Origin of the sequence: Streptomyces violaceoruber (assembly GCF_033406955.1) — a bacterium.
GTDB lineage: Bacteria > Actinomycetota > Actinomycetes > Streptomycetales > Streptomycetaceae > Streptomyces > Streptomyces violaceoruber.
Genome location: NZ_CP137734.1, coordinates 3,533,332 through 3,645,238, shown reverse-complemented (window position 1 = coordinate 3,645,238; position 111,907 = coordinate 3,533,332). Strand labels below are relative to the sequence as shown.

The 111,907-nt window shown below is 71.0% G+C and carries 112 protein-coding genes (2 of these 112 running past the window's edge); 72 read left to right on the top strand and 40 right to left on the bottom strand.

Going from position 1 to position 111,907, the window contains the following annotated elements:
• Positions 1–451 carry the 5' portion of an isochorismatase family cysteine hydrolase gene (locus tag R2E43_RS16115; RefSeq protein ID WP_234328654.1) on the bottom strand. It extends 236 nt beyond the left edge of the window, so 451 of the gene's 687 nt are visible here — the first part of the coding sequence; the start codon lies at positions 449–451; its stop codon lies off the left edge, out of view.
• Positions 452–495: 44 nt separating this feature from the next.
• Between R2E43_RS16115 and R2E43_RS16110 the strand changes: the two genes are divergently transcribed.
• On the top strand, positions 496–1,008 hold the full coding sequence (locus tag R2E43_RS16110) for a PadR family transcriptional regulator (RefSeq protein ID WP_016326930.1): 513 nt from the start codon (positions 496–498) through the stop codon (positions 1,006–1,008).
• Between the two features lie 65 nt (positions 1,009–1,073).
• Here R2E43_RS16110 and R2E43_RS16105 read toward each other — a convergent pair whose 3' ends face one another.
• Positions 1,074–1,562 carry a hypothetical protein gene (locus R2E43_RS16105; RefSeq protein ID WP_332056303.1) on the bottom strand — a complete coding sequence of 163 codons (489 nt, stop codon included), beginning with the start codon at positions 1,560–1,562 and terminating at the stop codon, positions 1,074–1,076.
• Between the two features lie 50 nt (positions 1,563–1,612).
• A complete protein-coding gene (locus R2E43_RS16100) occupies positions 1,613–2,050 on the bottom strand; it encodes a hypothetical protein (RefSeq protein WP_003974483.1) in 438 nt (145 codons plus the stop codon).
• A gap of 485 nt (positions 2,051–2,535) precedes the next feature.
• Here R2E43_RS16100 and hemL point away from each other — a divergent pair, with 485 nt between their 5' ends.
• From hemL to ccsB, 7 genes are all read left to right on the top strand, one after another.
• Positions 2,536–3,852, top strand: a complete 1,317-nt coding sequence (hemL, locus tag R2E43_RS16095) for a glutamate-1-semialdehyde 2,1-aminomutase (RefSeq protein ID WP_003974481.1) — start codon at positions 2,536–2,538, stop codon at positions 3,850–3,852.
• Positions 3,849–4,550, top strand: coding sequence for a histidine phosphatase family protein (locus R2E43_RS16090; RefSeq protein WP_003974480.1), 702 nt, complete (start codon positions 3,849–3,851; stop codon positions 4,548–4,550). Before hemL ends, R2E43_RS16090 begins: the two co-directional genes overlap by 4 nt.
• Positions 4,551–4,699: 149 nt before the next feature.
• A complete protein-coding gene (locus tag R2E43_RS16085; protein ID WP_011029676.1) occupies positions 4,700–5,998 on the top strand; it encodes a polysaccharide deacetylase family protein in 1,299 nt (432 codons plus the stop codon).
• Positions 5,999–6,087: 89 nt separating this feature from the next.
• Positions 6,088–6,768: a TlpA family protein disulfide reductase gene (locus R2E43_RS16080; protein ID WP_003974478.1), complete on the top strand. Its 681-nt coding sequence runs from the start codon at positions 6,088–6,090 to the stop codon at positions 6,766–6,768.
• 1 nt (position 6,769) lies between these two features.
• Positions 6,770–7,540 (top strand): cytochrome c biogenesis CcdA family protein, encoded by a 771-nt coding sequence (locus R2E43_RS16075; RefSeq protein ID WP_003974477.1) that lies wholly within the window; start codon positions 6,770–6,772, stop codon positions 7,538–7,540.
• Positions 7,541–7,543: 3 nt separating this feature from the next.
• Positions 7,544–9,268 (top strand): cytochrome c biogenesis protein ResB, encoded by a 1,725-nt coding sequence (resB, locus tag R2E43_RS16070; protein WP_011029679.1) that lies wholly within the window; start codon positions 7,544–7,546, stop codon positions 9,266–9,268.
• Positions 9,269–9,456: 188 nt separating this feature from the next.
• The gene (ccsB, locus tag R2E43_RS16065; protein ID WP_332056302.1) at positions 9,457–10,599 is read left to right on the top strand and encodes a c-type cytochrome biogenesis protein CcsB; all 1,143 of its coding nucleotides are present in this window, start codon (positions 9,457–9,459) and stop codon (positions 10,597–10,599) included.
• Positions 10,600–10,745: 146 nt separating this feature from the next.
• On the opposite strand, the gene R2E43_RS16060 is transcribed toward ccsB, so the two are convergent.
• Complete coding sequence (locus R2E43_RS16060; protein ID WP_016326959.1) at positions 10,746–12,167, bottom strand: condensation domain-containing protein; 1,422 nt, start codon at positions 12,165–12,167, stop codon at positions 10,746–10,748.
• Between the two features lie 175 nt (positions 12,168–12,342).
• The gene (locus R2E43_RS16055; protein WP_319709483.1) at positions 12,343–13,059 is read right to left on the bottom strand and encodes a MerR family transcriptional regulator; all 717 of its coding nucleotides are present in this window, start codon (positions 13,057–13,059) and stop codon (positions 12,343–12,345) included.
• A gap of 41 nt (positions 13,060–13,100) precedes the next feature.
• Here R2E43_RS16055 and R2E43_RS16050 point away from each other — a divergent pair, with 41 nt between their 5' ends.
• On the top strand, positions 13,101–13,703 hold the full coding sequence (locus tag R2E43_RS16050; RefSeq protein ID WP_332056301.1) for an O-methyltransferase: 603 nt from the start codon (positions 13,101–13,103) through the stop codon (positions 13,701–13,703).
• Positions 13,704–13,771: 68 nt separating this feature from the next.
• On the opposite strand, the gene R2E43_RS16045 is transcribed toward R2E43_RS16050, so the two are convergent.
• Together R2E43_RS16045 and R2E43_RS16040 are read right to left on the bottom strand one after the other, a co-directional pair.
• Positions 13,772–14,665, bottom strand: coding sequence for an alpha/beta fold hydrolase (locus R2E43_RS16045; RefSeq protein WP_332056300.1), 894 nt, complete (start codon positions 14,663–14,665; stop codon positions 13,772–13,774).
• Between the two features lie 184 nt (positions 14,666–14,849).
• Positions 14,850–15,449 (bottom strand): TetR/AcrR family transcriptional regulator, encoded by a 600-nt coding sequence (locus R2E43_RS16040; RefSeq protein ID WP_016326961.1) that lies wholly within the window; start codon positions 15,447–15,449, stop codon positions 14,850–14,852.
• A gap of 176 nt (positions 15,450–15,625) precedes the next feature.
• On the opposite strand from R2E43_RS16040, the gene R2E43_RS16035 reads away from it, so the two are divergent.
• On the top strand, positions 15,626–17,494 hold the full coding sequence (locus R2E43_RS16035) for a serine/threonine-protein kinase (protein ID WP_332056299.1): 1,869 nt from the start codon (positions 15,626–15,628) through the stop codon (positions 17,492–17,494).
• Here the strand turns inward: R2E43_RS16035 and R2E43_RS16030 are convergent.
• Complete coding sequence (locus tag R2E43_RS16030; protein WP_016326962.1) at positions 17,491–18,369, bottom strand: LysR family transcriptional regulator; 879 nt, start codon at positions 18,367–18,369, stop codon at positions 17,491–17,493. The genes R2E43_RS16035 and R2E43_RS16030 overlap by 4 nt on opposite strands.
• 80 nt (positions 18,370–18,449) lie before the next feature.
• Between R2E43_RS16030 and R2E43_RS16025 the strand changes: the two genes are divergently transcribed.
• Together R2E43_RS16025 and R2E43_RS16020 are read left to right on the top strand one after the other, a co-directional pair.
• Positions 18,450–19,001: a cupin domain-containing protein gene (locus R2E43_RS16025; protein ID WP_173668755.1), complete on the top strand. Its 552-nt coding sequence runs from the start codon at positions 18,450–18,452 to the stop codon at positions 18,999–19,001.
• Positions 18,998–19,360: a DoxX family protein gene (locus R2E43_RS16020; RefSeq protein ID WP_003974466.1), complete on the top strand. Its 363-nt coding sequence runs from the start codon at positions 18,998–19,000 to the stop codon at positions 19,358–19,360. The genes R2E43_RS16025 and R2E43_RS16020 overlap by 4 nt, the downstream gene beginning before the upstream one ends.
• Before the next feature lie 14 nt (positions 19,361–19,374).
• Here the strand turns inward: R2E43_RS16020 and R2E43_RS16015 are convergent, their stop codons facing one another.
• On the bottom strand, positions 19,375–20,400 hold the full coding sequence (locus R2E43_RS16015) for a helix-turn-helix transcriptional regulator (protein WP_332056298.1): 1,026 nt from the start codon (positions 20,398–20,400) through the stop codon (positions 19,375–19,377).
• A 94-nt stretch (positions 20,401–20,494) separates the two neighbouring features.
• On the opposite strand from R2E43_RS16015, the gene R2E43_RS16010 reads away from it, so the two are divergent.
• The 3 genes from R2E43_RS16010 to R2E43_RS16000 all read left to right on the top strand — a co-directional run bounded on the left by R2E43_RS16010 (position 20,495) and on the right by R2E43_RS16000 (position 24,739).
• Positions 20,495–20,902, top strand: coding sequence for a VOC family protein (locus R2E43_RS16010; RefSeq protein ID WP_003974464.1), 408 nt, complete (start codon positions 20,495–20,497; stop codon positions 20,900–20,902).
• A 59-nt stretch (positions 20,903–20,961) separates the two neighbouring features.
• Positions 20,962–22,740, top strand: a complete 1,779-nt coding sequence (locus tag R2E43_RS16005) for a protein kinase domain-containing protein (protein WP_189284521.1) — start codon at positions 20,962–20,964, stop codon at positions 22,738–22,740.
• Positions 22,741–22,858: 118 nt separating this feature from the next.
• Entirely contained in the window at positions 22,859–24,739 is a 1,881-nt protein-coding gene (locus tag R2E43_RS16000) for a serine/threonine protein kinase (protein WP_326650469.1), read from the top strand.
• 3 nt (positions 24,740–24,742) lie between these two features.
• Here R2E43_RS16000 and R2E43_RS15995 read toward each other — a convergent pair whose 3' ends face one another.
• Entirely contained in the window at positions 24,743–25,045 is a 303-nt protein-coding gene (locus R2E43_RS15995) for a PLD nuclease N-terminal domain-containing protein (RefSeq protein WP_093456730.1), read from the bottom strand.
• Positions 25,046–25,132: 87 nt separating this feature from the next.
• Between R2E43_RS15995 and R2E43_RS15990 the strand changes: the two genes are divergently transcribed.
• The 11 genes from R2E43_RS15990 to R2E43_RS15945 all read left to right on the top strand — a co-directional run bounded on the left by R2E43_RS15990 (position 25,133) and on the right by R2E43_RS15945 (position 34,176).
• Positions 25,133–26,590, top strand: coding sequence for a menaquinone biosynthesis decarboxylase (locus R2E43_RS15990; protein ID WP_003974459.1), 1,458 nt, complete (start codon positions 25,133–25,135; stop codon positions 26,588–26,590).
• A complete protein-coding gene (mqnP, locus tag R2E43_RS15985; RefSeq protein ID WP_332056297.1) occupies positions 26,587–27,492 on the top strand; it encodes a menaquinone biosynthesis prenyltransferase MqnP in 906 nt (301 codons plus the stop codon). The genes R2E43_RS15990 and mqnP overlap by 4 nt, the downstream gene beginning before the upstream one ends.
• 55 nt (positions 27,493–27,547) lie before the next feature.
• Positions 27,548–28,198 carry a UbiX family flavin prenyltransferase gene (locus R2E43_RS15980; RefSeq protein ID WP_319231785.1) on the top strand — a complete coding sequence of 217 codons (651 nt, stop codon included), beginning with the start codon at positions 27,548–27,550 and terminating at the stop codon, positions 28,196–28,198.
• Positions 28,199–28,265: 67 nt separating this feature from the next.
• Positions 28,266–28,724 (top strand): Lrp/AsnC family transcriptional regulator, encoded by a 459-nt coding sequence (locus R2E43_RS15975; RefSeq protein ID WP_003974456.1) that lies wholly within the window; start codon positions 28,266–28,268, stop codon positions 28,722–28,724.
• Between the two features lie 44 nt (positions 28,725–28,768).
• Entirely contained in the window at positions 28,769–29,932 is a 1,164-nt protein-coding gene (gene mqnE, locus R2E43_RS15970; protein ID WP_003974455.1) for an aminofutalosine synthase MqnE, read from the top strand.
• A 224-nt stretch (positions 29,933–30,156) separates the two neighbouring features.
• Complete coding sequence (locus tag R2E43_RS15965) at positions 30,157–30,795, top strand: UdgX family uracil-DNA binding protein (protein WP_003974454.1); 639 nt, start codon at positions 30,157–30,159, stop codon at positions 30,793–30,795.
• Positions 30,796–30,811: 16 nt separating this feature from the next.
• Entirely contained in the window at positions 30,812–31,336 is a 525-nt protein-coding gene (locus tag R2E43_RS15960; protein ID WP_003974453.1) for a GNAT family N-acetyltransferase, read from the top strand.
• A 120-nt stretch (positions 31,337–31,456) separates the two neighbouring features.
• On the top strand, positions 31,457–31,756 hold the full coding sequence (locus tag R2E43_RS15955; RefSeq protein ID WP_003974452.1) for a DUF4229 domain-containing protein: 300 nt from the start codon (positions 31,457–31,459) through the stop codon (positions 31,754–31,756).
• A 140-nt stretch (positions 31,757–31,896) separates the two neighbouring features.
• Positions 31,897–31,998 (top strand): putative leader peptide, encoded by a 102-nt coding sequence (locus tag R2E43_RS38995; RefSeq protein ID WP_309546884.1) that lies wholly within the window; start codon positions 31,897–31,899, stop codon positions 31,996–31,998.
• 72 nt (positions 31,999–32,070) lie between these two features.
• Positions 32,071–33,393, top strand: a complete 1,323-nt coding sequence (locus R2E43_RS15950; protein ID WP_003974451.1) for a dicarboxylate/amino acid:cation symporter — start codon at positions 32,071–32,073, stop codon at positions 33,391–33,393.
• Between the two features lie 60 nt (positions 33,394–33,453).
• Positions 33,454–34,176, top strand: coding sequence for a TetR/AcrR family transcriptional regulator (locus R2E43_RS15945; RefSeq protein ID WP_332056296.1), 723 nt, complete (start codon positions 33,454–33,456; stop codon positions 34,174–34,176).
• Here the strand turns inward: R2E43_RS15945 and R2E43_RS15940 are convergent.
• Entirely contained in the window at positions 34,161–35,036 is an 876-nt protein-coding gene (locus tag R2E43_RS15940; RefSeq protein ID WP_332056295.1) for a MaoC/PaaZ C-terminal domain-containing protein, read from the bottom strand. The two genes, R2E43_RS15945 and R2E43_RS15940, sit on opposite strands and share 16 nt — an antisense overlap.
• A complete protein-coding gene (locus R2E43_RS15935; RefSeq protein ID WP_011029697.1) occupies positions 35,036–36,328 on the bottom strand; it encodes a 3-oxoacyl-ACP reductase in 1,293 nt (430 codons plus the stop codon). The genes R2E43_RS15940 and R2E43_RS15935 overlap by 1 nt, the downstream gene beginning before the upstream one ends.
• A gap of 162 nt (positions 36,329–36,490) precedes the next feature.
• Between R2E43_RS15935 and R2E43_RS15930 the strand changes: the two genes are divergently transcribed.
• Positions 36,491–37,777: an acetyl-CoA C-acetyltransferase gene (locus R2E43_RS15930; RefSeq protein ID WP_003974447.1), complete on the top strand. Its 1,287-nt coding sequence runs from the start codon at positions 36,491–36,493 to the stop codon at positions 37,775–37,777.
• Between the two features lie 223 nt (positions 37,778–38,000).
• A complete protein-coding gene (locus R2E43_RS15925) occupies positions 38,001–39,929 on the top strand; it encodes an AMP-dependent synthetase/ligase (RefSeq protein WP_319129440.1) in 1,929 nt (642 codons plus the stop codon).
• Positions 39,930–39,953: 24 nt separating this feature from the next.
• On the opposite strand, the gene R2E43_RS15920 is transcribed toward R2E43_RS15925, so the two are convergent.
• Together R2E43_RS15920 and R2E43_RS15915 are read right to left on the bottom strand one after the other, a co-directional pair.
• Positions 39,954–40,598 carry a class I SAM-dependent DNA methyltransferase gene (locus tag R2E43_RS15920; protein ID WP_003974444.1) on the bottom strand — a complete coding sequence of 215 codons (645 nt, stop codon included), beginning with the start codon at positions 40,596–40,598 and terminating at the stop codon, positions 39,954–39,956.
• A gap of 121 nt (positions 40,599–40,719) precedes the next feature.
• Positions 40,720–40,923 carry a cold-shock protein gene (locus R2E43_RS15915; protein ID WP_003974443.1) on the bottom strand — a complete coding sequence of 68 codons (204 nt, stop codon included), beginning with the start codon at positions 40,921–40,923 and terminating at the stop codon, positions 40,720–40,722.
• A gap of 292 nt (positions 40,924–41,215) precedes the next feature.
• Here R2E43_RS15915 and R2E43_RS15910 point away from each other — a divergent pair, with 292 nt between their 5' ends.
• Together R2E43_RS15910 and R2E43_RS15905 are read left to right on the top strand one after the other, a co-directional pair.
• Positions 41,216–42,064 carry a menaquinone biosynthetic enzyme MqnA/MqnD family protein gene (locus tag R2E43_RS15910; protein ID WP_003974442.1) on the top strand — a complete coding sequence of 283 codons (849 nt, stop codon included), beginning with the start codon at positions 41,216–41,218 and terminating at the stop codon, positions 42,062–42,064.
• Positions 42,065–42,139: 75 nt separating this feature from the next.
• On the top strand, positions 42,140–43,900 hold the full coding sequence (locus tag R2E43_RS15905) for a serine/threonine-protein kinase (RefSeq protein ID WP_106517096.1): 1,761 nt from the start codon (positions 42,140–42,142) through the stop codon (positions 43,898–43,900).
• A gap of 60 nt (positions 43,901–43,960) precedes the next feature.
• On the opposite strand, the gene R2E43_RS15900 is transcribed toward R2E43_RS15905, so the two are convergent.
• Positions 43,961–48,538 (bottom strand): FtsK/SpoIIIE domain-containing protein, encoded by a 4,578-nt coding sequence (locus R2E43_RS15900; RefSeq protein ID WP_106517083.1) that lies wholly within the window; start codon positions 48,536–48,538, stop codon positions 43,961–43,963.
• A gap of 285 nt (positions 48,539–48,823) precedes the next feature.
• Between R2E43_RS15900 and R2E43_RS15895 the strand changes: the two genes are divergently transcribed.
• Positions 48,824–49,126, top strand: a complete 303-nt coding sequence (locus R2E43_RS15895) for a WXG100 family type VII secretion target (protein WP_016326975.1) — start codon at positions 48,824–48,826, stop codon at positions 49,124–49,126.
• Positions 49,127–49,159: 33 nt separating this feature from the next.
• Here the strand turns inward: R2E43_RS15895 and R2E43_RS15890 are convergent, their stop codons facing one another.
• The 8 genes from R2E43_RS15890 to R2E43_RS15855 form a co-directional block, all read right to left on the bottom strand.
• Complete coding sequence (locus R2E43_RS15890; RefSeq protein ID WP_189284513.1) at positions 49,160–49,567, bottom strand: hypothetical protein; 408 nt, start codon at positions 49,565–49,567, stop codon at positions 49,160–49,162.
• A 506-nt stretch (positions 49,568–50,073) separates the two neighbouring features.
• Entirely contained in the window at positions 50,074–50,655 is a 582-nt protein-coding gene (locus R2E43_RS15885; RefSeq protein ID WP_003974430.1) for a hypothetical protein, read from the bottom strand.
• Positions 50,652–51,284, bottom strand: a complete 633-nt coding sequence (locus R2E43_RS15880; RefSeq protein ID WP_234308137.1) for a hypothetical protein — start codon at positions 51,282–51,284, stop codon at positions 50,652–50,654. Before R2E43_RS15880 ends, R2E43_RS15885 begins: the two co-directional genes overlap by 4 nt.
• A 32-nt stretch (positions 51,285–51,316) precedes the next feature.
• The gene (locus R2E43_RS15875; protein ID WP_003974428.1) at positions 51,317–51,895 is read right to left on the bottom strand and encodes a hypothetical protein; all 579 of its coding nucleotides are present in this window, start codon (positions 51,893–51,895) and stop codon (positions 51,317–51,319) included.
• A 32-nt stretch (positions 51,896–51,927) separates the two neighbouring features.
• Entirely contained in the window at positions 51,928–53,133 is a 1,206-nt protein-coding gene (locus R2E43_RS15870; RefSeq protein ID WP_003974427.1) for a putative T7SS-secreted protein, read from the bottom strand.
• The gene (locus R2E43_RS15865; RefSeq protein WP_016326977.1) at positions 53,130–53,441 is read right to left on the bottom strand and encodes a hypothetical protein; all 312 of its coding nucleotides are present in this window, start codon (positions 53,439–53,441) and stop codon (positions 53,130–53,132) included. The genes R2E43_RS15870 and R2E43_RS15865 overlap by 4 nt, the downstream gene beginning before the upstream one ends.
• A gap of 317 nt (positions 53,442–53,758) precedes the next feature.
• Positions 53,759–54,484 (bottom strand): hypothetical protein, encoded by a 726-nt coding sequence (locus R2E43_RS15860; RefSeq protein WP_332056294.1) that lies wholly within the window; start codon positions 54,482–54,484, stop codon positions 53,759–53,761.
• Positions 54,481–55,830: a putative T7SS-secreted protein gene (locus R2E43_RS15855; protein ID WP_003974424.1), complete on the bottom strand. Its 1,350-nt coding sequence runs from the start codon at positions 55,828–55,830 to the stop codon at positions 54,481–54,483. Before R2E43_RS15855 ends, R2E43_RS15860 begins: the two co-directional genes overlap by 4 nt.
• 104 nt (positions 55,831–55,934) lie before the next feature.
• On the opposite strand from R2E43_RS15855, the gene R2E43_RS15850 reads away from it, so the two are divergent.
• Complete coding sequence (locus R2E43_RS15850; RefSeq protein WP_003974423.1) at positions 55,935–56,531, top strand: hypothetical protein; 597 nt, start codon at positions 55,935–55,937, stop codon at positions 56,529–56,531.
• A gap of 4 nt (positions 56,532–56,535) precedes the next feature.
• On the opposite strand, the gene R2E43_RS15845 is transcribed toward R2E43_RS15850, so the two are convergent.
• Genes R2E43_RS15845 through R2E43_RS15835 form a run of 3 tightly spaced genes read right to left on the bottom strand, consistent with a single transcriptional unit; the run spans position 56,536 to position 58,617 of the window.
• A complete protein-coding gene (locus tag R2E43_RS15845; protein WP_003974422.1) occupies positions 56,536–56,841 on the bottom strand; it encodes a hypothetical protein in 306 nt (101 codons plus the stop codon).
• A 22-nt stretch (positions 56,842–56,863) separates the two neighbouring features.
• On the bottom strand, positions 56,864–57,949 hold the full coding sequence (locus R2E43_RS15840; RefSeq protein ID WP_319123426.1) for a hypothetical protein: 1,086 nt from the start codon (positions 57,947–57,949) through the stop codon (positions 56,864–56,866).
• Positions 57,946–58,617, bottom strand: a complete 672-nt coding sequence (locus R2E43_RS15835; protein ID WP_016326979.1) for a hypothetical protein — start codon at positions 58,615–58,617, stop codon at positions 57,946–57,948. Before R2E43_RS15835 ends, R2E43_RS15840 begins: the two co-directional genes overlap by 4 nt.
• A gap of 141 nt (positions 58,618–58,758) precedes the next feature.
• Between R2E43_RS15835 and R2E43_RS15830 the strand changes: the two genes are divergently transcribed.
• Complete coding sequence (locus R2E43_RS15830; RefSeq protein ID WP_332056293.1) at positions 58,759–59,391, top strand: hypothetical protein; 633 nt, start codon at positions 58,759–58,761, stop codon at positions 59,389–59,391.
• Positions 59,378–59,629 carry a hypothetical protein gene (locus tag R2E43_RS15825; protein WP_326650418.1) on the top strand — a complete coding sequence of 84 codons (252 nt, stop codon included), beginning with the start codon at positions 59,378–59,380 and terminating at the stop codon, positions 59,627–59,629. The genes R2E43_RS15830 and R2E43_RS15825 overlap by 14 nt, the downstream gene beginning before the upstream one ends.
• Before the next feature lie 178 nt (positions 59,630–59,807).
• Here the strand turns inward: R2E43_RS15825 and R2E43_RS15820 are convergent, their stop codons facing one another.
• Positions 59,808–62,171, bottom strand: coding sequence for a tetratricopeptide repeat protein (locus tag R2E43_RS15820; protein ID WP_319123424.1), 2,364 nt, complete (start codon positions 62,169–62,171; stop codon positions 59,808–59,810).
• A gap of 1,208 nt (positions 62,172–63,379) precedes the next feature.
• On the opposite strand from R2E43_RS15820, the gene R2E43_RS15815 reads away from it, so the two are divergent.
• The 14 genes from R2E43_RS15815 to R2E43_RS15750 all read left to right on the top strand — a co-directional run bounded on the left by R2E43_RS15815 (position 63,380) and on the right by R2E43_RS15750 (position 74,499).
• Positions 63,380–64,099: a hypothetical protein gene (locus R2E43_RS15815; protein ID WP_030867402.1), complete on the top strand. Its 720-nt coding sequence runs from the start codon at positions 63,380–63,382 to the stop codon at positions 64,097–64,099.
• A gap of 18 nt (positions 64,100–64,117) precedes the next feature.
• Positions 64,118–64,999, top strand: a complete 882-nt coding sequence (locus R2E43_RS15810; protein WP_093456743.1) for a hypothetical protein — start codon at positions 64,118–64,120, stop codon at positions 64,997–64,999.
• The gene (locus R2E43_RS15805; protein ID WP_011029708.1) at positions 64,996–66,303 is read left to right on the top strand and encodes a CpaF family protein; all 1,308 of its coding nucleotides are present in this window, start codon (positions 64,996–64,998) and stop codon (positions 66,301–66,303) included. Before R2E43_RS15810 ends, R2E43_RS15805 begins: the two co-directional genes overlap by 4 nt.
• 7 nt (positions 66,304–66,310) lie before the next feature.
• Positions 66,311–67,354 (top strand): type II secretion system F family protein, encoded by a 1,044-nt coding sequence (locus R2E43_RS15800; RefSeq protein ID WP_016326982.1) that lies wholly within the window; start codon positions 66,311–66,313, stop codon positions 67,352–67,354.
• Positions 67,351–68,271: a type II secretion system F family protein gene (locus R2E43_RS15795; RefSeq protein ID WP_003974413.1), complete on the top strand. Its 921-nt coding sequence runs from the start codon at positions 67,351–67,353 to the stop codon at positions 68,269–68,271. Before R2E43_RS15800 ends, R2E43_RS15795 begins: the two co-directional genes overlap by 4 nt.
• 89 nt (positions 68,272–68,360) lie before the next feature.
• On the top strand, positions 68,361–68,621 hold the full coding sequence (locus R2E43_RS15790; protein ID WP_016326983.1) for a hypothetical protein: 261 nt from the start codon (positions 68,361–68,363) through the stop codon (positions 68,619–68,621).
• A 207-nt stretch (positions 68,622–68,828) separates the two neighbouring features.
• A complete protein-coding gene (locus tag R2E43_RS15785) occupies positions 68,829–69,209 on the top strand; it encodes a TadE family protein (RefSeq protein ID WP_202493508.1) in 381 nt (126 codons plus the stop codon).
• A complete protein-coding gene (locus tag R2E43_RS15780; RefSeq protein ID WP_003974410.1) occupies positions 69,210–69,647 on the top strand; it encodes a TadE/TadG family type IV pilus assembly protein in 438 nt (145 codons plus the stop codon).
• Positions 69,644–70,105 (top strand): TadE/TadG family type IV pilus assembly protein, encoded by a 462-nt coding sequence (locus tag R2E43_RS15775; protein ID WP_003974409.1) that lies wholly within the window; start codon positions 69,644–69,646, stop codon positions 70,103–70,105. Before R2E43_RS15780 ends, R2E43_RS15775 begins: the two co-directional genes overlap by 4 nt.
• 78 nt (positions 70,106–70,183) lie before the next feature.
• Positions 70,184–70,510, top strand: a complete 327-nt coding sequence (locus R2E43_RS15770) for a hypothetical protein (RefSeq protein WP_011029711.1) — start codon at positions 70,184–70,186, stop codon at positions 70,508–70,510.
• Entirely contained in the window at positions 70,507–71,931 is a 1,425-nt protein-coding gene (locus R2E43_RS15765; protein WP_106517086.1) for a putative T7SS-secreted protein, read from the top strand. Before R2E43_RS15770 ends, R2E43_RS15765 begins: the two co-directional genes overlap by 4 nt.
• The gene (locus R2E43_RS15760; protein ID WP_189284508.1) at positions 71,928–73,256 is read left to right on the top strand and encodes a hypothetical protein; all 1,329 of its coding nucleotides are present in this window, start codon (positions 71,928–71,930) and stop codon (positions 73,254–73,256) included. The genes R2E43_RS15765 and R2E43_RS15760 overlap by 4 nt, the downstream gene beginning before the upstream one ends.
• Entirely contained in the window at positions 73,253–73,897 is a 645-nt protein-coding gene (locus tag R2E43_RS15755; RefSeq protein WP_011029714.1) for a hypothetical protein, read from the top strand. Before R2E43_RS15760 ends, R2E43_RS15755 begins: the two co-directional genes overlap by 4 nt.
• Positions 73,898–73,905: 8 nt before the next feature.
• Positions 73,906–74,499, top strand: a complete 594-nt coding sequence (locus tag R2E43_RS15750) for a hypothetical protein (RefSeq protein ID WP_030867415.1) — start codon at positions 73,906–73,908, stop codon at positions 74,497–74,499.
• 55 nt (positions 74,500–74,554) lie between these two features.
• Here R2E43_RS15750 and R2E43_RS15745 read toward each other — a convergent pair whose 3' ends face one another.
• The 6 genes from R2E43_RS15745 to R2E43_RS15720 are packed head-to-tail and all read right to left on the bottom strand — an operon-like array spanning position 74,555 to position 78,608.
• Complete coding sequence (locus R2E43_RS15745; protein ID WP_191849817.1) at positions 74,555–74,890, bottom strand: hypothetical protein; 336 nt, start codon at positions 74,888–74,890, stop codon at positions 74,555–74,557.
• Positions 74,891–74,912: 22 nt separating this feature from the next.
• Positions 74,913–75,518 (bottom strand): hypothetical protein, encoded by a 606-nt coding sequence (locus R2E43_RS15740; RefSeq protein WP_030867418.1) that lies wholly within the window; start codon positions 75,516–75,518, stop codon positions 74,913–74,915.
• 37 nt (positions 75,519–75,555) lie between these two features.
• Positions 75,556–75,951 carry a hypothetical protein gene (locus R2E43_RS15735; protein WP_037897560.1) on the bottom strand — a complete coding sequence of 132 codons (396 nt, stop codon included), beginning with the start codon at positions 75,949–75,951 and terminating at the stop codon, positions 75,556–75,558.
• Between the two features lie 25 nt (positions 75,952–75,976).
• Positions 75,977–77,557 (bottom strand): putative T7SS-secreted protein, encoded by a 1,581-nt coding sequence (locus tag R2E43_RS15730; RefSeq protein WP_265698975.1) that lies wholly within the window; start codon positions 77,555–77,557, stop codon positions 75,977–75,979.
• A gap of 53 nt (positions 77,558–77,610) precedes the next feature.
• Positions 77,611–77,826 (bottom strand): DUF397 domain-containing protein, encoded by a 216-nt coding sequence (locus R2E43_RS15725; protein WP_210984566.1) that lies wholly within the window; start codon positions 77,824–77,826, stop codon positions 77,611–77,613.
• An 8-nt stretch (positions 77,827–77,834) separates the two neighbouring features.
• The gene (locus R2E43_RS15720; protein ID WP_234308144.1) at positions 77,835–78,608 is read right to left on the bottom strand and encodes a DUF5753 domain-containing protein; all 774 of its coding nucleotides are present in this window, start codon (positions 78,606–78,608) and stop codon (positions 77,835–77,837) included.
• A gap of 293 nt (positions 78,609–78,901) precedes the next feature.
• Here R2E43_RS15720 and R2E43_RS15715 point away from each other — a divergent pair, with 293 nt between their 5' ends.
• A complete protein-coding gene (locus tag R2E43_RS15715) occupies positions 78,902–79,327 on the top strand; it encodes an ATP-binding protein (protein ID WP_319215145.1) in 426 nt (141 codons plus the stop codon).
• Between the two features lie 35 nt (positions 79,328–79,362).
• Positions 79,363–79,608: a hypothetical protein gene (locus R2E43_RS15710; protein WP_231908953.1), complete on the top strand. Its 246-nt coding sequence runs from the start codon at positions 79,363–79,365 to the stop codon at positions 79,606–79,608.
• Here the strand turns inward: R2E43_RS15710 and R2E43_RS15705 are convergent.
• Together R2E43_RS15705 and R2E43_RS15700 are read right to left on the bottom strand one after the other, a co-directional pair.
• Positions 79,598–80,707, bottom strand: coding sequence for a hypothetical protein (locus R2E43_RS15705; RefSeq protein ID WP_231908954.1), 1,110 nt, complete (start codon positions 80,705–80,707; stop codon positions 79,598–79,600). The genes R2E43_RS15710 and R2E43_RS15705 overlap by 11 nt on opposite strands.
• Positions 80,704–81,369 (bottom strand): hypothetical protein, encoded by a 666-nt coding sequence (locus R2E43_RS15700; protein ID WP_093456751.1) that lies wholly within the window; start codon positions 81,367–81,369, stop codon positions 80,704–80,706. The genes R2E43_RS15705 and R2E43_RS15700 overlap by 4 nt, the downstream gene beginning before the upstream one ends.
• Positions 81,370–81,652: 283 nt before the next feature.
• Between R2E43_RS15700 and R2E43_RS15695 the strand changes: the two genes are divergently transcribed.
• The 4 genes from R2E43_RS15695 to R2E43_RS15680 all read left to right on the top strand — a co-directional run bounded on the left by R2E43_RS15695 (position 81,653) and on the right by R2E43_RS15680 (position 87,325).
• Positions 81,653–84,670, top strand: a complete 3,018-nt coding sequence (locus R2E43_RS15695) for a bacterial transcriptional activator domain-containing protein (RefSeq protein ID WP_136208003.1) — start codon at positions 81,653–81,655, stop codon at positions 84,668–84,670.
• Positions 84,667–85,440 (top strand): prepilin peptidase, encoded by a 774-nt coding sequence (locus R2E43_RS15690; protein WP_332056292.1) that lies wholly within the window; start codon positions 84,667–84,669, stop codon positions 85,438–85,440. The genes R2E43_RS15695 and R2E43_RS15690 overlap by 4 nt, the downstream gene beginning before the upstream one ends.
• Positions 85,441–85,518: 78 nt before the next feature.
• Positions 85,519–86,718 (top strand): cyclic dehypoxanthinyl futalosine synthase, encoded by a 1,200-nt coding sequence (mqnC, locus tag R2E43_RS15685; RefSeq protein WP_011029726.1) that lies wholly within the window; start codon positions 85,519–85,521, stop codon positions 86,716–86,718.
• A gap of 7 nt (positions 86,719–86,725) precedes the next feature.
• Positions 86,726–87,325, top strand: a complete 600-nt coding sequence (locus R2E43_RS15680) for a hypothetical protein (protein ID WP_332056291.1) — start codon at positions 86,726–86,728, stop codon at positions 87,323–87,325.
• A gap of 35 nt (positions 87,326–87,360) precedes the next feature.
• Here R2E43_RS15680 and R2E43_RS15675 read toward each other — a convergent pair whose 3' ends face one another.
• Positions 87,361–88,365, bottom strand: coding sequence for a chitinase (locus R2E43_RS15675; protein WP_332056290.1), 1,005 nt, complete (start codon positions 88,363–88,365; stop codon positions 87,361–87,363).
• Between the two features lie 193 nt (positions 88,366–88,558).
• Here R2E43_RS15675 and R2E43_RS15670 point away from each other — a divergent pair, with 193 nt between their 5' ends.
• The 4 genes from R2E43_RS15670 to R2E43_RS15655 are packed head-to-tail and all read left to right on the top strand — an operon-like array spanning position 88,559 to position 93,057.
• On the top strand, positions 88,559–88,978 hold the full coding sequence (locus R2E43_RS15670) for a hypothetical protein (RefSeq protein ID WP_003974392.1): 420 nt from the start codon (positions 88,559–88,561) through the stop codon (positions 88,976–88,978).
• Between the two features lie 17 nt (positions 88,979–88,995).
• Positions 88,996–91,227: a bifunctional polysaccharide deacetylase/glycosyltransferase family 2 protein gene (locus tag R2E43_RS15665; protein ID WP_332056289.1), complete on the top strand. Its 2,232-nt coding sequence runs from the start codon at positions 88,996–88,998 to the stop codon at positions 91,225–91,227.
• Complete coding sequence (locus tag R2E43_RS15660; RefSeq protein WP_210984572.1) at positions 91,227–92,318, top strand: acyltransferase family protein; 1,092 nt, start codon at positions 91,227–91,229, stop codon at positions 92,316–92,318. The genes R2E43_RS15665 and R2E43_RS15660 overlap by 1 nt, the downstream gene beginning before the upstream one ends.
• Positions 92,319–92,361: 43 nt before the next feature.
• Entirely contained in the window at positions 92,362–93,057 is a 696-nt protein-coding gene (locus tag R2E43_RS15655) for a demethylmenaquinone methyltransferase (protein WP_003974389.1), read from the top strand.
• Here the strand turns inward: R2E43_RS15655 and R2E43_RS15650 are convergent.
• Both R2E43_RS15650 and R2E43_RS15645 read right to left on the bottom strand, forming a co-directional pair.
• Positions 93,044–93,391, bottom strand: coding sequence for a PASTA domain-containing protein (locus tag R2E43_RS15650; protein WP_003974388.1), 348 nt, complete (start codon positions 93,389–93,391; stop codon positions 93,044–93,046). The two genes, R2E43_RS15655 and R2E43_RS15650, sit on opposite strands and share 14 nt — an antisense overlap.
• 58 nt (positions 93,392–93,449) lie before the next feature.
• Positions 93,450–94,013, bottom strand: coding sequence for a GNAT family N-acetyltransferase (locus R2E43_RS15645; protein ID WP_011029731.1), 564 nt, complete (start codon positions 94,011–94,013; stop codon positions 93,450–93,452).
• Positions 94,014–94,110: 97 nt separating this feature from the next.
• Here R2E43_RS15645 and R2E43_RS15640 point away from each other — a divergent pair, with 97 nt between their 5' ends.
• A complete protein-coding gene (locus R2E43_RS15640) occupies positions 94,111–95,403 on the top strand; it encodes a geranylgeranyl reductase family protein (protein ID WP_003974386.1) in 1,293 nt (430 codons plus the stop codon).
• 82 nt (positions 95,404–95,485) lie between these two features.
• Here the strand turns inward: R2E43_RS15640 and def are convergent, their stop codons facing one another.
• Positions 95,486–96,112 carry a peptide deformylase gene (gene def, locus R2E43_RS15635; protein ID WP_003974385.1) on the bottom strand — a complete coding sequence of 209 codons (627 nt, stop codon included), beginning with the start codon at positions 96,110–96,112 and terminating at the stop codon, positions 95,486–95,488.
• A 133-nt stretch (positions 96,113–96,245) separates the two neighbouring features.
• Positions 96,246–97,079 carry a C40 family peptidase gene (locus tag R2E43_RS15630; protein WP_016326999.1) on the bottom strand — a complete coding sequence of 278 codons (834 nt, stop codon included), beginning with the start codon at positions 97,077–97,079 and terminating at the stop codon, positions 96,246–96,248.
• An 811-nt stretch (positions 97,080–97,890) separates the two neighbouring features.
• Between R2E43_RS15630 and R2E43_RS15625 the strand changes: the two genes are divergently transcribed.
• The 13 genes in view from R2E43_RS15625 to R2E43_RS15565 are tightly spaced (at most 14 nt apart) and all read left to right on the top strand, a layout consistent with a single transcriptional unit that may run on beyond the window.
• The gene (locus R2E43_RS15625; protein WP_003974383.1) at positions 97,891–98,250 is read left to right on the top strand and encodes an NADH-quinone oxidoreductase subunit A; all 360 of its coding nucleotides are present in this window, start codon (positions 97,891–97,893) and stop codon (positions 98,248–98,250) included.
• 12 nt (positions 98,251–98,262) lie between these two features.
• Positions 98,263–98,817, top strand: a complete 555-nt coding sequence (locus tag R2E43_RS15620) for a NuoB/complex I 20 kDa subunit family protein (RefSeq protein WP_006133126.1) — start codon at positions 98,263–98,265, stop codon at positions 98,815–98,817.
• A complete protein-coding gene (locus R2E43_RS15615; protein ID WP_011029733.1) occupies positions 98,814–99,569 on the top strand; it encodes an NADH-quinone oxidoreductase subunit C in 756 nt (251 codons plus the stop codon). The genes R2E43_RS15620 and R2E43_RS15615 overlap by 4 nt, the downstream gene beginning before the upstream one ends.
• Entirely contained in the window at positions 99,566–100,888 is a 1,323-nt protein-coding gene (locus R2E43_RS15610; RefSeq protein WP_003974381.1) for an NADH-quinone oxidoreductase subunit D, read from the top strand. Before R2E43_RS15615 ends, R2E43_RS15610 begins: the two co-directional genes overlap by 4 nt.
• On the top strand, positions 100,885–101,757 hold the full coding sequence (nuoE, locus tag R2E43_RS15605) for an NADH-quinone oxidoreductase subunit NuoE (protein ID WP_003974380.1): 873 nt from the start codon (positions 100,885–100,887) through the stop codon (positions 101,755–101,757). The genes R2E43_RS15610 and nuoE overlap by 4 nt, the downstream gene beginning before the upstream one ends.
• On the top strand, positions 101,754–103,103 hold the full coding sequence (gene nuoF, locus R2E43_RS15600) for an NADH-quinone oxidoreductase subunit NuoF (protein WP_003974379.1): 1,350 nt from the start codon (positions 101,754–101,756) through the stop codon (positions 103,101–103,103). The genes nuoE and nuoF overlap by 4 nt, the downstream gene beginning before the upstream one ends.
• Positions 103,100–105,631 (top strand): NADH-quinone oxidoreductase subunit G, encoded by a 2,532-nt coding sequence (locus R2E43_RS15595; protein WP_319215617.1) that lies wholly within the window; start codon positions 103,100–103,102, stop codon positions 105,629–105,631. Before nuoF ends, R2E43_RS15595 begins: the two co-directional genes overlap by 4 nt.
• Positions 105,628–107,013 carry an NADH-quinone oxidoreductase subunit NuoH gene (gene nuoH / locus R2E43_RS15590; RefSeq protein WP_319230973.1) on the top strand — a complete coding sequence of 462 codons (1,386 nt, stop codon included), beginning with the start codon at positions 105,628–105,630 and terminating at the stop codon, positions 107,011–107,013. The genes R2E43_RS15595 and nuoH overlap by 4 nt, the downstream gene beginning before the upstream one ends.
• The gene (nuoI, locus tag R2E43_RS15585; protein WP_016327003.1) at positions 107,006–107,683 is read left to right on the top strand and encodes an NADH-quinone oxidoreductase subunit NuoI; all 678 of its coding nucleotides are present in this window, start codon (positions 107,006–107,008) and stop codon (positions 107,681–107,683) included. Before nuoH ends, nuoI begins: the two co-directional genes overlap by 8 nt.
• Positions 107,680–108,537, top strand: coding sequence for an NADH-quinone oxidoreductase subunit J (locus R2E43_RS15580; RefSeq protein WP_011029738.1), 858 nt, complete (start codon positions 107,680–107,682; stop codon positions 108,535–108,537). The genes nuoI and R2E43_RS15580 overlap by 4 nt, the downstream gene beginning before the upstream one ends.
• Positions 108,534–108,833 carry an NADH-quinone oxidoreductase subunit NuoK gene (nuoK, locus tag R2E43_RS15575; protein WP_003974374.1) on the top strand — a complete coding sequence of 100 codons (300 nt, stop codon included), beginning with the start codon at positions 108,534–108,536 and terminating at the stop codon, positions 108,831–108,833. Before R2E43_RS15580 ends, nuoK begins: the two co-directional genes overlap by 4 nt.
• Before the next feature lie 14 nt (positions 108,834–108,847).
• Entirely contained in the window at positions 108,848–110,812 is a 1,965-nt protein-coding gene (nuoL, locus tag R2E43_RS15570; RefSeq protein ID WP_003974373.1) for an NADH-quinone oxidoreductase subunit L, read from the top strand.
• 5 nt (positions 110,813–110,817) lie between these two features.
• A protein-coding gene (locus R2E43_RS15565) for an NADH-quinone oxidoreductase subunit M (protein WP_003974372.1) crosses the window boundary here: on the top strand, positions 110,818–111,907 show its 5' portion. The gene runs 482 nt beyond the window's last position; only the first 1,090 of its 1,572 coding nucleotides appear in the window; the start codon lies at positions 110,818–110,820; its stop codon lies beyond the right edge, outside the window.

Sequence of the window (111,907 nt, the reverse complement as noted above, 5' to 3'; positions counted from 1 at the left end):
CGCGGCCGAGGTTGCGGAGCATCGTGTCGAGCGGGGTGTCGTAGAACGCGCCGTAGGAGGGCTTACGGATCAGGGCCTCGTCGCTGCGGCGGCCCAGCTGGTCCCACACCTCGGCTGGGCCCGGCCGACGCCAGTCGGTGTCGGCGTGCGGAAGGTGACTCAGGGCCCTGGGCCGGTCCAGTCCGAGATGCGTGTCGTCGAAGATGGTCCAGATCACCGGGACATCGGCGGATCGGCATCCCTCGACCAGCCGACGCAGCCTTGGCGCCATCCGGGTCGCCGCCGGCACCCAGTAAGGGCTCCAGCCCGGCCGGACGAATTCGTCCTGCATGTCGATGACCAGTAACGCCGTTCGCTCCGGCCGTACATCGAAGGATGCCCGGCCGTGCTCGTAGGCGTCACGCGCCCGTGCGGTCACCCATTCCTCGGAATACGACATCCACGCCTCCATGCCTCGATTCGAGGTACCTCGTTTCGATGTGCGAGAGTAGCAGCATGCTGGAACTCGCGATCCTGGGATTCCTGGCCGACGGGCCGCTGCACGGCTACCAACTGCGCCGTCGGATAGCGCACCTGTCCGGCCATGCCCGACCGGTCAGCGACGGCAGTCTCTATCCGGCGATCAGCCGTCTCGTCCACGCCGGGCTACTTGATCGCCGAGCCGAGCCGGGCGCCTCGGCCGCCCAGCGGCACGTCCTGAGCATGACCGCCGACGGCCGCACCGAGCTCCTGCGCCGGCTGCGGGATGCCGACGGCCTGGACATCAGCGACAGCACCCGGTACTTCACGATCCTGGCCTTCCTCTCCCACCTCCCCGACACCGCCGACCAGCACGCGGTACTGCGTCGGCGCCTGGAGTTCCTGCAACAGCCCGCAAGCTTCTTCCACGACGGCGAACGCCCACTGCGCGCCGAGGACACCGGCGACCCCTACCGTCGCGGCATGCTCACCATCGCCCGCGCCACCAGTCACGCGGAGCGGACCTGGCTACGGGAGGTTCTGGGCTGACGACCCCGACCGGCTCCGCCGGGCGGCGGAGTGGCGGTGCCCTGCGGGGGCTTCGGTGAAGCAGGTCAGGAGTAGAGGAGGGTCCGGCCGCCGCCGAGTCGTCTCAGGCCCATGGGCGCCAGCGATGTGTCCTGCTCCTGCCGTTGGTCGAAGGCGCGCAACTCTTCGACCGCCGAAGTCGGCAGCGAGTCCGACACCTCGGTGATCAGGTTCCGCAGCGATGTGCCGAGCAGGGACGCGGCGTCGTGGAGGGCTGCGAGCGGGTACAGGTTCTCGCGGGCGTCGCGGAGGCGGGCTTGTGCCATGCCGACGGCGACGAGGCCGCGGCGCAGCGTGTCCACGGACCCGGCACGGACCGCGGCCGAGGCCATGCGCTGTCCGTACACGCTGAGCACGGACGCGCCGCGGGTGTCGAGGTCGTCGATCGCCCGTTGCCGGACCGGTCCGGCGGCCTTGACGTACGAGGTGACCACCGCATCGACGATGGTGTCCCGTTCGTGGGGGAGGGGATGGCGCAGATAGCCGTAGAAGCGGCCGTCCTTGAGACGGGACACCGGTACGGGCGGGGCCCCGGGGCCCCGCCCCCCGTCGGAACGGCGTCGGCTCAGGGCCACACCAGGCAGTACGGCTGGTGCCCCGCCTCGTGCAACCGGTGCGAGAAGTCCTGCCACTCGTGCAGCAGCTGGTACACGTTGAACGCGTCCCGCGGGCCGCCGCGGTCCGGGACCGTGGACCATATGAAGGCCGCCGCGCCGACCGCCTCCTCGCCGATGCCGCGCAGGGGGTCGACCACGGTCATCGGGAGTTTGACGACCGCGTAGTCGGGGTGCAGGACGACCAGTTCCAGCGGGGGCACCTTGTGCAGGGGAACGCCCTCGATGCCGGTGAGGACCATGGCGGCCATGGTCTCCGGCTTGATCTTGGTGAACATGCCGTTCATCCCGAGCTCGTCGCCGCCCAGTTCCTCGGGGCGCATGGAGATCGGGACGCGGGCCGCGGTCGCGCCGTCGGGCGCGCCGAAGTACTTGTAGGTCACCCCCACCCGACCACCATTCCCGCTCCCCGCCCCCAGCCGGTCGGCCCGCCGGTCGAGCCGGTCGGGCTCGCCCGGGGTGCCGTGTGTCTGACGTGCTTCGGACGCTTCCTCCGCCTCGCGTCGGTGCCTTCCCCGCCGGGCACGTCGAGGACCCAGGTCATCGGTCCCCTCGCCCAGTCCGCCACCGCGATGCATATCTCCACCCGACTGCTTTTCTAGGACGCGTGGCCCCCGCCGCGCAACCCGATCATCGTGTCAGTGACCTCCCCCACGGTCGCCCGCCGAAACGTGCGGTGGGACATATGCCCGCCGGACGGTCGGCAGCCCCGTCCGCGTCGCCCCGGTGAGCTGCGTGGATGAGTTCCAGTCTGGCAGACGGCACGGCGTTGGGGGCGGTTGTCTACCCTTGACGAAGTCACCCTGGGCAACCAGAGGCCGTGCAGGGTCCGATACGTCGGAGAAGGTCGAGAAGGTCGGAGAAGTCGCAGGTCATGAGCGAACTGGCATATCCATACGAAGCACCGGCCTCGCAGGCTCTGTTCGACCGCGCCGCGGCCGTCACGCCCGGCGGTGTGAACTCCCCGGTGCGCGCCTTCCGCGCCGTCGGCGGCACGCCCCGGTTCATGGTGTCCGGCACCGGGCCGTACCTGACCGACGCCGACGGGCGCGAGTACGTCGACCTCGTCTGCTCCTGGGGGCCGATGATCCTCGGGCACGCGCACCCCGAGGTGATCGCCGCCGTGCAGGAGGCGGTCGCGCGCGGCACGTCCTTCGGCACGCCCGCCGAGGGCGAGGTCGCGCTGGCCGAGGCGATGGTCGAGCGCGTCGCGCCGCTGGAGGAGGTCCGGCTCGTGTCCAGCGGGACCGAGGCGACCATGTCGGCGATCCGGCTCGCCCGCGGGTTCACCCGGCGCACCAAGGTGATCAAGTTCGCCGGGTGCTACCACGGTCACGTCGACTCACTGCTCGCCGCCGCGGGCTCCGGCGTCGCCACCTTCGCGCTGCCCGACACCCCCGGCGTCACCGGCGCCCAGGCGAGCGACACGATCGTGCTGCCGTACAACGACCTCGACGCCGTGCACGCCGCCTTCGCCGCCCACCCCGGCGAGATCGCCTGCGTGATCACGGAGGCCTCGCCCGGCAACATGGGCGTCGTGCCGCCGCTGCCCGGGTTCAACCAGGGACTCAAGGACGCCTGCGCGGCCAACGGCGCGCTGTTCGTGTCCGACGAGGTCATGACCGGGTTCCGGACCAGCCGCGCCGGGTGGTTCGGGGTGGAGGGGGTCGTGCCCGACCTGATGACCTTCGGGAAGGTGATGGGGGGCGGGTTCCCCGCCGCCGCGTTCGGGGGGCGGGCGGACGTCATGGCGCACCTCGCCCCGGCCGGGCCCGTCTACCAGGCCGGCACCCTCTCCGGGAACCCGGTCGCCACCGCCGCCGGGCTCGCCCAGCTGCGGCTCCTCGACGACGCGGCGTACGACACCGTCGACGCCGTGTCCGCGCAGATCCAGGCACTCGTGACCGAGGCGCTCACCAAGGAGGGCGTCGCGCACAGGCTCCAGAACGCCTCCAACATGTTCTCCGTGTTCTTCACCGACCGGCCGGTCGTCAACTACGAGGACGCGAAGGCGCAGGAGTCCTTCCGGTTCACCGCCTTCTTCCACTCCCTCCTCGCGAACGGCGTCTACCTGCCACCGTCCTCCTTCGAGTCCTGGTTCGTGTCCACCGCCCACGACGAGCGGGCCGTCCAGCGCATCGCCGACGCCCTCCCGGCGGCGGCCCGCGCGGCCGCGGAGGCGACGGCATGAGCGACAACGGCATCCAGGACCGCGACGACGAGCTGACCGTCGTCCACGTCATGCGGCACGGCGAGGTCGAGAACCCCACCGGTGTCCTGTACGGGCGGCTGCCCGGCTACCACCTCTCCGAGCTGGGCCGGCGGATGGCCGAGCGGGTCGCCGAGCACCTCGCGCCCCGCGACGTGACGTACGTCGTGGCCTCCCCGCTGGAGCGGGCGCAGGAGACGGCGACCCCGATCGCCAAGACGCACGGGCTCGACCTGGACACCGACGCCCGCCTCATCGAGGCGGAGAACGTCTTCCAGGGCAAGACCTTCGGCATCGGTGACGGCGCACTGCGCCGGCCCGGCAACTGGAAGCACGTGGTCAACCCGTTCAAGCCCTCCTGGGGTGAGCCGTACGTCGACCAGGTCGTCCGGATGAAGGGCGCGATCGACGCCGCACGGGACCGGGCGCGCGGGCACGAGGCCGTGGTCGTCAGCCACCAGCTGCCGATCTGGATCCTGCGGTCGTACGTCGAGCGGCGGCGGCTGTGGCACGACCCGCGCAAGCGGCAGTGCACGCTGGCGTCCCTGACCACGTTCACCTACCGGGGCGACAAGATCGTCTCCGTCGGCTACACCGAGCCCGCCCGCGACCTCGTGCCGGCCCACCTCCTCGCGGGAGCCAAGCCGGTGAAGGGGCAGGGGAAGGCGTACGGGGCCTGACGGTCGCCCGGGCCCCGGGGCCCGGGCCCAGGTCCCTTTCTGTGGGTCCGCTGTCCACCGTTACCCAATCCGCACAAATTTCCGGAACCCGCTCGTTCGTCGCGTCCTCTCACCCAGTGACCACCAAGGACGCGACGAACGAGGTTGCGATGCGCACTTCCAACCGCACTCTCACCCGCAGGGGAATGCTCGGACTCGGCGCGGGGGCCGCGGCGGCGGTCGGGCTCGCGGGCTGCGGCACCGGTTCCCACTCCTCGTCGGACGGCTCGCACCAGGCCCCAGGCGCCGGGAAACCGTCGCCCTCCGGCAGCGGCAAGGCCCCGGCGAAGCCCATCGGCGACGGCTCCACGTCGTACACCGGCAAGCAGCCGCACCAGCCGGACGCCCCCGTGCCCCTGGAACCGGGCCAGACGCCGCCGCAGTTCGTCGTCTTCTCCTGGGACGGCGCGGGCGAGGTCGGCAACGGGCTCTTCCCCCGCTTCCTGGACCTGGCCCAGGAGCACGGCGCGCACATGACGTTCTTCCTCTCGGGCCTGTACCTGCTGCCCGAGTCGAAGAAGCGCCTCTACGACCCGCCGAACAACCCGCGCGGCGCCTCCGACATCGGCTACCTCACCGACGAGCACATCAAGGCGACGCTCACCAACGTCCGCCGGGCGTGGCTGGACGGGCACGAGATCGGCACCCACTTCAACGGCCACTTCTGCGGGGGCGGCGGCAGCGTCGGCAACTGGACGTCCGCGCAGTGGCGCAGCGAGATCGACCAGGCGAAGTCCTTCGTCAAGGAGTGGCGGACCAACAGCGGCTGGACCGACCTGCCGTCCCTGCCCTTCGACTACGACAAGGAACTCGTCGGCGGCCGCACGCCCTGTCTGCTCGGCCAGGACAGGCTGCTGCCCACCGCCCGCGAGCTGGGCTGGCGCTACGACGCCTCCTCGCCCGGCGGCCGCCAGGTGTGGCCGGTGAAGAAGGACGGGATCTGGGACCTGCCGCTCCAGCAGATACCGTTCCCCGGCCACTCCTTCGAGGTCCTCTCGATGGACTACAACATCCTCGCCAACCAGTCGGTCAACTCCACCAAGGCCCCCGCGTACAACTACCCGGGCTGGCGGGAACAGGCCACGAAGGCGTACATATCCGGCTTCAAGCGGGCGTACGAGTCGAACCGGGCACCCTTCTTCATCGGCAACCACTTCGAGGAGTGGAACGGCGGCATCTACATGGACGCCGTGGAGAACGCCCTCAAGCACATCGCGCGGGAGAAGGAGAAGGGCGAGGACATCCGGCTGGTCTCCTTCCGCCAGTTCACCGACTGGCTGGACGTGCAGAAGCCCGAGGTGCTCGCCAAGCTGCGGACCGTCGAGGTGGGGCAGCGGCCGGCCGGGGGCTGGAACGCCTTCCTCAAGGAGACCCCGGCCTCCTCGGGCGCCCCCGCGAACGCCGCCTGAAGCGACCGCGAAACGGTGCCTGAAATGCGGGTTTCCGGCCGCGAGGGGGGTGCGCAAGATCCTCGGAACGGACATGCGAAACTTTTCACATGAGTGCCGCCAGCCGCGCCCCCCTGCGCTCGAACCGCTCGAACCGCACCGCCGAGCGCTTCACCGAGCGCACCGCCGACGCCCGCGCCCGCGTCCGTAGCCGGGCCGCCCGGGCCGCCGTCGGCGCGGCCGCCGCGGCGCTCCTCGTGTCCGCGTGCAGCTCCGGCGGCACCTCGGGCGGCGGCGGGCAGACCGGCTTCATCACCGGCTCCGACGGCATCGCCACCGCGAAGAAGGGCGAGCGCGCCGACGCCCCCGAGCTGTCCGGCGAGACCGTCGACGGGGGACAGGTCGACGTCGCCGACTACAAGGGCAAGGTCGTCGTCCTCAACGTCTGGGGCTCGTGGTGCCCGCCCTGCCGCGCCGAGGCCAAGAACTTCGAGAAGGTCTACCAGGACGTCAAGGACCAGGGCGTCCAGTTCGTCGGCATCAACACCCGCGACACCTCCACCGGTCCGGCCCGCGCCTTCGAGAAGGACTACGGGGTCACCTACCCGAGCCTGTACGACCCGGCGGGCAGACTGATGCTCCGCTTCGAGAAGGGCACCCTCAACCCGCAGGCCGTCCCCTCCACGCTCATCATCGACCGGGAGGGCAAGGTCGCCGCGCGCACCCTCCAGGCGCTCAGCGAGGAGAAGCTGCGCAAGATGCTCGCCCCGTACCTCCAGCCGGAGAAGTGACGTGTCCGCAGTGACCACCCTCGCGGCCGAGGGCTACAACGGCACGGTGCTGAACGGCGCCCTGCTCGTGGCCCTCCCCATCGCGCTGCTCGGCGGCCTGGTCTCCTTCTTCTCGCCCTGCGTCCTGCCGCTCGTCCCCGGCTACCTCTCCTACGTGACCGGCGTCACCGGCACGGACCTCGGCGAGGCCCGGCGCGGCCGGATGGTCGCCGGAGCCTCCCTCTTCGTCCTCGGCTTCACCGCCGTCTTCGTCTCCAGCGGGGCGCTCTTCGGCTACTTCGGCTCCACGCTCCAGGAGGAGCGCGGCACCCTGACCAAGGTGCTCGGCGTGCTCATGATCCTCATGGGCGTCTTCTTCGTCGGCCTCATGCCCTGGTTCACCCAGCGCGAGTTCCGCTTCCACCGGCGCCCCGTGACCGGCCTGGTCGGCGCGCCGCTGCTGGGCGCGCTGTTCGGCATCGGCTGGACACCCTGCATCGGTCCGACCCTCGCGTCCGTCCTCGCACTCTCCGCCGACCAGGGCACCGCCGGCCGCGGCGCCATACTGACCGTCGCGTACTGCGTCGGCCTCGGCGTGCCGTTCGTGCTCGCCGCGGTCGCCTTCCGCAAGGCGCTCGGCGCCTTCGGCTGGATCAAGCGCCACTATGTCTGGGTGATGCGGATCGGCGGCGCCATGATGATCGCGACCGGCGTGCTGCTGCTGACCGGCGCGTGGGACAGCATCGTCCAGGACATGCAGACCTGGTCCAACGGCTTCACTGTAGGGATCTGACCGATGAGCAACACCACCACGGGCAAGACCCCGACGACCGACGAGGAACAGGACCTCGGCGCCGCCGGCTCCCAGTTGTCCACCGCACCCAAGGAGGAGGCCCCGAACCTCCCCTCGCTCGGCGTGATCGGCTGGGCCCGCTGGTTCTGGCGCCAGCTCACCTCCATGCGCGTCGCGCTGCTCCTGCTCCTGCTGCTGTCCCTGGGCGCGATCCCCGGATCGCTGATCCCGCAGGACGGCGTCGACGCGATGAAGGTCCAGGAGTTCCGCGACAACCACGACCTCCTGGCGCCGGTCTACGACAAGCTCGGCCTCTTCCACGTCTACAGCTCGGTGTGGTTCTCCGCGATCTACATCCTGCTGTTCGTCTCCCTCATCGGCTGCATCGTCCCGCGCACCTGGCAGTTCGTCGGCCAGCTCCGCGGGCGTCCGCCCCGCGCGCCCCGGCGCCTGGACCGGCTGCCCGCCTACACCACCTGGCGCACCGGGGCCGAGCCCGAGGAGGTCCGCGAGGCCGCCCTGAAGCTGCTGAAGAAGCGCCGCTTCCGCGCGGACGCGGACGCCGCAGGCGACGCCGTCGCGGCCGAGAAGGGCTACCTGCGCGAGGTCGGCAACCTCGCCTTCCACATCGCGCTGATCGTGATGCTGATCGCCTTCGCCTGGGGCCAGCTGTTCAAGTACGAGGGCAACAAGCTGATCCTGGAGGGCGACGGCTTCTCCAACACGCTCACCCAGTACGACGACTTCAAGTCCGGGAACCTCTTCGACGCGGCCCACGACCTGGCCCCCTTCAGCTTCACCCTGAAGGACTTCCACGGCACCTACGAGGCGACCGGCCCCAACCGCGGCACCCCGCGCATCTACGAGGCCCAGGTCACCTACAGCGAGGGTGCCGAAGGCGCCGAGAAGTCGAAGACCATCGAGGTCAACAAGCCGCTGGAGATCGACGGCTCCAAGGTCTACCTCGTCAGCCACGGCTACGCCCCCATCCTGACCGTCAAGGACGCCGAGGGCGACGTCGTGATGGACAAGCAGGCGGTGGCCCTGCTGCCGCTGGACGCCAACGTCACCTCCTCCGGCGCCGTCAAGGTCATGGACGGCTACCGCAACGCCAAGGGCGAGAAGGAGCAGCTCGGCTTCAACGCGTTCTTCCTGCCGACGTACGGCGGCAAGGGCAGCACGATGCTCTCCAGCTTCCCGGCGCTGATCAACCCGATGCTCGCGCTCTCCGCCTACCACGGCGACCTCGGCGTCGACGCGGGCATCCCGCAGAGCATCTACCAGCTCGACAAGACCAACCTGGAGGAGTTCAAGGGCTCCGACGGCAAGCTGTTCAAGCAGCAGCTCAAGGTCGGCGACACCATGACCCTCCCGAACGGCGCCGGCTCCGTCACCTTCAACGGCGTCCAGGAGTGGGCCGGCTTCCAGGTCACGCAGCAGCCCGGCAGCGGCTGGGCCCTCGGCGGTGCCGTCGTCGCCATCTTCGGCCTGGCCGGCTCGCTGTTCATCCAGCGCCGCCGGGTCTGGGTGCGGGCCGTCCGCGGCGCCGACGGCGTCACCGTCGTGGAGATGGCCGGCCTCGGCCGCAGCGAGTCCGCGAAGGTCCCGGAGGAACTGGGCGACCTCGCCGGGGTCCTCTACGACCGGGCGCCCGACGCGGGGGCGGAGCCGGACAGCTTGTCCGACTCCGGCTCCGATTCCGCGTCTGCCGAAGGGGCTGAGAATTGAATCCTCTCCCCCGCGGAACAAGGGAGATTCCCGGCTCTCGCCGCCCGGCCGGCCAGCGGCCTTCCAGGTCTTCCACGATCAGCGCCGGCCGGGTTGAAACCAGCCCGGTAACACGCACGCCATCCTGCTGCAGACTTCACCGCCCGACCGCTTGGTGCCGGGACATTCACCCGAAGGAGTGCTGAGAAGTGACTCTCGCCGCCGCAACCGAGTTGGCCGCCGCGACCAACGAGAACCTCGCGAACGTCAGCAACACGCTGATCTACTCCTCGATGGCCGTCTACACGCTGGCCTTCTTCGCGTACATCGCCGAGTGGCTCTTCGGCAGCCACAGCAAGGTCGGCCGCACCGCCGCCGCGCTCACCAGCGACACGGCCGGGGCCAAGGCCGGCGCCAGGTCCGGTCCGGCCGTCACCGTGAAGAAGGCCGGCACCACCGCCGTACTGGAGCGCCCCGAGGTCGTCGTACGGACCGCGTCCGGCACCCGTGACGTGCCCGACGGCCCCGGCGCGCACGGCGGCACCGAGAAGGGCGACCTGTACGGGCGGGTCGCCATCTCGCTCACGGTCCTCGCCTTCGCCGTCGAGGCGGGCGGCGTCCTCACCCGCGCCCTGTCGGTGCAGCGGGCGCCGTGGGGCAACATGTACGAGTTCAACATCACGTTCACGACGGTCGCCGTCGGCGTGTACCTCGCGCTGCTCGCCCTGAAGAAGAACGTCCGCTGGCTCGGCCTGCCGCTGACCACCACGGTCCTGCTCGACCTCGGCCTGGCCGTCACGGTCCTCTACACCGCCAGCGACCAGCTCGTCCCGGCCCTGCACTCGTACTGGCTGTACATCCACGTCTCCACGGCGATCTTCTGCGGCGCGGTCTTCTACGTCGGCGCGGTCTCCACGATCCTGTACCTCTTCAAGGACAGCTTCGAGAACAAGCTCGCCTCCGGCGGCACGCCCGGCCGCTTCGCCAGCTCGGTCCTGGACCGGCTGCCCGCCGCCGCCTCCCTCGACAAGTTCGCCTACCGCGTCAACGCCGCCGTCTTCCCGCTGTGGACGTTCACGATCATCGCGGGCGCGATCTGGGCGGGCGACGCCTGGGGACGCTACTGGGGCTGGGACCCCAAGGAGACGTGGTCCTTCATCACCTGGGTCGCCTACGCCGGCTACCTGCACGCCCGCGCCACGGCCGGCTGGAAGGGCCGCAAGGCCGCCTACCTGGCCCTGATCGCCTTCGGCTGCTGGCTGTTCAACTACTACGGCGTCAACATCTTCGTCTCCGGCAAGCACTCCTACGCCGACGTGGGCCTGGGCGCCCTCCAGTCCGTCGGCTTCTGATCAAGGCACGGCCAAAGGCCGGTTCCCGTGACCCAGGTCACCGGGACCGGCCTTTCGCGTGCCGTCCGGCCCCGACGCGGCCTTCGGCGGCGGCCGGTTGTACGCCGACGGCGGCGACGGGCGCCTGCACGCGGGCGGCGGCTCCCTCACCGGGCGGTGGGCGGCGGGCCCGAGTCCCCGCGGGCGACGCCGGTGACGACGTCCCGCAGCCGCTCCACGTACAGCCGCAGGTTCTTGTGGGCGACGTCCGTGTCCGGGTAGCGGCTCGCGAACCACAGGCCCTCGGGGAGCCGGGTGACCCAGGCGCACACCTGGTCGCCGTAGGAGACCCGCAGCAGCGCGTACGCCGTCCGGTCCGGCCAGCTGTCGGCGCCGGGGACGCCGCGGGCGTCGACGTACGACACGATCGAGTACAGGTCGGGCGAGGTCGGCCGGAAGTCCGTGCCGAGCAGGCGCAGCACGCGGTCGATCGGCATGCGGGACAGCCGCCGGTTGGCCTGGAGTTCGGCGCGGACGGTGCCGAGGGCGCTGGGGAAGTCGTGGGCCCGGTCCGCCGGGACCTCGATCGGCGCGCCGCCCACGTACCAGCCGACGGACTCCGCCCACTGGGAGCGCGACCGGGTGTGGAAGGGCACGACCGTGCGATAGACCGGCTCGCCGCCGATCTCGTGGACGATCAGCGCGGTCGCGGCCAGCACACCGACCAGGCTGCCGCCGTAGGGACGGCAGTACGCCTCGAACGCGGCGGCGTCGGCCGCGTCCACCAACGGCTCGCGCAGCAACCGCTGTTCGGGCAGCGGATCGCCGGTCCGCACGCCGAGGTCGACGGGGAAGGACGGCAGCCGCCCGTCGCAGCGGCGGATGAACTCCCGCCAGCGGGCGACGATGTCGTGGTCGCCGTCGATCCGGTCCGCGTCCGCCCGCTCCGCCTCGCAGAAGTCGACGTAGGAGCCCACCCGGGGGTGCGGCACGGTCCGCCCCGCCACACCCGCGGCGTACAGCTCGCCGACCTCGGCGGGGATGCGGTAGATGGAGTAGGCGTCGACGTTGCTGTGGTCGAAGGCCATGTAGACGCTGACGCCGTCGTCGCGGACGACCGCCGTGTAGATGAGGTTGGGCCAGCGCAGCGCGTCCGCGACCCGGTCGAAGCGGTCCTGGAGGTGCCGGGCGAGGTCGGCCGCGTCCGGGAAGTCGCCGACGTCCTCGCGGTGCAGGGCCACGGCGTCCGCGTCGAGCGTGAACCGCCGCATCGTGTCGCCGCTCTCGCCGCTCCACCGGAAACCGCTGCGCAGCGTCTCGTGCCGCAGCGTCCAGGCCCGCAACGCCTCCTGGAGCACGTCGAGATCGACCGGCCCCGGGATGTCGAAGGCGGCACCGAGCCAGGTCGGCACGAACAGGCCGTCCTCGCGCACCGACCGTGCCGTCCGGATGTGCGACTCCTGGATGTACGCGGGCGGGCGCGCGTCCTCGGGCAGCGCCGCCGCGATGTCGAGCGTCCTGGGACTGAGCGTCCACTCGACGAGGCGCCCGGGACGGATCTCGCAGCGCTGGATGTCGGTCATTCGCACGAGGAGGTCTCCGTTCGCAGATGTACAGACCCGACCAAGGGAATGCCGTCTCCGCGACCGCGCACCTGGTGTGTCGACACTGTTCAACGGAACGGATGGCCTCTCGAACGCCGATACGCCCCTACCGGCCGGCCGCCCTTCACCCTTTCCCCGTGCACCCTTCACGCCTCGCACGTCACTCCAGGTACGCGTGCAGGGCGGCCGCCCCCGCCAGCATCGACCGGGTCCGCACGGTGAGGGCCCGCCCGCGCGCCTCGACCGCCGCCCGCAGCGCCGCGCCGCTCCCCGCGCGCCGCAGGTCCTCCAGCACGGGCCGGATCTGCTCGAAGAGATGGTGGCTGCGGCGCAGGGTCCGCACCACCCGCGCGTCCCGCACGTCGGCGGGCCCGTACACGCGGTACCCGGTGCCGTGTTCCCGTCCGGGCACGAGCAGTCCCGCCGCCTCCCACACCCGCAGCGCGGAGGTCCGTACGCCGACCAGCACGGCCACCTCGCCGATGCGCAGCCCGTGCGGTCCGTCACCGGAACGGGGTGGTGGCGCGGCGTCCCGACCGGACAGCGCCTCCAGCGCCTCACCGGCGGCCCGCAGTGCGACCCGCTCCTCGTGCAGCGCGGCGTGCGCGGCGTCCACCAGCGCGAGGGCACCGGCCACGTCCCCGGCGTGCACCGCCCGCATGACCCGCGTCGCCGTCACCGCCCCGTACCCCGGCTGCAACGCCCGGTACGTCAGCAGCGCGTCCCGGTGCCGCTCGCCGAACACCCGGTACCCGGCGTCGGTGCGTCCGGCCGGGGGCAGGACACCGGCGTCCTCGTAGTTGCGGACCTGCTGCGTCGACAGCCCGACGGCACGGGCCAGATCGACGGTACGCAGACGACGCTCGCGGTTGCTCACCGGGCGCAGCCTATGCGGGACGGGCGGACATAATGCCGGGCATGTCGCTACAGGGGACGGACGCCCACCGGAACGCCGACGGCACCCTCCCGGCACTGGTCGCCCGGGCCGTGGCGGCGGCACGTGCGCACGGCTTCCCCTACTCGTGCCGCCCAGAACAGGGCCGCCTGCTCCGCCTGCTGGCCGTCGGAGCGCCGCGGGGCATCGCCGAGACCGGCACGGGCTGCGGCGTGGGCCTGGCCTGGCTGGCCTCCGGCGCCCCGCCGGGAACCCGGCTGGTCAGCGTCGAGCGCGACGCGGAGCGGGTCCGGGTGGCCAGGCAGGTCTTCCGCGACCACCCGGAGGTCGGGATCCTCCACGGAGACTGGCGACGCGTCGAAGAACACGGCCCGTACGACCTGCTGGTGCTGGACGGCGGAGGCCAGGCGAAGGGCGACGGCACCGCCGACCCGGTCCGCCTCCTGACCCCCGGCGGCACGCTGGTGGTCGACGACTTCACCCCGGCCACCACCTGGCCGCCCCTCTTCGGCGGTGTCCCCGACCGCCCGCGACTCCACTGGCTGGAGCACCCCGCACTGCGCACGACCGAACTCCGCCTTGCGCCGGACCTGGCCGTGATCGTCGGGACCCGGCTCCGGGGCTGACGGGAAGAGGCCCTGGGTCGTGGCGGGGGAAGCCACGGCCCAGGGCCGGTCTGTGGGGGCAGCGGCTGCTACCGGGCGTCGGCGACGCGGGAGGTGACGCTCTGGACGGTCTTGAGGGCGAGGTCCGGGCGGTCGGTGTGGATGTAGTGGCCGCTGCCCTTGGCGGTGGTGAGCTGGGCGTCGGTGGAGAGCTGCTGCCACTCCTGCTGGCCCTTGGCCCACATCTTCTCCAGGGCGGGACCGTACTCCGGGACCGCGGCGTACTGGGACTCGTGCTTGAGGATCTCGACGGGGATGTCCCCGGCGGAGTGGACCGGCCCGTCGGCGATGACGAACTGCTCGGGGTTCTGGCCCTCGTTGCCCGCGATCGCGCCGTCCCGGACCTGGGTCGCGCCGCCGGTGGCGTCGGCGGGGATGGTGCGGTTCATGTCGCGGGTGAGGTGCGGGACGGTGGCGTCCAGGAGGACCAGGCCCTTGACGCGGTCGGTGTGGTCGGGGGTGTAGCGGGCGGCGATGTAGCCGCCCAGGGAGTGGCCGGCCAGAACGACGGGCCGGTCGCCCGCGAGGTGGTCGAGGAGCTTGGTGAGCAGGACGCTGGTGTCGTTGACGGTCTGGAGGGTGCCGGGAGCGGGCTTGTCGCTCTTGCCCTCGCCGAGGCGGTCGTAGGAGCAGACCCGGTCCGTCTTGCTCAGCGACTTCTGGAGGGCGGCCATGTTGTCCAGGCCCTCGCCGCCGCCCGCCATCAGCATCACCAGCGGCCGGTCCGCGTCCGACTGGCCGGAGCAGGAGACGTTGACCGTGCGGCCGTCGACGTCGATCTTCTTCGTGCCGGTGAAGGAGGCTCCCGCGTCCTTCGCGTCGGAGTCGTCCTTGCCGTACTCCTCGTTCAGGACGAGTCCCGCGCCGGCCACGGTGCAGACGACGGCGATCGCGGCAATCGCCTTGGCGAAGGTGCGGAACATGGGGGGCCTCCAGCGGGCAAGGGTGAGGTAGGGAAGGGGCGTTGGGGGGAGTCTCTTCAGTCGGCCTGTGGTGCCCGGCGACTGATGAAGACTCTATGGATCCACCGGCCCCGGATCGTCACCCCGCGGTGGACACCCGCCCGTAGCTCCCTCGGGGGACAGCCCCGCCGCCCCCGCGCGGCCGCTACGCCCCGTCCGCGCTGATGGACCGCCAGATCCGCTCCGGCAGGATCCGCGCGGCCTCGTCCAGGTCGACGTCCCCGAGGGTCAGCCAGCGGCGGCTGACGCCGACGACGGGGCCCAGGAGGAGGGACTCCAGCAGGGCGGGGGACAGCGGGGCGATCTCGCCGCGCTCGACGTGCCGCAGCACCCAGGAGGTGAGCGGAGGCATCCGTGCCTCCTGGACGTCGCGGAGTTCCCTGCCCTGCTCCATGCCCACCTGGTCGGCTCGCGAGGAGTGCAGGAGTCGGCTCACGTCCGGATGCGCCTGAACGAAGCCGAGGTAGGCGCGCACCAGTGCGCGAACGCCGGTGCGCGCGTCGTGGGAGTTCCCCACCGCGTCGGCCAGTTCGCCCAGCAGCCGGCCGAGCCAGCGCGTCAGCAACGCGTTGACGAGCCCGTCGATGCTGCCGAAGTGGTGGTAGAGGCTGCCCAGGCTGACGCCGCTCGCCCTGGTCACGGCGCTGACCGTCAGCCCCTGCTCCCCCGCGTCCGCGTACACCCGCAGGGCGGCGTCCAGGAGGAGGTCGGAGGTGACCTCACCGCGGTGTTGTTTGGGGCTCATGGGCAGGCACGCTCTCATTCCCTCTTCTAGAATAATTTTCTAGAACCTTCTTCCAATCCTAGGTCCGCCTGACTCAGACTGTCCCCTGTGGGACGCGCGTGTCCGCCCGGACTTCGGAGGGGAGCGGGTGGGCCGCGGGTCCCCGGTCGTCGGGGCAACGGGGGGACAGGGTCGACGTGTTGGAGCTGGACGGCAGCGGTGCGGAGCCGCTGAGGGACGGGGACCCGCGGTGGATCGGGCCGATCCCGCTGATCGGACGCCTCGGCTCCGGCGGCATGGGCCGCGTGTATCTCGGCGTCCACGAGGGCCGGTACGCGGCCGTCAAGCAGCTCCTGCCCTCGGTCGTCGCCGAGGACGAGGACTTCCTGCGCCGCTTCGGGCACGAGCTGGACAACCTCGCCCGCTTACCCGGGGAGGCGACCGCGCCGCTGCTCGCCGGGGACCGGGAGGCCCGGCCGCCCTGGTTCGCCACCGCCTACGTGCCCGGCCTCACCCTGACCGAGGCGCTGGAGGTCCACGGCGGCCCGCTGCCCGCCGGTGCGCTGTGGCTGCTGCTGCGGGAGGCCGCCAAGGGGCTGGCGGCGGTGCACGCGCTGGACATGGTGCACCGCGATCTGAAGCCGTCCAACGTGATGCTGACGCTGGAGGGTCTGACCCTCATCGACTTCGGGGTCGCCCGGGCCGCGGAGCAGAGCCGGCTGACGAGGACGGGCATGGTGGTGGGCACGCCCGCCTACATGTCGCCGGAGCAGGCCTCCGGGGGACGGGCGTCCAGTGGAGCCGTGGACGTCTTCGCGCTGGGTTCGGTGCTGGCGTACGCGGCCTCGGGGCGGCCGCCCTTCGGTGACGAGTCGGGGCACGCGGTGCTGTACCGCATCGTGCACGAGGAGCCCGACCTCGGGCCGCTGCGGGAGCTGGACCCGGAGTTGGCCGACGTGGTCGCGTCCTGCCTGGACAAGGACCACGAGGGGCGGCCCACCGCCGCCGAACTGCTCGAGACCGCCGAACGGCACGGACCGTACGAGCCGCCGCTGTGGCCGGAGGCCCTCACCGAGCGGCTGACCGAACGGGCGGCCTTCGTCACGAAGCTGCCGGAGCGGGCGGACCTCCCCGAACCCGAACCTGAACCCGAGCGCGGTCCCGGTCCCGGGTCCGCCGTCCTCGGGCGGCGGGATCCGGGTCGGTCCGACCGTCGGCGCCGGCACCGCGTTCTCTTCGCCGTCGTCCCGGTCGTGGTGGCCGCCGGGGCGACCCTCGCCGTGCAACTCCTGCCCTACACCTTCGCCCCCGGTGACCGTGCGGACGCGTCGCCGTCGTCGTCCGCGCCGGTGTCGAGCGCGCCCGCGGCGTCCCCGGCCGGGCCCGGGAAGGCCTCGCGGACGGCGACGCCGGACCAGGACCGGTCCGCGTCACCCTCCCGATCGCCCGGGGAGCAGGGCGACCGACGGGGCGACGCGGACGGCGGGGGCGGGGCCGCGGGCGGTTCGCAAGGGGATGCGGATGCCGGCGGGGCCGGGTCGGGTTCCGGGTCGGGCTCCGGTTCCGCCGGTGACGGAGGCGCCGGCGCTGGCTCCGGCGCGGGCAGCGGCGATGGCTCCGGTTCCGACTCCGGGTCCGGGTCCGGTGCTGACTCCGGCTCTGGCTCTGGTTCCGGCTCCGGAGACGGTGGCGCGTCCGGATCAGGTGTCTTCACGCTCAAGAACGCCAAGAACGGTCGGTGCCTGACCACCGCCCACGCCGACGCCCCGTACGACGGCGACTGCACGGGCGACGCGGCCACCTGGACCTTCCGGAGCAGGCCGGACGGCACCGTGTGGATCATCAACGGGCTCTCGGGCCGGTGCATCTACACCGCGGCGATCGGGCACCCGGTCTTCTCGTTCCCCTGCGGCCGTACCACCGGGCAGGAGTGGCGGGTGGGGTCCGGCGGCACCCTCAAGAACGCCGCGACCGGCGGCTGCGTCACCGTCAGCGCGATGAGCGGAACCGGCGTGCGCAACGAGGCCTGCGACCAATCCGCGGCCCAACGCTGGACGCGGAGCTAGGGGGCGTACACCGCGACCGCGAGCCGGACGAACGAGCGGATGAGCGGGTTTGGGTCGGTCCGGGGCCAGGCCACCACCACGGGGCTCGGCGGCAGGCCCGTCAGCGGGACCACGGTGAGGCCGTCGGCGGGCACGTGGTCGGCGAGGGTCATGCCGACCGTGCCGTTCCACAGCACGACCTGCTGACACTCCCGCACGGTGCGCACCACCGGCCCGGGCCGCGGCTCCCCGCCGTTCCAGTACGCCTGCCACAGCGGGTCCGTGCCCTCCGGGAAGCGGAACCAGCGGCGGTCGGCCAGCTCGGCCGGTGTCAGGCTCGCCCGGCCGGCCAGCGGGTCGTCGGCGCGCAGCAGGGCACCCACCGGGTCGGCGCGCAACGCCCGCGTGGCCAGGCCGGTCGGGTCGAAGGGGCCGCGGGTGAGGGCCACGTCGACCAGACCGGCGTGCAGCCCGCAGGTGGGGTCGGTCAGGTCGGTCTCGCGGACGGTGACCTCGACGTGCGGGTGGTGCCGGCGGTAGGCGTCGGCCAGGCGGACCACGTCCGGGTCGGTGCTGTCGCCGAGGATGCCGACGGTGAGGGTCGCGGCACCGGCCGCGGCCGCCACGCGAGCGGGTACCCGTGCGGCCCGGTCGAGCAGGGCGCGCGCCTCGTCGAGCAGCACCGCACCGGCCCCGGTGAGGGTGACGCCCGCGGAGGTGCGGTGGAACAGCGTGGCGCCGAGGTCCGCCTCCAGTGCCCTGATCGCCCGGCTCAGCGGCGGCTGGCTCATGTGCAGCCGGACGGCCGCCCGGCCGAAGTGGAGTTCCTCCGCGACCGCCGCGAAGTAGCGCAGCGTCCGCAGTTCGAGCCGGTCCATCCGGTTCACCCGGTCCATCCTGCGACGATACCCGCGCGGTATCGAGTGTGCGGAACGGGTCTTGGACGCTCCCGATGCCCCGGCGGTGGAATCGGGGCATGAGCGACGAACCGAGAAACAGCAAGAACGCCGAGCACGGCGAGCACGCCGAGCACGCCGAGGCGGGCGCGGACCCCGCCGTGTCGGTGGTCGGTCCCGGAGACGGCGAGACGATCCTCCTCGGCACCACCCGCATGCGCGTCCTGGAGGACGGCAGCCACACCGGCCACCGCCTCGGCATGGCCGAGTCCGTACTCGCCCCGCACACCCCCGGACCGCCCCAGCACCGTCACGCCCGGCACGACGAGGGCTTCTACGTCATCTCCGGCACGGTGCGGTTCACCGTGGGGGACGAGGACATCGACGCGACGGCGGGCACGCTCGTGATGGTCCCGCCCGGCGCGCCGCACACCTTCGCCAACACCACCGGCGAACCGGCCCGCATGCTCAGCACCTTCACCCCGGACCTGTACGTCCAGTACTTCCGCGACCTGGAGGAGCTGTACGCCGGCGGCCGCACCCCGACTCCGGAGGAGAGCCGCAAGACGATGAGCCGCTACGCGACCGAGCCCGCCACCGGCTCCGCCGGGCCCCGGGGGACCCGGTCGTGAACGTCGCGTACTGGATCGTCGCCGGACTCCTCGCCGCCTTCTACCTCTACGGGGGCGCGGTGAAGGCGGTGCGCAGCCGGGACGCGCTCCGGCCGATGATGGCCTGGGTGGACAGCACGCCGATGCCCGCCGTCCGCGCCATCGGCGTGGTCGAGGTGCTCGGCGCGGCCGGGCTGGTCCTCCCGCCGCTGACCGGCGTCGCGCCCTGGCTGGCCCCGGCCGCGGCGGCCGGGTTCGTGGTCCTGCAGATCGGCGCCACCGGGGTCCACCTGCGTCTCGGGGACCGGCAGGTCGCCCTCAACCTCACCCTCCTGGCCACCGCCGCCGTCACGGTCTGGCTCGCCGCGGCCCGGCCGTGACCCGGCGGCCGCCGTCAGTCGTGCGGCGGCGGTGTGCCCCGGGCCGCGTCCATGAGCCGGCCCGCGAGGTCCGCGACGAGGCCGCGCAGCTCGTCCGGCCGCTCGACGACGAACGGGCGGTCCAGCGACGCGAGGAGGCCCGGCAGCCAGTCGAGCCGCTCGGCCCGGATCTCCACGCGGCACCAGGGCCCGGCGTCCGGCCCCCCGCTCCCGGAGGCGCCGTCCCCGCCCGTCTCCTCGGCCACCACCGCCACGCTGCCCGGCAGCCGGGCGCGGATCTCCTCGGCCGTCCCCCGGACCCGCACCGTGACCTCGTGCCGGTAGGGCGCGGTGGCCAGGGCGGTCAGCACCCGCTCCGCCGGACCGGGCCCGGGCGGCGGTTCGAAGGTGCCGGGCAGGACCCGTGCGCGGTGGACGCGGTCGAGGCGGAAGGTCCGGTCCGCCCCGACCGAGAGGTCCCTGCCCGTCACGTACCACCGGCCGGCGTGCGCGACGAGCCCGTACGGGTACAGGGTGCGTTCACCGCTCCCGCCGGTGTAGCGGATCGCCAGCGGCCGGTGATGGCGCACGGCGTCGGCGACCGGGAGCAGAACGGCCGCCTCCGGAGCCGCGGACGCGGTGGACTCGGCCGCCCCGGCCGGGGCGCTCGTGAACGTGAGCGAGTCGAGCACCGCGTCCAGGCGGTGGCGCAGCCGCTCCGGCAGCACCCGCCGGACCTTCGCCGCCGCCGTCTCGCCCGCCGTGCCCGCCGCCGCCGTGATCCCCGTCCGCCGGCCTGCGACCAGGCTCAGCAGTACGGCCAGCGCCTCGTCGTCGGTCAGCATCAGCGGGGGCATGCGGTGGCCGGGGGCCAGCCGGTAGCCGCCGTAGCGGCCGCGCACCGACTCCACCGGGACGTCGAGGTCGACGAGGTGGTCGACGTACCGGCGCACCGTGCGCTCGGCGACACCGAGCCGCTCGGCCAGTTCGGCCACGGACCGCACACCGCCCGCCTGGAGCAGTTCGAGCAGGGTCAGCACACGGGAGACGGGACGCGACATGCCTTCAAGTCTGCCGCCGATACCGGCCGGATTGTGACCGGTATTGGTCCTAGCGTGGGAGCCGTAGACACTGATCGGCCCCAGGAGGCACCCCATGAACCTCGTCTCGCTCCGCGTCATCACGGACGACGTCGCCCGTCTCGTCGGCTTCTACGAGCGCGCCACCGGCCTGCGCGCGACCTGGGCCACCGAGGACTTCGCGGAACTGCGCACCCCGTCCGGGACGCTCGCGATCGGCAGCACCCGCACCGTGCCGCTCTTCGCCCCCGGCTCCGCCCGCCCGGCCGACAACCGCAGCGTGATCGTCGAGTTCCTCGTCGACGACGTGGACGCCGTGCACCGGAACCTGACCGGCTTCGTGGACGAGTTCGTCAGGGAACCCACCACCATGCCCTGGGGCAACCGGGCGCTCCTCTTCCGCGACCCCGACGGCAACCTGGTCAACTTCTTCACCCCGGTCACCCCGGCCGCCGTCGAGAAGTTCGCCGGCGTCGCCCGCTGACGGCCCCCCTATGCTGGACCCGCCCGCAGGGGCGAGGAACCGCACGCCGGGAGGGATCTGTGTCAGCGCTGGAGCCGGACGACCCGCGCTCCGTCGGGGAGTACCGGCTGCTGGGCCGGCTGGGTGCGGGCGGCATGGGCCGGGTCTTCCTCGGCCGGTCCCCGGGCGGGCGGCTCGTCGCCGTCAAGGTGGTGCACGCCGAGCTGCTGCGCCGACCCGAGTTCCGCGACCGCTTCCGGCGCGAGGTCCAGGCGGCCAGGATGGTCAGCGGCGCCTTCACCGCCCCCGTCGTCGACGCGGACCCGGACGCGCCGCTGCCCTGGCTGGTCACCAGCTACATCGCCGGGCCGTCGCTGGAGCAGGCGGTGGCCGAGCGGGGTCCGTTCGACCCGCAGGCGGTGCTCACGCTGGCCGCGGGGCTCGCCGAGGCGCTCGTGTCGATCCACGCCGCGCACCTCGTCCACCGCGACCTCAAGCCCTCCAACGTGCTGCTCGCCGAGGACGGGCCGCGCGTCATCGACTTCGGCATCGTCCGCAGCGTCGACGCCGACTCCCTCACCGGCAGCGGGCACATGGCGGGCTCCCCGGGCTTCATGTCCCCGGAGCAGGTCAACGGGGACGAGGTCACCTGGGCCAGCGACGTGTTCTGCCTCGGCGCGGTGCTGGCCTTCGCGGCGACCGGCACCAACCCGTTCGGCGCCGGGCCGACACCCGCGCTGCTCTACCGCGTCGTGCACAACGCGCCGGACGTCGCCGCCGTCGCCGACCCGGCCCTGCGCTCCCTGATCGCCGACTGCCTCGCCAAGGACCCGGCCCGCCGCCCGGCCCCGCGCGAGATCCTCGCCCGCATCGGCCCGCTGGGCGGCGAGAGCGCGACCGCCCTGCCGCACGCCCAGCAGTGGACGCCGGCCGCCCGCCCGACCCGCGCGGACGCCGTGCCCACCCGGATCGTCCCGCCGGTCGCGGCACCCCCGGCGCATCAGCACACCCGCGTCGACACCGCACCTGCGCAGGTGTACCCGCCGGCGCCCGCACCGGCGGACGTACGCCCGACGGCGACCGGGGACGGCGGCCGCCGGAGCCGACGGGCCTTCCTGTTCTCCGGCGCCGGCGCGCTCGCCGCCCTCGGCGTGGGGACCGGGTTCTGGCTCAACCGCCCGGCGGACCCAGACCCGGCGGAGGGTTCCGCGCCCGCGCCGTCGCCCTCGTCCGCGCCCTCCCCGCCCCCGGGCCCGGTCGGACTCTGGCCCCTCGACGAGGCCTCCGGCCAGGTCGCGCGGGACACCGCGGGCGGCCACGACGGCACCGTGACCGGCGTCGCCTGGCAGGGCGCCGGGGAAGGCGCCGCCTTCGACGGGACCGGCAGCCAGATCGTGACCGCCGGACCGGTGCTCCAGACCGGCGCGGGCCGCAGTTTCACCGTCGCCGCCTGGGTCCGCCTCTCCGCCGTGCCGGGCGTCTTCGCCACCGCCGTCAGCCAGGACAGCGCCGACGCCAGCGGCTTCTATCTCCAGTACTCCAGCGAGGACCAGGGCTGGGCCTTCGCCCGGCCCGGTCTGCGCGCCGTCGGCCGGACCGCTCCCGCCGCGCACGTCTGGACCCACCTGACCGGCGTCTGCGACGGCCCGGCCCGCAAGCTGCACCTGTACGTCAACGGCGTCCAGGAGGCGGTCGTCGAGGACACCGGCCCCGCGCCCGCCACCGGCGCCTTCATGATCGGCCGGGCCTCCTTCGACGGGCAGCCCCGGGACTTCTTCCCCGGCGCCATCCGCGACGTACGGGCCTTCGACCGGGCACTCGGTCCGGCGCGGGTCGCGCAGCTCGCGCAACTCGGCTGACGGCAACTCATCAGCGTTCCGCAGGACAGCAGTTGGGGCGCTCGTGCTAAAGATGTAGCTTCCAGCAGTGGCCGCGGCACCCGCACGGAGCACGCGGCGCCGGCGAACGGGGAGAGAGTTGAGCGGGGAAGCCGGATCCGGCCTCACGGGCAGTGGTGCCGAGCCGTTGGAGGACGACGACCCGCGCCGGATCGGACCGATCCCGCTGCTGGGCCGGCTCGGGGCCGGCGGCATGGGCCGCGTCTACCTCGGCGTCCACGAGGGCCGGTACGCGGCCGTCAAACAGGTGCTGCCGTCGGTCGCCGGGGAGGACAAGGACTTCCTGCGCCGCTTCGGGCACGAGCTGGACAATCTCGCCCGGCTGCCCGAGGAGGCGACCGCGCCACTGCTCGCCGGGGACCGGGAGGCCCGGCCGCCCTGGTTCGCCACCGCCTACGTGCCCGGCCTCACCCTGCGCGAGGCCGTCGACCTGCACGGGCCCCTGCCCGCCGAGGCGCTGTGGCTCGTCCTGCGGGAGGCCGCCACCGGGCTGGCGGCGGTGCACGCGCTGGACATGGTCCACCGGGACCTGAAGCCGTCCAACGTCATGCTGACCCTCGACGGACTCACCCTCATCGACTTCGGCGTCGCCCGGGCCGCCGACCAGAGCCAGTTGACCAGGACCGGCATGGTGGTGGGCACGCCCGCCTACATGTCGCCCGAGCAGGCCTCCGGGAAGCGGGCGTCCAGCGGCGTCGTCGACGTCTTCGCGCTGGGCTCGGTGATCGCGTACGCGGCGTCCGGCCGCCCGCCCTTCGGCGACGAGTCCGGGCACGCCGTGCTCTACCGCATCGTGCACGAGGAGCCCGACCTCCAGCCGCTGCGGGACCTGGACCCCGAGCTCGCCGACGTGGTCGCGTCCTGCCTGGACAAGGACCACGAGGGCCGGCCCACCGCCGCCGAACTCGTCGAACGCGCCGCGGCGCACGGCCCGTCGGCGGCCGCGCCGTGGCCGCAGGACATCACCGAGCGGCTGTCCGAGCGGGCGGCCTTCGCCGCCCAGGAGCCCGTGCACCCGCCGTCCGGGCCGGACGCCCCGGCACCGCCCCCGCCGTCCGCCTCCGCCCCCGTGGTCACGGGCGGACGGCCGGAGAAGCGCGAACGGCGACGCCGCACGAAGGTGCTGGCGTTCGTGATCCCGGTCACCGTGACCGGGGCGACGCTCGGCTTCACGCTGCTGCCGTACGCGATGAACGACGCGGACCAGGACGGGAACGCGGCCGCGCCGCCCGCGGCCACCGCCACGGCAGCCCCAGGCCCCGCCGCCTCCGCCACCGGCCCGAGCGCCTCCGCCTCCCCCAGCCCGGACGGCGGGAAGAAGGACGGTCAGGACAAGGACAAGGACAAGGACCGGAAGCAGGGCCAGGACGGCGACGGCGGCGCGCCCGGCGGAGGCGGGAGCGGGGACGCGGCCGCCGCCGCGCAGGGTGCGTCCGGCGGCGGCTCGGATTCCGGCGCCTCCGGCTCGGGGGGCTCCTCCGGCGGAGGAGGGTCGTCCGGCGCGGGGGGCACGTCCGACTCGGGCACGTCCGCCGGCTCCGGAAGCGGGTCAGGGGCGGACGGGGACACCGGGGCCGGCTCGGAGGGCGGCGGGTCCGCGTCGGACAGCTTCATGCTGAAGAACGGATCGAGCGGGAAGTGCATGTACGTGGGCACCCCCGTCGACGACGGCGCCTGCTCGGGCGACGTCGCCGTCTTCCGCTTCCAGAGCACCTCGGGCGGGGCCTTCAGGATCCTCAACGTGGGCACGGCCCAGTGCATCCACTCCAGGAGCGCGAACGCCTGGCTCGTCAAGGACACCTGCGGCTCGTTCGGCGGAGAGTGGCAGGAGGGGGCGAGCGGTTCGCTCAGGAACCTCAACACCGGTGGCTGCCTCGACCTCAACCGCCGCGCGTCCATGATCGGCCTGACGACCACGACGTGCACCGGCTCCGACTCCCAGCGCTGGACCAGGACGTAGCCCCTAGTCCTTGTCCCCGTCCTTCTCGTCGTCCTTCTCCAGGGACTTCAGGAAGTCGGGGTTGTCGTCGGGCGCCACCCACTGCCGCCGACCGCCGCCGCCCTGCCAGGGCGAGGAGCCGGCGGGCTGCCGCTTCTTCCCGGCGATGATCCAGGAGATCGAGCCGACCAGCGGGAAGAGCAGCACGAGGACCGCCCACAGCGGCTTGGGCATGTGGCGGATGTCCGCGTCCTTCGTGCTGATGCAGTCGATGAACGCGTAGACGCTCAGGGCCAGTGGGACGAGGAACATCAGCACCCGGAGCATGGGCTTCTCCAGCTCAAGCGAGGGGTGGGGACGCGTCACGGCCCCCAGGTACAGGGCCAGGGTAGCCGCTCGGGGATACTGGACGGCATGGCTTACGACGATCTTCGCTCCCTGCTCAGGACGCTGGAGCGCGAGGGCGACCTCAAGCGCATCAAGGCCGAGGTGGATCCGTACCTGGAGGTCGGGGAGATCGTCGACCGGGTGAACAAGGCGGGCGGCCCCGCGTTGCTCTTCGAGAACGTGAAGGGCTCCGACCTGCCCCTCGCGATGAACGTCTTCGGCACCGACCGCCGCCTGCTCAAGGCCCTCGGCCTCAAGTCGTACTCCGACATCTCGGACAAGATCGGCGGGCTGCTCCGCCCCGAGCTGCCCCAGGGCTTCGTCGGCGTGCGCGAGGCCTTCGGGAAGCTCGGCACGATGACGCACGTACCGCCGAAGAAGGTGAAGCCGGGCAGCGCGCCCGTCCAGGAGACCGTCCTCACCGGCGACGACGTGGACCTGGAGCGCCTCCCGGCCCTGTTCACCTGGCCGGACGACGGCGGCTCCTTCTTCAACCTGGGCCTGACCCACACCAAGGACCCGGAGACGGGCATCCGGAATCTGGGCCTGTACCGGCTCCAGCGCCACGACCGGCGCACCATCGGCATGCACTGGCAGATCCACAAGGACAGCCGCAACCACTACCAGGTCGCCGCCCGCCGCGGTGAGCGGCTGCCGGTCGCCATCGCCTTCGGCTGCCCGCCCGCCGTGACCTACGCCTCCACGGCCCCGCTCCCCGGCGACATCGACGAGTACCTCTTCGCCGGGTTCCTCCAGGGCAAGCGGGTGGAGATGGTCGACTGCAAGACGGTCCCGCTCCAGGTCCCCGCGCACGCGGAGGTGGTCCTGGAGGGCTGGCTGGAACCCGGCGAGATGCTCCCCGAGGGCCCCTTCGGCGACCACACCGGCTTCTACACCCCGCAGGAGCCCTTCCCCGCCCTGAAGATCGACTGCGTGACGATGCGCAAGCGCCCGCTGCTCCAGTCGATCGTGGTCGGCCGCCCCCCGACCGAGGACGGCCCCCTCGGCCGGGCCACGGAGCGCTTCTTCCTGCCGCTGTTGAAGATCATCGTCCCGGACATCGTGGACTACCACCTCCCCGAGGCCGGCGGCTTCCACAACTGCGCGATCGTCTCGATCGACAAGAAGTACCCCAAGCACGCCCAGAAGGTGATGCACGCCATCTGGGGCGCCCACATGATGTCCCTGACCAAGCTGATCGTGGTCGTCGACTCCGACTGCGACGTCCACGACCTGCACGAGGTCGCCTGGCGGGCGCTCGGCAACACCGACTACGGCCGCGACCTCACCGTCGTCGAAGGCCCGGTCGACCACCTCGACCACGCTTCCTACCAGCAGTTCTGGGGCGGCAAGGCGGGCATCGACGCCACGAAGAAGCTGCCCGAGGAGGGGTACACCCGCGACGGGGGCTGGCCGGACATGGTGCTGTCCGACCCGGAGACGGCGGCGAAGGTCGACCGCCGCTGGAAGGAGTACGGACTGTGACGTCGGCTTCCGCCGCCCTGCCGCAGCAGCCGGGGCGCACCAAGGCCTTCCTGCGCCTGGTGATGATCGAGCACTCGGTGTTCGCGCTGCCCTTCGCCTACATCGCCGCGCTGACCGCGATGTTCCTGTGGGACGAGAACATCCACTGGGGCCGGCTGCTCCTGGTCACCGTCGCCATGGTGGGCCTGCGCACCTTCGCGATGGCGGTCAACCGGATCATCGACCGCGAGATCGACGCCCGGAACCCGCGCACCGCCCACCGCGAGCTGGTCACCGGCGCCATGTCGGTCAAGCACGCCTGGACCGGCGCGCTGATCGCCCTGGTCGTCTTCCTCGGCGCGGCGGCCCTGCTCAACCCGCTCTGCCTGGCCCTGGCCCCCGTCGCGGTGATCCCGATGGTGGTCTACCCGTACGGCAAGCGGTTCACGAACTTCCCGCAGGCCATCCTCGGCCTCGCCCAGGCCATGGGGCCCATCGGCGGCTGGCTGGCGATCACCGGCGAGTGGTCCTGGGAGGCGGTGATCCTCGGTCTCGCGGTCGGCGTCTGGATCGGCGGTTTCGACCTGATCTACGCCTGCCAGGACGTCGAGACCGACCGGCAGGTCGGCGTGAAGTCCGTCCCGGCCCGCTTCGGCGTCCCGGCCGCCATCTGGGGCGCCCGCGCCTGCCACACGGTCACCACGGCCCTGTTCGCCTGGTACGTCGTCGCCACCGACGCCAGCGTCTTCTTCTGGCTCGGCCTGTTGATCGTCGCGGGCGCCTTCCTCTACGAGCACACCATCGTCCGCCCCACCGACCTGTCCCGCCTCAACAGGGCGTTCTTCAGCGTCAACGGCTTCATCGGGATCGCTCTGTTCGTGTGTGCGCTGCTGGATCTGCTCGTAAGGGGCCTCACGGTCTGAAAAGCATGAGCCTGCGACTAGGCTCGGCATCATGAAGCCAGGACAGACGCAGCGCGTGCCTTGGATCGTGGGGGTGTCCGGGGCCTCCGGCACCCCGTACGCCGCCGCCGTGCTGCGTGCGCTGCTCGCCGCCGGCGAGAGCGTCGACCTGGTGGTCAGCCGGGCCTCGCGGCTCACCCTGCTCGACGAGACCGGCATCTCCTTCCGCGACGCCCACTGGCGGCACGACCTGTGCGAATGGCTGGCCCGCGGAGCCGACGGAAAGCCGGACACGTTCGACGCGGACGTCTCCGGCGTACGGCACTGGAGCGCGGGCGACCTCGCGGCCGGGCCGTCCTCGGGGTCGTACCCGACGAAGGGCATGCTGATCGTGCCCGCGTCCACGGCCTGCGTGGCCGGTGTCGCGCTCGGGCTGTCCAAGGACCTGCTCCAGCGCGCCGCGAGCGTGACCCTCAAGGAGCGCCGCAGGCTGGTCGTGGCCGTACGGGAGACCCCGCTGGACGGCCGGACGCTGCGGCACCTGGTGACCCTGGACGACGCCGGCGCGAGCGTGGTGCCCGCCTCCCCGGCCTTCTACGCGGGGGCGACGCACATCCAGGACCTGGTGGACTTCGTCGCCGGACGCGTCCTCGACGCGGCGGGCGTCGGGCACGGCCTCTACCGCCGCTGGCGCGGCGACCTCGGCGGGGCCCGCCCCACCGGCTGAGCACCGACTCCCCCCACACGTTTGTTACCCACATCTTCAGAACTCTTCAGTGGAAGGCTTCGATCGCATGGACGCGGTGGACAGGCAGCTCATCCAGGCCCTGAGGGAGAACGGCCGGGCCTCCTACGCGGAGCTGGGGCGCCTGGTCGGACTCTCCGGACCCAGCGTCACCGACCGCATCAACCGGCTGGAGGCGGCCGGAGTCATCACCGGCTACCGGGCCACCGTCGACTCCGCCTCGCTCGGACTCGGCGTCACCGCCCTGATCGGCGTCTCGCTCTCCGACGCCGCCGACCACGAGGACGTGGCGCAGCGCCTCAAGGAGCTGCGGGAGATCGAGGACTGCTGGTTCATCGCCGGCGACGACTCCTACATGCTCAAGGTGCGCGCCGCCGACGTGGACGGCCTGGAGAGCATCATCCGGCGGCTGTCCGGCACCAAGGGCGTGTCCCGGACCCGTACCACCATCGTTCTCTCCACCAAGTGGGAGAACCGGGTGGGCGAGCTGCCCGAAGAGGTCCAGTAACCGGGGCGTACCGTTGACCCGTCTGTCTCAGAAAGAGGTATCGCATGGACGCCGGGCTCAAGCGCGAGCTGGAGCAGAAGGTCCGCTCCGGTGAGCGGCTGACCCGCGAGGACGGCATCGCGCTGTACGAGTCGGACGATCTCGCCTGGCTCGGCGGCCTCGCGCACGAGGTGCGGACGCGGAAGAACGGCGACGTCGTCCACTTCAACGTCAACCGCCACCTCAACATGACCAACGTGTGCACCGCCTCCTGCGCGTACTGCTCCTTCCAGCGCAAGCCGGGGGAGAAGGACGCGTACACGATGCGCATCGAGGAGGCGGTGAAGCTCGCCAAGGCGATGGAGGGCGAGAACCTCACCGAGCTGCACATCGTCAACGGCCTGCACCCCAACCTGCCGTGGCGCTACTACCCGCGCTCGCTCAGGGAGCTGAAGGCCGCGCTGCCGGAGGTCTCGCTCAAGGCGTTCACCGCCACCGAGATCCACCACTTCGAGACCATCTCCGGGATGTCCGCCTCCGACATCCTGGACGAGCTGATCGACGCCGGTCTGGAGTCCCTCACCGGCGGCGGCGCGGAGATCTTCGACTGGGAGGTGCGGCAGCACATCGTCGACCACCGCACCCACTGGGAGGACTGGTCCCGCATCCACCGCCTGGCCCACGAGAAGGGCCTGAAGACCCCGTGCACCATGCTCTACGGCCACATCGAGGAACCCCGCCACCGCGTGGACCACGTGCTGCGCCTGCGTGAACTCCAGGACGAGACGGGCGGCTTCCAGGTCTTCATCCCGCTGCGCTACCAGCACGACTTCGTGGACATGAAGGACGGCAAGGTCAGGAACCGCCTCCAGGCGCGGACGCAGATGGCGACCGGCGCGGAGGCCCTGAAGACCTTCGCGGTCTCGCGGCTGCTCTTCGACAACGTCCCGCACGTCAAGGTGTTCTGGGTCATGCACGGCGTCCAGACCGCCCAGCTCGCCCTCCAGCACGGCGCGGACGACATGGACGGCTCGGTCGTCGAGTACAAGATCACGCACGACGCGGACGACTTCGGCACGCCGAACAAGCTGACGCGGGAGGACCTGCTGGACCTCATCCGCGACGCCGGGTTCCGGCCGGTCGAGCGGAACACGCGCTACGAGATCCTCCGGGAGTACGAGGGTCCCGACCCGGCGCGTCGGGAGTCGCCGCAGCCGATGCGGGTGTGAGTCTCGCGGTAGTTCTCCGGCTGCCGGCCGGTGGGGGCCGGTCGCGCGGTTCCCCGCGCCCCTCAGCGGCATGATCCCAGCGCCTGCTTACAAGGCGCCGGGACTGTACCGACTCAGGGGCGCGGGGCTGTATCGATGTGCGGCTCCGCCGCGTGGGCGCGACCAGCCACGGACCACCCGCACCCGGCACGGGTCCGTACCCCTACGGCGGGTACCCGCGTTCCATGGCCACCGAGGACGACTACACTGCACAACCCTTCGTTCCTGATCGCGGCGGCCTCCCCGCCCTGCGCGCGGCGGCAGCCGAATGCCGGGGCTGCCCCCTGCACCGGGACGCCACCCAGACCGTCTTCGGCGCCGGCAAGGCGTCCGCCCGCGTCATGCTCGTCGGCGAGCAGCCCGGCGACCAGGAGGACCGGCAGGGCAAACCCTTCGTCGGCCCCGCCGGGCACCTCCTGGACCGGGCGCTGGCGGAGGCCGGCCTCGACCCGGCGGACGCGTACGTCACCAACGCCGTCAAGCACTTCAAGTTCACGCGGGCCGAGCCCCGCAAGCGCCGTATCCACAAGGCGCCGACCCTGCGCGAGACGGCGGCCTGCGGTCCCTGGCTGGCCGCAGAGCTGGACCGCGTGGAACCCGAGCTGATCGTGGTGCTGGGCGCCACCGCGGGCAAGGCGCTGCTCGGCTCGTCCTTCCGGGTCACCCGGGTGCGCGGCACGGTGCTGGAGGAGGAGATCCACGGGCGTCCGCAACGACTGGTGCCGACCGTGCACCCGTCGGCGGTGCTGCGGGCCGACGACCGGGAGGCGGCCTACCGGGGACTGCTCTCGGACCTGGAAGTCGCCGCACGAGCACTCGCGTAATAGCTACCATGGCCGGGTGTCCCTTACTTTCACTTTCGATCCGGCCGTCACCCCCGACCTCCGCGACGGCGTCCTCGACCTGTGGACCGACGTCTCCAACGCCGGCGGCTCCGTGGGCTTCGTGCCGCCGGTGACGCGCGAGGACGTCCGCCCCGAGCTGCTCAAGCACCTGACGGGCATGGCCGAAGGGCGTACCCGCCTCCTGGTCGGACACGACGAGGAGGGCCGGGTGGCCGCCACCGCGTTCCTCGCCCTCAACACGCACCGGCTGATGCGGCACTGGCTCTGGCTCTACACGGTCATGGTCCACCCGCGCCACCAGGGCCGGGGCTACGGCCGGGACCTGATGACCGCCGCCGCGGAAGCGGCCCGCACCTGCGAGGGCATCGAGGCGATACGCCTCACCTGTCGCGGCGGGCTCGGCCTGGAGCGGTTCTACGAGTCCTGCGGCTACAAGGAGGTCGGCCGGGTCCCCGGCGCGATCCGGGTCGCCCCCGGCGACGACCGGGACGACGTCTTCATGCTGCTGCCCCTGGCCTGACCCCCGGCCGCCTGACTGGGCCCCCGGCCGCCGCCCGGCCGACCCCCCTGCAAGATCGGCCGTCCGGCATGTTTCACTGGACAGTGCCTCTTTGTGCCAGAAACGGAAGAGTGGATTGAGATGCTCCGCTACACGCTGATGCGCCTCGGGATCTTCGCAGGCTGCCTCGTGGTCGTCTGGGGGCTCGTCTACGCCGGAGTGTTCCCGCGCGGCCTCGGCGACTCCAACGGCATGTGGATCCTCCTGCTCTCCCTGCTGATCTCCGCCCCCATCAGCTACGTCGCGCTGCGCAAGGAGCGGGACCGGGCCTCGGTCCAGGTCGTGGGCCGGGTGGACCGCATGAAGGCCAACCTGGAGGCCAACCGCGGCCAGGAGGACGGCGCCGACGACACGGCGCGGGCCCAGGGCCAGACCTCGTAACGTCCGTCACGCACCCGCACGCCCCGGCTTCCGAATTCACCGGAAACCGGGGCGCTCTGCGTTTTGCGGGCAGTAGGGCACTCCTGCCTCTCAAAGTATGGCTTTGAGTGTCTCAAAGCATGGGTGTTAAAGTCGTGTGCATGAAGCAAGCAGCCGCGCCCACCACACCACAGCGCCTCGCGCTCGTGGCGCGCCTGCACGTGGACCTCTGCCGGTGCGCGTCCGCGAACTGTCGCCCCTGACGTTCCCCCCTCACCAGTCGTCCCCACGTCAGCTCAGCGCGTCCCATCCCGCGTCCCGTCCCCCTACGGAGCATGTCCGTGTCTTCACCCTCTTCTTTCACGAAGTACCTGAAGGTGCCCTTCTGGGCCCAGATACTCGCCGGTCTCGTCCTCGGCGTCCTGCTGGGCTGGCTGGCCCGCAGCCAGGACATATCGTGGCTGGTCACCACCCTGGAGAAGGTCGGTGACACCTTCATCGGCCTGCTGAAGCTGGCCGTCGCACCGCTGGTCTTCTTCGCGATCCTGGTCTCGATCACCAACCTGCGGAAGGTCAACAACGCGGCCCGCCTGGCGTCCCGCACCCTCCTCTGGTTCATGATCACGTCGCTGATCGCGGTGGCCATCGGCCTCGTCATCGGCCTGGTCACCAACCCCGGCGCCGGCACCGGCCTCACCGCGGCCGACGGCGCCAAGCCCGAACACACCGGTTCCTGGATCGACTTCCTGACCGGCATCGTGCCGACCGACGTCATCACGCCGTTCACCGAACTGAACGTGCTGCAGATCGTCTTCATGGCCGCCGTCGCCGGTATCGCCGCCCTCCAGCTCGGCGAGAAGGCCCAGCCGATCCTGAACCTGAGCGAGTCGATCCTCGAACTCCTCCAGAAGGCCCTGTGGTGGGTCATCCGCCTCGCCCCGCTCGGCACCGTCGGCCTCATCGGCAAGGCCATCGCCACCTACGGCTGGGACCTCATCGGCAAGTACGCCACCTTCACCGCCGACATCTACGTCGGCTGCGCCCTCGTGATGTTCGTGGTCTACCCGACGCTGCTCGCCACCGTCGCCAAGGCCAGCCCGCTCCAGTTCTTCAAGGGCGCCTGGCCCGCCATCCAGCTGGCCTTCGTCTCCCGCTCCTCGGTCGGCACCATGCCGCTGACCCAGAAGGTCACCGAGCGCCTCGGCGTCCCGAAGGAGTACGCGTCCTTCGCCGTGCCGTTCGGCGCGACGACCAAGATGGACGGCTGCGCCGCGATCTACCCGGCGATCGCCGCGATCTTCGTCGCGCAGATCTTCGACATCCAGCTCGGGGTCGGCGACTACCTGCTGATCGCGTTCGTCTCGGTGGTCGGCTCCGCCGCCACGGCCGGCCTCACCGGCGCCACGGTCATGCTGACCCTGACCCTCTCCACCCTGGGCCTGCCCATGGAGGGCGTCGGCCTCCTCCTCGCCATCGACCCGATCCTGGACATGATGCGGACGGCGACGAACGTCGCGGGCCAAGCTCTCGTACCGGTGATCGTCTCGGCCCGCGAGGGGCTGCTCGACCGCAAGGCGTACGACGAGGCCCACGCCTCGCCGATCGACGAGCCGGAGCGGGAGAAGCAGGCGTCGGAGCCGGTTCCGGTCGCCGCCTGACCGTCGCGTCCTGGGCGCTGACGTCCTGAACACCGCCGCACGGACCGTACGCTGATTCGCATGGGTGCAGGGAAGACCAAGCGGATGCCGCGTGCGGTCCGTGAGCAGCAGATGCTGGACGCCGCCGTGAGCGTCTTCGGAAGGCGCGGGTACATGGCGGCGTCGATGGACGAGATCGCCGAACTGGCGGGCGTCTCCAAGCCGCTGGTGTACCTGTACCTGAACTCCAAGGACGACCTCTTCAGCGCCTGCGTCGACCGCGAGGCCCGCGCCCTCACCGAGGCGGTGCGGGCCGGCGTGCGTCCGGGACTGTCCGCCGACGGGCAACTCTGGTCGGGGCTGCGCGCGTTCTTCACGCACACCGCGCGGCACCCGGACGCCTGGCGGGTGCTGCACCTGCACGCCCGTACGCACGGTGAGCGGTTCGCCGCCGAGGTGGCGGCGATGCGCGAGGAGATCGTCGCCTTCGTGACGCAGCTGATCGCCGCCGCCGCGCGTGACGCGCACCGGGACCCGCACCTGGCCGAGGGCGAGGTCGCCGGGCTGGCCGAGGCGCTGGTCGGGGCCGCGGAGTCGCTCGCCGACTGGGCGGGCGCCACCGAGGGCGTCACCGCGAAGCAGGCGGCGGCGACCCTGATGAACTTCGCCTGGGCCGGTCTGGGCGACCTGATGGCCGGACGGCCGTGGTCCGCGCCGGAGGAGCCCGGACCGGAGGAACCCGGGCCGGCGGCGGAGCGCGCGCCGCAGGAGGAGCCCGCGTCGGTGGTTCAGGCCGCCGGGTAGGGTTCGACCTCCCCGGACAGGTGCAGCCGCCGTCCTCCGTCGCCGCCGCGCAGTTCGAACCGGCCGTCCCCGGCCCCGTACGCCACCGTCCCCGGCAGCAGCACGGGCGCCCGGAACTCCGTCCGCACCACGGCCGCGTCCGGCGTCCCGTGCTCGGCGAGGCAGCGGGCCACGGTCCACATGCCGTGCGCGATGGCCCGCGGGAAGCCGAACAGGCGGGCGGTGAGCGGGTGCAGGTGGATCGGGTTCCGGTCACCGGAGGCGGCACCGTAGCGGCGTCCGACGTCACCGGCGAGTTGCCACTCGGCGCGCACGGGGAGGGGGTCCCGCTCTCCCGAGGGGGGCTCCCCGGCGGGCGGCGGGGCGGTGGTGCGGTGCCGGGCCAGGTAGGTGCTGCGGGACTCCCAGACCAGGTCCGCCCCGGCGCGGACCTCCGTGACCACCGTCGCCTCGGTGCCGCGCCGGTGCGCCGCCAGCCCTTCGACGTGCACGGCGAGTTCGTACTCGGCGGTCGCGGGCATGGCGGCCCGGCGGGTGATGCCGATGGACGTGTGGACGAGGCCGAGCAGCGGCAGCGGGAAGCCCCGGCCGCTCATCAGGCGCATCGCCATCGGGAAGCCCAGCACATGCGGATAGGTCACGGGAAGCGCGTCCGCGCCGGTCGCGAACCCGCACACCCGCTCGTACGCGGCGAGCCGCGCGAGGTCGACGCGCAGGCCGGGCAGGACCAGCCTGGTGCGGGGGAAGTCCGCGTCCGGACGGGGGCGCTTGAGGGGTGACAGCAGCGCGCCGCGCGCGAGGAGCGGGGCCAGGGCGGGGACGCCGGTCAGGGTGCCGGGGGTCGGGGGCGCGGTGGTCATCAGGCCCCCAGCAGGCTCTGGCCGCAGACCCGTACGACCTGGCCGTTGACCGCGCCGGAGGCCGGGTGCGCGAGCCAGGCGGTCGTCTCGGCGACGTCGACGGGCAGTCCGCCCTGCGCGAGGGAGTTCATGCGGCGGCCGGCCTCGCGGATGAACAGGGGGACCGCCGCCGTCATCCTCGTCTCGATGAACCCCGGCGCCACCGCGTTCACCGTCACCCCGTGTCCGGCCAGGGCGCGGGGCGCCAGCGAGCGGACCAGCCCGACGATCCCCGCCTTGCTCGCGCCGTAGTTGGTCTGCCCCGCGTTGCCCGCGAGGCCCGCGATGGAGGCCGTCGCCACGATCCGGCCGCCCCGGTTGACGGCGCCCGCCGCGAGCAGCGCGTCCGTGGTGCGCAGGACGCTCGCGAGGTTCACGTCGAGCACGGAACTCCAGCGGTCGGCGGGCATGTTGACCAGGCGCCGGTCGCGGGTGATGCCCGCGTTGTGGACGAGGACGTCGAGCCCGCCGGGCAGCGCGGCGGCGATGCGCTCGCCCGCGTCCGCCGCGGTGATGTCCAGCGCGAGGGCGGTGCCCCCGAGGCGTTCGGCGGCCCGGCGTGCCGCCTCCTCGGCCTGCGGCACGTCCAGGACGACGACCTGGGCGCCCTGCCCGGCCAGCGTCTCGGCGACCGCCGCGCCGATGCCCCGCGCGGCGCCGGTGACCAGGGCGGTGCGTCCGGCCAGCGGCAGCGCCCAGTCGTCGGGGGCGGCGCCCCCGCCCGCCGCCCCGACCTCGATCACCTGGCCGCTGACGTAGGCGGAGGCGGGGGAGAGGAGGAAGCGGAGGGTGGACTCGGCGGGCGCCGCGTCGGTGAGCCGTACGAGGTTGACCGTCCTGCCCCGCCCGATCTCCTTGCCGAGCGAGCGCGTGAAGCCCTCCAACGCCTGCTGGACGGCGGCCTGGTGGTGGTCGGCCGGGTCGAGCGGGGCGCCGAGCACCACCACCCGGCCGCTCGCGGCGACGGACCGTACGACGGGGTGCAGCGCGGCGTGCACCTCGGCCAGCGCGTCGACGTCCCGTACGCCGGTGGCGTCGAGGACGACGGCGGCGGGGCGGCCGTCCTCGTCCCGGGGCAGGCCGGTGCGGGCCAGTACGGGCGCGAGGTCGAGGTCGGTCTTTCCGGCCGTGAGGTGCAGCAGACCGCCGTCGAGCGCGTCCCGCCGCAGGGCCGCGGGTTGCGGCAGTCCGAGCCGGCGGGTGAGGAAACGTCCGGGTGCGGTGCCGGTGAAGCTGAGATAGCGGTCGGCCATGTCTGTCTCCCAGGTGGCGGATGGGCGTCCCCCCGCGCGAGCGTGTTCGAGCGTGGGGGAGTGTCCAGAGGCCGGCGGTCGGGCTCGTGCCGCCCACTACTGCTTACTCTGGAGTAAGGTTACCGGAGGTAAGCCTATGTCACGGGTGAGGAGCAGGTCGAGATGAGCCCTCTGGCACCGCAGCCCCCACGCCGCGTGGCGGTCATCGGCGGCACGCGCGTCCCCTTCGCCCGCTCCGACGGGCCGTACGCCACCGCCGCCAACCAGGAGATGCTCACCGCCGCTCTCGACGGCCTGGTCGAGCGGTACGGGCTCCAGGAGCCAGGCGCCGTCGGCGAGTTCGTGGCCGGCGCGGTCCTCAAGCACAGCCGGGACTTCAACCTCGCCCGCGAGACGGTCCTCGGTTCGGCCCTCGACCCGCGCACCCCCGCCTACGACATCCAGCAGGCCTGCGGGACCGGCCTCCAGGCCGTGATCGCCGCCGCCAACAAGATCGCTCTCGGCCAGACCGAGTCGGCCGTCGCGGGCGGCGCCGACACCGCGAGCGACGCCCCGCTCGGCGTCAACGACCGCCTGCGCCGCATCCTGCTTCAGGCCCGCCGGGCGAAGACCACCGGCGGCAGGCTCAAGGCTTTGGCCAAGGTCCGCCCGGGACACCTCGTCCCCGACATCCCGCGCAACGCCGAGCCGCGCACCGGCCTGTCGATGGGCGAGCACGCCGCGGTGACCGCGCGGGCCTGGGGCATCACCCGTGAGGAGCAGGACGCGTTGGCCGCCGCGAGCCACCAGCGGCTGGCGGCGGCGTACGAACGCGGTCTCTTCCAGGACCTGGTGATCCCCTTCCGGGGCCTGGCCCGCGACCAGAACCTGCGCCCGGGCTCGACGGTGGAGAAACTGGCCGCGCTGAAGCCCGTGTTCGGGCTCGACGCCCCCGGCCCCACGATGACGGCGGGCAACTCCACGCCCCTGACGGACGGCGCCGCGACGGTGCTCCTGGCGAGCGAGGAGTGGGCCGAGGCCCGGGGCGTCGAACCCCTCGCGTACCTCACGGCGTACGAGACGGCGGCCGTGGACTTCGCCGGCGGGGACGTGGCCGGTGGTGAGGACGGCCTGCTGATGGCCCCGGCGTACGCGGTCCCGCGGATGCTGGAGCGGGCCGGGCTCGGGATCGCGGACTTCGACCTCGTCGAGATCCACGAGGCGTTCGCGTCCCAGGTGCTGGCCACGCTGGCCGCCTGGGAGAAGCGCGGCCTGGCCCCGGTGGACCGGGCCCGCCTGAACGTGGCAGGCTCCTCCCTCGCCACCGGACACCCCTTCGCGGCGACCGGCGCCCGCATCGTGGCGACCCTGGCCACGCTGCTCGCCGAGCGGGAGGGGCCGGGGCGCGGCCTGATCTCGATCTGCGCGGCGGGCGGCCAGGGCGTCACCGCCATACTGGAACGAACGTGACTTACCCTCAGGTAACCCCCAACACTGCACACGTCCGGCGCGGGAAGATCGTGGAACGCGCACCAAGTCCCCACCTGGGCGCCGTACGATCCCGGGACTGACCGTCGGTAACCCATGTCCGCGGAACCGGCGATGAACGCCTCGGCGCGCGAGGCACGTACGTCATGCAGCAGAGCAGCGACAGCAGAAGCAGTGTCTTTGCTGCACGTCCCAGGAGCCGCCCGTGTCCACCCCGCTTCCGTCCTTCGCCGCATCCGCCGCCTACGCCGACTCGCCCGGCCCCACCCTGGTGGCGCCCGAGAAGCGGATGCTGGACGGGGCCGTACGGGAGGCGTACGTACCGCCGTTCGCGCCGCCGGTGCGCCGCGGGTCCCTCGCCGACCTGCCCTTCGACAACGCGGCGGCCGTCCCGGGCCAGGTCGTCCTCAGCCGCAGGTCGCCGGAGGGCGACTGGTCCGACGTGACGGCCGCCGAGTTCGCCGGGCAGGTGCTGGCCGTGGCCAAGGGCATGATCGCCGAAGGGCTGGTGCCGGGCGACCGCATCGCGATCATGGCCCGGACGACGTACGAGTGGACGCTGCTGGACTTCGCCGCATGGGCGGCGGGACTGGTCACCGTCCCGATCTACCCCACCTCCTCGCTCTTCCAGACCCGCTGGATCCTCCAGGACTCCGGCGCCGTCACCCTGGTCACCGAGACCACCGCGCAGGCCGCGGCGCTCGGCCCCGAGCTGGACCGCATCCCCGACCTGGGGCACCTGTGGGTCATGGAGAAGGGCCACGTGGAGCGGCTCGCGGAGCTGGGCGCGCGGGTGCCGGACGCGGAGGTGGAGGTGCGCCGCGGCATGCTCGGCCCTGGCACACTGGCCACCCTCATCTACACCTCCGGCACCACCGGCCGCCCCAAGGGCTGCGTGCTCACCCACGGCAACTTCTTCGCCGAGGTCGACAACGCCATCGAGCTGCTCTACCCCGTCTTCAAGGCGGAGACCGGCGAGGAGCCCTCGATCCTGCTCTTCCTGCCGATGTCCCACGTCTTCGGCCGCATGGTCGCCGTCGCCTGCGTCCGTGCCCGGGTCCGCCTCGGCCACGCGCCCAGCCTGAAACCCGAGGACCTGCTCCCCGACCTGGCGGCCTTCCGCCCGACCTGCCTGCTGACCATCCCGTACATGCTGGAGAAGGTCTTCAACAGCGCCCGCGCCAAGGCCGAGTCCGGCGGCCGGGCCGCCGTCTTCGACCGGGCCGTCTCGGTGGCGGTGCGCTACGGCGAGGCCAAGGAGGCCCGCCAGACCGGCACCGGTGGCGGCCCCGGCCGCGGCCTGAAGACCGCCCGCTCCTTCTACGACCCGCTCGTCTACCGGAAGATCCGCAACGCCATGGGCGGCCGGGTCAAGTACGCCATCTGCGGCGGCTCCCCGCTCGGCCGCCGCCTGGCCGCCTTCTACGCCGGCGCCGGCATCGAGATCTTCGAGGGCTACGGCCTCACCGAGACCACCGCCGCGGCCACCGTCACGCCCCCGCTCAAGCCGCGCCTCGGCACGGTCGGCTGGCCGCTGCCCGGCACCCGCATCCGCATCGCCGCCGACGGCGAGATCCTCGTCGCCGGGGAGCAGGTCCTGCACGGCTACTGGGACCCGCAGGCCGGGGGCGTCGTCCAGGCCGCACCCGACGGCTGGTTCGCCACCGGTGACATCGGCAGCCTGGACGACGAGGGCTATCTGACGATCACCGGCCGCAAGAAGGAGCTGCTGATCACCGCGGGCGGCAAGAGCGTCGCCCCGGCCCCGCTGGAGAACTGGCTGCGCTCCCACCCCCTGATCTCCCAGTGCATCGTGCTGGGCGACCGCCGGCCCTACGTCTCCGCCCTGTTCACCCTCGACCCGGACGGCGTCACCCACTGGCGCCGGATGAACGGCAAGCACCCGGTGCCGCCGGAGCTGCTGGTGGACGACGAGGAGGTCCGCGCGGTGCTCCAGCGCGCCGTCGACGAGGCCAACAAACTGGTCTCCCGCCCGGAGTCCATCCGCCGCTTCGCCGTCCTGCCCCGGGACTTCACCGAGTGGGAGGGCCACCTGACCCCCTCCATGAAGCTCCGCCGCGAGGTGATCATGCGGGACTTCGCGGGGGCGGTGGAGGGGCTGTACGAGGGGTAGGACGGCTCCGGCGGTCGGCGGTGGTCAGCGGCGGGCGATGAGGAACGCCTGCGGGACCTGCGCGACGGTGGTCTCCTCGGTGATCCGCACCGTCCGGGACAGCACGGTGAACCCGGCCCGCTCCAGCAGCTCCGCCATCGGCTCCGGCCGCCGCCGTTCGAAGTCCAGGGCGACCGGGTGGCCCCACGGGCGGTCGTGGTGGCGGGGCTCGTCGCCGACCTGGAAGCCGAGCAGCAGGTGCCCGCCCGGGGCCAGTACGCGCCGCACCTCGCCGAAGAGGTCCGGCAGCCGCTCCCACGGTGTGTGGATCGACGAGTACCAGGACACCGCCCCCGCGAGGGCGCCGTCCGGCAGGTCGAGGTCCAGCATGGACCCCTGCTCGAACCGCAGCCCCGGGTTCTCGCGGCGCGCGATCGCGAGCATCGAGGAGGACAGGTCGAGGCCGAAGACCCGCAGGCCCAGCGAGGCCAGGTGCGCGGTGACCAGACCGGGCCCGCAGCCGAGGTCGGCCACCTGCCCCTCCGGCCCGACCAGCTCGGCGAAGGCGCCCATCAGCGCCCGGTCGAGCGGGGCGTCGTCGAGCACGGTGCGGAAGCGGGCGTGGTAGTCCTCGGCGACGGCGTCGTAGAAGGTCCGGGTGGTGGCCACGAAGGCGGGGTCGACGGTCATGGGCGGACCCTAGTGGCAGCCACTGACAGCCGGGCCCCGGGGCGGAACGCACCGAGGATTCGCAAAAGGCAGGAGCCCCGTCGCCGAAACCGGCGCGGGGCTCCTTGGGTACTGCTGTCAATCAGACAGGAGTGACATTCTCCGCCTGCGGACCCTTGGGGCCCTGCGTGACGTCGAAGGACACCTGCTGGTTCTCCTCGAGGGAACGGAATCCCTGAGCGTTGATCGCGGAGTAGTGGACGAAGACGTCCGGGCCGCCGCCTTCCTGGGCGATGAAACCAAAGCCCTTTTCGGCGTTGAACCACTTCACGGTTCCGGTAGCCATAAGCCCTCCTTGGGCCCAAAGGGTTGCCCTGCTCCAGAACCAGCAAGTGTGAAGACTTTGAATGTCGCACAACTGCATACGTCTGAGAACGACGAGAGCCCGCGGTCACATGCTCCGCAGGCTCTGTACTGCAAGGGAAACCAAACTGCAACTTGCTGTGAGCCTAGCACGCAGGCCCCCGAGCGCAACAGAGGTCAAGATCACTTCACCCGGACGTTTGAACACCTGCGCCGTTCGGCTGACGCCGGGGGTCGGCGAGGGGCGGTTCCCGGGGGAGGGCTAGCCTCGCGATGTGGACAATTCTCGCACCCGGCCGCGTGTCGGCCACATCCAGTTCCTGAACTGCCTGCCCCTGTACTGGGGGCTCGCGAGAACAGGCACGCTCCTCGACTTCGAGCTGACGAAGGACACCCCGGAGAAGCTCAGCGAGCAGCTGGTGCGCGGTGATCTCGACATCGGTCCCGTCACCCTGGTCGAATTCCTCAAGAACGCCGACGACCTCGTCGCCTTCCCCGACATCGCCGTCGGCTGCGACGGCCCCGTGATGTCGTGCGTGATCGTCTCCCAGGTCCCGCTGGACCGCCTGGACGGCGCCCGGGTGGCCCTCGGGTCGACCTCGCGCACCTCCGTACGCCTCGCCCAGCTCCTGCTGTCGGAGCGCTTCGGCGTCCAGCCGGACTACTACACCTGCCCGCCGGACCTGAGCCTGATGATGCAGGAGGCCGACGCGGCCGTCCTCATCGGGGACGCGGCCCTGCGCGCCAACATGATCGACGGCCCGCGCTACGGCCTCGACGTGCACGACCTGGGCGCCCTGTGGAAGGAGTGGACGGGTCTGCCGTTCGTCTTCGCGGTCTGGGCGGCCCGGCGCGACTACGCGGAGCGCGAGCCGGTCATCACCCGCAAGGTGCACGAGGCCTTCCTCGCCTCCCGCAACCTCTCCCTGGAGGAGGTGGAGAAGGTCGCGGAGCAGGCCGCCCGCTGGGAGGCCTTCGACGAGGACACCCTGGCGAAGTACTTCACCACCCTCGACTTCCGCTTCGGCGCCCCGCAGCTGGAGGCGGTCACGGAGTTCGCCCGCCGCGTCGGCCCCACCACGGGCTTCCCGGCGGACGTGAAGGTCGAGCTGCTCAAGCCCTGACACGGCCGGGGCGTCGCCGCGGGCGGCCCACTACCCTGCTGACAGGTGTCGGCGTACGGGGGAGGGGTGGACGCCATGCGGCCGCTCGAGGACGACGAACCCACCGTCGTGGGGCCCTACCGGCTGCTCGGCCGGCTGGGCTCCGGCGGCATGGGCCGGGTCTACCTGGGCCGCAGCGCCGGCGGCCGCACGGTCGCGGTGAAGATCGTGCACCCGCACTTCGCGCTGGACGACGAGTTCCGGGCCCGGTTCCGGCGCGAGGTGGCCGCCGCGCGCCGGGTCGGCGGCGCCTGGACCGCACCCGTGCTGGACGCCGACCCCGAGGCGCGCGTGCCGTGGGTCGCCACGGCGTACGCGGCCGGTCCGTCCCTGACGGCGGCCGTCGCGGACGGCGGCCCGCTGCCCGCCCACTCGGTGCGGGCGCTCGGCGCGGGCCTCGGCGAGGCGCTGGCCGCGGTGCACGAGCTGGGGCTGGTCCACCGTGACGTGAAGCCGTCCAACGTCCTCCTCACCCTCGACGGCCCCCTCCTGATCGACTTCGGCATCGCCCGCGCCACCGGGGGCACCTCCCCGACGGAGTCTGGGGGAGGGACCGCCTCCCTGACCTCGACCGGGGTGTCCATCGGCTCCCCCGGCTACATGTCCCCCGAGCAGATCCTCGGCAAGGGCGTGACCGGCGCGGCGGACGTCTTCTCGCTGGGCGCCGTGCTGGCGTACGCGACGACGGGGCAGCCGCCCTTCCCGGGCGACTCCTCGGCCGCGCTCCTCTACAAGGTCGTCCACGAGGAGCCGAACCTCGACGGCCTGGACGACGGGGAGCTGCGCGAGCTGGTCGCCTCCTGCCTGGCCAAGGACCCGTCCGCCCGCCCGGCCCCCGCCGAGGTGGCCCGGCGCCTGGCCCCCGAGGGCGCGGCCCGCCTGGTGTCCGGCGGCTGGCTGCCGGGGGCGCTGGTGGAGCGGGTCAGCCGCAGCGCCGTACGGCTGCTGAACCTGGAGGCGGGGGAGTCGGCGACCGGGGCGTCGGGGCCCGTGGGGTTCAGCCGGCCGTCGGTCACGGCGGGGGGCGACGCCGGGGTGGCGACCCCGGCGTCCGGTGTCTTCGGCCCGCCCCCGGTGATGCCGGCGCCCACCTCGCCCTCGTACCCGCCCTCGCCGCCTGCCCCAGCCCCTGCCCCTTCTCCCGCCCTCCTGTCCGTCCCCGGCCCGAGGGATCCCGGGCCGCCGGACGACGACCCGGGCGCCGGGACGGGCACGACGCGCCCTCCGGGCAGGCTCGCCCTCTCCGTCGCGGCGACCTCGACGCAGGGCGCCCAGGGACGCGGCCGGCGGATCAGCTGCACCGTGGCACTGGCGGTGGCGGGCGCGCTGGCGGCGGTGACGGTGGGGTCGGTGTTCGTCCTGGACCTGCTGCCGGGCTCGGGCAACGACGCGAACAACGCGGGGGGCAACGAGGCCTCGCACGATCCCCCGGCCGCCACCCCCGGCGGGCTGCCCGCGCGCTACCTCGGCACCTGGGAGGGCCAGGCCGCCGCCCTGGACGGCAAGCTGCCGCTGGGCACCTTCCGGATCACCATCAAGCAGGCGAAGGCGGGCCAGGAACTGGGCAGGCTCCGCCAGACCGACGCGCTGGGCGGCGTCTGCGTCGACGTGATCACCCTCAAGAAGGTGACGGAGAAGCAGCTCGTCGCCGGGTCGGCCGGCGCCGAGGGCAACCACGACGGCTGCAACCCCGCGCCCACCACGGTCACCTTCACCCCGGTCGGAGACGACCTCGACTACGCGTCGAAGAGCGAGGAGTCGGGGCGGCCGACGGCACGGCTGTCGAAGGTCGGGTAGCGGGGCCGGGGGCCGGCAGGAGGTGCGCAGCGGGCCGGGGCCCCGCCCCCTTCCACCGGCTCAGCCCGGCACCACGACCGTGCGCAGCTCCCCGTCGCCCAGGTGCAGCATGCCCTTGCCCGGCGTGACCTGGCCGCCCACCATCTGGCGCGAGACGCGCAGCCCGATGAGGTCGCCGCTGGAGGACTCCTGCGGGGAGAGCAGGATGCCGCGGCGGGCCTTCTTGGCGTCGACCTGCCAGCCGGAGAAGCCGCTGCACACGTCCTCCTCGTCACCGGCGATGACGAGGGCGAGGCCGCGTTCGGCGCCCCGGGAGACGATCTTCTTCATCTGGCTCTCGGCGTCGCAGTCCTCGAGGATCTCGCCGTCGTCGACGAGCACGGCGATGGGCTCCTCCGGGCTCGCCCCGTCGATCAGCTCCTCGAACTCGTCCTCGTCGATGTCGTCCCCGGTGAAGACCTTCAGCACACCCTCCGCGCCGTCCAGTTGGCGCACCGGAGACTGGCGGGGCGCCGCCACGACCAGCCGGGTGCCCTGGGCGAGGAGCGACTGGGCGACGTTCATCAGCACGGTGGAGCGGCCCGACTTGGCCGGTCCCGCGATGACGAAGGACGGCACGCCGTCGGCGAGGTCGGGGCCGAAGCCGACGATCTCGTCGCCGCCGATGCCGATCAGCGCCCACAGCCTGGACCGGGACGCCTCCGGGTCGCGCATCTCCCAGGCCTCCGGGAAGGAGATCCGGCTGGGCAGGCTGTCGACGCGGAACGGACGCCGGGCGCGCGGGACGCCGGCGTCGCGCGCCGCGGCGGCCTCCCCGATCGCGGTGATCGCCGCGGCCTGGCCCTGACCGGTGGTGTCCTCGGAGAGCAGCGCGAACTGCGTCTCCGTACCGGCCTCGTTGCGGAAGGCGCGGCCCGGCGGGATCTCCTCGGGCACCTTGCGGGACGGGATGCCGAGCGAGGCGAAGTCGCTGCGGTCGGCCAGGCGCAGACCGTACTTGTCCTCGGTGAGGGTCGCGATGCGGCCCACGAGCAGCGTGCGGTCGCCGGTCAGGATCAGGTGGATGCCGACGCTGGCACCCTCGCGCATCATCGTCTGCAACTCGTCGGTCAGCGAGCCGTGGTCGACCTCGCCGAGGGTGGGCACCCACCCCTCCCAGCGGTCCAGCAGGACGACGATGTGCGGCAGCCGCTCGCTCTCCTCCACCGAGGCCCGCTGCTCACCGATGTCCGCGAACCCCGAATCGGCCAGCAGGTCCTGGCGGCGCGACAGTTCGCCCTTGAGCCGGTTGACCAGCCGGACGACCCGCTCGGTCTGGTTGCGGCCCACGACCGCGCCGCAGTGCGGCAGCCGGGTCAGCGCGTTGAGGGCGCCGTTGCCGCAGTCGATGCCGTAGAGGTGGACGTCGGCGGTGGAGTGGGTGCGGGCCAGCGAGCCCGCGATGGTGCGCAGCACCTGGGAACGGCCGCTGCGCGGAGCACCGCCGATCATCAGGTGCCCGAAGCTCGCGAAGTCGACGACGACCGGGCGGCGGGCCTGGTCGGAGGGCAGGTCCTCGATGCCGTACGGGGCCGGCGGCAGCTTGCCCGGTGCGGCGCCGGCGAGGGCCGGGACCTCGATCTCGTCCAGCAGCAGCTTCTCGTCCAGCGCGGGCAGCCACGGGCTGTGCTGGGCCGGGATGCCCATCGACCGGTTGGCGTCGCGCACCGCGTCCACCAGCACCTTGAGGTCGGTGATCTCGTCGTCCTCGCGGGACTCGGTCTTCGGCTTGGTCAGCGCCGCCCGGCCCAGCTCCTCCCAGCCCAGCGGCCCGACCCAGGGCGCGAGCGCGGCGGGATCGGCGGCACCGGGCCGACGGCCACCGACACGCCCCGACTGGAAGGGCACGAGGGAGGAGTGGCCGAGGCGTACGTAGGCGCGGCCCGGGGTGTTCTTGGAGATGTGCCCGGCCTCGGGCGAGTCGATGACATCGCTGGACTCGCCGCCGTCGGTCACGCGCAGGGCGATCCGGAGGTTGGTGTTGGCACGGATCTCGGGGGAGACCACACCACTGGGCCGCTGGGTGGCGAGCAGCAGGTGGATGCCGAGCGAACGTCCTCGCTGGGCGATGTTGACGAGTCCGGTCACGAAGTCGGGCAGGTCCCGCACCATGGAGGCGAACTCGTCGATGACGATGAGCAGCCGGGGCACCGGGGCGTGCGAGGGATCGCGCCTGACGAGATCCTGGTAGTCCTCGATGTCCTTGGCGTCCGCGGCGGCCAGGATGTGCTCGCGCCGCTTCAGCTCGGCCCCCAGCGACTCCAGCGCCCGCTCGACCAGGTGCGCGTCGAGGTCGGTCACCATGCCGACGGTGTGCGGCAGCTTCACGCAGTCCTTGAACGCGGAGCCGCCCTTGTAGTCGACGAGGACGAAGGTCATGTTCTCGGGCGTGTTCGCGACGGCGAGGGCGGCCACGATGGTCTGCAGCAGCTCGGACTTGCCGGAGCCGGTCGTACCGGCGATGAGGCCGTGCGGCCCGTCCTTGCGCATGTCGATGCCGAAGGGGCCGTCGTACGACTCGCCGATGACGGCCATCGTCGACTGCCCGCCCATCCGCCACCGCGCGCCGATCGCGTCGGCCGTCGGCGGCTCCAGTTGCAGCACGTCGAGCAGCCGGCTCGACCCGGGCAGCGCGGAGTCCTCGGTCTCGCCGCTGATGTCCCGCAGCGCGGACAGCGACCGCGCCAGCCGCAGGCACCAGGCGGGCGTGACGAAGTCGGGCCGTACGCCGGTGATCCGCTCGACCCCCGCCTCCTCGACCCGCAGCCGCAGCTTCTCGGCACGGGCCCGCTGCTCGGGCTCGGCCGGGGCGTTGGTGTGCCACGCCTGGAAGGACGGGAAGCCCCCCGCGACCTGCTGCGCGGGCCGGGCCTCCGCGTCCCGCTGCTGCCGCCCGCTCTCCTCGGCCCTGGGCTCGGCGACGACGAACGCCTGGCACTCACCCGGCAGGAACCGCTCCTCGGCGTCGATGCACACGGCGAACATCGACACCGCCGGCCCTTCACGCAGCAGCCGTACGACTCCGGGCAGCGACCGCAGCCGCCGCGAGCCGTCCCACACCACCACGATGTCCGGATCGGTGAAGCTGGAGCCCTGCGCTCCGCCGCCCTTCTGCTCCGCGGCCTTCTTGCGGGCGTCGAGGATCTGCGTCAGCTCGCCGATGCGGGCGCCGACGGTCTCGGCGTCGGTACCGATGAGGACGTTGACGTCCTGCCCCCCGGAGGGCCGGGAATGCGGCAGCCAGCGCACCCAGTCCCATTCGCTCTGGGCGGAGTTCTCGCTCAGCACGTAGAACTGCACGTCCATCGGGCTGTGCAGCGCGGCGGTCTGTGCGACCGCCCACCGCCCCAGCGACCGGGCCGAGTCCCCGGGCCCCGCGATGCCGACGACCCCGAGGGTGCGCAGCGACAGCGCGACGGGCGCGTCCTCGATCTTCCAGGTGACCTGGCGCCGGTGGTCGTCCTGCTCGGGGTCGTCGAGCACGACCTCGGAGGGCAGTTGTCCGGTCCCCACCCGCAGCAGCAGGTGATCACGGTCGGTGCGCCGCCGCTCCCACAGCCGGGTCCGGGGCCCGGTCGCCACGGACAGCACGACCGCCGGATCGGGAATGGCCTGCCGCCGGTCGTCCCGCTCGGCGACCAGCGCGGCCTGCGCGTCCTTCTCGATCCGCGCCTTCTGCTCCTCGTACTCCTTGACCTGCTTGGCGTGGGACTTGCGCCCGTGCTTCTTGTCGTTGAAGTAGTTGGCGAACAGGAGGATCGGGCTGAGACCGGCCATGATCAGGTAGTACCAGCGCCCGAACACCATCACGGCGACCACGGCACCGACGAGCGGCGTCAACGCCATCAGCCAGGGCAGCGGCCGGGCCTCGTAGTCGCGGGGCGGTGAGGGCAGCCGGAAGTTGGTCTGCCGCTCGGCCGGCCGCAGCCGGGGCGGCCGGTTGTAGTCCAGCCCCACCCCGTCCTCGGACCACTTGAGTGCCGCGTTGGGCGGCGCGTACCGGGCCAGTTCGACGAGCGAGTTCCCGACCGCTATCTGCGCCCCGAGCGGCCAGTCGTCGCCGTCCCGTTCCTGGACGGACTCCCCGTCGAGGGTGACGCCCTCCTTGTCCGAGTGCACGGCGACCTTGCAGGTCCCGTCGGTGGCGACGGAGAGGGTCAGGGCACGGGCGTCGACCTCGGGGTCCTCGATCCGGACGTACGCGGCCGGCCCGCTGCCGATGTCGTACTTCCCCACCCCGAGCCGGTGCACGAACCCGGCACCGGGCCCGCCCACGACCCGCAACTCCACGAGCCCGGTGGGCTCACCGGGCAGGCACCCGGACGGGTCCTGCAGACTGACGACCGCGCCCTCGCGAAGCGGCGACCCGACGACGGTGGCGGACGGATCGACGGCGTACCCGTCGACGTAGACGAGCGGCGCACCGCCGGTACCCGCCTGGCCCTGATGCCCGATGGGGATGACCTGCGCGCCCGCGACCCCGACCTGCTTGGCCAGCTCCTCGGCGATGTCCCCGACGGTGGACTCGGGGTCCGCGTCGAGCACGACGTCGGCGGAGCCCCCGCCGTACGGATCCACGACGGTCAGAGTCAGTCGCACGCTTGTCCTCCCCAGGCGAGCCCCTGCGGCCGCTTCCACACCACGGCTCACAGTCCAGGCGACGATATCCGCTGGGTGTCGCGGTCCGGCAACAGGGCGGTGACCGGACGTTCCCGTTGGCAACGCAGGGATGTGACACCACTGGCCTCCCCCGTAAGCTGCTGCCTCAGAGCGGACGATCACACCGGTCGTGTCATACGACCGGCGTGACCGGTGCGCCGGTTCGATCCGCACACGAGGAGCCACGGGGGTTGGCCCTGCGGCGTTGTGAGAGGAAGCGGCTTCATGCCCAAAGACCTTGACATCACATATCAGGACATGCGGGATGCCGCCAAGCATGTCGTGAAGGAGAAGGAAAAGCTCCAGGAGAAGCTCGACGGCCTCCGCAAGTACATCGCGAACCTGGTCGAGTCGGGCTACGTCACGAAGTCGTCCTCCAAGGCCTTCGACGACAACTTCGACGAGTTCACCCGCGGCGCCAAGGACACCCTCGACGGCCTCGACGGCATGGGCGACTACCTCACCATGGCGGCCGACAAGTTCGAGCAGATCGACGACGAGCTGGCGAAGCAGGCGCGGAGCAAGTAGCGCTCCCAGGACGCCCGCCCGGCGCGTGCGACGTCACCGTCGTGCGCCGGGCGGGCGGACGCCGGGTGAACCTCGCCCGTCAGGGAGAGGCCTGCCGCCCGGCTGGCCCGACGACGCCCCGGCCGACGGGGGCGTCGGTCTGAACAGGCTCTTCCACAGCCACAGGTCTTCGACGGACAGGTCCTCCAGGTGATAGCTGTCCATCTCCATTTCCCGGCCTTCGGCATCGACGATCCTCGCCCGGGCGTGCATTCCGTAGAACGCCACGGAAGCACCGGGAGTCAGAACCTCGATGCGGTAGCAACCGCAAGCGTTCCTGACGACCAGCGGAGGCAGGGCATCGGGGCCGCGGTCGGCAGCGAAGGTCTCGACGCCCTCGCGAAGTGCGGGTGACAGAGAATCCGAAGGCACGATGTCGGGCCGGTCGGCAAGATGACGCATCGGGAACTCGCGCCAACGGGACAGGAAGTTCGCGGAACCTGCGCTCGTTGAAGGGGAGGCCCACGACGACGAGGCGGTGGCCTGTGACGATCAAATGCGTCCGAGAGCGTCTCTGGTCGGAGCGAGCCGGGTCCAGCTGCCAGGGCAGGGTGCGAGCGAGGGTGCCGGGCGCGGCCCACAGGACGGGGAGTCCTCGAGTTCGTCGGCGCGGTTCCCGGTGGTACGGGGGGCCGATGCGGTGCCGACTGCGGTGCCGGTGGGCAGGGCGGCCACTATGAGCGCTCCTACGGCCAGCCCTGAGATCCTCAAGGCGGCCCACACCGCCCCGACGCCGGTCGACCGGGCGCGGTGCACCGGTCCTGCGGGCCAACCGTCCAGCTCGCCCTGAATATCGTTGCGCTCCTCGTCCCGAAACCACCGCCTGCCCCTCACTCGCATGGCAGCGCCCGTGGCGAAGGTGACGGGGGCCCGGGCGAGGAGCGTCTCACCCGGGCCCGGCTTCCAGATCACCGCTGTTCCTGTGGTGCGGCGTTGTGGATCCAGCGCAAGGAGCCGGCCATGGCCTCGCACAGCTCGCCCAAGGGGCTTTCCACACCACTCAGCGGAACGGTGAACGAGAGCAGGATGTAGCCCGCCCCACCCGGCATCTCGACGTAGTAATCAAGTGCCGTCGTCGTGGAGACGCGTACACAGGATCCGGCCGGCAGGCTGGAGACGGAGACGGTCGCGCCGCCCTCTTCCCGGCCCCGCAAGGCCTGGGCGAATTCTTCCGGTGAGGCATGCAGCGCATCTCGCATGGGCAGCAGGGAGACCATCAGAGTCGCCGGGGCGCCCGTACCGGCGACGACATCCGTTCGCAGGTAGAGCTCCAGAGCTCCCTGGGACACACCGGTCTCCACCGCGTTACGCAAGGAGGCCCAGAGTTCGCGACCGGCATCGGTGGACATCTGCCTGCGTGTTGCCTGTTGGTCGACGAACTTCTTCAGCTGAGGTCGCCATCGGTCGACCATCAGGTCGATGCGGAACCAGTCGCGAGGAACGAGGAGCCGATAGTCGTCCGGTGGCCGGCTTCGGTGGGTCGTCGTCACGTGCCGAGCCCCACGGGCGTGCCCTTGTCGTCGAAGAAGCAGAGGGACTTGAGGATACCGGCGAACATGGCGGAGAAGACGTCCCACCCTTCCTGCGTCGGAGTCACCATTTCGAGCACGACGACAGTGCCGTTGGGCAGGGGGACGTGAGCTTGGATGAACGACGTCCAGAACGGTTCGTCATGCCCGGAAGGGGCGAGCGCCGCGTCGACGACGGACCGCCGGGCACCGATCAACGACACCGCGGGACCGCAAGGAAGGTCGATCTCCGTGACCTCGCCCTGACCGAGGTCACGCAGCGCCCCGGCCGTGGCAAGGATCGGGCGCAGTCGGGCCTCGTCCGCGAGCTCCGTCATGGAGACATGGACCGTGGCCGCGCAGCGTGTGCCGTCGACTTCTGTGATGACGAATCCGGCGTACTGGATCCCGCCCTCGACGAAGGCGTCGTAGTTGCCCGCGCAGAGAGCGGCCCACTGGTACTGCATGTTCTCGGGCGCGTCCGGCATCACCCGCTGGGCCAGAGAGATCAGCTCATCAGCGAGTTCGTCGATGGATTCCACATCCATGGGCAACTCGAAGAAGCCCTCGGGCATGATCCAGCGAACGTGGACCGCCTCGCCCTCGGACACCGAGGCAAGTCCGTTCTCCGAGGTGGCCGTAGTCATCGCGGGGTCGCTCCGTCGGGAAGTTCCAGTTCCGCCGCGTCGGCGTGGAAGGTGGCGGCGAAGGGGTAGGCGCCGTAGTGCGGGTAGAAGCCGGGCAACTCGGCGCCGTGCTCCGCGGCGACGTGCGCGATCTTCCGGTAGGCGGCCGCTCGGGCACGCATTTTCTGCCGCGGTCGGTTTCCCCAGTGCCGGGTGAGTGAGATGACGTAGAGCAGGACCATGAGGGCAAGGACCGCACCGCACGCCGCGTAGTACATGGCCTGGGACTTCGATGATTCCCAGTACTGGACGTAGCCGCCCCAGTAGACGAACGCGGCTGCGATGATCAGCGCGGAAGGAATACCCAGCTTCATTCCTGCGCTGTGCAGCTTCACGTCGTCCAGGTGGCGAAGGCGCAAAAGCTTGAGGACGGCTGCGTCATCAAGAAAGTCGTAGTGCAGGCGTCTTCCCTCGGAGATTGCCAGGTCCCGCGCTTCCGGCACGCGGAACAGTACTTCGCCGGGCACCATCTTCCTGACGATGTTGCCGCGGGCCTTGTACTCGTCTGGTCCGAGTTCCTGGTCTTCTGCCGGCATCGAAGTCGTTCTCCTTGTGTGGGGGATGGGGGCTATCGGGCCAGGGCAGTGTGGAAGGGTGCGGGCGACGGCGTGGGAGCCGGCTGGGGAGAGGGGCTGGGCGTGACCTTCGGCGGGACTCCGGGGTCTCCCGGGTCGCCGGTCGCCTTGCCGTCGTGACCAGTGAAGATCTTCACCATGGCGCTGGCGAACCCGCCTGTTTTGATGGCGGCGGTGAGCTTCTCACCCGCGATGACCGGCTTCCCGGCCTTCACGAGGATCTTGTTCACCGTGTTGACGGCGATACCGTTGAAGAACTTGAAGCCGACACCTTCCAACGCGGCGCCGCCACTGAATCGTAGGCCGCGCAGCTTGGACAGTCCCTTGAGAGCCTTGAATCCCTTCAGTGCTCCCAGCCCCGGCATAACGCCCAAGGCGTCGAAGAACAGTCGTGAGGCGCTGAACTTGCCCCCGCGCGCCGTCATGTCGTAGATGTGGCCTGCCAATGCCAGGGCGCTTGTGACGACCGACAGGCCCGCAAAGATCGGAGCCAGTATCTGGAGTGGAGGCACAAAGGCGCAGATAACTGCCAGTACGGACAGGATCGCTGAGACGTTGGACAGTCTGTCGGCCCAGTCGGCGAGGAAGTTCATGATCCCGCCGGGATCGCGCACGCCGTCGTGATGCACGATGTTCTTGATGTGCTTGGCAGCTGCCTTCGCCGCGTCGTCACGTATGATCTTGGCTCGGCCGATTTCGCTGTGGCACTCGCGGATGACACCCATAGCGGCGTCACGTTTCTTCTCGAGACGAGTGCGGTCCGTCACGTCGTCGCGTGACGGAACGGTCCCTTCGTACTGCTTGAGGTCGCCGATGGCGGTTTTGTGATCCGTCTCCGCCTCGCGGTACTTCTGCAGAGCCTTGTCCGCGACCTTTTGAGCCCGGTGCAACTCGCTGGCGTACTCTTTTGATTCCTCGCCGTCGACAACCTTCGTGCCCAACGCCTTGGCCGCTTCGTCATAGCGATCGAACGCTCGCTTGAGGCGACCCGACGCGCCGTCCGCTATCTCGTGAAAGGCGCGCCCGGCATCGCTGTCCCATCCGTCGACGGACGACAGGGCTCTGATGTTTCGAGACTGTTTGTCGATCTCGTCCGCCATCTTGCGGAGCTTCTTGCCGAGTCCGGCAACCTCGTAGGGGTCTCCGGGTATGGGGTCGCCGTCGTGGAGGGGTTCCCAATCGCGTGGCCGCGAACTCACTTCTTCCCCTTCGACTTCTTGCGGGCATCCCGGAGGGCCTCGGCAAGCTTGTGATCGACATCGTCGTACGTGTCCGCCGCGGTCTTGGTGAACTTCGCCAGGTTCTCGATGTCCTTCATGAGTTTCTTTCGAGTCTTCTTCCAGGTGTCTGAAAACTCTCCAAAAACGTCACGCAGGTCCTTGCTGCCCAGCTCGTCGCTGTATTCCTCGGCGGGGTTCCCGTGCTCTTTGAACTCGCGATGTATTCGGAACAGTGAGTCGGAGCAATCTCGTATGATGTCGAGATCTGCTCGTGTTCTGTCGCTCATGACGCTTGTCCCCCTGATCGCCGTGGAGTCCTGCGCAGGCCAGTGCATGCCACTGGTCTGGATCCGTGATCCTCGTCGCCACCGGCCGTGAGTGGCGGTCCTGCCGCCTCGAGCAGGATGGCAACGGGTATGGGGTGGCGCTTCACAGTGGACTCCCCGTGGGACAGAAGTGCGATCAAGGCTACTGACGGTATAGGCGAGGGTCGTGGTTCGCCAGAGTCAATTGCGCCGGACGGCGGGGCAATTCGCGGAAGATGCGACTGTGTGGTCGTGGGCGCACCCGACCGTGGCGAAGCGCGGGTCGGCGCCGCGGCGTTTCAGGTCGGCTCGCCGAATCCGAGCGTGCGGGCGATGTGGGCCAGGCGTGCGCTGTAGGAGTCCAGCAGGAAGACCGACGGAGTGGAGATGGTGACGTACACGCAGTACCCGTGCGGCGCCGGGACGATCAGCTGCAGGGCTGCCATCGGAAGGGGCGGTACGGCGATCCCGGCCTCGATCGGGGGCAGCCGCAGCGTGCGCAGGGACGTCGACATGACACCCGGGCCGCACGGGAGCTTCGTGGCCAGCACCATGTCCTGCGGCCCTTGCAGACCCTCTCCCAGCGGGAAGCTGATCTCTTCCAGGCGGTCCTCGGCGACGTGGGAGAAGAACTTCTTGGCGGTCGCCCGGTAGATGCCCTCGGCGGTGAAGAGCCGACGGGCGGGGCTGTGCTCGCTCGGGCGAACGGTGACCGCGAGCAGGCCCATGGACAGGCGCTCGCCGCCGTCCACTTCCTCCGTGCCGACGCACATCGCGGTGAGGAGCACGTTATCCCTGGCGCTCAGCAGTGGCAGCTGGCGGCGCAGGCCCTCGCTGGCGGCGTCCCGTGCCTCCGCGTCCGCCCCCGGCAGCAGTTCCGCCATGGCCTCGCGCCAGCCGTCGGACTCCGCGGGTTCCGGGAGCCGGACGAACTCGTCCGGAACGTCGTGGTGGAAGGCGTAGTGGAACGGAGCGGTCGCGCCGCGCTCGATGTCATCGGTCGGGCCGTGGGACACCGCGCTCATGCGGCCGTACCCATCTGCGAGGGGTCGAGGTGCTTGGTGAAGGTGTTGCCAGACGAGCTGAGGGCGGTCTGCGTGTCGAAGGTGGGGGACGCCGGCCCGGGCGCCATGACCTCGCCGCCGTCGGTGGCACCGAAGTAGTCCATGAACGGCCCCACGACCGGTATGTCACCGATCTTGAATTCGCCGTCCGTCCACCGCCCCTGGTCCCACGTGCCGTTGTGCATGTTGGAGCCGATCGCCAGCGCGGCACCGGTCCACGTCGCCGCCTTGTCGACGGCGGTGCCGGCAGCGACGAACGACCAGCCCTTGCCCGCCATGCCCAGCCCCCGTGCGGAGTTGGCGACACCGCTGGGAAGTCCGCGCAGGCCGTTGAGGAGGTTGCCGAACCGGACATTGCCGAGTGCCTTCATGAAGCCGGAGGACAGCCGCAGCTCCCGGCCGGCGTTGACCAGGGCGCGGCCGGACTGGGCGAGCCGGGCGCCGGCCAGGCTGAGGCCGCCGGCGAACACACCGACGGCGTCCCACGCGATGGTCTCCCAGGTGACGTCGGCCCCGCCGGCCTTGGCGGCCAGGTGGAAGGCGAGCGCCAGCCCCGCGATGATGAACGCGGCCACACCGAGACCGGAGAAGAAGATCGCGAGAACGCCGACGACCATCGCGATGTCCGCCAGCACGTCGCCGATCAGCTTCCAGAAGTTCGGGTCCGTGATGGTGTCCCAGGCGTCCGAGAGCAGGTCTCCCACCGCGTCCAGCGCTTCCTCGAACCAGCCGGGCTCGGGCGGCGCGTCGTCCGCGGCACCTTTGACCAGACGCGTGACGTCTGCCGCTGCCTGTCCGTGCTCGCTCTGGAGCGAGTGCGCCCGGCTGCGGATCGCGGTCAGTTCGCCGGTGGCGGTCTCCAGGGACTTCTTCTTCTCCTTGGCGTCCTTCTCGTGCTTCTTCTCGTCCGCGTCCGACAGCCCCTCGGCGGACGAGGGCAGCGAATTCACCGCTGACTGTGCGGAGTTGACCTTCCTAGTGGCTTCCGCCGCCTCTTCCTCCAGCTTTCGCGCCCTGGTCTGGAATCCGTCCAGTTGCGTTTCCCAGCCGCTGAGCGCCCGGTGCGCGGTGTCCAGCGACCCCAGCGCCTTCTTCAGGTACGGAGGAACGGGTGAGTAGGTGTCCTGGAACGACGTGGCGGCCTTGCCCGCCCAAATTCCGTCCACCGTTCCCATCTTGCTCAGCTCCGTCTGGGCCGTGTCGCTGCCACTGGTGACACGGCCCACCGCCTTCACCAGGTCCCGGACGGCCTCAAGATCGCCGGGAGCTGGATCGAACCCCAGATTCGGGTATTTTTCGGAACTCATCGGACTTCTCCCCGTGCTTTTGTGCTGGCTGAGCCGGTAAGTTACCAGCGGCGCCCGTATGTCACGATGGGGCCGTCCCCGTACGAGCCGAGGAGGAGACGGTCATGGACGAACGGCATCTCCTGAACGAGCTGATGAAGGCTGTCGCGGAGGAGGCCCGCGAGTTCACGGTCAGACCGCATTTCCCTGGCCTGAAGAAATTCGCGGCATTCGCGTACGTCGCCGAGAGCTTCGGATATCGCTATGTCGGGCACGCCCCCGGAAACGCCGCTCTGAACAATCCCTTTTTCCTGTTCGTCCGCATGCCTGACGCTCGGACGCGGGCCACTGCTCTCCAGGCCGCTCACCAGCAGGCTCCCGGCCGGACCCCGCTGCCGGGCATGCGCCCGGCACTCGGCCTCACGCCGGTCCCGGAGGCGCGGCCCCGGGTGGAACTGCTCTACTCGCAGATGGTCGTCGACGCGAGCGGCCGGTACAACCCGCGCGTCCTGAGCAACATCCTCATTCTGCCGGTCGTCATGGCGATCTTCCTCATCTTTCCCGGGTACACGGTGAGGAACGTCCTCGTCGCGGTGGGAATTTGGGTCGTCTTCTTCGCCTTCTACCTCGTCGGTCTCGGCGTGACGCGACGGCGGAGGCGTACACATCTCAACCGCCTGTCCGCGGCGGGCGTGGAGTGGCCGCCGCGCGTCGAGGCGTGAGCGGTCATTTCTTGGGCTTCGTCGCGGACTTCTTCAGCTCGTCGTAGAGCGTCTGATCCATCTTGAGGAACTCCTCGGACGCCTTGTCGGCGAACTTGGAGACGCCCTTCGTCAGTTTGGACAACTGCCCGAATCCGTAGTCCCAGGAATCGGCGAAGTCATCGCAGGCGGACTGGAGTTCGGAATGTCCGACCTGGCTGGAGTCGGCCCGCTTCATTTCCTGCGACGCCTCCTTCATGCGGCCGCCGCTGTTCTCCAGTGCTTTCGCCATCTCCTTGACGTCGTCGGAGAAGAACTTCAGGAACGACATGGCTGCCTGCTCTGTGGGGTTGTCATCGGTTGATCGACTGGATTTCCTGCACCGTGACGGCCTGTCCGTTCTCGAAGGTGCCGTCGGGGAGGTCGCCGCCCGCGCCACCGGTGCCGGTCCAGGCGATCTCCCAGGTGATGGTGGCCTGGAGGTCGAAGGTGCCGTCTCCGGAGGAGCGGAGGTACTTGACGCCGCAGGGCGGGGTCCGGTCTGCGTTGCCCCTGGCATAGGGCTCGCCGATGGAGCCGTCGTCGTTGATCGTGCACTCGCCGGAGGCCGGGTAGGTCACGGCGTCCGGAGTGCCCGGCTCCAGCTTGAGGGACACGGGTTTGGCGGTGGTCGTCGCCGTGAGGGCGAAGCCCGGGGCGGCGATGGCGGCCGTGGCCTGGACCTCGTGGAAGTCGGCCTTGTCGAGCCAGGCCCAGGTCGGCAGGTTCACCTTCGTGGTCTGGGCGGGGGCGAGAGTGACCTCGGTGCCGGGAAGCTCCATGTGCTGGTACGCGAGGGCGGCGAGTATCTCCGGGGTGATGGCCTCCTCGTACTGGGGCGGCGGGGCCTCGCCGTTGTCGACCCAGAACGGGAGGTCGGTGCAGGAGTTCCGCTTGAGGAAGTCGGGCTCGTTGGGATTCTCGACGCCGGCCCAGAACATGCCCTCGCCGTCCTTGGCGACGTTGTAGTCCTTGTAACCGGGGGTGTCCGTCCAGCCGTACTCGTCCTCGTAGTGCGCCTTCGTCTGGCCGATCGCCGCAGCGGGGGTCCCGGTCATGCCGGGCGCGCTCGCGGCCTCCTCTATCTCGGCGGACATCGTCTTCTTGAAGTCCTTGGCGCCGAGGTAGGGGGCGTACCAGCAGGGCGGGGGAGTCCAGTCGACGTCGGCGGACGTCACGTTTCCCTTGCCGCCGTTCGGGGCGACGGATCCGGAGTACTGGATGCGGACGGCGGCGTAGATGCCGGAATCCTTGCGGCCGCCCTCCTCTTTGGTGCCGGCGCCCTGGTCGTTCGCCGTCGGTTCCGCGGCGTGGACCGGCGCACCGAGTACGACAGTGCCGAAGGCCAGTATCAGTGCTGCCGTGCCGGCGCCCAGTGCCGTACGCGCTACCCCCTTCACTGGCACTGCTTCGCCTTCGTCTCGACGAACACCTTGGAGGCCTGCCAGAGGTGTTCGGCCGTGGGGTACTTGACCATGATGATTTCGAAGTGGTCGAAGTCGGCGATGCTCGGTTCGCTCTTGAGGACCTTCCCGGTCTTGACCTCCTTCCCGTAGAACTTGCTGGAGTCCACGCAGAAGGCGACCTCCACCGAGTTGCCGTTGGAGGCGGATCGAGTGGAGACGTCGTAGTGACGGCGGGTGCCGGTCGAAGTCCATCCGCCGTCGATGCGGCTGTTGATCTGCGTCTCGGCGTAGTGCAGCCCGTCGCCGGTGGCGTATGCGGCCACGGCGGCGTCCTTGGCCGTGCGCTTGTCGACGCCCCGATAGATCGCGCGGATGTAGTTCGCCGCATCCTCCATCGCGGCCGCTTCGTTCTCGTCCTTCGGCTTGTCCCAGTCGAAGACCAGGTTCATGTCCTTGGGGAGAGACACGTCGACGCCGTCCGGATTGTCCTCCGCCGGTGCCATCGATGGCTTCACGGACTCCTTCGGAGTCGCCGTCCCCTGGTCGGCTCCCGCGATCTTGTCGTTGTCGCTGGACTTGTCGTCCCCGCCCCCGCAGGCCGTCAGCAGCAAGGCGGCTGAGGCGGCGAGCGCGGCAGCAACGGGCAAAGAGCGGCGCTTCACAGTGGACTCCCCGTGAGACAGAAGTGAGGTCAAGGCTACTGACGGTATCTGCGTGCTTCCCGGTTTCGCCAGAGTGAACTGCCTCGGGAATCGCTACGGTGCTCTGGACACGCGAGGGGCTGGCGAGGGACGAGGAGTCACGTGGCTGATGTCATATCCCAGGACAGGGCGGCAAGGTCCGACCTGGTGCGGTGGCTGGCGTTCAGTCTGCTCTGTGCCGGGGGTTCGCTCGGACTGGCCTGGCTGGGGCCCGTCGTGCCGCTTCCGACCGTGGTGCGTGGGGTGGGCGGCCTGTTCGCCATTCTGATCCTTCCGCTGGCGTCGCTCCTGGTCCCGGTGCTCCTGCTGCGCCGCGTGCCGCGCAGGAAGCGGAAAGTGGCGTGGCAGTTGATCGTGCCGCTGATCGCCGGTGTGGCCCTGGGCATTTTCGGCGCGGGCGCCGGGGGCACGGCCGCCCTGGCGGATCGGGGTGTGTCCGCCGACGCCGTGGTCGTCAGCGCGGACTACAGCAGCACCAACCACTGCGAACTGCGCACCGTCGACGGACAGGACATCTCGCCCTCGCTCTCGGAGAGCGAGGGGTGCCGGGACTCGACGTCGAAGGGCGACGAGCTGCGGGTGCGGTACGACCCCGAAGGCGTCGCGAGTCCCGACGACGGACGTGCCGGCTCCAACGGCGTGCTCCTGGCGACGCTCTTCGGGGCGGCCGTCGTGATGGGCACGTGGGGTGGCGTGCGGCAGAGCAGGTGGGATCGGGCGTATGACGGAGCGTGAGCGGCTGAGGGACGCGGCGACGGATCGCGACCGTCGGTTCCGGGTGCCGGACGGTGTCGGACTCGTGCTGTTCGTCGCGGTCGGAGCGGCGGTGCTCGTCGGCGTGTTCGGAGGGTCGAGGTGGGCCGCTCGCGAGAGCGCGCCCGTGCTGTACGACCTGTACGACCGGCAGTTCCTGCCTTGCAACCCGCAAGCCGGCGTCCCGGCAGACGATGGGTCGTCCTCGTGCTCGGACTGACGTCAGGCGAGGAGGTCACCGACGCGCAGCTGCGGAACCTCCGCGGCGAGCGGGGCCGGCACCACTACGCGGACTGGATCGAGGTCGACCGACTTGCCAAGACCAAGGCCAAGGCCTGTCCAGCACGCCGGAAAGGCGAACGCGCGACCGAGTCGTGCCCCGGACGCTCACCGTGTGTTTATCGTCGGGTTCTGACACGGCCCCGCCGGCCAATCCCCCGGGATGCCGCCGCCGACCGGTCTCGGGCCGCGCGCTCCGTCTGGCAGAGAGCGAGCCCCTGCTCGGTGGCCCGAGTGTCGGGGTGGTCGGGGCCCAGCACCCGCCGCCGCTGGGCGAGCACCTGTTCGTAGCGGTCCGCCGCACCGGCGTGGTCACCCGCGTCGCTGAGCGCCCTGGCGAGCTGATGACCGCTGAGCAGCGTGTAGGGGTGGTCGGGGCCCATGACGCGCGTACGGTCGGCCAGTACTTGTCCGTGCAGTTCCAGCGCGCGGGCGTGTTCGCCGCACCGGCTTAGCGACTCGGCGACATGGCTCCGGCTGGCGAGGGTGTCCCGGTGGTCCGGGCCCAGGAGTCGGAGCCGGTCGGCGAGGACCTCCCGGTGCAGGCTGACGGCCAGCAGGTGGTCGCCCCGGCCGTCGATGGAGTTGGCGAGATTCTGTCTGCTGACCAGGGTGTGCCGGTGGTCGGGGCCCAGAACCGTGAGCCGGTCGGCCAGGGTGTGCTCGTGCAGCGCCTGGGCTTCCTCGTAGTCACCAAGCAGCTCGCAGACGAAACCCACGTTGTTCCGGCTCACCAGGGTGTCGGGGTGGCGGGGGCCGAGCACGCGCTCGCGGGCGGCCAGCACCGTTCGGTGGGCGGCGAGTGCCTGGGTATGGTGCCCGAGACTCAGCACGCTGTTGGCGACGTGGTTGCGCGACAGAAGCGTGTCGGGGTGGTCTGGCCCCAGCTCGTGCTCGCGCCGGGCGAGCACGGCCTGGCGGACCACGCGTTGCAGAGCGTAGTCGCCCGAGTCGCCGAGCACGTCCCCGAGCCGGTCGACGACCGCTGCCGCCTCCGTGAGTGGGACGGTCCGCGGCGCGGACAGCAGCAGCGGCGCGTGCTGGGCCAGCAGCCGAGCCGTGGGCCAGCCGGGCAGCCCTTCAGGTAATCCGGTCACCGCCGTGGCGAGGGCATCCGCCCGGGCGCGGACACAGCGGTCGAGGTCCGCGCCGGAGTCCGACCGCAGGGCCAGGGCGCTCATCTCGCGGACCAGAGGATGGAGCAGGACGGAGCCCGGCACCTCGGATTCGGTGCCGAGCAGCCCGAAGCGCTCCAGCGCGGCGAGGGCGCGGTCGACCTCCCCGGCGCTCACTGAACGGCCCACCGCCGTGGTCATCAGCCGGGGCGTGACGAGTACGGGCGGTATGGCGGCGGGCCCGTAGAGGGCCAGCTGCCGCAGCAGGGGGCGGGCCAGTGGCAGGCCCTCGCTGTCGAGCTGGTCAAGGGACAGTTCCCAGGTGTGGCGCAAGAACGTGCGGGCCACGGCCGGATCGCGCGCCTCCGACGGGTCCGTGCCGACGAGCAGCTCCGCCTCCCGGTCCAGTGCCTCCCGGTAGGCGGCGAAGTCACGGTGACGGCTCGTCGCGGCCCCCACGTAGCGACTGGCGGCCTGGAGCGCGAGGGGCAGGCCGCCAAGCCGGCCGGCGAGCGCCATCGCCTCCTCGTGACTGCCCGCGCCGGGTGCGGAGTCCAGCAGGACCCGGCCACCAGAGGCGGTGTCGAGGGGGTCGAGCCGCAGGATGTCGGCAGCGGGCCCCCAGGTCTGCGCGCTGGTGTCGCGGCTGGTCACCAACAGCAGTCCGCGGCCGTCCGGTCGGACCCAGCCTCGGTAGTGGGCGACCGGCTCGGACGCGTCGCCCAGGCGTTCGGTCTCGTCGGCGTTGTCGAGGACCACGAGCCATTTTCGGCGCCCTGCCAGGTACCGCCACACGGCATCCGGGAGGCTGTCGTGCCCGGACCGGGCGGCCCGGACACTCTCTTCGGGCATCCCGCAGGCCAGCGCGACTCTGACCATGTCGTCGGCGGTCGTGCCGGGGTCGCGCCACCGGGTCCAGAAGACCGACCAGCCCTCGGCTTCGGCCCGCGCGGCCACGGCGGCTGCCAGCGTGGTCTTGCCGACGCCGCCCACCCCGCAGACGACCGCAAACTTCTCCGCCGGGTCGCGCAGCAAGGCGGTGAGCCGCTCCAGTTCCGCCTCCCGGCCGCGCAGGCGCCGTTCGATACGGGGCGGGCGCAGCGAGGTGGTCGTCGCGCCGGTGACCGGTTCGGTGGGCCCGGGGGCGAGCGGAGGCGGGGCGTCCGCGGTGGTGCCACCGCTCGAAGGAAAGAATGTGCCGAGCACTCCGCCCAGGACACACAGCAGGACGAACAACGACCAGGCGACCCAGGGCTGCCCGGCCGCCCCGTCGGTGAGCGACGAACCGAGGTGCTCGGTCAGCGGCGCGAGCACCCCGCCCAGCAGAGCACCGGCTCCGGCACCTGCCGCTCCACGCCCCCGTCTCATGCCTCATCCCCCCGGTGGACGGCGGCTTCCCGGCGCCCCGGTGTGCCGCGCCGGCCGAGCCTCGACGGGCCCGTCGGGGGCACGATAGACGCGTGGGCGGCGTCGGCCAATAGCGCGTCAGTCCGCTCCCCGCACCGGCGGGCGCCGTACCCGTCTCCACGGCTCCCGACGCCCACCGGACCCTGGCTTCCGGAGCCTGCGGAGCGAGGTCGTCCGGGGCAGCACGAGCAGCTTTCGTGGAGGCGTGGGCAGCATGGCTGCCACCTGCACGTACTCAGTTGCGGGACGACTCTTTGTGCCCTGTTGGCCGTGGCAGGTCCGGGCACGATCGGCGCGGATGCCTCCGGTGGGCTTGCACGAGCCGTTCACTGTGAGCAGGGCCGCGCCGGGTGCGGCCCAGCTTCTTCAGCGCCGAGCTACTTCAGCGCCGAGCTACTTCAGCCTGGGCGGGGACGGGGAGCCGTGCTTCGCGAGAAGGGCTTCCACGTAGGGGCAGGCCAGGTGTGGGCCGAGTACGCGCGTCAGGGAGCGCAGGAGAGGCCTTCAGCCGCCATCGGCCAATTGGTGCGGCTGCGGGGAGAGGTCCGGTACTTGTACGCCCGTTGCCGGCGCCGCATCGAGGGCAATGGCGTTGTTCAGGATCTCGCGCAACTCGTCCTTTCTCGAAGTCTGGAACCGGCCCGCTCACCGGAAGTAGGTCCATCGGTGACGCGATCCCATACTCTCTGCGTATCCGCCCCGTTACTGATCCGAGCGAAGATCACGGCACGGCCGGTCGGCTACCTCGTGAGTGAATCGTGCAGGGCTCATGGGCGCACCGTGACGAACCGCACCCGGATGCTGTCGGGCTCTGGCCGTTCCTTATTCGCGCGAGCACAGTGAGAGTGGCTGCTTTCTGCGCCTTGCTCAAAGGGGCTCCACCGATGCGAAGTTGCAGATGAGTAACGGTGGACAGGGTCTGTGGGCACAGGAGGGCATGCCTTGAGGGGCTTATGTGCGGCTGATACGGTGCGGTGGCTTGACACTCGCCTTACTGCTGGCTATTTGCCCAGGTCGGGCGGGTGCGTACGGGGATGCCCCGGGACGTCATCGGTCGGGCGGTCACGGGTGAAGTGTCCGAAACTGCAGACGATTCTGTGTACTTGGGCGCTCGACGCCCGAGTGAGTACGTGGCAGGCAATTTTCTTGGTTGTACGGGGAGCGGTTGCGTGAAGATCCAGGAGCGTACGGGGGCGGGCGCGGGACGTTCCGCGGCGCCGGCTCAGCCGTCGGTCGGAGACCGGCTTCCCAGCCCTCCTCGCGAGCGCAAACCGGCGCTGGCCGCGCTGGCGGTGCTGCTGATCCTGCTGGGCGCGCTCGGCGCGACGATGCTGGTGCTGCAGGTCGGTGACCGGGTCGAGGCGATCCAGGTGACGGCCGACATCAAGCCCGGTGAGTCCATCACCGACGACAACATCAAGGTCGTCATGGTGAACGACGACTCCGGCGCCGACTTCGTGCCCTGGGAGCAGCGTGCGGGCCTGATGAAGCTCCAGGCCAAGTCCACGATCTACGGCGGCACCGTCGTCGTGGGCCAGATGTTCGCCAAGAAGACCGGCATGGAGCAGGGCCAGGCCACGGTCGGCGTCGCCCTCAAGGAGGGTCAGTACCCGAAGGGCCTGGAAGCGGGCGACAACGTCGCCGTCTACCGCGTCGGCAACAAGTCCACCGGCGGCGGGGACCAGGAAGGCTCCTCCGGGTCGGCCGGTGCCGACAGCTCGCTGCTGGTCGAACGCGCGGTGGTCGAGGACGCCTCCGCCGCCTCGGGCGACAGCATCACCAGCACCAACCTGCCCGTCACGCTGACCGTCGACGCCGCCGACGCCGCGGCGCTGGCGCAGGCCGCGTCCGCGGGCGAGGTCGCCGTCGTTCTGATTCCCGGCAACTAGAAGGCGACCGAAGAAGCCATGGCCCTCATCGCCCTCGCCGCCGACAAGGGTTCCCCCGGCGTCACCACCGCGGCCGTCGCCCTGGCGGCGGTCTGGCCGCGCCGTGTCCTGCTCGCCGAGACCGACCCGGCGGGCGGCGACCTGGTGTACCGGTCGGCCGCCGCGCACGGCGGTCCGCTGAACCCGAACACCGGCATGCTGTCGATCGCCGCGACCGCCCGCCGGGGCCTGGTGCCCGACCAGCTCTGGGACCACGTACAGCCGCTCAGCGGCGGCCTCGACGTCCTCGTCGGCCTCGGCATCTCCGAGCAGGCCGCCGGGCTCGCGGGCCTGTGGCCCACCCTCGGCCGGGCCTTCGCCTCCCTCGCCGACTCCCCGAACGCCCCCGCCGACGTCATCGCCGACTGCGGCCGGATCAGCGGGGACTCCCCGGCGACCGAGCTGTTCCCGCACGCCTCCCTCGTCCTCCTCCTCTCCCGTACCGAGCCGGAGGCCATCGCCCGGGTCCGGGACCGTGCCACCGCGCTGTCCCACAAGCTGCACGGCGGATCGCGGGGCGCCGCCGGCCTCGGCCTGCCGTTGGTTGGCGTCGTCCTCGTCGCCGACACGAACAACGCGGCCAAGCTCTCCGGCCAGGTCAACGACATGCTGGTGCACGCCCAGACCGGCGCCCGCGTGGTCGGCACGATCGCCGACGACCCGGCCGGTGCCGACCAGTTGGCCGGACGCAGGCGCGGGCGGCTGGAGAAGTCGCTGCTCATCCGCTCGGCCCGCAAGGTCACCTCGGACCTGTACCAGCAGTTCGGCGCCGCCTGGTCCATGCCCGCCGGCACCGGTGCCGCAGGTCCGGCCGGTCCCGCCGGTCCCGGCATGCCCGGCCACGCGGGGGCCGGCCGATGACCGCTGTCGACCACTCGTTGGTCAAGCGGTTCCGGCAGGACGCCGGCGACCGCATCTCCGAGCAGCGCCGCCAGGACCAGGTCAGCGGCGTCACGCCGATGTCCACCGAGGACGAACGGCACTACGCGCGCGCCGTCATCGCGCAGATACTGGAGGAGTACGCCCGCGCCGAGATCAACGGCGGGCGTACGCCGCTGGACGCGGAGACGGAGGAGGCGTACGCGGCCGCCGTGCACGCCGCGCTCTTCGGCGTCGGCCGGCTCCAGCCGCTCCTCGACGACCCCGAGGTCGAGAACATCGACATCAACGGCTGCGACCACGTCTTCGTCGGCTACTCCGACGGGCGCGAGACGCGCGGCGAGGCCGTCGCCGAGACCGACGAGGAACTCATCGAGCTGATCCAGATCCTCGGCGCCTACTCCGGCCTGTCCTCCCGCCCCTTCGACTCCGCCAACCCGCAGCTGGACCTGAGGCTGCCGGACGGTTCGCGTCTGTCGGCGGTCATGGACGTCGCCCGGCGCCCGGCGCTCTCCATCCGCCGCGCCCGCATGGGCAAGGTCTTCATCTCCGACCTGGTCGGCAACGGCACCCTCACCCCCGAGCTGGGCCACTTCCTGGCCTGCGCGGTCCGGGCCCGCAAGAACATCATGATCGCGGGCGCCACCAACGCCGGAAAGACGACGCTGCTGCGCGCCCTCGCCAACGAGATCCCACCGCACGAGCGGCTGATCACGGTGGAACGCGCGCTGGAGCTGGGCCTGGACACCTTCCCCGAACTCCACCCCAACGTCGTGGCGTTCGAGGAGCGGCTGCCCAACTCCGAGGGGCAGGGCGCCATCACCATGGCGGAACTGGTCCGCCGTTCCCTGCGTATGAACCCCTCCCGCGTCATCGTCGGCGAGGTGCTCGGCGACGAGATCGTCACCATGCTGAACGCGATGTCGCAGGGCAACGACGGCTCGCTCTCCACGATCCACGCCAACAGCTCGCACGAGGTCTTCAACCGCATCTCCACGTACGCCCTCCAGGCGACCGAGCGGCTGCCGATCGAGGCCAGCCAGATGCTGGTGGCCGGCGCCGTCAACTTCGTCGTCTTCGTCCAGCGGCGCAACGACTTCCAGAGCGGCGGCCGTCTCCAGCGCATGGTCACCTCGGTCCGCGAGGTCAACGGCGTCGACGGCCGGGTGCTGTCCAGCGAGGTGTTCGCCGAGACGCCCGACGGCCAGGTCGTCCCGCACGCCCCCATCGCCTGCCTGGAGGAACTCATCGCCTACGGCTACCGGCCCAACGGAACGTGGGGGTGAGGGGGACATGGAGATGACGACCACCACGACACTCGCGGCACTGGACTCGCTCGGTTCCATGGGCGGACTGTTCTCGACCACCATCCTGTACGCCCTCGGCTGCGGCGTCGCCGTCGGCGGCGGCCTGGCCCTCTTCCTCGTCGCCGTACGCGGACTGCCCGCCAAGCCCGAGCACGAGAAGCGGCAGGCCAGCGAGCGCGTCAACGAGCTGATCCGGTGGGCGGGCCGACGCGGTTCCGCCGCGGCCCTGGCCGGACTCGTCGTCCTGCTCCTGACCCGCTGGGCGGTGCTCGGCATCGCGGCCGGCGTCCTGGTCTTCTTCTGGGACCGCCTCTTCGGCGGCGCCGGCGAGGAACGCGCCGCCATGAAGCGGGTCGAGGCCCTCGCCTCGTGGACGGAGTCGCTGCGGGACACCATCGCGGGCGCCGTCGGCCTGGAGCAGGCCATCCCGGCCTCCGCCCGAGCCGCCGCTCCCGTACTCCGCCCCCACCTGGACGCCCTGGTCGACCGGCTGCGTTCGCGCACCCCGCTGCCCGACGCGCTCCAGCACCTCGCCGACGAGATCGACGACGCGTCCGCCGACATCATCGTCGCGGCCCTCATCCTCAACGCACGGCTGCGCGGCCCGGGTCTGCGGCAGGTCCTCGGCGCGCTCGCCAAGTCGGCGCGCGAGGAGGTCGACATGCGCCAGCGCGTGATGGCGCAGCGCGCGTCGACCCGCCGGTCGGTGCAGATCGTGGTCGCGGTCTCGGTCCTCTTCGTCCTCGGCCTGTCCATCTTCAACCGGGACTTCGTCGAGCCGTACGGCTCGCCCGTCGGCCAGCTGGTCCTGGTCTGCGTGTGCGGCCTGTTCGCGCTGGGCTTCTGGTGGCTGCGCAAGCTGTCGACCATCGAGACTCCGGAGCGCTTCCTGGTCCGGGACGGCGCCGACGTCCAGTTCGTGCGCCCCCGCACGCCGGGCCAGCCGGGTCACCCCGGCCAGCCCGTACAGCGCCTGCCGCAACCGTCCCAGCCGTCGCCGGCGTCTGGGGACGAGGGGGTACGACGATGAACCTGACCATGCCGGTCCTGGTCGGCGCCGTCACCGGCCTGGGCATCTACGCCCTGGTCCGTGCTCTGATGCCGAGCAGACGCAGCCCGATCCAGCAGGTCGCCCGCATCGACGCGATGCGGGCGCGCGGAGCGGCGTACGAGTCGTCCCGCGCGGCGAAGGACACCAGCCGTCTCGGTTCGCTGCGGGCCCAGGTCGGCGCCCGGGTCGCCGAGCTGTACCTCCAGCAGGGCTGGGAGCAGCGCTCGCTGCGCGCGGACCTGGCGGTGCTGGACCGCAGCTGGGAGAAGTTCCTGGCGACGAAGGCGCTGCTGGCGGTGGGCGGCCTGTTCTTCGGCCCGTTCCTGTTCGCGATCGTCTGGCAGCTCGGCTTCGGGGACAGTCCGATCATCCCGGTCTGGCTGGCCCTGCTCTGCGCGGCACTCTTCTTCTTCCTCCCCGACCTGGAGGTGCGCAGGGACGCCGCCGACAAGCGCCGTGACCTGCGGCGCGTGATCGGGGCGTACCTGGACCTGGTCTCCATGAGCCTGGCCGGCGGCCGCGGTCTGCCGGAGGCGCTGATGGCGGCGGCGGAGGTGTCGGACGGCTGGGCCACCCATCGCATCCGCAACGCGCTGGCGGACGCGCGCATCACGGGCATCAGCCAGTGGCAGGCGCTGGGGCAGCTCGGCGAGGACCTGGGCGTCGAGGAACTCAAGGACCTCTCCGCCTCCCTTGCCCTGGTGGCGGACGACGGCGCCAAGGTCCGCGAGTCCCTCGCCTCACGCGCCGAGACCATGCGCCACCGCGAACTCTCCGAGATCGAGGGCAGCGCGGGCGAGAAGTCCCAGTCGATGCTCGTGGCCCAGCTCCTGCTGTGCGCCGGGTTCCTGGTGTTCCTGATCTATCCGGCGGCGATGCGGGTGTTCCAGGTGTGACGCAGTGTCCGGCGTACCCGCCGCAGCCCCGACTGAGCAGCTCCGAGCCGCTTCGCTCCCAGAACCGACACGAGAGGACAGAACCCACCATGAACGGACGGAACCTCCGCACCGGCACCACGGGCATCGTGCCCGTCGACTTCCTGATCACCTTCCTGCGGGCCCGCGTGGAGCGCGCCCGCTCCGGCGAGCTGGACCGCGGGGCCTCCGCGGTCGAGTGGGTCATCATCTCCGCGGTCGTCGTCGCGATCGTCGGCGTGGTGGCCGCCATCATCAACGCCGCGCTCAGCGACGGCGCCAACAAGGTCGGCGACTGCATCAAGGGCGCGGACGCGGGCAAGACCTGCTGACCGGCCGTACACGGCCGCTGTACGGCCGTGCGGCTCTGGAGCTATGGGCGCTGTGACGGGGACGACGTGACGGGACAGACGGGGACGAGGACGCCGGGCGCTGTGCGCGGCGTGCTCAAGGGCGCACTCGGGGGCGTGCACAGACGGGTGCGCCACAGGGTGGACGCCGCCCGGGAGGCCGCGACCACCCGCGGAGACGACTCCGGCATGACCGCGATCGAGTTCGTGCTCCTCACTCCGGTCCTGTTCTTCATGATCTTCGCGACGGTGCAGTTCGGTCTGTACTTCTTCGCGGACCACGTGGCGCAGGCCGCGGCCCAGGCGGGCGCGCGCAAGGCCCGCGCGACGGCGGACGCCCAGCCCGGCGCGTGGCGGGGCGAGGCCCGGGACGTGGTCGACAGCTACATCCGCCAACTCGGCCCGCAACTGGTCCTGTCCCCCGACGTGAAGATGGTCCAGCCGGAGCAGAACACGGTCGGAGTGGAGATCACGGCCCGTATCCCCACCGTCTTCCCGGGCCTGGACCTGACGGTGCACGCCCAGTCGATGGGCCCGGTCGAGCGCTTCGTGCAGGAGGGGGGCAACTAGATGAACCCCTCCCGCCCCAGCGGCGGCCGGCCGCTGCGCAACGAGGGCGACGACCGGGGGCTGTCCACCATCGAGGTGGTCATCCTGGCCCCCGTGATGATCCTCTTCATCCTCGTCCTGGTGGCCTTCGGCCAGCTCGTCGACGGCCGCGGCGCACTCGACGGCGCCGCCAGGGACGCGGCCCGCGCGGGCTCGATCCAGAAGGACCACGGTACGGCGATGGCGGAGGCGAAGAAGGCCGCCGAGGCCAACCTCGCGGACGTGTGCTCCGGCCCGGTCTCGGTCGTCCAGAAGAGCGCGGGCTTCGAACCGGACACCCTCTTCACGGTCGAGGTGAGCTGCGAGGTGCGCGGCCTGGACGCGATCGGCCTGAACATCCCCACGACCCTGTCGGCGACCTTCAGCTCCCCGCTGGACCCGTACCGGAGGACGGCGTGAGAACCCAGGTACGCGGCTGGCTCGCGGACCGGCGCACCCGGCTGGACGACCGCGGCTCGGGCGCCGGCGCGGTCATCATCTTCGCCCTGGTCTTCCTGTCCCTGTCGGCCTTCGTCATCGACGGCGGCATGTCCATCTCGAAGCGCGAACGCGCCGCGGACATCGCCGAACAGGCGGCCCGCTACGCCGCCCAGGACATCGACCGCGAGGCCCTCTACGACGACGTGGGCGGCCCCGCCCCCATCAACTACGAGAACTGCAACGCCCGGGTCAAGGCCTTCGCCGCCGAGATGGACATGACCGGCGCGGACATCGCCGCGACCCACTGCGTCACGGCGGACGCGGCCCAGGTGCAGGTCGAGGTCCAGCTCACCTACTCCCCGGTCTTCACCGGCATGTTCTACGGCGGCGACGTGGTGGTCCACGGCGAGGCGGTGGCGGAGAACGAGGTGGGGTGAGTCCCACAGCCGGGCCGGGCGAACGCGAGCAAGGCAGCAGGGCAAGGCAGTAGGAAGGGCCAGGAGGAGAACGAGGTCATGGGGGACCAAGAAGCGGACATAGACCGGATCCGGGAGAGCGCCCGCGCACTGAAGCGCATCCGCGGCACCTTCGCCGAGCGGGCCAATCCGGCCGAGGGATACGGTGTCGGCGAGATCGGGTCGCAGAAGATCCTCGACGCCTTCGACAAGTTCGGCAGCAACTGGAAGATCCACCGCCGGCAGCTGACCGACGAGTTGGAGAAGCTGCACGGGATCACCAAGGCCGCGGCCGACTCGTACGACAAGATCGACCACGAACTCGCCGAAGCGCTCAGACGCGCGAACGAGAAGGGCAAGTCCGGGAAGAAGGGCGGCGACAGGTGACGCGTCCCGCGAACCACCGCTGGGCGGTGCTCGACGAGAGCTCCGACCCGGTGCCCGGCGACCCGGAAGAGGTGGCGAAGCTCGGTCGGCAGTTGCGCAAGACCGCGGAGGCCATCGAGAAGGAGGCCCGCGAGATCAAGGAGCTGGCCTCCGTCGAGAACTGGAAGGGCAAGGCCGCCACCGAGTTCCGGTCGGCCGCCGAGGGCGCCGGTGACAAGCTCCGCAAGGCGTTCAAGCGGTACGACGAGGCGGCCGACGCGCTCGGAACCCGGGTCGTGGACGGCGTGTGCAGCACCGAGTTCGCCTCGGAGCTGCACCGGGCCCAGCAGATGGCCGACAAGGCGCTGCGCGACGCGGAAGCCGCCGACGCAGACATCGGCGCCGCCCAGAAGTCGTTGGACGGGCAGCCCGACGAGACCCCCGAGGACGACCCGGACACCAAGAAGTACAAGGAACAGAAGGAGAACGCGTCGTCGGCGCTGACCTCGGCCAGGGAAGCGCTCCACACCGCCAAGGAAGTCAGGGACGCCGCCGCGCGCCGGGCCGCCGACGCCATCCACGACGTCATCGAGAACGACGGTCTCAAGGACGGCTGGAAGGACAAGTTCAAGAACTGGGTGCACGAGAACGCGGGCTGGCTCACCCAGATCTCCAAGTGGGCGGGGCGTATCGCCCTGTGGGCGGGTGTCGCGGCACTCGCCCTGGGCTGGATCCCCGTCGTCGGCCAGGCCATCGCGGCCGTCGCCAACGCGGTCGCCCTGTTGGCCAGCGTCGTCGCCCTCGCCACCGACCTGGTGCTGGCCCTGGGCGGCGAGGGCAGCTGGAAGTCGGTGATCCTGGACGCCGTCGGCGTGGCCACCTTCGGCCTCGGCCGGGCGGCGATGGCAGGAGCCAAGGGGGTGGCCGCGGGCGGCAAGGCACTGGCCCGCAGCAACCTCTACAAGAGCGCGGTCGCGTCCGGCATGAAGACCAACAAGGCCTGGAACCTCGCCAACCGGGGTGCCCAGGGCGCGATCCGGGGCAAGGACGCGGCGAAGGCCATGGCCAACATGCCCAAGGGGAAACTGCCCACCTGGAGCAACATCAAGGAGGGCTTCAGCCCCGTCTCCATGTACCGGGACACTGTCGGAGGAGTGAAGTCGATCAGCAACGCGTTCTCCAAGCAGGGCTGGCGGGAGGGCCTCGGCGGGATGGCGGCGCCCCGTTCGGCGGGCACCCTCGACCCGGACCTGGCGAGGGCCGCCGCCGACCTCGACGGCATCGCGCCGGCCGCGACGCAGATGCCCGCGGTCAGCAATGCGCTGGGCAACTTCTCCGGCCAGACCAACGCCTGGGCGGGGGCCACGGCCACCGGTGTGGCCGCCGGCGCCGAGGGGGCCTACGGGGCGGTCACGTCCTTGTACGACGGGGCGACGGGATGACCGCGGTCCCCGAGCCCGCCCTCAGGCCGGCCGCCTCGCGCGGCCCCGGCCTCGAACGCTGTCATTCCGCACGGCTCTACTGCGAAGACGGCGCCCTGGTCCTGCGCAGCCGCCGCCGCACCGCCCGCCACCCGGTGGGCGGCGACGGCATCGCGCGGGCCGTGTTCGTCGACGCCCCCGGCGAGGACCGGGAGCGCGTGGGCCCGACTCTGCCCGGGTCCTGGGGCGAACTCCAGCTCCAGGACCGCGACGGGGCGCTCATCGGCCGTTTCGACCTCGAGGACTGGCTGCCGGAGTCGCCCGTCCTTCCCAAACGCTCCGTCCGGGGCGAACAGCTCCTCAGCCGCACGGGGGTGTCCCATCTCCTCAAGGCAGCGCGCATCCCCCTGCACGTGGTGCGGGACAGGGAGGACCCGATGGTGGCCTCGGGCGGCGGAGGAGCCGTGCTGGGGCCGGGCAGCGTCTTTCCGTACTGGTACTGGGGTGTCCGAGCCGTCGCCGGGGGCGCGTGGTTCGCGGCGTTCACGGCAGTCCTCTTCTCCGGGACGACGGCGCCCTGGCTCATCCTCCTGCTGGTGGCCGCCGCAGCCGTCGCACCGGTGGCGAGGCTGCTGCTGCGCGCCTGGACCCGGGTGCGCCTGCGCCGGTACGCCCCCGCCGTGCGTGAGCGTGTCGGCCCCGCTCCCGCGCCGGGCCTCGGCGCCACGGTGCGGTTCTGCCGGGACACCGAGCTGCGGGTGCAGGACCGCGACCTGGTCCTGCGGGATCTGGGCGGACAGGAGTACTGGTTCCCGCTGACCGGCGCGCACGCGGTGACGTCACTGGTCCGGGTCCGCGACCGCGCGGGCTCCGAACTCGGAGTGGAACTCCGGGGACCGGCGGAGCAGGTGCGGGCCGTCCTGCCCTGGGACCTCTGGTTCGGGGGTGAGACGGGCGCCGACGGCTGGGCCCGGCTGCGGAGGGCCGCGGGACTGACGGTGTCCGAACGCCGCCTGACCGGGAAGGCGATCTGGCCGAAGGGGCCGGTGCTGGGCCTGCGCATGCTCCCCGGATCGGGCACGGAGGCCCGCCGCAGGTCGCACTTCCCCGGAACCATCGCCGGGGTGTCCTCCACCGCGATCATGGCCATCGGCTCCGTCTTCTCCGTCATCCAGGGCCTACGGATCACCAACGAGCACCCGGGCACCGCACTCACCGCCGTACTCCTGGGAGCGGTCGGCCTCGCCCTCCAGGGCGCCCCTTACGCGGTTCACCAACTGCGCAGCCGCCTCCGCCTCGACCGGCCGGTCCCGGAACGGACGACACCGAGGAAAGGCGCCCCATGACGCGCACCGAAAGCGCCACGCCCCCTGCCGACTACCGTCTGCTGCTGCCCGAGGGCTGGTTCCGGATCCTGCTCGACCCCGACCAGCGGGACGACTCCATCGACGCACTGGTGGAACGCCAGTTCCGCGGCATCGACAACGCGCCGCACCTCAAGGAGGAGCTGCGCGGCGACCTGCGGCGCCGGGCCGCCAAGGCGTACCGCGGCGGCGGGATCGAGCTGTACCTGAGCCTCCAGGCGGCCGGCCCCCTCACCATCCCCGCCTCGCTCCTCGTCACCCTGGCGCCCCTGCGCCACGCGGAACCGCTCCCGCCGGAGGACCTGGCACGCGTCCTCGCCGAGGACGCGGAGGCGACGGAGGCCGGGAGCGGGAACGCAGGCACGCCGGTGCCCGAGATCGCCGTCGAGGAACTGACCGCGGGCACGGCCGTACGGGTCCGCAGACTCACCCGGCAGCCGGGCGAGAACGGCCCGGACGCCCCCCATGCAGCCCATGCCTCCGTCTCGGTCGAATACCACCTCCCCGTCCCCGGCACGACGGCGTACCTGCTGCTCACCTTCTCCACACCCCTGGAGCCGATCGCCGACGCGATGGCCGGCCTCTTCGACGCGATCGCCGGCTCGCTGACCTGGACGGAGTGACCCCGGACATGACCGCCGACGACCTGTCGAACCTTGGGCTGGAGTGCTCGGAGGACTGGGTGCCGTTCCCCGTCGCCGGGACCATCGACCTCGACTACTGGGCCAGGCACCAGGCCGGGGAGCTGGTCGAACGGTACGCACGCGACGGCGAGAAGGGCAACGCCCGTCTCCTGGCCCGCGACCTCAAGCGTGCCGCGGCCGACAGCCGTACCCGCGAACCGCTGGGCGCCTTCGGCTGGTACCTCAGCGGCCACCAGACGGTGGCGGCCGTCCTCGAACTCGACGCGATCCATCCGGACGCCACGTTCCCGGAGGTCACCCTCCCGCTTCTCACCGAGCACATGACGGCGAGGGACTTCGGCGAACCCGACGTCCGCGAGGTGGGCCTTCCCCTGGGCGACGCGGTCCGCATCCGCCAGAACCTCATCGAGGAGAGGAAACGCCTCCTCGGCCCCCGCCCGGTGGTCCACACCCTCTTCTACGCCGTCCGCCCCGCGACGACGGACGCGGCCATCACCCTCCTGGTCTCCTGGACGGAACCGGTCCTGGACGAGCCACTGGAGAGCATCGTGGACACCATCGCGGGGACACTGCACATGTGACACGGAAGGCAGGTGGGCGCCGCCTGCGACCGGTCGACCGGGACGTCGACGCCCGCTACTTGTCCTTGCCGCCCTTGCTGCCCCGCTTGTCCTCCGTCTTCACGGCGTCGTTGACCTGCTTGGTGAGTTCGTCGTCGAGCTTCTTGAACTCGCGGACCACGGCGTCCGACATACTCGCGAGGGCGTCGAGCTGCTGGGTGATGTCCTCACGTCCGTCCTCCCAGTTGGACTCGAAGTCGTCCAGCGCGTCGTTGACGCTGCCGTCGCCGATGTCGTCCTTGTAGGACTCGAAGAGCTTCTTCGTGTGGTTCAGCCGCGTCTTGAGCGACCGCAGTCGGCGCCCGTAGTCCTCCAGCTCGGTCAACGGCAGTGCGAGGTCGCTCTTGCCCATGGCCCGAAGTCCTCTCTGCGGGTCAGACGAAACGGAACGTGCCGGTCACAGCGTCGAAGATGTCGTGGAACGCCTCGGCGAGGTCCAGCACCGGGCTGGCTCCGGAGACGAGGACGACCTGCTCGGTGGTTCCCGGGACGGGGATGTACGTCTGTGTCAGCGCCATACGCAGGGTACGACTGTCACCCGGCGCCACGGGCACGTCCTCCACGCCGTACGTCCGCGCGGCCGGGCCCACTTCGGGAATGTCGACGGTCGTCACCTTGCGCCAGGCGTCGCCTTCACGCCGCGCGGTGATCGTACGCAGGCTGTCGGCGATGGCCCGGGGGTCGGTGGACAGAGCGACCCCCTGCTTGTTCTTGGCGCCGAGCACGGACACGGTGACGGTCGCGGCGAGCGGGACACCGTCGAAGTTCTCCGCCATGCAGCCCAGGTAGAGGGCACCGGAGTCGTGGGCGTCCTTGGCCATCTTCCGGAGCATGGCGGTCAGGTCGGCGCGGTAGGGGGCCAACTCCGGTGTCTCCCGGACACGTTCGTCGACCATTGTTCGTACCGTGGCCTCACGCCCCTCCGGGCGTATGTCAAATTCCCACCAGGAATCCGGAACGGCCAGCGAGAAGCTGGGCATCGATTTACCATTCCCTTTCTGTCCGTTCTGTGGAGCCTTAATCGAGGGACATGCCAAGATCTTCTGTCGCGATCGCGACGAGCCTGTTTTCCGGAACCTTCGGTGGTGAGTAGTTTGAATCTCGGATGTGCGTGACGAATTGATCGGGTAGGGCGACGTGATGGTGGGAAACGTAGTACGAAAGGTCTCCGCGCCAGATCCATTCGCCGTCAGTGTACAAAGAACCGATACCGGTCAGGAGTTGACCCTCGGGGTCCAGTACGTCTGGCCCCGCACTCATTTCGCTCCAGATCTCAGTACCGTTCAGCAGGTACGAGACAATCTCTGCTTCATCCGCCTCACCCGAAGATCGTACTGCCTCTCTGATCGAACCACTCTCAGGGAGTCCCCATCCAGGGCTGAGCTCTGAAAAGAAACCTACCGGGTTAATCATGTGGGCTCCATATGTTCGCTGAGGCTCACGCCATGGGCAGGAAGGTGAGCCATGACCCGTTGTCCTTAATTTGGGGAGTGAAGGGGCCGTCACCGAAGGAGGGAACACCCACTGCGTTGGTCGGGGCCTTGACGGGGACCCCCAGAGAGTTCGCCATGTGCTGGATCACTTCGGGCTGAGCCGTCCCGGAATGACAGGTGAGCATTCGGATCGGCTCGCCATTGTAGCCCGGTATGCGATTGATCGTGTCGAGGACATGGTTGGGGTGCACGTCGTGTCCGCCCGCTCGCTGTCCTGCTCGGTTGACCTGGCCGGCAACCATTCGGCCATCGGTCGTGCCGTGAATGATGACATCCTGGTAGCCGGGCAGTCGCTCCGCGACATCGAAATTCCGGAGAGTTGCCGGGTCATATCCGATAGCAGTTGCCCCTGGCTTGTGATAAATGGGCATGTCGGACGGCAGGGCGTCGTCTGCTTGTCGACCGGGCGGAGCGACGTGGGGTGAGTCGGCCTTCCACCATCGGCTTTTCCCCATCATGCTGAACAGTGAGAAGCGTACATTTTTCAGGTTGCGTACGCTGTTGGCGAGGTTCTTCAAACCACCACCGATGCCGCCCATGGCCCCGGCGCCGAGTGCCTTCAGCCCGCCCGCCTTCCACAGTTTGCCGAGCTTGGCGAGGCTGGTGAAGCCCTTGGTGGCGGGTATGCAGTCCAGGGCTGCCCATAGGAGGTCGCCCCAGCCCGCCTCACCCTTGATGACCTTTCTTATCGTGTCCGCCATCACGACGAGTGCCGCAGCGAACACCAACCAGCCCAGCGGGCCGCCCACGATCATCACGATGATGCCGACGATTGTCACGACCCACTTGCATATGGTGACGATCTCGTCCCAGTGGTCGGAGACCCAGTCGCCGATCTCCTCCCACCAGTGCCGGTTGGGGATACCGGCGTCGGAGGCCTCCCGGAGCTTGGTCACCGTCCGGCGGGCGGCCTCCTCGCGCAGCCCCTTCGCCTGACCGGCGAGCTTCTTGGCCGCGTCGAGGGCGCTCTGGGCGCTCTCCACGTTCCGCTCGGCCGCCGCCTGTCGGGCCTTCGCGTGCTGGGCGTCACGCGTGGCGCGGCGGACGTCGGCCTCGTCGGGCTTGGGGACGTCCTTGCCGCCGTTCTTGGCCGGGTCGTACGAGTCGCTCTTCTCGGTCGCCCTGCGCACCCAGTCCTCGGCACCGGTCAGTGCGGTCTGCGCGGTGGTGAGTTCCTGACGGGCCTTGCGGCCGTCGCGCAGCGCCTTGTCGGCCTTCTCCTGGGCATCCTGGAGATCGGGCCAGAAGGTGGCCAGCGCGTCACCCGCCAGGCCGTACGACTTCTTCAGCTTGCGCAGCTTCTTCGGGGCGTCCTCGAACTCCTCGGCGAACACCTCCGCCGTCTTGCCCGCCCAGGAGAGGATCTCCTCCTCCTTGGCGATGCCCTTGAGGTCGCGCAGTACGTCGGACACGTCGTCGGCGAAGTCGTGCAGGGTGCCGGCGAGTTTGCGAATGCGGTCGGGGTCGCCCGGCGTCGGGTCATTGTCCAGGTCGAGTACGTACCAGTCCGCCGGCCTGTGCGACACCGTGTTCTCCCCCGTGCACGTGCGATGCCTTCACTTAGAACGCGCGTCTGAACTTAGCGCACCCGAGCGTGCGCCCGGTCGGACAGTGGCGTCTTGAGGCTCTGTATGAGGGCGTCGAAAGAGCCGACCGGGATGGTGAGTGTGCCCTGTGAGGGCGCCTTCGAGTCGCGTATGGCCACGCGGTCTGGCAGCGCTGCGATCTCCACGCAGGTGTTGCCGTCGCCACCGCCGGAGAACGACGACTTCCGCCAGCGCAGCGTCTCGGTCACTGCTCGCCTCACAGTTCCTTCGTCAAACGGTGGATGAAGTCCCGGGACGCCGCCGGGCTCAGCGACGCCTTCTCCACCTTACGGAACAGTGTTCGAAGCTGGTTCAGCTGAGGTTCCGCATCAATGAAGGCAGTGCCCGTGGGTGAGTCCCGAAGCACCGTGTCCAACTGGGGCACAGGGCCGCATGCCTGCATCATCGAAGCTTCGGCGCCGGCGAAACCGTCCTGGTCGGCGGGGATGATGCGGACGGTCGCGTGACCGTCCTCGATCTGCGTCAGAATTTGGTGTAGCTGAGCCTGTGCCACGGCGCGGTCGGCAACACGAACCCTGAGGGCGAACTCGTGAATGATCGTCTCGTAGGGCGTCGGTTCGGCACCCTCGATCACGCAGCGCCGCCGCATCCGGTGTTCGATACGCGGCGTCAGTTCGCTGTCGGGCAGGCCCGGCATCATGTACGTGTACACCGCGCGGGCGTAGTCGGTGGTCTGGAGCAGTCCCGGGACGTGAGTGATCACGATTTCCCGCAGGGCCGTCGCATGGTGTTCGACCTCGGCGGTGTCCAGGAAGACTGGGGGCAGTACGCCCCGGTATTCCTCCCACCAGCCACGGGTGCGGTCAGTGGCCATGGCCACCAGTGCCTCGATCAGCCCTTCGTCCGTGCAGGCGTAGTGCACCGCGAGGCGGCGTAGGCGTTTGGCGCTCACCCCGGCGACCCCGGACTCGATTTGGCTCATCTGGACCGAGTCGGCGCCGAGTAGTGCGGCGGCCTCCCTGGACTTCATGCCCATCGACTCACGCAGTTTGCGCAGCTCACAGCCCAAGCGCACCCTGCGGGCCGTGAGGTGTCTCTTCGGCGGCAACCGACGCCTCCTGGGTTCAACTGCTGGTGCTGCGTAGCTCGTTCGGGGGTCAGAATACGGCAGGCGCTTGCGGTTTCCTAAAACTAGGAAATACCGTCGGTGACGTAACGCGCACTGTGTGGTGCCGACGAGTGCCGGAAGTGCACCGTTTCGCCATGCCTTGGTGAGCGGCGAAGCCACCGGCCAATTATCCGACCGCCGAACGGAGTTCACCCATGCCCGAGAACGAGCCAGTCGATCCTGCGGCCCCCTGGGAGTACACCCTCTACATCCCGAACGACCTGCGCGCCGTCACCGTCTGCCGCCGCACTCTTCGTCTCATCCTCACCATGCACGGCCTCATCCGCCTCGTGGACACCGCCGAGTTGCTCGCGACCGAGCTGGTCTCCAACGCCGTACGGCACACCAAAGGTCCTGCCGCGCTGCGCGTGCGCTGGGCGGCCGGCGTGCTGCGGGTCGGGGCGTGGGACGCGGACCCGGGGCCGCCGGAGCCGCCCGGGAACCTGGACGCGCTCACGGAGGCGGAGGAGGGGCGCGGCCTCGCGCTCGTGCGGGCGTGTGCCGACCTGTGGGGGTGGCAACCGCTGGCCAGGGGCGGGAACCGGGGCAAGTACGTGTGGTGTGACCTTGTCGCGGCGTAGCGGGACGATCGGGCCGTACCGGAGAGGTGGGACGCGTGCCTAGGAGGATCCGTTACTTCTTCGACAACCCAGTGGCTGTGCAGGTCCGCGAGGAAGGCCGGGTGGAGGGCCGGATCCAGGAGCGGGCCAGGATGACGCTCCGCATTCTCGAATGGCGGGACATCCCGGTGTGCTTCGCTCTGCGGGAGCGCGTGCTCGACTGCTGGGACCTCGACCAACTCGAAGTTTGGGCACGGCGTGCGCTGAGTGTCGAGCGGGCCGAGGAGCTGTTCAGCGGTTGATGGACTGGATCTCCTGGACTTCCATGTCCTGGGTCGTCTCGAAGGTGCCGTCCGGCAGGTCGCCCTGGGCGCCGCCGTTGCCCTCCCAGGAGATCTCCCAGGTGATCGAGGCCTTCAGTTGGTACGGCTCGCCGTTCGATGCGCGTAGGTAGCGGATGCCGCAGGGAGGCGTCTCGTCGGCCTTGCCCTTCGTGTACGGCGTACCGATGGAGCCGTCGGCGTTGATCTCGCAGTCGCCAGAGGCGGGGAAGGTCTCGGCGTCGGCCGTGCCGGGTTCCAGATGGAGGGCGACGGGCTTCGCGGTCGTCTCCGCCCACAGGCCGGTGCCCGGCAGCTCGGCCCGGACCTTGACCTCCTTGAAGGTGCCCTTGTCCAGCCAGACCCAGGTCGGCAGGTTCACCGTGGACTCCGCCTGGGGCTTCAGCTCGACCTCGGTCTTGGGTACGTCGATCTGGTCGTACGCGTAGGCCGCGAGCGTCTCGGGGGTGGGGGCGTGCTCGTCGTCCGGGATCGTGCCGGCGTCCTGCCAGAACATGATGCGGCCGCAGTCCCAGGCCTTGGTGTCGTGCTCGTGTCCCTTGCGGACGACGCTGCGCCAGAACATGCCGTCCTTGCCCACGTTGTAGTCCTTGTAGCCCTTGGCCATGGTGTTCTTCGACGAGTTGACGTCGAAGTTGTCCTGCTCCTCGCCCTCCTCGTAGTGATCCACGAAGATGCCCGAGGTCCAGAACTCGTGGGCGTTCACGGCACCCAGGCCGCCGTTCTTCTTGAGGTCCGTGACCGCGGACTTGAGCTGTTCCGGTGTGAACACCGGCTCGTACCAGCAGACGGGCGGCTCCCAGTTGGGGTCGACGGAGGTGAGGTCCTCCATGGAGCCGCTGCCGGTCCGGCCGTCGAGATAGGTGAGCCGAATCCTGGACTGGGAGACCGACGACAGCAGGGTGCGGCCGTTCGTGTCGCCCTTGGGGCTCTCGTCGGCTGGAGGCGTCGTGGTGTTGCCGGGCGTGCCGTTGGCATGGGCCGCCGGGGCCAGGCCTCCGACCATGGCGATCGACAGAGCTGCGGACGACCAGTAGAGGCGGCGACGACGCACGGTCATCCCTTGCACTCCTTCACCCGTCCCTGCACCTCGATCTGCCGCGCCTGCCACACCGCCGCCGACGCCTCGGAGGGGCTCATCAGCAGGCTGAACTTCTGGTAGCTGTCCAGGTTCTCCTCGGTGTAGTTGACCTTCCCGGTCTTGACCTTCTTGCTGTAGAACTTCGCCTGGTTGCGGCAGAAGCTGACGAGCACCGACTTGCCCTCACCCACGGGATCGATACTGGCGTTGAAGTACCGGTCGTCTCCGGTGACCGTCCAGCCGTCCTTGACCCACGCCTCGATCTGGGACTTCGCGTATTTCTCGGCGCCGCCGGTCGAATAGAACTGATAAGCAGGGTCGTTCGGATCCTGCTGCGCGATGCCGTGGTCCAGGGCGCGGATGTAGTTCGCGGCATCCTCCAGCGCTGCGGCCTGGTCCGCGTCCGACGGCCGCTGGAAGTCGAAGACCAGCTTCAAGTCCTCGGGCAGGCTCACGTCCGGCCGGTTCGCGTCGGCCGTGCCCGGCGTGGAGGCCGATGAGGAAGGATTGCCGGCCCCCGTCCCCGCCCCCTTGATGTCGTCCGGGGACGACTCGTCGCCGTCTCCGCCGCAGGCGGTCAGGAGCAGGGCCGCCGTCGCGGCGAAGGTGGCGGCGGTCATGGTGAGGGCGCTGCGGGCCACTGGTGTTCCCCCCGGGATGCGGCGTGTGCGACAGGGAACGAAGCTACCAGGGGTGCGTGCACGGCCTCTGACCGGTTTTCGGGGTTTGTGTGCGGTGTGTGAAGGGGGTCTCCGTAGAGGCGGGCAAAGGGCGTGAAACGGGCGGACGTTGTGATGTGGGCCTCCCTCACCCCTTCGCCGCCGCCGGTGGGAGTCCATAAGATCTCGGTAGGCTCAGCACACCCCTCTTACCGGACGCCCCCGCGGCTTTCGCCGCCCACGACCACGACCCAGGACTCCGCCCATGCCGCGACGCCGCACCACCAGCTCGTCAAGCTCGACGGCTCCCTCGGCACCCTCGGCACCGAGAAACCGCACGCCTCAGCCCGTGCGGGTGCGGCGGCGGACGTTCGGGGACTTCGTCAAGGCGTTCCTTGCCTTCGTCGTGCTGGCGGGGCTGGTCGTCGGGGTGCCGTTCGCGCTGGCCGTGACCGCGGGGTGGCCGTTCCCGGGTGGGGCGCCGAGCCTCGACTGGCTGCAGCGCGAGATCACCGTGCAGACCTTCCTGCACATCCTCACCGTCATCGTCTGGCTCGCCTGGGCGCAGTTCACCGCCTGTGTGCTCGTCGAGGTCAAGGCCGCGCTGTCCGGTGTCGGGGTGCCGGGGCGGGTGCCCGGGTCCGGGCCCAGTCAGCTGCTGGCCCGGCAGCTGGTCGCCGCCCTGCTCCTCGTCGGCGCCACCGCGGCGAGCCTCACGCCGGGGCTGTCGCAGCTGGGGCAGAGCCTGGAGGGGAACCAGAAGCCGTCCGTCGCCGCCGCCCAGCAGACGCCGGGGATCTTCGCCCAGCAGCAGGAACAGGCGGCCGCCACCGCCAACGCCCTGGCCGAGCAGGCGGGACAGGCGGGCCAGGACGCCGCCCGCGCCGACGGCGGCTCCTCCGCCGCGCACGGCGACACGAAGTACTACCGGATCCAGCCGCCCGAGGGGCGTCACCACGACTCCCTCTGGGAGGTGGCCGAACGGCACCTCGGTGACGGGCGGCGGTACAAGGAGATCTTCGAGCTCAACAAGGACCGGGTGCAGCCCGACGGGTCCCGGCTCTCGGAGGCCTCACTCATCCGGCCCGGCTGGATCATGGAGATGCCCGGCGACGCCCGCGGCGGCGAGCTGGTCGAGATGCCCGACGAGGCGCCCGACGTCTCCGAGCAGGTGCAGCAGCAGATCAGCGACTACGCCAAGAGCGGGGACCACGCCCAGGGGAGCGGCGGTGGTGACGCCCAGGTCTCCCTGCCCGAGCAGCGGCCCGCGCCCACACCCGCCAACCCCGCCAGTCCCGTCACACCGGCCACTCCCGTCCCCGGCACGGGTCAGGAGCACGCCACCCCCGCCGCCGGACAGGAGGGCCACTCCTTCGGGCTGCCCGAGGCGCTGCTCGCCGCACCCCTGCTCGCCGCCGGTCTCCTCGGCGCCCTCGGGCGACGGCGCCGGCAGGCGATGTGGCAGTCGGCGCTCGGCGCGGTCGGCGGACGGCGCGGCATGGAGCCGCCCACGCCGACCGGTGACGCCCAGGACGTGCAGGACGCGCTGCTCGTCGGCGCCGACCCCGAGGGCGTACGCCTGCTCGACCGGTCGCTGCGCGGGCTGGCCGCCTCCCTCACCGCCGAGTCCCGCCCGCTGCCCGTCGTCTACGCGGCCTGGATGAGCGGCAACGGCGACCTGCACCTCCAGCTCGCCCAGCCGGCCGGGAAGCCGCCCGCGCCGTGGCAGCAGGGTCAGGACCAGACCTTCTGGATGCTGGCCCGCTCCGACGCCGAGGGGTACGAGGAGGCCGAGACGGCCGCGCCGTACCCCGGGCTCGTCAGTCTCGGCACCATGGACGACTCCCGGCTGCTGCTCAACCTGGAGGCGGTGCCCGGCATCGTCTCGCTCGGCGGTACCGAGGCCGACCGGGCCGCCGTGTTCGCGTCGGTCGCCGCCGAGCTGGCCACCAACGGCTGGTCGGACCGGATGACCATCACCCTGGTCGGGTTCGGGGACGACCTCACGCCTCTCGCGCCCAACCGGATCCGCCATCTCGACGGGTTCGAGGACCTCTTCGAGACCATGTCCGCCGAGACCCGGCAGCGGCGCGGCGCGCTCGGTGCCGCCGGGCACGACTCCGTCCTCACCGGCCGCACCGGGCCCGCCCAGCACACGCGCTGGGCCCCGCACCTCGTCCTGCTGGCCGCCCAGCCCTCCGACGACGACGCGCTGCGACTGGCCGAACTCGCCGCCGACGCCGGCCGGCTCGGCATCGGCTACCTCGTCGGCACCGAGGGCACCGACCTGCCCGGCGCCGCCTGGGAGATGGAGATCACCGGCGCGGGCCGCCTGCTCGCGCCGCTGCTCGGGCTCGAACTGGACGCCCAGATGCTGCCGGCCGCCCAGCGGCGTGCCGTCGTCGAGCTGTTCACCGACGCCGATCCCGGCTCCGGCCCCGGCTCCGACCCGGAGGGCGGGCCCGGCCGGCCGGCCAACGCCCCGCCGTTCCTCGTCGACATCAGCGAGCAGGGACGGCCCGCGGTGTACGCCCGCCTCGTCGGGTCGTACGAGATCATCGGCCTGGACACGCCCGACGGTGAGCGCAGCGCCCTGCTGCACGAGGCGCTGGCGCTGCTCCTGCTGCACCGCGAGGGCGTCCACCCGCGGGTGCTGTCCTCCGCGCTGTGGCCGCGCGGCGTGACGGCGGACGTGCGCGACGCGCTGCTGGAGCGGCTGCGGGCCTGGCTCGGCTCCGACCCCGACGGCACCCCTCGGCTCGGCACCGACGCCACCGGCCGGCTCACCCTTGCCAAGTCCGTCGTCTCCGACCTCGACGTGCTGCGCTCCCTCTACTACGAGGCCACCCAGGGCCGGGGTGCCGGCAGCCGCCAGGTGCGCGGGCGGCTGCTCACCGACGCGCTGGTGCTGGTGCGCGGGCCGCTGCTCGCCGACCGGCCCGAGGGCCGCTACCGCTGGCTCACCCACGAGATCGTCGACGCCCAGCTCCCGCTGCTGGTCGCCGACACCGGGCTGGCGCTCTCCGAGTTCCACCTGGAGAAGAACCGCGCGGAGAAGGCCATCGAGGCGCTGACCGCGGCGCTGCGCACCGCCCCCGCCGACGAACGCCTGTGGCACGAGCTGCTGCGCGCCACCCACACCACCGGGGACCCCGGCCGGCTGCGTGCCCTCGCCGCCGACCTCGTCGCCCGCAGCGGGGCCCGCGGGGTGCCGCCGCGCACCGAGGCGCTGCTCGACGAGCTGCTGCCGACCTGGCGCGAGGGCGTCTCCGCCGCCGGATGAGCATCGACTCCGCCATCGACTCCGTCATGAACAGCGCCATCGACATCGACCTCGTGGTCGTCCTCGTCGCCGCGCTGTGGGGCGCGGCGACGGGCGCGCTGCTGCCCCGCGCGGCCTACCGGTTCTCCGCCCCGTCCGGGGAGGCGTGGCGCGAGCGGTGCCCGGACGGGCACCCCGTACGCGGCTGGCTCGGCCGGGCCCGGTGCGGGCAGTGCCCGGCCGGTCAGGCGTCCCACGGTCCGCGCACCGCGTCCCTCGCCACCGCCCTCGTCTGCGCCGCGCTCGCCGCCGCCACCGGGACCCGGCCCGAGGCCGCCGTCTGGCTGCTGCTCGCCCCGGTCGGCGTGCTCCTGGCCGTCGTCGACCTGAAGGTACGGCGGCTGCCCGACCCGCTCACCCTGCCGCTGGCCGGCGCCGCGCTCGTCCTGCTCGGGCTCACCGCGCTCGTGCCCGAGCACGCGGGGGAGTGGACGACCGCCCTGCTGGGCGCCCTCGCCCTCGGCGCCGGCTATCTCGTGCTGTTCCTCATCAACCCGGCCGGCATGGGCTTCGGCGACGTCAAGCTCGCCCTCACGGCCGGTGCCGTCCTCGGCTGGTACGGCTGGCCCACCCTGATGCTGGGCACCTTCGCCGGGTTCCTGCTCGGGGCGCTGTACGGCGGTGCCCTCCTCGTCGCCCGGCGCGCGGACCGCAAGACGGCCATCCCCTTCGGGCCGTTCCTGATCGCGGGCGCCTTCCTCGGCGTCCTGGCCGGGGCATACGCGGCCTGAGCACGAGCGGGCGAAACGCCTGGCGTACGCTGGGCGGGTCCGTCCACAACCCTTACGAACCTTGCGAAAGGGACGCCGGTGACCGAGAAGGCCGACCTTCAGCCCATCCTCGACCGCGCCGCCGCCGGTGGGCGGATCACCCCCGAAGAGGCGCTCGACCTCTATCGCGACGCCCCGCTGCACGCGCTGGGCGCCGCCGCCGACGCCGTACGCAGGCGCCGGTACGCCGGCACCGAGCACATCGCGACGTACATCATCGAGCGCAACATCAACTACACGAACGTGTGCGTCACGGCGTGCAAGTTCTGCGCCTTCTACGCGGCCCCCAAGGACACCAAGAAGGGCTGGAGCCGCGACCTCGACGACATCCTGCGCCGCTGCGCGGAGACGGTCGAGCTGGGCGGCACGCAGATCATGTTTCAGGGCGGCCACCACCCGGACTACGGCGTCGAGTACTACGAGGAGCACTTCGCCGCCATCAAGAAGGAGTTCCCGCAGCTCGTCATCCACAGCCTGGGGGCGAGCGAGGTCGAGCACATGGCGCGGATCTCGAAGGTGTCGGTCGAGGAGGCGATCCGGCGCATCCACGCCGCCGGACTCGACTCGTTCGCCGGTGCCGGTGCGGAGCTGCTGCCCGAGCGGCCGCGCAAGGCCATCGCGCCGCTGAAGGAGTCCGGCGAACGCTGGCTGGAGATCATGGAGATCGCGCACGGGCTGGGCGTCGAGTCGACGTCCACGATGCTGATGGGCACCGGCGAGACCAACGCCGAGCGCATCGAGCACCTGCGGATGATCCGGGACGTGCAGGACCGCACCGGCGGCTTCCGCGCCTTCATCCCGTACACCTACCAGCCCGAGAACAACCACCTGAAGGGCCGCACGCAGGCCACGCTCTTCGAGTACCTGCGGATGATCGCCATCGCCCGCGTGTTCCTCGACAACGTCGCCCACATCCAGGGCTCCTGGCTGACCACCGGCAAGGAGGTCGGCCAGCTCTCCCTGCACTACGGCGCGGACGACCTCGGCTCGATCATGCTGGAGGAGAACGTCGTCTCCTCCGCGGGCGCCAAGCACCGGTCCAACCGGCTGGAGATCATCGATCTCATCAGGAAGGCGGGGCGGGTCCCGGCGCAGCGGGCCACGACGTACGAGCACCTCGTCGTGCACGACGACCCGGCGAACGACCCCGTCGACGAGCGCGTCGTCTCCCACATCTCCTCCACGGCGATCGAGGGCGGCACGGCCCACCCCGAGCTGAAGCTGCTCGCCCCCAACTGAGGCCGCCGTGCTGACGATCCACGTCTGTGAGGCCTCGCCCGAGGCGACCGTCGTGGTCGACGGTGCGCGGCTCGCCGCCGTCGGCCCGTACGAGGCGCTGGCCGCCGACCACCCGCGGGCGCGGGTGCGCCGGTGGCCCGGCATCCTGACGCCCGGACTGCTCAACCCGTACGGCCCGGAACTGCTGGAGCAGGCGTACCACCCCGACCCGCGCGAAGCGGACCGGCTGGGCACCGAGCCGATCTTCGGGCAGCGCGCGCTCGCCCTCCTCGGTGCGCAGGCGTCCGCGCGGGGCGCCAGCGCTCGCCGAGGGGTGCAGCGCATGCTGGCGCACGGAACGGTCGCCGTCGCCGGCGAGCTTCGGGGGCGCGCGGCCCTGGACGCGGTGCGCGGAGCGGGGCTCGCCCTGGCGGGGCGCCCGGCCACCCTGCCCGGACCCGCGTCTCTCTCGCCGGTGCCGCTGGTGCTGCTGCCCGCACTCGCTGCCGGGAAGCCCGCCCGGTTCGCGGTGTTCGACGTACCCGACCGGGCCGCGCTCGTGCGGGAGGGCGCGTCCACGTGCGTGGCCACCGTCGTGGGCGGCCGTCTGGTGTACCGGGGGCGCTGACCGCGCGGCCCCGCGGGGCTCGTCCGACGTCCCGCCTACGCGCCGAACGCCGTCCCGAACGCCCCCTCCTCCTGCGCCACGCCGCTGCACGTGGTGAGCGCGTCGGTGGCCGAAGCGTCCTCGGTGCATTGCACGTCCCGGAACGCCGCCCACATCGACACCCAGGCGATGCCCTTCTCCTCGGCGAAGGCACGGACCTCGGCGGCGTCCGCGAGCGTGAAGGTCTCACCGGCGACGTCGTTGACGCCGAGCATCGAGGTGAGCGCCATGCCCCGCCAGGCGTCCGCGTCGGACGTGCCGAAGACCTTCTTCAGCTGGGTGTGCGCGGCCTTCGCCGAGGCGAGGGCGTAGTCGCCCATGTCGGCGGTGTACGACTCGCCGTAGTTCATGGTCATGAGGTTGACCGCGGAGACCTGTACGCCGTGGTCGTTGGCCGACGCCAGCAGCGCCAGGCCGTCGGTGTCCAGGCCCGTGGGCATCACCGGGAGGGTGAAGGAGACCTCCAGGCCGTCCCGTTGCTCCTGGAGCAGCGCGATCGCCTCCGAGCGCAGCGCGACGGAGCCGGCGTCGGTCAGCGCGTCGCCCTCGATGTCGAAGTCCGCCCGCGTCGAACCGGCCGCGTCGAGGGCGGTGCCGTACGCCGCCGCCAGTGCGGAGGCGCTGCCGCAGGCCGCCGCCAGCTCCGTGCCGGAGGCGCCGCCGAAGGAGACGCGAACGGTGGCGCCGGACTCCCTCAGCTTCTCGACGCGGGAGGCGACGGAGGCGTCGTCGATGTCCTGGACGCCGTTCCAGCGGGGGACGCAGTCGTCGCCGGACGAGATGGCGAACGCCAGGTTGTACGTCGTGGGGGAGCCCGCCGTGTCGGTGGCGGACGCGGTGGTGGCACTGACGTAGGGGGCGTAGGCGGTGGTCGGCTCGGACGGTGCCGACGGCGATGCGGGGGCCGCGTCGGCCGTGCCGTCGTCCTGTCCGGCGCAACCCGCGGTGACCAGGGCGAACAACAGGGCGCACCCGGCTGTCGCGGTCCGGTGAACCCTCATGAGCGCACTCTCCCGTTCTTGTCCAATGTCGTCGTCGGACCAGTGAAGGTGCCACGCCTACCTGGGCCTTCGCTGAGGAAAGGGCACTGTTCGGCGTCATCTCCCAGGAAACGGACAGGAATGGCCGCTTTTCACCGGGACCTCTCAAGGAACTGCCAGTTCGCGACAGGCAAGGCTCCCTAACGTCCGGGGCATGCGATCCGAGCCTGTCACCGCCTCCCGAGCCGCCACGCGCGGTCGTCGTCGCAAACGCGGCATCGCGCCCGCCGAGGGGCCCGTGTTCGTCGACAGCACCGGACGCCGGGCCCGGCTGCTGCGCCGGCTGGGTCTGCTGGTGGGAGCCGTGTGCGTCGGCTACACGGCCGTCCTGGGCCTGGCCTTCATGGGCGTCGGTATCTCGGTCAACCCGTCCTCGCTGCTGCCCTTCGGCGTCGGCGGAGGTGGTGGACCCGAGGGCGGCCCGGGTCCCGGCGGCGGTACGCGTCCGCAGGGTGGCGTCGCGCCCACGGGCGTGCCGCCGAGCCCCGCGCCCTCCGCCTCTCCCAGCGCGGTCCCCGGCACCGCTCCCGCCACGGCTTCCTCAGCCGCTCCCTCCACCGCCCCCACCGACTGACCGGACGCCCCACGCTCATGACCACGCCCACCTCACCCCCCACCCCGCCCGCGCGGGGCCGCCGTCGTGCCCCCTCCCGGATGGAACGGGCCGCCGGCCGGGCCGCCGCGCTGCAACGCCCGCGCGTCCTGCTCGCCCTGCTCCTCCTGCTCGCGCTGACCTGCGTGATGCTCCTCGACGGCTATCTGCGCGCGGAGGTCGGCGGCGACCAGCGCGTACGCACCGGGGCCTCGGCGAGCGACGTCCCCGACGACGTGCTCGACGGCGGACCGATCCTGTCCTTCCCCGGCGGACAGGCCACCACCGTCTCCGTCCCTGACAAGACGATCGTGCTGACCTTCGACGACGGCCCCGACCTCACCTGGACGCCCCAGGTGCTGGACATCCTGGAGAAGTACGACGTGCCCGGCACGTTCTTCCTGGTCGGCTCGATGGTCTCGCGCCACCCGGGGATCGCGCGGGACATGGTCGAGCAGGGCAACGAGGTAGGCGTCCACACCTTCACCCACGTCGACCTCTCCTACCAGAGCCAGGCCCGCGTCACCCGCGAGATCGAGCAGACCCAGCTCGCCCTGGCGGGCGCGGCCGGCATCACCAGCACGCTGTTCCGGGCGCCGTACTCCTCCCAGACGGACGCCATCGACAACTACAGCTGGCCCGTCTACGAGAGCCTCGGCGCGGACGGCTACACCAGCGTCTTCATCGACACCGACAGCGACGACTGGAAACGGCCCGGCGTCTCGAAGATCGTCGAGTGGGCCACGCCGGAGGACGACGAGGGGGCCTCCGTCCTCTTCCACGACGCCGGGGGCGAGCGGTCGCAGACGATCGAGGCGTTGCCGAAGTACATCGAGAGGATGAAGGCGAAGGGGTACACCTTCACCACGGTCAGCGGTGTCATGGCCGATCAGCAGTCACATCAGCCACAGCAGTCGCAGCAGCAGGGAGGCGGCCTCCAGGCCGCCCATCACCGCGCCACCGGCGCCACCCTCTACGAGGGCAAGGCGCTGATCGCGGCCGTCGCCGTCGCCGAGTGGACGGTCCCCGCGCTGTCGGTCGGGCTCGTCGTCGTGGGCGTGGCCGTCATGGGCCGCTTCGCGATGATGCTGGTCCTCGCCCGCCGCCACTACCGGCAGCGCAACAGACGCCGCTTCAGCTGGGGTCCGCCCGTCACCGGGCCGGTGAGCGTGATCGTCCCGGCGTACAACGAGAAGGAGTGCATCGAGGCGACCCTGAGATCGCTGGCGCGCAGTACCCACCCCGTCGAGATCATCGTCGTGGACGACGGTTCGACGGACGGCACGGCGGACATCGCCGAGTCCCTCGGACTGCCCGGCGTCCGGGTCGTGCGACAGGCCAACGCGGGCAAGCCCGCCGCCCTCAACAACGGCGTCCGGCACGCCCGGTACGACATCGTCGTGATGATGGACGGCGACACCGTCTTCGAGCCCGACACCGTACGGCACCTGGTGCAGCCCTTCGCCGACCCCTCCGTCGGCGCGGTCGCGGGCAACGCCAAGGTCGGCAACCGGCGCACCCTCATCGGCGCCTGGCAGCACATCGAGTACGTGATGGGCTTCAACCTCGACCGGCGCATGTACGACCTGCTGCGCTGCATGCCGACCATCCCCGGCGCGATCGGCGCGTTCCGGCGCGAGGCGGTCCTCCAGGCAGGCGGCATGAGCGACGACACCCTCGCCGAGGACACCGACATCACCATCGCCCTGCACCGCGCTGGGTGGCGGGTGGTCTACGAGGAGCACGCCCGCGCCTGGACGGAGGCGCCGGGGTCGCTCGGCCAGCTCTGGTCGCAGCGCTACCGCTGGTCGTACGGCACGATGCAGGCGCTGTGGAAGCACCGCCGGTCGCTGACGGACAAGGGCCCCTCGGGCCGCTTCGGGCGGGTCGGGATGCCGCTGGTGGTGCTCTTCCAGGTGGTCACGCCGGTCTTCGCCCCGCTCATCGACGTGTTCACCGTCTACTCGATGCTGTTCGTCGACTTCCGCGCGGCGCTCCTCGCGTGGCTCGCGGTGCTGGGCGTGCAGCTGGTGTGCGCGGCGTACGCCTTCCGGCTGGACCGGGAGAAGTACCGGTACCTGCTGATGATGCCGCTCCAGCAGCTGGCGTACCGGCAGATGATGTACCTCGTCCTCATCCACTCCTGCGTCACCGCCCTGACCGGCGGGCGGCTGCGCTGGCAGAAACTGAAACGGACCGGCGAGGTGGGGACGCCGGCGGGGACCGGCTGATGGGGGCGCACAGCAGGGGCGCCGTGCGCGCCGCGCGGGGTGAGGAGGGTGCCGCCCCGGTGGTGCGGGACCGCTACTTCGACACCCTGCGTGCCCTCGCCCTCGTCCGGGTCGTCGCCTACCACGCCTTCGGCTGGCCCTGGGCCGGGCTGGTCCTCCCGTCCATGGGGATCATGTTCGGCCTGGGCGGCACCCTGATGGCCCGCTCGCTGCGGCGTCCCGCCGCCACGGTGTTCAGGAACCGGCTGCGCCGCCTGCTGCCGCCGTTCTGGTGCTGGGGCCTGTTCGTGGTGGGCGCGATGCTGGCGCGCGGCTGGATGCCGGGGTGGCAGATCGTCTACTGGGTCGTGCCGCTCGGCGACCCGCCGGGCAGCGCGTGGGGCGAACAGGCCTGGGAGATCCTCTGGTACCTCAGGACGTATCTGTGGTTCGTGCTGCTCTCCCCGTTGCTGCTGCGGGTCTTCCGGCTCGCGCCCGTGCCGGTGCTGCTGCTGTCCCTCGCCCCGGCCGTGGCGTTCCAGTTCCTCTGGCAGCCGCCCGAGAACCGGTTCGGGACCGGGCTGCTCGACCTCGCCACGTACCTCTTCTGCTGGATCCTCGGCTTCGCCCACCGCGACGGCGTGCTGGGACGGCTGAAGCCGGCCGCGGTCGTCGTCCTGTCGCTCGCGGCCCTCGCCTGCGGTGCCTGGTACGCCTTCACGCACCGGGCCGAGTACGGCACCTACGACCTCGACGACATCCCGCTCGCGCAGGCCTTCTGGTCGGCCGGGTTCGTGACGCTGCTGATGTACTCCAAGGCGCGGCTCGGGGTCGGCCTCTCGGGACTGGCCCGGCTGCGGCGGCTGGACCGGCTGGTCACGGTGTTCAACGCCCGCGCGGTGACCGTCTACCTCTGGCACGAGCTGGCCCTCGTCCTGGCCGTGCCGCTGATCGACCGGCTCTGGGACGTGCCCGCCTTCGAGGCGTACCTGCCGTTGGAGAGCCAGTGGTTCCTGCTGGGCGTCGGGTGGGTCCTGATTGCGGTGTTCGTGCTGCTGTTCGGGTGGGTGGAGGACGTCGCCGCGCGGAAGCGGCCCCGTCTGCTGCCGTGAGCCCGTCGGCGGCGGCAGGGGCGGGTGCTGCAACAATGGGCCCGTGACCCGCGCTTCCCTGAACAAGCAGCCGCACGAAGTCGCCTCGATGTTCGACCACGTCGCGGAACGGTACGACCTGACGAACGCCGTGCTCTCGCTCGGCCAGGACCGGGCGTGGCGCAAGGCGGTCGCCAGAGCCGTCGACGCCCGCCCGGCGCAGAAGGTCCTGGACCTGGCGGCCGGCACGGCGACGTCGTCCCTCCCCTTCGCCCGCACCGGCGCCTACGTCGTCCCCTGCGACTTCTCCCAGGGCATGCTCCAGGTCGGCAAGGAACGGCACTCCTGGCTGCCGTTCACCGCGGGCGACGCGACGCGGCTGCCGTTCAAGGACGACGTCTTCGACGCCGTCACCATCTCCTTCGGGCTGCGCAACGTCCAGGACACGGACGCCGCGCTGCGCGAGATGTACCGGGTGACGCGGCCCGGCGGCCGGGTCGTCATCTGCGAGTTCTCGCACCCGACCTGGGCGCCGTTCCGCACCGTCTACACCGAGTACCTGATGCGCGCCCTGCCGCCGGTGGCCCGCGCGGTGTCGTCCAACCCCGACGCGTACGTCTATCTCGCCGAGTCCATCCGGGCCTGGCCCGACCAGCCGGCGCTCGCCGGGCGGCTGGGCAGGGCCGGCTGGTCCAGGGTCGCGTGGCGCAACCTGACGGGCGGCGTGGTGACGCTGCACCGCGGCTTCAAGGCGAGCTGAGCGCGGCGCAGTAGGACGGCGGTTCCCCCGGCTCCGCCAGCTCACGGCGGAGCCCGCCCAGCGGAGGACGGGGCCCGCGCGGCTCGCGGATGCCCCCGCCGCCCTCACCCTCGCCGAAGTCGAACCACACGTACACCACGGACTCGCGCGGCACCTGTGCGCCGGGCCGCGGATACTGGCGTGCGACGTGGTCGACGGCGGCGGTCCGGAGATCGGGCCGGTCCGGCGCGTACAGGAACAGGCCCTGGACGCGGGCGGTCTCGTACGCGTCCACGGCCATGAGGCCGACCAGGCGCGGTACGCGGACATCGGGCTTCTCGGACACCGGTCGCACGGACGTCACCCCCAGCGGTACCCGGCAGGGTAGCGCCGCCGCGCACCGCCCGGAAGCGTCAAGTGGCTGACTGTGACAACCGGTTACCCTGAGTCATGCCAGGAGTCCGCTGCTGGTGCAGGTCGAGGCGGTAGCAGTGCCCCCGCTGCTCGGAGGACGGGATCGTGAAGACCTCGGCGAGCCGCATGCCCAGCCGCTCCGTGACCGCGATGGACCGGGCGTTGCGCGCGTTGACCATCGCGACCACTTCCGCCACACCCGCATCGCGCACCCGCTCCAGCGTCTGCCGCGCGGCCGCCGTGACGTACCCCTTGCCCCAGTGCGCCCGGCCGAGCCGCCAGCCGATCTCGATCTCGCCCTCGGGGCCCCAGTCCCCAGGCCACGGCTGGGCCCCGGTGAACCCTATGACCTGCCCGGACTCGTCCACCATGGTCCACAGGCAGAAGCCGTGCTCGGCGTCGTGCCGGCGCTGGCGGGCGGTCAGCTCCTCGTAGACGGACAGCTCCGCCGCCCTCCCGCCGTGGAACTCCATGACGTCCGGGTCGTCGAAGATCCGGTGCCAGGCGACGGCGTCCTCGTCGGTGGGGACGCGCAGCCGTACAACGGGGAGAGGTCGCTTCACTGGGCAGCCCTTCAGCCGGGTGGTCGGTGACGCTGAATAGACTGCCCATGACCAGTGCCGGTCGGCACGCAGATTCCGAACTTGGGGAGATCCCGCCGTGACCGTCGAGACTGAGCCGCTCTCCGAGAACACCGCCGACGTCATCGTCGTGGGCGCGGGGCCGGCCGGCTCCACGACCGCGTACCACCTGGCGAGGTCGGGGCTGGACGTCCTGCTCCTCGAGAAGACCGCGTTCCCCAGGGAGAAGGTCTGCGGCGACGGCCTCACCCCGCGCGCGGTCAAGCAACTCGTCGCCATGGGCATCGACATCTCCGAGGAGGCCGGCTGGCTGCGCAACAAGGGCCTGCGCATCATCGGCGGCGGCTCGCGCCTCCAGCTGGACTGGCCGGATCTCGCCTCGTTCCCCGACTACGGACTCGTCCGCAAGCGCGACGACTTCGACGAGCAGCTCGCCCGGCAGGCCCAGAAGGCGGGCGCCCGGCTGTACGAGCGCTGCAACGTGGGCGCGCCGATCGTGGACGACCGCACCGGCCGCATCACCGGCGTCCACGCCAAGCTGGGCGAGGACAAGCGCGAGGTCACCTTCCACGCGCCGCTGGTCGTGGCCGCCGACGGCAACTCCACCCGGCTGTCCCTGGCGATGGGCCTGCACCGCCGCGAGGACCGCCCCATGGGCGTCGCCGTCCGCACCTACTTCACCTCGCCCCGCCACGACGACGACTACCTGGAGTCCTGGCTGGAACTCTGGGACCGGCGCGGCCCGCAGGACCGCCTGCTGCCCGGCTACGGCTGGGTCTTCGGCATGGGCGACGGCACCTCCAACGTCGGCCTGGGCGTCCTGAACACCTCCGCCGCCTTCAAGGAACTGGACTGGCGCGAGATCCTCAAGGCCTGGTGCGCGTCCATGCCCGAGGACTGGGGCTACACCCCGGACAACATGACCGGCCCGATCCGCGGCGCCGCGCTGCCCATGGCCTTCAACCGCCAGCCCCACTACACCAAGGGCCTGCTCCTCGTCGGCGACGCCGGCGGCCTGGTGAACCCCTTCAACGGCGAGGGCATCGCCTACGCCATGGAGTCCGGCCAGATCGCCGCCGACGTCGTCGTCCAGGCCCACGCGCGGGCGACGCCGGCCCAGCGCGAGATCGCCCTGCAGCGCTACCCGCGCGTCCTGAAGGACACCTACGGCGGCTACTACAACCTGGGCCGCGCCTTCGTGAAGCTCATCGGCAACCCGAAGGTCATGCAGATCGCGACCCAGCGCGGCCTCACCCACCCGATCCTGATGAAGTTCACCCTGAAGATGCTCGCCAACCTGACGGACCCGACGGGCGGCGACGCGATGGACCGCATCATCAACGGACTGAGCAAGGTCGCGCCGAAGGCGTGATCAGCGCAGCCTGATCGGAGGCGGCGCCCAGGCGGTGGTCAGGCGGTGGTCAGGCGGCGATCAGGCGGCGATCAGGCGGTGGTCAGGCGGCGAAGGCCGCGGCGTTGGCGGCCCGGCGCGCGAAGACCTCCTCGCGCCGGTCCGCCGACTGCCGCAGCGCCGCCTTCCGCTCCCGGCCGGAGAGCCGGTCCAGGTAGACGTGCCCGTTCACGTGGTCGGTCTCGTGGGCGAGACAGCGCGCGAAGTAGCCGGTGCCCTCGACGAGGAGCGGCACGCCGTCCTTGTCCAGGCCGCGCACGACGGCCCGGTCGGGCCGCGGTACGGCCATGACGGCGCCCGGCACGGACAGGCACCCCTCGCCCTCGTCGAGCAGCCGGCGCGCGGCCGGGTCGAGGGCGTCGAGGACGGGATTGACGAGGTGTCCGACATGTCGGACACCCTCGTCGTCCGGGCAGTCGTAGACGAACAGGCGCAGGTCCACCCCGACCTGATTGGCCGCCAGTCCGGCCCCCTCCGCGACGTACATGGTGCGGAACATGTCGTCGATCAGCGCGGCGAGGTCGGGTCCGAACTCGGTGACGTCCCGGCACGGCCGGTGCAGCACCTCCTCGCCGACCTCGGTGACGCGCCGCACCGCTCCGCGCCCTGCCTCGGGCGCGAACGGGGGGTAGGAGGCGGTGGGCCGCCCCTGGACGAAGACACTCGGCATGACGTTCTCTCCTTCGGCTCGTGGACGGGCCGGTGGGAACCGGCCCGCGCGCCGAGCATGCCAGGAGAGGACGGAGGGCCGCAGCCCCCGAGCGGCTGCGGCCCTGTCGCGCGTGTACGAGTGGGTGTGCGGCTTACAGCACGCGCACCGCGCCGCTCGGCGGGTCGTAGGAGAGCGGCTTCTCCACGACGCCCGTGGAGGAGTTCTGCGCGCCGACGAACATGCCGCCGCCGACGTAGACACCCACGTGGTACGCGCTGCCCGCGCCGCCCCAGTAGAGGATGTCGCCCGGCTGGAGGTTGTCCAGCCCGACCTGGGTGCCGGCCGTCGACTGCGCCTGGGAGACGCGGGGCAGGCTGATGCCGACCTGCTTGAAGGCGGCCTGCACGAGACCGGAGCAGTCGTAGGCGGACGGGCCGGTGGCGCCGGAGACGTACGCCTTGCCGACCTGGGCCTGCACGAAGGAGACGACGGCGGCGGCCGAACCGGTCGCCGTGGACGTGCCGGTGCTGGTGCTGCTGCCGGTGCCGGTGGAGGAGCCGGTGTCCGAGGACGCGCTCAGGGTGGTGCGCTCGGCGGCGCGCGAGGCGCGCTCGGCGGCCTCCTTGCGCGCGGCCTCCGCGGCCTTCTTCTTGGCCTCCGCGGCCTTCTTCTTGGCCTCGGCGAGGTCCGTCTTGGCCTGCTTGGCGGCCTTGGCGGCCGCCGCGTCACGCTCGGCCTGCAGCTGGTAGCTCGCGGCCGCCTGCTGCGTGACGTCCGCGGACTGGGCGACCTGAGCGGCCAGGTCGGCCGTCAGGGTGGGCAGTTCGAGGGTCTGCGTCACGGGTTCGGCCGCGTGGGCCGCCCCCGACGCACCGGCCACTGCCAGGGTGCTGAGGACGCCACCGGCAACTCCGGTCCGCATCGCGATCGTCGACGCGCTGCGGCGGGGCTTCCGGTGGCTGCGTATGTGAGCGGTGTGGGACATAGGGACAACCGGTATCAGTAGCTCCTCCATACCTTCAAGAAACGTGTGCTGCGCCACAGTTGTTCAATCGGGCCGTCGAATCCCGGGCGTGTCGCTCTTTATTGACGCCGTAACGGACATTGCGGACGGGCCGTAACCCGCCTGTGATCACGGTCTTTGATCGTTACGCCCGAATTGCCCCGCGCTTACCACTTGTTGGGACACTTGGCCAAGCCCGGTTCTCAGACGCCTCTCATGAATGTGGCGCAGGTCACGGAACGGTTACCCCGGCACACGCGTCCGTCGCGGGTGGGCGCGCCGCGTGCGGGTGCGCCCCTCGACTCTCGGGGCCGGCGTGGCGGCGGCCCGCGGGATGCGCCGCCGCTCGTGAACGCGTGCACGTGTCCACATCGCCCCCCGGTCCTCCCTCTCATGTGTGAACGCCTCCTCTATCAAGGGCAGGCTTCCAGCGCCAATTTGCATGCAAGGGAACCATCTTGATATTGAGACGCACCCTGCTCGGGCCCTCTGGCCAGCGACGACGAGTGAAAATGTCACCTCTGGTGATCAGGTGAACGCTTCTTGTGTGAAGATCACCGCTCATCCGACTTCATGATCGTTCGTCAGGTGGTGGAGATCACAAAGCTTGTGTAATACCCCGTGTCGCAGATCACAGAGCGTCGGGCATAGGATGCGAGGCAGTTGGGCTTGTGACCTGCTTCACATGTTCGCGATCTTCGTCGGGACGGGCGGGGCTCGTGGGGCTGTTGGGGCGGCTGTGAGTCCAGTGCAACCGCCAGCAGTCAGTGCCGACTGAGAGGAGCGAGGAGCGGTGAACGCGTATGCGCCCATCCTCGTACTGGGAGCCCTCGGGGCAGGCTTTGCGATCTTCTCCGTGGTGATGGCCACGCTGATCGGTCCGAAGCGGTACAACCGGGCGAAGCTCGAGGCCTACGAGTGCGGCATCGAGCCGACCCCCACGCCGGCCGGCGGCGGGCGCTTCCCCATCAAGTACTACCTGACGGCGATGCTCTTCATCATCTTCGATATCGAGATCGTCTTCCTCTACCCCTGGGCCGTCACCTTCGACGCCCTGGGGATTTTCGGGCTCGTGGAGATGCTGCTCTTCGTGCTCACCGTCTTCGTCGCGTACGCGTACGTATGGCGGCGCGGCGGCCTGGAATGGGACTGAGGGGCCATTGACATGGGACTCGAAGAAAAACTGCCGAGCGGCTTCCTGCTGACCACCGTCGAGCAGGCCGCGGGCTGGGTGCGCAAGTCGTCCGTCTTCCCGGCCACGTTCGGCCTCGCCTGCTGTGCCATCGAGATGATGACCACCGGCGCCGGCCGCTACGACCTGGCGCGCTTCGGCATGGAGGTCTTCCGCGGCTCGCCGCGGCAGGCGGACCTGATGATCGTCGCGGGCCGGGTCAGCCAGAAGATGGCGCCGGTGCTGCGGCAGGTCTACGACCAGATGCCGAACCCGAAGTGGGTCATCTCCATGGGGGTCTGCGCCTCCTCGGGCGGCATGTTCAACAACTACGCCATCGTCCAGGGCGTGGACCACGTCGTCCCCGTCGACATCTACCTCCCCGGCTGCCCGCCGCGGCCCGAGATGCTGATGGACGCCATCCTCAAGCTCCACCAGAAGATCCAGAGCTCCAAGCTCGGGGTCAACGCCGAGGAGGCGGCCCGCGAGGCGGAGGAAGCGGCGCTCAAGGCCCTGCCCACGATCGAGATGAAGGGGCTGCTGCGGTGAGCGACGCGAACAACACCGCGGGTGACGCGAACGAGGTCAACCCCGAGAAGGACCTGTCCGCGGAGAACCTCCCCGGCCAGCGGGGCCAGGGCGGCGAGGAGATCCGCGTCCAGCGCGGCATGTTCGGCGCCAACAACGGCGGCGACACCTCCGGCTACGGCGGCCTGGTCCGCTCCGTCCGGCTCCCCGGCCCGGCGAGCCGGCCCTACGGGGGCTGGTTCGACGAGGTCGCCGACGAACTCGAGGGCGCGCTGGAGGAGCAGGGTCTCCTGCCCGACAACGCCATCGAGAAGACGGTCGTCGACCGCGGCGAGCTGACCTTCCACATCGAGCGCGAGCACCTGGTCCGCGTCGCCCGCACCCTGCGCGACGACCCGGCCCTGCGCTTCGAACTGTGCACCGGCGTCAGCGGCGTCCACTACCCGCACGACAAGGGCCGCGAGCTGCACGCCGTCTACCACCTGCGCTCGATCACCCACAACCGGCTGATCCGCCTCGAAGTCAGCGCCCCCGACGGCGACCCGCACATCCCGTCGCTGGTCTCCGTCTATCCGACGAACGACTGGCACGAGCGCGAGACGTACGACTTCTTCGGCATCGTCTTCGACGATCACCCGGCCCTGACGCGGATCATGATGCCGGACGACTGGCAGGGCTTTCCGCAGCGCAAGGACTACCCCCTCGGCGGCATCCCCGTCGAGTACAAGGGCGCCCAGATCCCGGCTCCGGACCAGCGGAGGTCGTACTCGTGAGCACTTCCCACGCCTCCCCGAGGGAGACGACCGAAGGCACCGTCTACACGGTCACCGGCGGTGACTGGGACGAGGTCGTCCAGTCCGCGGCCCGCGCCGACGACGAGCGCATCGTCGTCAACATGGGTCCGCAGCACCCGTCCACGCACGGCGTGCTCCGCCTCATCCTGGAGATCGACGGCGAGACGGTCACCGAGGCCCGCTGCGGCATCGGCTACCTGCACACCGGCATCGAGAAGAACCTCGAGTACCGGACCTGGACGCAGGGCACCACGTTCGTGACGCGCATGGACTACCTGACGCCGTTCTTCAACGAGGCGGCGTACTGCCTGGGCGTCGAGAAGCTCCTCGGCATCGACGACCAGATCCCCGACCGGGCCACGATCATCCGGGTCCTGCTGATGGAGCTGAACCGGCTCTCCTCGCACCTGGTGGCCATCGCCACCGGCGGCATGGAGCTGGGCGCCACCACGATCATGATCTACGGCTTCCGCGATCGTGAACTGATTCTCGACATCTACGAGCTGATCACCGGCCTCAGGATGAACCACGCGTACATCCGCCCGGGCGGCCTCGCCCAGGACCTGCCGCCGGGCGCCGTGGACCAGATCCGCGAGTTCGTGAAGAAGATGAACAAGAACCTCCCGGAGTACGACAAGCTCGCCACCGGGAACCCCATCTTCAAGGCCCGCATGCAGGACGTCGGCTACCTCGACCTGGCCGGCTGCATGGCGCTCGGCGCCACCGGCCCCGTCCTGAGGTCCACCGGTCTCCCGCACGACCTGCGCAAGACCCAGCCGTACTGCGGCTACGAGACGTACGACTTCGACGTCCCGACCGCCGACACCTGCGACTCCTACGGCCGCTTCCTGATCCGGCTGGAGGAGATGCGCCAGTCGCTCAGGATCGTCGAGCAGTGCCTGGACCGGCTCCAGCCCGGCCCGGTCATGGTCGCCGACAAGAAGATCGCCTGGCCCGCCCAGCTCGCCCTGGGACCGGACGGCCTGGGCAACTCCCTCGACCACATCAAGAAGATCATGGGCACCTCCATGGAGGCCCTGATCCACCACTTCAAGCTGGTCACCGAGGGCTTCCGGGTACCGCCGGGACAGGTGTACACGGCGGTCGAGTCCCCCAAGGGCGAACTGGGGGTGCACGTCGTCTCCGACGGCGGCACCCGCCCCTTCCGGGTCCACTTCCGCGACCCGTCCTTCACCAATCTGCAGGCCATGGCGGCGATGTGCGAGGGCGGCCAGGTCGCCGACGTCATCGTCGCGGTGGCGTCCATCGACCCCGTGATGGGAGGCGTCGACCGGTGACCACCTCTTCTTCGGAGCGGGGCGTCAGCCTGGGCATGCCGGAACTGCCCGCGCCCGCCTACCCGGACGACGTCCGGGCCCGGCTGGAGACCGATGCGCGCGAGATCATCGCCCGCTACCCGGACTCCCGGTCCGCCCTCCTGCCGCTGCTGCACCTCGTGCAGTCGGAGGAGGGACACGTCACGCGCACCGGGATGCAGTTCTGCGCGGACGTGCTGGACCTCACCACGGCCGAGGTCACCGCGGTCGCCACCTTCTACACCATGTACCGGCGCCGGCCGAGCGGCGACTACCAGGTGGGGGTCTGCACCAACACGCTGTGCGCGGTGATGGGCGGCGACGCCATCTTCGAGTCCCTCCAGGACCACCTCGGCGTCGGCAACGGCGAGACCACCGAGGACGGCAAGGTCACCCTGGAGCACATCGAGTGCAACGCGGCCTGCGACTTCGCGCCGGTCGTGATGGTCAACTGGGAGTTCTTCGACAACCAGACCCCGGCGAGCGTCAAGGCCCTCGTCGACGACCTGCGCGCGGGACGGCCGGTGACGCCGACGCGCGGTGCTCCCCTGTGCACCTTCAAGGAGACCGCCCGGATCCTGGCGGGCTTCCCCGACGAGCGGGACGGCGCCGTCGCGGCCGGCGGCAGCGCGGGTCCCGCCTCCCTGGCCGGCCTGAGGCTGGCGAAGGGCGAAGCGTCCGCCGCGCGCGTGGTGCACCCGCGGGACGGCGGACCGCACGACGCGCCGCAGGACCGGGCCGTGCACGACCCGTCCCCGACGGAACACCTCAGCTCGCACGACGCGCCGCAGGACACATCGGCATCCGACCCTTCCAACCCGGCAGGGCCTACCGCCGAGGAGGGGGAGTGATGACCGTGGCAGCCGAGATCAGGGGCAGCAACCCGGAGAAGCTGCTCGCACCCGTGCTGTCGGCCTTCTGGGACGAGGACGAGTCGTGGACTCTCGACGTCTACCGGAGGCACGAAGGGTACGAGGGGCTCCGCAAGGCGCTGGCGATGGCGCCGGACGACCTGATCGCGTACGTCAAGGAGTCCGGTCTGCGTGGACGCGGCGGTGCCGGGTTCCCGACGGGGATGAAGTGGCAGTTCATTCCTCAGGGGGACGGCAAGCCTCACTATCTAGTTGTCAACGCCGACGAATCGGAGCCCGGGACCTGCAAGGACATCCCGCTCCTCTTCGCGAACCCGCACAGCCTCATCGAGGGCATCGTCATCGCGTGTTACGCCATCAGGTCTTCGCATGCCTTCATCTATCTGCGTGGTGAAGTCGTCCCAGTGCTGCGGCGGTTGCACGAGGCCGTGCGCGAGGCCTACGCGGCCGGCTTCCTCGGCGAGAACATCCTGGGCAGCGGACTCGATCTCACCCTCACCGTGCACGCGGGCGCGGGCGCGTACATCTGCGGTGAGGAGACCGCACTGCTCGACTCGCTCGAAGGCCGCCGGGGTCAACCGCGGCTCCGTCCCCCCTTTCCTGCCGTCGCGGGCCTCTATGCGTGCCCGACTGTGGTGAATAACGTCGAATCGATCGCTTCAGTTCCCGCGATCCTGAACAAGGGCAAGGACTGGTTCAGGTCGATGGGCAGCGAGAAGTCCCCGGGCTTCACGCTCTACTCGCTCAGCGGCCACGTCGCGGGCCCCGGCCAGTACGAGGCCCCGCTCGGCATCACGCTGCGCCAGCTCCTCGACATGAGCGGCGGCATGCGCCCCGGCCACCGGCTCAAGTTCTGGACGCCCGGCGGGTCCTCGACGCCGATGTTCACCGACGAGCACCTCGACGTCCCCCTCGACTACGAGGGAGTGGGCGCCGCCGGTTCCATGCTCGGCACCAAGGCGCTCCAGTGCTTCGACGAGACGACCTGCGTCGTGCGGGCCGTCACCCGCTGGACCGAGTTCTACGCCCACGAGTCCTGCGGCAAGTGCACACCGTGCCGCGAAGGCACGTACTGGCTCGTCCAGTTGCTGCGCGACATCGAGGCCGGCAAGGGACAGATGTCCGACCTCGACAAGCTGAACGACATCGCCGACAACATCAACGGCAAGTCCTTCTGCGCCCTCGGCGACGGTGCCGCCTCGCCGATCTTCTCCTCGCTCAAGTACTTCCGCGAGGAGTACGAGGAGCACATCACGGGCCGCGGCTGCCCCTTCGACCCGGCCAAGTCGACGGCCTGGGCCGACCGCACGGAGGTGAAGGCATGACCGTGACCACCAGTACTCCCTCGGGAGGGGGAGCGGCGGCGGTCCCGCCGGAGGATCTCGTCACGCTGACGATCGACGGCGCCGAGATCAGCGTGCCCAAGGGCACCCTGGTCATCCGGGCCGCCGAGCAGCTCGGCATCGAGATCCCCCGGTTCTGCGACCACCCCCTCCTCGACCCGGCCGGCGCCTGCCGCCAGTGCATCGTCGAGGTCGAGGGCCAGCGCAAGCCCATGGCGTCCTGCACCATCACCTGCACCGACGGCATGGTGGTCAAGACGCAGCTCACCTCGCCCGTCGCCGAGAAGGCCCAGCACGGGGTGATGGAGCTGCTGCTCATCAACCACCCGCTGGACTGCCCGGTCTGTGACAAGGGCGGCGAGTGCCCCCTGCAGAACCAGGCCATGTCGCACGGCCAGTCCGACTCCCGCTTCGAGGGCAAGAAGCGGACCTACGAGAAGCCCGTGCCGATCTCCACGCAGGTCCTGCTCGACCGCGAGCGCTGCGTGCTGTGCGCCCGCTGCACCCGGTTCTCCAACCAGGTCGCGGGCGACCCGATGATCGAGCTGATCGAGCGGGGCGCGCTCCAGCAGGTCGGCACCGGCGAGGGCGACCCCTTCGAGTCGTACTTCTCCGGCAACACGATCCAGATCTGCCCCGTCGGCGCCCTGACCTCGGCGGCCTACCGGTTCCGCTCCCGCCCCTTCGACCTGATCTCCTCGCCGTCGGTGTGCGAGCACTGCTCCGGCGGCTGCGCGACCCGCACCGACCACCGGCGCGGCAAGGTCATGCGGCGCCTCGCGGCCAACGAGCCCGAGGTCAACGAGGAGTGGATCTGCGACAAGGGGCGCTTCGGCTTCCGGTACGCCCAGCAGCGCGACCGGCTCACCACGCCCCTGGTGCGCAACGCCGAGGGCGAGCTGGAGCCGGCCTCCTGGCCGGAGGCGCTCCAGATCGCCGCGCAGGGACTGCTCGCCTCCAGGGGCCGCACCGGCGTCCTGACCGGCGGACGGCTCACCGTCGAGGACGCCTACGCGTACAGCAAGTTCGCGCGCGTGGCGCTCGACACCAACGACATCGACTTCCGCGCGCGCGTGCACAGCGCCGAGGAGGCCGACTTCCTGGCCGCCCACGTCGCCGGACGGGGCCGCGACCTTGGGGGCAGCTCCCGGACGGAGTCCGGGGGAGGCACCGGTGTCACGTACACGTCGCTGGAGAAGGCGCCCGCCGTCCTGCTGGTCGGCTTCGAGGCCGAGGAGGAGGCGCCCGGCGTCTTCCTCCGGCTGCGCAAGGCCTGGCGCAAGCACGGGCAGAAGGTCTTCTCGCTCGCCACGCACGCCACGCGAGGCCTGGAGAAGGCGGGCGGCACCCTGCTCCCCGCCGCTCCCGGCACCGAGACCGAGTGGCTGGACGCCCTCGCCAGCGGCGTCGGCCTGGAGGAGGGCGGCACCCAGGCCGCCGAGGCCCTGCGCGCCGAGGGCGCCGTGATCGTCGTCGGTGAACGGCTGGCGTCCGTGGCCGGTGGCCTCACCTCCGCCGTACGGACCTCGGCGGCGACCGGCGCCCGGCTGGTGTGGATCCCGCGCCGGGCCGGGGAGCGCGGCGCCATCGAGGCGGGCGCGCTGCCGTCGCTGCTGCCCGGCGGACGCCCGGCGACCGACCCGCGCGCGCGTGAGGAGGTCGCCGCCCTGTGGGGCCTGGCCGACCTGCCGCACCGCTACGGGCGCGACACCGGCGAGATCGTCGAGGCCGCGGCCCGGGGCGAACTCCAGGCGCTGCTCGTGGCGGGCGTGGAGGTCGCCGACCTGCCCGACCCCACGCGCGCGCGTGCGGCCCTGGACGAGGCCGGGTTCGTGGTGTCGCTGGAGCTGCGGCCCAGCGAGGTCAGCGAACGCGCCGACGTGGTCCTGCCCGTCGCCGCGGTCGCCGAGAAGCCCGGCACCTTCCTCAACTGGGAGGGCAGGGTGCGCTTCTTCGAGGCCGCCCTCAAGCCCGACCAGATGACCCGGCCTCCGGCTCCCACCGACGCCCGCGTCCTGCAGATGCTGGCCGACGCCATGGACGTACACCTCGGCCTGCCCGATCTGCGCACCACGCGCGCGGAGATCGACCGGCTCGGCGCCTGGGACGGGCCGCGGGCCGGTGAGCCGCTGCAGACCGCGAGCGCGCTGCCGCGGCCGGCCGCGGGAGAGGCCGTACTGGCCGGGCACCGGCTCCTGCTCGACCAGGGGCTGCTGCAGCAGGGCGACGAGGCACTCGCAGGCACCCGGCACGCCGCCCACGCGCGGCTGTCGGCCGCGACCGCCGCCGAGGCGGGCGTCAAGGACGGCGACGTCCTCGCCGTCACGGGCCCCGCCGGAGCCGTCGAACTCCCGCTGCAGGTCACCGAGATGCCCGACCGGGTGGTCTGGCTTCCGCTGAACTCGGCAGGCTCCGGCGTCGCCTCCGACGCCGGGGTGCTGCCCGGAACCCTCGTCCGCATCGGTCCGGCGACGCCCGCGGGCGCCGCCCCCAAGGAGGTGGAGGCATGAGCCCGTACCTCGCCGCTGAAGACCTGTCGATGTTCGGCACCGACCCCTGGTGGCTGGTGGTCATCAAGGCGGTGTTCTGCTTCGCCTTCCTGATGGTGACCGTGCTGTTCTCCATCGTGTGGGAGCGCAAGGTCGTCGCCTGGATGCAGCTGCGCATCGGCCCGAACCGGCACGGACCCTGGGGCATGCTCCAGTCGCTCGCCGACGGCATCAAGCTGATGCTCAAGGAAGACGTCATCGTCAAGCGCGCCGACAAGGCGGTCTACGTCCTCGCGCCGATCGTGGCGGCCATCCCGGCCTTCATGGCGATCGCGGTGATCCCCTTCGGGCCGGCCGGCAACGAGGTCTCGATCTTCGGCCACCGCACCGCCATGCAGCTCACCGACCTGCCGATCGCCATGCTGTTCATCCTGGCGGTCGCCTCGGTCGGCATCTACGGCATCGTGCTCGCCGGCTGGAGCTCCGGATCGACGTACCCGCTGCTCGGCGGACTGCGCTCCTGCGCCCAGATGATCTCCTACGAGATCGCGATGGGCGCCGCGTTCGCCTCGGTGTTCCTCTACTCCGGTTCGATGTCCACCTCGGAGATCGTCGCCCAGCAGGACGACCGCTGGTACATCGTGCTGCTGCCGGTCTCCTTCATCCTGTACATCGTCACGATGGTCGGGGAGACCAACCGCGCCCCCTTCGACATGCCCGAGTCCGAGGGCGACCTGGTGGGCGGCTTCAACACCGAGTACTCGTCGATCAAGTTCGCGATGTTCATGCTCGCCGAGTACGTGAACATGGTGACGGTCTCGGCGGTCGCCACCACGCTGTTCCTCGGCGGCTGGCGGGCCCCCTGGCCGATCAGCACCTTCTGGGAGGGCGCCAACCACGGCTGGTGGCCGCTGCTCTGGTTCGTGGTCAAGGTCCAGCTGCTGCTGTTCTTCTTCATCTGGCTGCGCGGCACCCTGCCCCGGGTCCGCTACGACCAGTTGATGAAGCTCGGCTGGAAGGTCCTCATCCCGGTCTCCCTGGTCTGGCTCATGCTGGTCGCGACCGTGCGGGCGCTCAGGAACGAGAACTACGGCTTCAGCGACATCGCCCTCTACATCGGCGGCGGCGTCCTGGTCCTGCTGCTGTTGTCCTTCCTCGTCGACATGTACCGCGACAAGGGCGGCAAGGCCGCCGAGACCGAGACCGGAACCGGGACGGAGACCGCCTTCGACCCGATGGCCGGCGGATTCCCGGTCCCGCCGATGCCCGGACAGCAGGTGCCGCCGGTGCCCAGGCGCCGTCCCCGCCGGGAGCGGGAGCTGATTGTCAGTGGTGGGCCCGATACTCACAGTGACGGCCCTGCGGGCGGACCTACGGATGGAAAGGAGGCGTCCGATGGCTGAGGAACGCGAAGAACACAGGGACAACACGGAACACGTGGACCACAAGGGGACCGACCCCGGATTCATGAACCCCGTGGCCGGCTTCGGCGTGACCTTCAAGGCCATGTTCAAGAAGCGGCTGACCGAGCAGTACCCGGAGCAGCAGAAGACCACCGCTCCACGCTTCCACGGACGGCACCAGCTCAACCGCCATCCGGACGGCCTGGAGAAGTGCGTCGGCTGCGAGCTGTGCGCCTGGGCCTGTCCCGCCGACGCCATCTACGTGGAGGGCGCGGACAACACCGACGAGGAGCGCTACTCGCCGGGCGAGCGGTACGGCCGCGTCTACCAGATCAACTACGCCCGCTGCATCCTGTGCGGCCTGTGCATCGAGGCGTGCCCCACGCGCGCGCTGACGATGACCAACGAGTTCGAGCTGGCCGACTCCAGCCGCGCCAATCTCATCTTCACCAAGGAGCAGCTGCTCGCCGGTCTCGAGGAGGGCATGGTCGACTCGCCGCACGCCATCTACCCGGGCACCGACGAGCAGGACTACTACCGGGGCCTGGTCACCGAGGCCGCGCCCGGCACGGTCCAGCAGGTCGCCCACTCCAAGGGGGAGGTCGTCCAGGAGGGCGACTCCACCTTCGGCGCGACCGAGCCGGCGTCGGAGGAGGTGATCCGCCGATGAGCGCGCAGCTCGCCGCCGCGGCGACCCTCTCCGCCGGCACCTCCACCGGAGAGGCCGTCCAGTTCTGGATCCTCGGCACGGTCGCGGTGATCGGCGCCCTGTGCACCGTCTTCATGAAGAAGGCCGTGCACAGCGCGCTGTGCCTCGCCGGGACGATGATCGTCCTGGCGGTGTTCTACCTCGCCAACGGCGCCTACTTCCTCGGCATCGTGCAGATCGTCGTCTACACCGGCGCCATCATGATGCTGTTCCTGTTCGTGGTGATGCTCGTCGGTGTCACCGCGGCGGACTCCCTGAAGGAGACCATCAAGGGCCAGCGCTGGCTGGCCCTGCTGTCCGGGCTCGGCTTCGGCATCCTGCTGATCGCCGGTATCGGCAACGCCTCCGTCTCCGAGTTCACCGGTCTCGCCCAGGCCAACGCGAACGGCAACGTGGAGGGCATCGCGTCCCTCATCTTCACCAAGTACGTCTTCGCCTTCGAGATCACCGGTGCCCTGCTCATCACGGCCGCCGTCGGTGCGATGGTGCTCACCCACCGCGAGCGCACCGAGCGCGCCAGGACCCAGCGCGAGCTGTCCGAGCAGCGCATCCGCGACGGCAAGCACCTGCCGCCGCTGCCGGCACCCGGCGTGTACGCCCGGCACAACGCGGTCGACATCGCGGGGCTGCTGCCCGACGGCACCCCCTCCGAGCTGACCGTCAGCAAGACGCTGCGCGAGCGGGGCCAGATCCGCGACGTGTCGATGGAGGCGCTGGGCGACCTGAAGGCGCTGGAGCAGCGGGCCGAGGACCGGCTGGAACGCAAGGCGGTCGGCCCCGACAACTCCAAGCAGTCCGAGGAGGCGTCGAAGTGAACCCCGTCAACTACCTGTACCTCGCGGCCCTGCTGTTCACGATCGGTGCCACCGGCGTGCTGATCCGGCGCAACGCGATCGTGGTCTTCATGTGCATCGAGCTGATGCTCAACGCCTGCAACCTCGCGTTCGTCGCCTTCTCCCGCATGCACGGCAACCTCGACGGCCAGATCATCGCCTTCTTCACGATGGTCGTCGCCGCCGCGGAGGTCGTGGTCGGGCTCGCGATCATCGTGTCCCTGTTCCGTTCCCGCCACTCGGCCTCGGTCGACGACGCCAGCCTGATGAAGCTGTGAGGGGCTGCTGAAACGTGGAGAACCTGATTGCGCTGCTGGTGGCGGCGCCCCTGCTAGGAGCGGTCGTCCTGCTGTGCGGCGGACGCCGGCTGGACCGCGTCGGCCACTGGATCGGCACGCTGCTGGCCGCCGTGTCCTTCGTGCTCGGCGTCGTCCTCTTCGCCGACCTGCTCGGCAGCGGCGCCGAGGACCGCACCCTGACGCAGCACCTGTTCAGCTGGATCCCGGTGGAGGGATTCCAGGCCGACGTCGCCTTCCGGCTCGACCAGCTGTCGATGACGTTCGTCCTGCTGATCACCGGCGTCGGCTCGCTCATCCACCTGTACTCGGTCGCGTACATGGAGCACGACGAGCGCCGCCGCCGCTTCTTCGGCTACCTGAACCTGTTCCTCGCGGCGATGCTGATCCTCGTCCTCGCCGACAACTACCTGCTGCTGTACGTCGGCTGGGAGGGCGTCGGCCTCGCCTCCTACCTGCTGATCGGCTTCTGGCAGCACAAGCCCAGCGCCGCCACCGCCGCGAAGAAGGCCTTCCTGGTCAACCGCGTCGGCGACATGGGCCTGTCCATCGGCATCATGCTGATGTTCCTGTGGTTCGGCACCTTCGCCTTCGGGCCGGTGCTCGGCGGCCACGGGGAGGCCGGACTGGCGGCCGGGGCGGACGAGGGCAAGCTCACCGCGATCGCCCTGATGCTGCTGCTCGCCGCCTGCGGCAAGTCCGCCCAGGTGCCGCTGCAGTCCTGGCTCGGGGACGCGATGGAGGGCCCGACCCCGGTCTCGGCCCTCATCCACGCCGCGACCATGGTGACGGCGGGCGTGTACCTGATCGTCCGCTCCGGCGCGATCTTCAACGGCGCGCCCGACGCGCAACTGGTGGTCACCATCGTGGGCGCGGTCACGCTGCTCTTCGGTGCGATCGTCGGTTGTGCCAAGGACGACATCAAGAAGGCCCTGGCCGGTTCGACCATGTCGCAGATCGGCTACATGGTGCTCGCCGCGGGCCTCGGCCCGATCGGCTACGTCTTCGCGATCATGCACCTGGTCACCCACGGCTTCTTCAAGGCCGGGCTGTTCCTCGGCGCCGGCTCCGTCATGCACGGCATGAACGACGAGGTCGACATGCGCCGCTACGGCGGACTGCGCAAGTACATGCCGGTCACCTTCGTCACCTTCGGCCTCGGCTACCTCGCCATCATCGGCTTCCCGGGCCTGTCCGGCTTCTTCTCCAAGGACAAGATCATCGAGGCGGCGTTCGCCAAGGGCGGCACCGAGGGCTGGATCCTCGGCGCCTGTGCCCTGCTGGGCGCGGCCATCACCGCGTACTACATGACACGCGTGATGCTGATGACGTTCTTCGGCGAGGAGCGCTGGCGCAACGCCCCGACGCCGTCGCCCGCGAAGCCGGACGTGGAGCCCGCCGCCGAGACACGCGGCACGTACGAACCGCCGCACCCGCACGAGTCGCCGGGGCTCATGACGATCCCGATGATCGTGCTGGCCGTCGGATCGGTCGGGGCCGGTGCCTTCTTCAGCATCGGCGACCGCTTCATGCACTGGCTGGAGCCCATCACCGGGCACAGCCACGGCGACTCCCCGATCAGCGCCGGGGCGGTCACCGGGGCGACGGTGGCCTGCATGGTCATCGGCGTCGCCGTCGCCTGGGCGCAGTACGGGCGCCGTCCGGTCCCGGCCGTCGCCCCGCGCGGGTCGCTGCTCACCCGGGCCGCCCGGCGGGACCTGCTCCAGGACGACTTCAACCACGTCGTCCTGGTCCGTGGCGGCGAGCACCTGACGCGCTCCCTGGTCTACGTCGACCACACCGTGGTCGACGGAGTCGTCAACGGGACGGCGGCCTCGGTCGGCGGCCTGTCCGGGCGGATGCGCAGGCTGCAGAACGGCTTCGCGCGCTCGTACGCGGTCTCGATGTTCGGCGGTGCGGCACTCCTCGTCGCCGCGACCCTGCTGATGAGGGCGGTCTGATACCGATGTCCTTTCCCCTGCTGACAGTCACGGCGGCCCTCCCGGCCGTCGGGGCGATCGCCACGGCAGCCGTGCCGGCCGCGAAACGCACCGCGGCCAAGTGGCTGGCGCTGCTGGTCTCGCTGGCCACGCTCGGGCTGGCGATCGCGGTCCTGGTCCGCTTCGACCCCGACGGCGACCGCTACCAGCTCACCGAGTCCCATTCCTGGATTGCGGACTTCGGCGTCCGGTACGAACTGGGCGTGGACGGCATCGCGGTGGCGCTGATCGCCCTGACCGCCCTGCTGATCCCGTTCATCATCCTCGCGGGCTGGCACGACGCCGACCCGCTGGAGACCGGCAGCAGCCGGTGGCGGCCGACACAGGGCTTCTTCGCCCTGATCCTGGCCGTCGAGGCGATGGTGATCATCTCTTTCGAGGCCACCGACGTCTTCCTCTTCTACATCTTCTTCGAAGCCATGCTGATCCCGCTGTACTTCCTGATCGGCGGCTTCGGGGACCGGGCGCACGAGCACGGTGAGAAGACGGCGGCGACCCAGCGGTCGTACGCCGCGGTGAAGTTCCTCCTCTACAACCTGGCCGGCGGTCTGATCATGCTGGCCGCGGTGATCGGCCTGTACGTGGTCGCCGGGAACTTCTCGCTCACCGAGATCGCCGAGGCGCGGGCCAACGGCTCGCTGGACATGGCGACCAGCACCGAGCGCTGGCTGTTCCTCGGCTTCTTCTTCGCCTTCGCGGTGAAGGCGCCGCTGTTCCCGCTGCACACCTGGCTGCCCAACGCCATGGGGGAGTCGACCGCGCCGGTCGCCGTGCTCATCACGGCGGTCGTCGACAAGGTCGGCACCTTCGCGATGCTCCGCTTCTGCCTCCAGCTCTTCCCGGAGGCCAGCAAGTGGGCGACGCCGGTCATCCTGGTCCTGGCGGTCATCAGCATCATCTACGGCGCGCTGCTCGCGGTCGGCCAGCGCGACATCAAGCGGCTGATCGCCTACGCGTCGATCTCGCACTTCGGCTTCATCATCATGGGCATCTTCGCGATGACCAGCCAGGGCCAGTCCGGCGCCACGCTGTACATGGTCAACCACGGCATCTCGA

Bases quoted from the DNA above. Each gene is read 5' to 3' on its own strand.
- R2E43_RS16110 (WP_016326930.1), top strand. From the start codon at position 496: ATGCTGGAACTCGCGATCCTGGGATTCCTGGCCGACGGGCCGCTGCAC.
- hemL (WP_003974481.1), top strand. From the start codon at position 2,536: ATGAGCGAACTGGCATATCCATACGAAGCACCGGCCTCGCAGGCTCTG.
- R2E43_RS16090 (WP_003974480.1), top strand. From the start codon at position 3,849: ATGAGCGACAACGGCATCCAGGACCGCGACGACGAGCTGACCGTCGTC.
- R2E43_RS16085 (WP_011029676.1), top strand. From the start codon at position 4,700: ATGCGCACTTCCAACCGCACTCTCACCCGCAGGGGAATGCTCGGACTC.
- R2E43_RS16080 (WP_003974478.1), top strand. From the start codon at position 6,088: ATGAGTGCCGCCAGCCGCGCCCCCCTGCGCTCGAACCGCTCGAACCGC.
- resB (WP_011029679.1), top strand. From the start codon at position 7,544: ATGAGCAACACCACCACGGGCAAGACCCCGACGACCGACGAGGAACAG.
- R2E43_RS16050 (WP_332056301.1), top strand. From the start codon at position 13,101: ATGTCGCTACAGGGGACGGACGCCCACCGGAACGCCGACGGCACCCTC.
- R2E43_RS16045 (WP_332056300.1), bottom strand. From the start codon at position 14,665: ATGTTCCGCACCTTCGCCAAGGCGATTGCCGCGATCGCCGTCGTCTGC.
- R2E43_RS16040 (WP_016326961.1), bottom strand. From the start codon at position 15,449: ATGAGCCCCAAACAACACCGCGGTGAGGTCACCTCCGACCTCCTCCTG.
- R2E43_RS16030 (WP_016326962.1), bottom strand. From the start codon at position 18,369: ATGGACCGGGTGAACCGGATGGACCGGCTCGAACTGCGGACGCTGCGC.
- R2E43_RS16025 (WP_173668755.1), top strand. From the start codon at position 18,450: ATGAGCGACGAACCGAGAAACAGCAAGAACGCCGAGCACGGCGAGCAC.
- R2E43_RS16015 (WP_332056298.1), bottom strand. From the start codon at position 20,400: ATGTCGCGTCCCGTCTCCCGTGTGCTGACCCTGCTCGAACTGCTCCAG.
- R2E43_RS16010 (WP_003974464.1), top strand. From the start codon at position 20,495: ATGAACCTCGTCTCGCTCCGCGTCATCACGGACGACGTCGCCCGTCTC.
- R2E43_RS15995 (WP_093456730.1), bottom strand. From the start codon at position 25,045: ATGCTCCGGGTGCTGATGTTCCTCGTCCCACTGGCCCTGAGCGTCTAC.
- R2E43_RS15990 (WP_003974459.1), top strand. From the start codon at position 25,133: ATGGCTTACGACGATCTTCGCTCCCTGCTCAGGACGCTGGAGCGCGAG.
- R2E43_RS15975 (WP_003974456.1), top strand. From the start codon at position 28,266: ATGGACGCGGTGGACAGGCAGCTCATCCAGGCCCTGAGGGAGAACGGC.
- mqnE (WP_003974455.1), top strand. From the start codon at position 28,769: ATGGACGCCGGGCTCAAGCGCGAGCTGGAGCAGAAGGTCCGCTCCGGT.
- R2E43_RS15965 (WP_003974454.1), top strand. From the start codon at position 30,157: ATGGCCACCGAGGACGACTACACTGCACAACCCTTCGTTCCTGATCGC.
- R2E43_RS15955 (WP_003974452.1), top strand. From the start codon at position 31,457: ATGCTCCGCTACACGCTGATGCGCCTCGGGATCTTCGCAGGCTGCCTC.
- R2E43_RS38995 (WP_309546884.1), top strand. From the start codon at position 31,897: ATGAAGCAAGCAGCCGCGCCCACCACACCACAGCGCCTCGCGCTCGTG.
- R2E43_RS15950 (WP_003974451.1), top strand. From the start codon at position 32,071: ATGTCCGTGTCTTCACCCTCTTCTTTCACGAAGTACCTGAAGGTGCCC.
- R2E43_RS15945 (WP_332056296.1), top strand. From the start codon at position 33,454: ATGGGTGCAGGGAAGACCAAGCGGATGCCGCGTGCGGTCCGTGAGCAG.
- R2E43_RS15940 (WP_332056295.1), bottom strand. From the start codon at position 35,036: ATGACCACCGCGCCCCCGACCCCCGGCACCCTGACCGGCGTCCCCGCC.
- R2E43_RS15935 (WP_011029697.1), bottom strand. From the start codon at position 36,328: ATGGCCGACCGCTATCTCAGCTTCACCGGCACCGCACCCGGACGTTTC.
- R2E43_RS15930 (WP_003974447.1), top strand. From the start codon at position 36,491: ATGAGCCCTCTGGCACCGCAGCCCCCACGCCGCGTGGCGGTCATCGGC.
- R2E43_RS15920 (WP_003974444.1), bottom strand. From the start codon at position 40,598: ATGACCGTCGACCCCGCCTTCGTGGCCACCACCCGGACCTTCTACGAC.
- R2E43_RS15915 (WP_003974443.1), bottom strand. From the start codon at position 40,923: ATGGCTACCGGAACCGTGAAGTGGTTCAACGCCGAAAAGGGCTTTGGT.
- R2E43_RS15905 (WP_106517096.1), top strand. From the start codon at position 42,140: ATGCGGCCGCTCGAGGACGACGAACCCACCGTCGTGGGGCCCTACCGG.
- R2E43_RS15895 (WP_016326975.1), top strand. From the start codon at position 48,824: ATGCCCAAAGACCTTGACATCACATATCAGGACATGCGGGATGCCGCC.
- R2E43_RS15890 (WP_189284513.1), bottom strand. From the start codon at position 49,567: ATGCGTCATCTTGCCGACCGGCCCGACATCGTGCCTTCGGATTCTCTG.
- R2E43_RS15875 (WP_003974428.1), bottom strand. From the start codon at position 51,895: ATGCCGGCAGAAGACCAGGAACTCGGACCAGACGAGTACAAGGCCCGC.
- R2E43_RS15865 (WP_016326977.1), bottom strand. From the start codon at position 53,441: ATGAGCGACAGAACACGAGCAGATCTCGACATCATACGAGATTGCTCC.
- R2E43_RS15860 (WP_332056294.1), bottom strand. From the start codon at position 54,484: ATGAGCGCGGTGTCCCACGGCCCGACCGATGACATCGAGCGCGGCGCG.
- R2E43_RS15855 (WP_003974424.1), bottom strand. From the start codon at position 55,830: ATGAGTTCCGAAAAATACCCGAATCTGGGGTTCGATCCAGCTCCCGGC.
- R2E43_RS15850 (WP_003974423.1), top strand. From the start codon at position 55,935: ATGGACGAACGGCATCTCCTGAACGAGCTGATGAAGGCTGTCGCGGAG.
- R2E43_RS15845 (WP_003974422.1), bottom strand. From the start codon at position 56,841: ATGTCGTTCCTGAAGTTCTTCTCCGACGACGTCAAGGAGATGGCGAAA.
- R2E43_RS15825 (WP_326650418.1), top strand. From the start codon at position 59,378: ATGACGGAGCGTGAGCGGCTGAGGGACGCGGCGACGGATCGCGACCGT.
- R2E43_RS15820 (WP_319123424.1), bottom strand. From the start codon at position 62,171: ATGAGACGGGGGCGTGGAGCGGCAGGTGCCGGAGCCGGTGCTCTGCTG.
- R2E43_RS15810 (WP_093456743.1), top strand. From the start codon at position 64,118: ATGGCCCTCATCGCCCTCGCCGCCGACAAGGGTTCCCCCGGCGTCACC.
- R2E43_RS15805 (WP_011029708.1), top strand. From the start codon at position 64,996: ATGACCGCTGTCGACCACTCGTTGGTCAAGCGGTTCCGGCAGGACGCC.
- R2E43_RS15800 (WP_016326982.1), top strand. From the start codon at position 66,311: ATGGAGATGACGACCACCACGACACTCGCGGCACTGGACTCGCTCGGT.
- R2E43_RS15795 (WP_003974413.1), top strand. From the start codon at position 67,351: ATGAACCTGACCATGCCGGTCCTGGTCGGCGCCGTCACCGGCCTGGGC.
- R2E43_RS15790 (WP_016326983.1), top strand. From the start codon at position 68,361: ATGAACGGACGGAACCTCCGCACCGGCACCACGGGCATCGTGCCCGTC.
- R2E43_RS15785 (WP_202493508.1), top strand. From the start codon at position 68,829: ATGACCGCGATCGAGTTCGTGCTCCTCACTCCGGTCCTGTTCTTCATG.
- R2E43_RS15780 (WP_003974410.1), top strand. From the start codon at position 69,210: ATGAACCCCTCCCGCCCCAGCGGCGGCCGGCCGCTGCGCAACGAGGGC.
- R2E43_RS15770 (WP_011029711.1), top strand. From the start codon at position 70,184: ATGGGGGACCAAGAAGCGGACATAGACCGGATCCGGGAGAGCGCCCGC.
- R2E43_RS15760 (WP_189284508.1), top strand. From the start codon at position 71,928: ATGACCGCGGTCCCCGAGCCCGCCCTCAGGCCGGCCGCCTCGCGCGGC.
- R2E43_RS15755 (WP_011029714.1), top strand. From the start codon at position 73,253: ATGACGCGCACCGAAAGCGCCACGCCCCCTGCCGACTACCGTCTGCTG.
- R2E43_RS15750 (WP_030867415.1), top strand. From the start codon at position 73,906: ATGACCGCCGACGACCTGTCGAACCTTGGGCTGGAGTGCTCGGAGGAC.
- R2E43_RS15745 (WP_191849817.1), bottom strand. From the start codon at position 74,890: ATGGGCAAGAGCGACCTCGCACTGCCGTTGACCGAGCTGGAGGACTAC.
- R2E43_RS15740 (WP_030867418.1), bottom strand. From the start codon at position 75,518: ATGCCCAGCTTCTCGCTGGCCGTTCCGGATTCCTGGTGGGAATTTGAC.
- R2E43_RS15735 (WP_037897560.1), bottom strand. From the start codon at position 75,951: ATGATTAACCCGGTAGGTTTCTTTTCAGAGCTCAGCCCTGGATGGGGA.
- R2E43_RS15720 (WP_234308144.1), bottom strand. From the start codon at position 78,608: ATGAAGTCCAGGGAGGCCGCCGCACTACTCGGCGCCGACTCGGTCCAG.
- R2E43_RS15715 (WP_319215145.1), top strand. From the start codon at position 78,902: ATGCCCGAGAACGAGCCAGTCGATCCTGCGGCCCCCTGGGAGTACACC.
- R2E43_RS15705 (WP_231908954.1), bottom strand. From the start codon at position 80,707: ATGACCGTGCGTCGTCGCCGCCTCTACTGGTCGTCCGCAGCTCTGTCG.
- R2E43_RS15695 (WP_136208003.1), top strand. From the start codon at position 81,653: ATGCCGCGACGCCGCACCACCAGCTCGTCAAGCTCGACGGCTCCCTCG.
- R2E43_RS15690 (WP_332056292.1), top strand. From the start codon at position 84,667: ATGAGCATCGACTCCGCCATCGACTCCGTCATGAACAGCGCCATCGAC.
- R2E43_RS15675 (WP_332056290.1), bottom strand. From the start codon at position 88,365: ATGAGGGTTCACCGGACCGCGACAGCCGGGTGCGCCCTGTTGTTCGCC.
- R2E43_RS15670 (WP_003974392.1), top strand. From the start codon at position 88,559: ATGCGATCCGAGCCTGTCACCGCCTCCCGAGCCGCCACGCGCGGTCGT.
- R2E43_RS15665 (WP_332056289.1), top strand. From the start codon at position 88,996: ATGACCACGCCCACCTCACCCCCCACCCCGCCCGCGCGGGGCCGCCGT.
- R2E43_RS15660 (WP_210984572.1), top strand. From the start codon at position 91,227: ATGGGGGCGCACAGCAGGGGCGCCGTGCGCGCCGCGCGGGGTGAGGAG.
- def (WP_003974385.1), bottom strand. From the start codon at position 96,112: ATGCCGAGTGTCTTCGTCCAGGGGCGGCCCACCGCCTCCTACCCCCCG.
- R2E43_RS15630 (WP_016326999.1), bottom strand. From the start codon at position 97,079: ATGTCCCACACCGCTCACATACGCAGCCACCGGAAGCCCCGCCGCAGC.
- R2E43_RS15620 (WP_006133126.1), top strand. From the start codon at position 98,263: ATGGGACTCGAAGAAAAACTGCCGAGCGGCTTCCTGCTGACCACCGTC.
- R2E43_RS15595 (WP_319215617.1), top strand. From the start codon at position 103,100: ATGACCGTGACCACCAGTACTCCCTCGGGAGGGGGAGCGGCGGCGGTC.
- nuoH (WP_319230973.1), top strand. From the start codon at position 105,628: ATGAGCCCGTACCTCGCCGCTGAAGACCTGTCGATGTTCGGCACCGAC.
- nuoI (WP_016327003.1), top strand. From the start codon at position 107,006: ATGGCTGAGGAACGCGAAGAACACAGGGACAACACGGAACACGTGGAC.
- R2E43_RS15580 (WP_011029738.1), top strand. From the start codon at position 107,680: ATGAGCGCGCAGCTCGCCGCCGCGGCGACCCTCTCCGCCGGCACCTCC.